A 111,945-nucleotide genomic window follows, 5' to 3' on the forward strand; every position below is an offset into this window, starting at 1 on the left:
GATGGTACTGCAGGGGGGACCCTGTGGGAGAGTAGGACGCCGCCGAACAATTTTTGGGAAAACCCCCGCACCTCACGGTGCGGGGGTTTTCTGCGTTTAACGGGCATGGCGGTGGCGCTATATCGGGTGAGGGGGTCGTAGCCGGGTACTACGGTGGCTGTCATGAGCACCGTGAGCGCGCAGGGGCATGTCGTCCGTTCCGTACGGGCCGAGGAGTGGGCGGCCGTGAAGGAGTTGCGGTTGCTCGCGCTGCGGGATCCTGTGGCGCCGATCGCCTATCTGGACACGTACGAGGAGGCCGCGGCGCGGCCGGACTCCTTCTGGCGGGATCGGGCTGCCGGGAGTGGTGGGGAGGCGGTCGGTGCGAGGCAGTTCGTCGCGGAGGGGGCGGACGGGGCGTGGGCCGGGACGCTGACCGTGCTGATGGAGGAGCCGGGGACCACCGACTGGGCCGGGTTCCCGGTCGAGCGGCGGCAGGGGCATGTCGTGGGGGTGTACGTGCGGCCCGAGCACCGCGGGAGCGGGCTGACGGAGGCGCTGTTCACCGCGGGGGTGGAATGGGCTTGGGAGCGTGGGGCGCAGCGGGTGCGGCTCATCGTGCACGAGGACAATGGGCGGGCTCAGGGCTTCTACCGCAAGGCGGGATTCGTGCCGAGCGGGGTCGTGGTGCCGCTGGCGGACGGGGACGAGGAGTGCGAGTTGGAGTTCGTGCTGGAGAGGGCCTGACGGCTCCGCCGGTCGAAGGGCTCGGCGGCTACACCGGGAGTTCGTCGTGTGGCCAGCGGGCGCGGCCCTGTTCGCGGGACCGGAGCAGGGCCAGGGCCGGGAGACCCCGGTCCGCCCCGGTGGCCAGCAGCTCCGGGAGCTGGGGAAGTGGAGCCACGGCGGCGACGTCGTCCAGGACGAGGGTCAGTGGTGGGTCGAGGCGACCGGAGGATGACCGTTCGGCCATGCGCCGGCCGCGCTCGACCACGCTGGAGACGAGGGCCGTGAGGAGCGGCATCGCGCCGGGGTTCGTCCTCGGGTCCTCGATGGATTCACCGACCACATAAAGCGTGCCCCCTTCGTGCTGGAAGGAATCCAGTGAGAGGGCGTCAGTTCTGTTGGGGGTACAGGCTTCCCGGATGTTCACCGTGGACAGGGCGGACAGTGCGCGGGCCGTCAACTCGTGCGCCATGTCCCGGCGTTCGGGGTGGGCGGTGAGTGCCGCTTCGAGTTCGCCGGCCGCGCCGGGGGCGGCCTTGGGGTTGGTCCGCAGGGTGCGTACGGCGTCCTGGATCTGGGTGCCTTGGGACCAGCGGTGCACGTGGCGGATGGTGCGGCCGTCGATGGCGGCGGCGTGGAGGTAGCTGCGGAGGAGCAGCTCGGCGGTGTCGCTGACGGCCTGGTCGAGGCGGGCGGTGGGGCGGACGGGGGTCAGCAGCGCCGCTGCTCGCTGTACGGCCGTGTGCTTGTCCTCGCAGCCCGTGGTGGGGGACCAGTGGAGGCGGGCCGGGGTGTCGCAGAGGTGGGTGGGGTCGTAGAGGAGGACGGGGCCCAGTTTGCTGCGGGCGTCCTTGGTGTCCTGCCAGAGGGCGGGGTTCGAGGTGACGACGAGGGCGGGGCCTGCCGCGTCGCGTACGGCCCGGGCTGCGGTGGTGTAGCGGCTTTCCCTCGGGGCTACGAGGATTTTTTCCCACCCATCCACCCGTTCGGTCAGCTGAGAGGTGAACGGCTGTGGCTCGGGCGTGGGGTCCGGTGTCGGTCTGGGGGACGGGACCTCGTGCTGGCCGGGGGTCGGTACGTCGTGGTGGCCGGGTGTTGGTACGTCGTGCTGGACCGTCGGCGGTGTGGGGTGGGTCGGGCGGGCCGGGGTCTCCGGAGGGGGCGTCGCGCCCGTTGGCCGTTCGGCGGCCGTTGCCCGGTCCGCGCGTTGTCTCGCCCTTACCGCGCGCCAGCGGGCCAGGGTGCCCATGGTGAAGATGGTGAGGACGACCAGCACCATGAGCTGGCCGATGAGGAGGCCCCAGAAGAGGCCGTAGCCGGAGAGTTGGGTGGGTGGGGCGTCGGGCCAGGCGCCGGTGATGTCGTGGGGGCGGCCGATGAGGTGGCGCATGGCCAGGGGCGTTCGGGTGAAGGTGACGCCGGCCGGCCAGGAGCCGTGGGTGAAGATGCCTGCCAGGCCCGTGGCCGTCCACACCAGCAGGGTCATGCCGAGGAGGAATCCGAGTATGCCCATCAGCAGGCCGTCGGGGATGCCTCCCTGCTGCTGCCGGTCGTCTCGTCTCATCTCATGCCACCGTCGACTCGGACGACCCGTCCAGGTCGCCGATGTGCTGTTCCATGAAGGCCGCCGCCCGTTCCTCCGCCTCCCGCTCGGCCGCTTGGAGGGCGTCCTCGGCGCTGAGGTCGGCGGAGGACTGGGTCATCGCGCGGTCGGTGAAGACCAGGGGGCGTTCCGTCTCGGTGACCAGGTGTTTGACCACCTGGACGTTGCCGTTGACGTCCCAGACGGCGATGCCGGGAGTGAGGGTGGGGATGATCTCCACCGCCCAGCGGGGCAAGCCCAGGACCCGGCCCGTCGCCCTCGCCTCGTCGGCCTTCTGGGCGTAGATCGTCCGGGTGGACGCCATCTTGAGGATCGCGGCCGCCTCCTTCGCCGCCGCTCCGTCCACGACGTCCGACAGGTGGTGGACGACCGCGACGAAGGACAGTCCGAGCCGGCGGCCGAACTTCAGCAGGCGCTGGAACAGCTGGGCCACGAAGGGGCTGTTGATGATGTGCCAGGCCTCCTCGACCAGGAAGATGCGCTTCTTCCGGTCGGGGCGGATCCAGGTGTGCTCCAGCCACACGCCGACGATGGCCATGAGGATGGGCATGGCGATGGAGTTGCGGTCGATGTGGGACAGGTCGAAGACGATCAGCGGGGCGTCCAGGTCGATGCCGACCGTCGTCGGGCCGTCGAACATGCCCCGCAGGTCACCGTCGACGAGGCGGTCGAGGACCAGTGCCACGTCCAGACCCCACGCCCGTACGTCGTCTGTGGCGACGTTCATGGCCTCGGCCGACTCGGGCTCGGGGTGCCGTAGCTGCTCGACGATGTCGGAGAGGACCGGCTGGCGTTCGACGATCGTCTCGTTGACGTAGGCGTGGGCGACCTTGAGGGCGAAGCCCGAGCGTTCGTCCAGGCCGTGGCCCATCGCGACCTCGATGATGGTCCGGAGCAGCGCCAGCTGGCCCGTCGTGGTGATCGCCGGGTCCAGGGGGTTGAGGCGGATGCCCTGGTCCAGGGCCGCCATCGGGTCGAGCCGGATGGGGGTTATCCCCAGCTCCTGCGCGATGAGGTTCCACTCGCCGGCGCCGTCCTCGCCCTGGGCGTCCAGGACGACGACCTGGCGGTCGCGGAAGCGCAGTTGCCGTAGGACGTAGGTCTTCTCCAGGGCCGACTTGCCGTTGCCGGACTCGCCCAGGACCAGCCAGTGGGGGGCCGGGAGTTGCTGGCCGTAGAGCTGGAAGGGGTCGTAGATGTAGCCCTTGCCGGAGTAGACCTCGCGGCCGATGATCACGCCGGAGTCGCCGAGGCCGGGGGCGGCGGTGGGGAGGTAGACGGCCTGGGCCTGGCCCGTGGAGGTGCGCACCGGGAGGCGGGTCGTCTCGACCTTCCCGAAGAGGAAGGACGTGAAGGCGTCGGTCAGGACGGACAGCGGGTCCCGCATGGAAAGCCCTACCTTCGGATGCCGGTGGCGAACGGGAGGGTGTTCACGAAGGCGCGGTGGTGCTCGCGGTCGCACCACTCCAGCTTGAGGTACGACTTGCCGGCCGAGGCCCTTATGGTCCGCTTGTCGCGGGCCAGCGCCTCGGGGGAGCGGGAGGACACGGTGATGTAGCCGACCAGGTTGACGCCCGCGGCCCCGCTGGCGAGGTCCTCGCCGCGCTGGTCGAGACGGTTGTGGGCGGCGATGTCGCGGGGGTCGACGGTGCGGTTCATCTTGGCGGCTCGGGAGGCCTCGGCCTCGTCGTTGGTCTTCTCGGTCAGCATGCGTTCGATGGCTACCTCGGTGGGCTCGAGATCCATCGTCACGGCGACCGTTCGGATGACGTCCGGGGTGTGGACCAGGAGCGGAGCGAGGAAGTTCACCCCTACGGGTGTCATCGGCCATTCCTTCACCCAGGCGGTGGCGTGGCACCAGGGCTGACGCGTGGACGATTCGCGGGTCTTGGCCTGGAGGAAGGTGGGTTCCACGGCGTCGAGCTCGGCCGGCCAGGCGTTGCGCTTGGTCATCGCCTGGATGTGGTCGATGGGGTGGTCCGGGTCGTACATCGAGTGGATCAGGGACGCGAGCCGGCCCTGGCCCAGCGGCTGGCGGACCCGGATGTCGGCCTCCTGGAGGCGCGAGCAGATGTCGGTGAGCTCGCGGGCCATGACGACGGCGAGACCGGCGTCCCGGTCCAGCTTGCGGCCGTTCTGGGGCCGTGCCGCGCGGGCCATGGCGTGTGCCTCGGCGGCGAGCTCGCGGGTGTAGTGCATGCAGGCGACGAGGTAGGCGCGGTGCTGCTCGCTGCTCGTCGACACCATCGACTGCAACTGGTCGTACGACTGCTGCAGCCACGGCAGCGCCTTGTCGTCACCGCGCTGGGCGACGTCCTTGGCGTGTGCGTCGGGGTCGGCGGGGAGGGTGCGGGCGAGCATCTGCAGGCGGGTGACGAAGCCGTCGCCGTTGGCCACGTGCTTGAGCAGCGTGCCGAAGCGGTCGACGAGGGCCTCCTGGTCCTCGCTGTCGCGCAGGCCGACGCCGGGGCCCTCGATCTCGATGGCAGCGGTGACCGTACGGCGGTCGGCATGCAGCAGGACGGCGATCTCGTCGGGGCCGAAGGGTGCGGCCAGCCAGTTGATGCGGCCGATGCCGGGGGGCGGGCCGACCTCGATCTCGCGGCCGTCGAGGTGGGTGCCGGCCTCCATGGCGGAGGAGCGGTACGTGGTGCCCTGCTTGAGCGTGCGCTTGTAGCTGCGGTTGATCTCGAACCACTTGTAGAACGTGCGGTGCTTGTACGGCACGTACACCGCGCCCAGCGCGAGCAGCGGAAAGCCCGTCAACAGCACGATGCGCAGGGAGAGGACGGGGACGAGGAGCCCGCACATCATGCCGAGGAACGCGCCGCCGATGATGAGCGCGATCTCGCCGGTTTCACGATTCCGGCCGACGATCGCGTTCGGCCGGGCGCGGCCGATCAGATACGTACGGCGGGGCGTGACCGGATGGGACACGTGGGACTCGGTCGTCAACGCCCTTCACCTCCCGTGCGGTTGGTACTGCTGTTGCGGGTGTTGCTGGCATGGGGTGTGTTGACGGTGTTGGAGCGGGGCGGGGGCGCGGCGGAGGGGACAGTTCCGCCGCCACCGTTGGAGGTGCGGGTGCTGTGGGCGGCGACGCCGCCGGAGGCGGGGTTGGACGGGCGGGGTCCGCTGGAGGCGGACCCGCCGCTGTTGCTGTCGGCGCGGGTGCTGTGCGTCTTGATGCCCTGGGCGACGAGGGTCGCGGGGGAGCTGATGACGGCGGCGGCCTTGCCTTCCGCGCCCTGCATGATGCGGTTGTTGCGGGAGTGGGCGATCTCGTCGCCGAAGCCGGGGACGAAGCGGTAGATCATCGCGCTGGCGAAGATGGCGAGCAGGATGATGGCGAGGCCGGAGACGACGGCGGAGAACGCGTCGGGGCCGTCGTCGGCGGAGAGGGCTCCGGCGAGGCCGAGGACGATCACGATGACCGGCTTGACCAGGATGACGGCGATCATGATGCCGGCCCAGCGGCGGACGTGGCCCCACAGGTTCTTGTCGACGAGGCCCGCGTACACGACGGTGCCGAGGAGGGCGCCGACGTAGAGCAGGGCGGCGCGGACGACGAGCTCGAGCCAGAGGACGCCGGCGGCGAGGATCGACACGAGCGAGACGACGATCAGCATGATGGGGCCGCCGCCGATGTCCTGGCCCTTGGCGAGGGCGCCGGAGAACGTGCCGAAGAAGGTGTCTGCCTGGTCGCCTGTCGTTTTCGCGAGGACGTCGGTGACGCCGTCGGTGGCCGAGACGACGGTGTAGAGGATCAGGGGGGTGAAGGCGGAGGCCAGGACCGTCAGCCACAGGAAGCCGATCGCTTCCGAGATGGCGGTGGACAGGGGGACGCCCCTCACGGCTCGCTTGGCGACGGCCAGGAGCCAGAGCAGGAGCGTGAGGATCGTCGACGCGGCGAAGACGACGGCGTACTGCTGGAGGAACTTCTGGTTGGTGAAGTCGACGTTCGCCGTGTCCTTCACCGCGTCGCTCAGCTTGTCGATGGTCCAGGCGGCGGCTTCGGCGCAGCCCTTCGCGAGGGAGGAGAGGGGGTCGAGGGTGTCGGTGACGGGGGTGCGGGTGATGCCGGAGCGCTTGTTGCCGCGTTCGCAGTATTTCTGGGCTGCGCCGCGGATGAGTGCGCAGGTGTCGCTGGCGGAGGGCGACGGTGAGGGTGAGGGTGCGCCGGTGGCCGAGGGGGTGGGACTGGGATTGGGCGCGGCTAGGGCGCGGGTGGCCAGCAGGACCGTGGTCGCTTGAACAGCGGCGACAGCGGCTGTGACCTTGAGGAAGCGGTGGCTAGCGCGCATAGGTGAACCCTCCGTACTCCTCGACGGCCTTCGTCATGTCGTCGGCGGTGGAGGCCCTCTGGTCGCGCCCGACGGGCACCGGGCCGTCCTTCTGCTGGAAGTCGGTGATCTTCCAGTCGTTGCTGACCCACTTCAGCTGGTACGTGGTCGTGTACCAGCTCTCCGACACAGGGTTGGTCGAGGCCTCGCCGGACAGGCCGAAGAGCGACGTGTACCAGACTTCGACGGTGGCGTTGTTCGCGCTGGACACGGTGGCCTTGGTGCCCACCGGGATGACCCGGGAGATGAAGGTTTGGCCTGTCGGCGCCGTGCCGTCCTTGGTGAGGCCGATGTTGGTCAGGAACTTCTCGCTGGAGTAGGCGGTGTCCAGGTCGTGCTGGCGAGCGGCGGCGACTTCGGGGGCGTAGACGGTGTCCACGATCTCGTGTCGTCTGGCCTCGTTGAACATCTCGGCCGATCCCAACGCGACGGAATAGTTGGCCGCGGCACTCTGCGCTCCCTGCGTGTCGCGGGCGTACCCGGTCGGAATGCCGGCCTTCTTCTTCCCTACCGGATCCGTCCCGCTGGCCGCTGTGGAGGCTGCCTCCGGCTTGTTGCCAGTGGTACCTGACGCGGAATCGGAATCGCCGCCTCCACGGTTCGCGAAGGCGATCGCGGCGATGAGGAGGACGACGACCGCTACCACGGTGACCAGGCTGCGGGAGGAGGAGCGGCCGGGGCGGCGGGCACCGCCGTAGGGGTCGGCGTCGGGTAGGCGGGTGCGGGTGTGGCCGCTGCCGCCGTAACCGCCGCCCCCGTAGCCGTACCCGCCGTCGTCGGTGCGCGCCGGATCGCCGTAGCCCTGCTCGTCCCCGGGACTCATGCCGCGTACGCCCCTTCGCCGTCGTACTGAAAAGCGTAGAAGTACGACGGTAGCCTTGCTGGTTCCCGCGCGGGCGCGGTGTGGTGACTCGACATCAGGGAAACGCAACCTCAGAAGGGGGCCGGGCGCGCCCGGAGAGGACGGAGGGGTCGGGGGTGGTTAGACCGCCATGCCGTACACGATCGTGAACAGCGTGCCTAGGGAGCCGATGATGAAGACGCCCGTCAGGCCGGCGATGATGAGGCCCTTGCCCTGTTCCGCGCTGAAGGTGTCCCTCAGGGCCGTCGCGCCGATGCGTTGCTTCGCCGCACCCCAGATGGCGATACCGAGGCAGAGCAGGATGGCGACCGCCATCACGACCTCGATCATCACCTTCGCCTCGTTGCCCAGGCTGCCGAAGGGGCCCCAGTCCGGAGCGATCCCGCCGATGATGGTGTTGATGTCTCCCTTGTCGGCCGCAAACAGCATGTAAGTCACCGCCCCTGTGTGGGTTGTTCCGCAGTCCCCTGCGGTGCGCAGAGGTCAGGCTCATTGTCGCCGACAATGTCGCTGTCGCATGTCGACTTGGCGTCATTGATTGGCGGGTTTCGTACGAATAGCTTGCCACCTGGGTGGTGGACATGAATCGTATGGTCACTCTGTGTATCACGGCGGGTAACGCCGGGCAACGAGGCCGGATCGGAACCCGGGGTGTGGTTCTGTCGTTGACCCCTTTTTCAGGCTGATGTTCTCATGGCGCGCGAACGGGCCGCGGCTGGTTGCCGCGGCCCGTTCGTCCCCTGGCCGGGCGCGGGGCCCCCACGACCCCGCGCCGACGCGCTGTGTGATGAAAGATCAGTGTGACGGAGGATCAGCCGGTGAAGGCGGCCGTGCCCTCCGGGGTGCCCCAGCCGGTGGGGCCGTCGTAGCCGGACTTCGCGGTGCACAGGTAGCTCGCGGTGGAGCTGCAGGTGCCGTTGCTTCCGCTGGTCACGTCGTTGAGGGCCGAGGTGCCGGCCGCGTTGTAGATGTACTTGGACGGGTAGTCGCTGCTGCCGGGGGTGCCGGCGAGGGCGTAGACGCCGGCGATGATGGGGGAGGAGGCGCTGGTTCCGCCGAAGGTGTACCAGCCGGCGGTGACGCCGTAGGAGTCGTAGACGGAGACGCCGGTCGCGGGGTCGGCCACGGCAGAGGTGTCGGCGATGGCGCGCTTGGAGCAGCCGGTGTCGGTCTGCCAGGTCGGCTTGGCGTCGTAGGCGGAGCAGCCCGAGCCGGTGCCCTCGGTGCTGGAGGTGTTCCAGACGGACTCGGTCCAGCCGCGGGTCGTGGAGGACGTCTTCAGGGCGGTGCCGCCGACCGCGGTGACGTACTTGGAGGCGGCCGGGTACTCGGCGCCGTAGCCCTCGTCGCCGGCGCTGACGGTGATGGCGACGCCGGGGTGGTTGAAGTACGAGGAGTCGTAGGTGGCGTCCGACGAGGACTCGCCGCCGCCGTAGCTGTTGGAGACGTACTTGGCGCCCAGCTTGACCGCCTCGTTCACCGCGGTGCCGAGGTTCGCCATGGAGGCGGACTTGGCCTCGACCAGCAGGATGCTGCACTGCGGGCAGACGGCGCTGGCCATGTCGAGGTCGAGGGACTCCTCCTCGGCCCAGCCGCTGTCGGCGGAGGGCAGGGAGGTCGTGGAGCCGGTCTGGCTGACCTTCTTGAAGCAGCCGTTGGAGGTGGTGCAGGAGGGCAGGCCGTAGTACGAGCGGTACTTCGCGAGGTCGGCGGCGGCGTTCGGGTCGTCGTAGGCGTCGACGATCGCGATGGTCCTGCCGGCGCCGTTGCTCGCGGCGGCGCTGGTCAGGCCGTAGGCGCGCTGGAGGTCGGAGGGGCCGTAGCCGGAGGGGGTGGAGGCGTCGGCGGCCTTGGGGGTGATGCCGTCGGTCTGGGCGAGGTGCTTCTGGAAGGCGGTGATGCCGCCGGTGACGCGCAGGGAGTTGCAGGTGAGGTCGCCCTTGTGTTTGGGCGCGGCGCAGGGGGTGGCCGTCCAGGTCACCTTGGAGGAGGTGCTGGGGGTGGCGGGGGCCGCGTTCGCGTGGGCCGCGGTGCCGAGTCCGGCGAGTACGAGGGTGGCGGTGCCGAGGAGGGCGGAGCCGATCCGTCCGAGGTGCAGCCGTCTGCCGGAGGGGGTGGGGGAGTTGGGGGGTGTCGTACGCAACGTACAGCCTCCTGGGAGTGGTTGACAGGGGCAGTGCGGGTGGGGATGGCCACCGGTACGTGGTCCCCGGCGGCGGGCGGCGGCCCGCCGACGACTGTGGCTTGTTGAGTACGTGACAACAAGAAGGGTTCTGGAATCCTGACTTCCGCCTTACTGAAGGGGGTTGGGGGCTTACTGAGCAATGGCAGGGGGATGGCTCGGGGATGGGCGGGGCTTGACCCGGAGCACAGGGGACACACAGGGTCGGTGCGGGTTCCCGGAGGGCCTGCGGAGGGCCTGCGGAGGGCCTGCGGAGGGCCTGCGGGGTCAGCCCCGGGTGCGGCGGCGGTAGTAGTGGACGGTCACCGCGCCGAGCAGGGGGCCCCAGGCGACCAGGGGGATGTAGGTGGCGTTGACGAGCCACTGGCCCCAGGGCGTGACGTCCATCTCGCTGTGCAGCATCGTCCAGACGAGTAACACGCCGTAGGTCGTGCAGGCGAGGGCGCCGAACGCGGCCGGGACGACCGCCGCGAGCACCGGGACGCGGCGGCCGCCGAGGAACGGCAGCCGGCGGGGCCATACCTCACCCCAGGGCCGTACCAGACCCAGCGTCAGCCACGCGAGACCCTCCTGGGCCAGGGACAGCAGGGGCAGGAGCAGCAGGCCCCAGCCGGGGACGAGCATCGCGTCGTACTCCGACCGGCCCAGCCCCAGCGGGACGCCCAGCACGACCGCCAGGCGCCACAGGCCGGACGGCAGGGACGCCCAGACGACGGCGCGGGCGGCGCGGCGTGCCCAGGCGGGGACCCCGGGGACTTCGGTGGGGGTGTGGTGGAGTCGGGTGGGGGTGGCCTGCTGGAGGGTAAGCATGCGGCTCGCTCCTCGGATCGGGGATCTGTCGATGCCCTGATGCTGTCGGGAGCGGCCCCGGTCCGGCGTCCGGCCGTCGCACGAACGCCGGATGCCGAACGGGGGAGGTGCCTGCGGCTTGTGTCCACCGATGGGTGGAGACCCGCTTACGGCGCCGGCTCGACGCCCTCCACGAAGTGGTCGAACTCGCCCGCCTGTACGCCGAGCACGAAGGCGTCCCACTTACGGCGGTTCGTCGTGACGACGTTCCCGGGGTCGCTGGTCTCCCGGATGTACACCGGCGTCTCCGGGTCGTCCCCCTCGCCGAACGCGATCTCGATCCAGGGGCCCGGCCCGGTCGCCTCCGGCGGGGCGGCGCGTTCCCAGGTGAGGTCGGAGGGGATGTCAGGCACGGGGGGAGTCCTTCTTGAGGATGAGGAGGAGGGAGGCGAAGGCGGTGGGGGTGGCGGTGAGGATCGACTCCGTCGGGTCGCCGGACTCGGTGAGGTGGATTCGATTGGGGCCGGTGGCTATGTGGACGCAGGAGGCACCTTCGGAGCAGTGCGACGACTTCTGCCAGCGTGCGTTCATGGGCATTCCCTTCACAGCTCTCGCAACACGGTGTGGATGAGGTCTCGGGTCTCCGCCGGGGCGAGCGCGACGGACTCGATCCGGTCGAAGAGGGTGCGGTACGTGTGCAACTGGGCCTCCGCGTCGAGGAAGGCGAGGCCGTGGGCCTGGTCGAGATAGACCGTGTCCAACTGGGGTACCGGGCCCTGCGCATAGTGGATCGACTGCCCGGACCCCGGGTAGGCGCCGGCGTCGAAGGTGATGGCACGCAGGGTGACGTGGTCTCGCTCGCTCATGTCGAGCAGGTGCCGCAACTGCTTTCGGGCAACGGTGGACCCACCGACCCTCATGCGGAGGGCGGCCTCGTGGATGATCGCCTCGTACGGCGTCGGATCGTCCTCGCGGAAGAGGACCGCCTGCCGCTTGATGCGGAACGACAAGCGGTGCTCGATGTCGGGCGGCGAAAGCTCGGTGACTGCCTGACGGAAGATTTCCAGTGCGTATTCACGCGTCTGCAACAGGCCGGGGATGCGCGCCGTGGTGGAGTCGCGCAAGGACCGGGCGTGGTGTTCCAGTTCCGCCAGGTCGAGCAGTGGGTGGGAGAGCACCTCGCGGTACTCCTCCCACCAACCGCGCTTGCGGTCGCCGGTCATGTCGGCGATCGCCTCGACGAGGACCTCGTCCGAGCAGTCGTAATGGCAGGCCAAGGTGCGCACGCGCTCGGCGCTGACACCCACCCGGCCCGCTTCCATGTTGCTGACCTGCGCCTGCTTGATGCCCATGAGTTGACCGGCCTCGGTGGCGGTGAGGCCGGCGCGTTCGCGAAGTTTCCGCAGCTCCGCGCCAAAACGCAGCTGGCGCCCCGTCGGGTTCCGCACGGGCTTGCCGCCTCCTTGGTGTCACTCACACGAGTGGTAGTGAACGCTATCCGCAGAAAACAGTGAATATATAAACTCCGCGCATCTACCTTACGGGCTGGGTCACCACCATCCGCACTCCCTCAACTCCGCACAGTGATCGGACACTTCCATGCCCACCGTATCCCCGCCGTGGACCTACACCCTCCAACTTCCGCACGACCTGCGCGCGCCCGGCGTCGCCCGTGCCACCCTCCGTACCGTCCTCACCGCCCATGAACTCGCTGAACTCACACCCACCGCGGAGCTGCTCGCCGCCGAGCTCCTCGCCAACGCCCACCTGCACACCAGCGGCCCGTACGCCCTGCGGTTGCGGTCCACGGACTGCGGTGGGCTACGGGTGGGGGTGTGGGACGGCGATCCCCGCGTGCCGCCCGGTTTCACCCCCGCCGACGGCGTCGTACCACCGGACGCTGACGCCGAGAGCGGGCGCGGGCTGCACCTCGTGCGGGTCTGCGCTGACAGATGGGGTGCTACGGCCGTCGGTGCGGGGAAGGTGTTGTGGGCCGAGTGTCGACTGGGGAGGCTGAGCTGACCGGTTTCTCACCTTCGTGGGTCACAGTGGCCCCGATGAAGCGCATCGCCCGCCCGTACGCCCTGCTCTGCGCCCTCGTGCTGCTGGCGGCCACCTCCGCCTCAGAGGCGGCCGCGGGAGACGGTCCCGGGCCCCTCGGGGTGACCGTCGTGGCGGCGGCGACGGCTCAGGCCGACCAGGTCGGGGCGCTCTTCGACGCGGACCGGGCCGACCGGCTCGCCGGGGGGCACTTCTGCACCGCCTCCGTCGTCCACAGCCCGCACCACAACCTCGTCGTCACGGCCGCGCACTGCCTGGACGGGGCCGGGCACGGCGACCTCGTCTTCGTGCCCGGCTACCGGGACGGGCAGGCGCCGTACGGGGTGTGGCGGGTGAAGCGGCGGTTCCTGCCCGAGGGGTGGGCCAAGGAGGAGGACGAGGACAGCGACGTGGCGTTCGCGGTACTCGCCGAGGAGGGAGGCAAGGGCGTCGAGGACGTCGTCGGTGGCTTCACCTTCGCCACGGGGGTCGCCACCGGGGCCACCGCCGTCACCCTCACCGGCTATCCCGACGCCCGCGAGGTGCCTGTCCGCTGCACCAACAGGCCGATCCTGCACAGCCGCACCCAGCAGCGCGTCGACTGCCCCGACTTCACCGGCGGGACCAGCGGCAGCCCGTGGGTCAACGGGGACGGGCAGGTGGTGGGCGTCCTGGGCGGGCACGAGGAGGGCGGGGTGACTCCGGACGTCTCGTACAGCGTGGTGCTGGGCGCCGAGGCCCGGGAGCTGTACCGGGACGCGGCCGCGGACCCGTGAGGGGCGGGTGCCCCGCGCCGTCCGAACTGAGCCGTGTGGCATGGTCGTTCAGTGGACGCACTGAAGGCTCAGGACCCCGCGCGGATAGGCGCGCACACGCTCCTCGCCCGGCTCGGCGCAGGCGGCATGGGACAGGTCTACCTCGGACGCTCGCCCGGTGGGCGACTGGTGGCGATCAAGGTGATCCGGGACGAGATCACCGACCATCCGGAGGCGCTGGCGCGGTTCCGGCGCGAGGTGGAGACGGTGCGGGCGGTGCGGAGCGCGTACACGGCGAACCTCATCGACGCGTCGTTGGATGCGGCGCCGTACTGGCTGGCGACCGAGTATGTCTCGGGGCCGACCCTGAGCGAGGCGGTGCGGGAGCGGGGTCCGTTGCCCGCGGAGAGCGCGGGGCGGTTGTTCGCGGCTCTGGCCGAGGCCTTGGCGAGCGTCCACAGGTACGGAGTGACACACCGGGACTTCAAGCCCCAGAACGTGATCCTCTCCCCGCAGGGGCCCGTGCTCATCGACTTCGGCATCGCCCGTGGCGCGGCGGACACCGCCCTGACCCAGACCGGGTTCGCCCCGGGGACGCCCGGGTACACCGCCCCCGAGGTGATGATCAGCAATCAGGTGGGCGCGGCCGCGGACGTGTTCGCACTGGGGGCCACGCTCGCGTATGCCGCGACGGGGCGACCGCCTTTCGGCTCGGGGCCGACGCATGCCGTCTCGTACCGGGTGGTCCATGAGGACATAGACATAGACGGCGTCGAGCCGGAGCTCGCCGGGCTGATCCTGGAATGCGTGGCCAAGGATCCCGCTCAGCGGCTCGGACTGGATGCTGTCATCGCGCGCTGTGCGGTGTCCTCCGCGCTCGCCGAGGATTCGTTCTACGGGCGGCTCGCCGCCGACGCTACGGCCGTGCCGCAGGATCCCCGCAGTGCGATGGCGGCCGGACTGATTCCACCTGGGCACGGAGCGCCGACGCCGCCGGCGTACCCGCCGACCGCCGAGCCCGGGTACGTACCCACGGTCGCCCCCGCGTACGTGCCGACACTCGCGCCGTCGGCGACGGCCGTACCCGAGCGGCGCCGGTCGCGCCGTACGCCCTTGCTGGTGGCCCTCGCGGTCGTCATGGTGGCCGGGTCGGCGGCCCTGATGGCGCTGAAACCGTGGGACGGGGACCGCACCGAGGCGCGGGACACGGGCAAGTCGTCCGCGTCTCCGACCTCGAGCGCCGCGCCGCAGCGGGCACCGGAGTACATCCTGAACGACAGGGTCTCCCGGGACAGATGGACCTTGTCGCCCAATCCCGACGAGGCCGCATACGGCATGGGCAAGTGTCAGCAGATCGGTGCGGTCAGTCCGCGCGATGAGCTCCAGTACAGCGCGAAAGACGCTGACGACCCTGACTCCCCCACGGTCGCCAAGCGAGCGGAGATCAGCTTCAGGTTCAAGAACGCCGGGAACAACGGCAAGAGACCCGAGCCGTATTACGTCTCGCTGGGCGTGAAGCCCCCGCACGAGATCGACGCCGACACGGGCAAGCCGTACGACGTGATGATGGAGAGCAAGAACGTCGGCTATACGAGCAAGCCCGTGGACATCTACAAGCACTGGAAGGACGGCGGGTACGTAAAACTCACCTATCCCGACGACTTCCAGAGCCACTTCCCGAAGGACAAGGTCTACCCGGCGATCCCCGTGGCCAACGACCCGGGGGACTGGACCGCGGTTCTGTATCACGTGAAGAGCAGCCCGACCGATTACGAGAGCATCGGTTGCACCGGTTTCCGCGCGGGAAGCTCATAGACTGGCGCGGGCGGGATCCCGGCGGGTGAGGGGCGGTTGACGGTGCGTAAGGCGTGGATCGTGGCGGGCGCCGCAGCCGCGGCGGGGATCAGCTTCGTGATGCTGCTCGTCGTCGGCGTGTACGTCGTCGCCGGAAACGTGCTCAACAGCGGGGCCGGCAGGAGCGTAGGGCTCGCCAAGGGAGCGGTGCCGGCCGCCTATCGGGACCTCGTACAGAAGTGGGGCAATCTCTGCCCCGCCCTCAACCCCGCGCTGCTCGCGGCCCAGCTGTACCAGGAGAGCGGATTCAACCCGAACGCCAAGAGTCCGGCGAAGGCGGAGGGGATAGCGCAATTCATCCCGGGGACCTGGGCATCGCACGGGATCGACGGTGACGGCGACGGTGACCGCGACGTATGGGATCCGAATGACGCGATTCCATCGGCCGCGAAGTACGACTGCTCCCTCGCCTCGTACGTGAAGGACGTGCCCGGCGACCCGACCCACAACATGCTCGCGTCCTACAACGCCGGTGCCTACGCGGTCATCAAGTACGGGGGTGTGCCGCCGTACCGGGAGACCCAGAACTACGTGAAGACGATCACGACACTGGAGGAGAGCTTCGCCGCCCCCGCCACCCGCGTCGATCCGTCCGAGCAGGCCGCCGGAGCCATCTACTACGCGCAGAAGAAGCTCGGGACGCCGTATCTGTGGGGTGGGACCGGTACCGCTGAGCAGGGCGGACGGTTCGACTGTTCGGGGCTGACGCAGGCCGCGTACAAGAGTGTGGGGATCACGCTTCCGCGGGTGGCGAACGATCAGTACAACGCGGGGCCGCACCCCTCTCGGGACGAGCTGCTGCCGGGGGATCTGGTGTTCTTCTCGACCGATCCGAACAACTCCCGGGCCATCGATCACGTGGGGATCTACGTGGGGGGCGGGTACATGATCGACGCGCCCCGGACGGGGGCCGTGATCCGGTTCGATCCGATCGACACGCGCAAATACTTCGGCGCGACCCGGGTAACCGAAGATGGCGCGAAAGCGCTCCCCACGCACGTCTGAACCGAGGGGTGACCCGCCCGCTGAGCTGCGGCGATGGGTCTCTCTTCGATAACGTCTGGGTGATCATTCGGTGGAGAGTGGAACGTATCAATGAGGAGCGTGCGTTCCTGTTGTCGTAGCCGGTCGTACGTACGGGAACGGGCGCGGAAAACGGTCTACGCACCACGGGGGTGGTTGCAGGACCGGCACACATGGGACGTGTGCCGGGCAGAACACGACGAAGGGGCCGCAGCACCATGGCTGGACTCGCCGAATCCGGGTCGAACCCCGACGTCGACCTGCTCTATGACATCAACGGGCTCGCCAAGGACGCGCCGCACTGGCTCGACCGGGGCGTGGAGTTCGTCGGTGAGTACGGGCTGTTGCTCGCGATGGTCCTGCTGGTGCTGGGGTGCTGGTGGAGTGTGCGGCGCAACGGCAGGGGCGATGCGGCTTCGTCGGTCGCGGCCCTGGTGTGGGCGCCGCTGGCCGCCGCTGTGGCCGTGCTGGTGAACGTGCCGATCCGGGGGTTCGTGGAGCGGCCTCGGCCGTTCCTCGACCACCAGGGGCTGGAAGTGCTGATCTCCGGCAAGACCGACTACTCGTTCGTGAGTGACCACGCGACGATCACCATGGCGATGGCCGTGGGGTTGTTCGTCGCGAATCGGCGGTTCGGGGTGGTCGGGATCGGTGTCGCCCTGCTTGAGGGGTTCTGCCGGGTTTATATGGGTGTGCACTATCCGACCGATGTGGTTGGCGGGTTCGCGCTCGGGACCGCTGTGGCGCTTCTGCTGTCTCCGTTGGCGATGGCGTTGTTGACGCCGGTGGCCAGGGCTGTGGAGCGGTCGCCGAGGGTGGGGTGGCTCGTTCGGGCTCGGGGGACGTCGTACGACGGGCAGGGGTCGGTCGTCTCGGGGGCGCCCGGGGAGCGTGTGGGGGCCGAGGAGCGGGACCTCGCCGCATAGGGCGACGCCCCGCCCAGTCGACGGTTACAGCGCCTGTGGGTAGGTGAAGAAGCGGTTCGGGTCGTACTGCCGCTTCACCTGCGTCAGGCGCGTCGCCGCTTCGCCGTAGTACGCCTTGCGCCAGTTCGTCAGGGTCGGGTCCGTGTAGTTCTGGTAGGCCTCGCCGGAGGCATACGGCTGCATGGCCTTGTGGGCTGCTGTCAGCCAGGACTGGGCCGCCGTACCCGTGGTGCCCGTGCGCCAGGACGCTATGTACTGGGCCAGCATGCGGGAGCGGCGGTGGACGAAGGCCGTGGCGGTGGGGGAGACGCGGTTGACCGCTCCGCCGAGGGCCGTGAGGGCGATGCTGCCGGAGCCGCCCCGGACCGACCGGATCTGGGTGAGCAGCGTCTGGATGCCGGCGGCCGATATCGAGCGGTCGAAGAAGTCGGAGCGGGCCGCGTAGGTCTCCCGGCCCAGCGCGCCCTGCGGGGAGCGGCCCGGAGTCGAGCCCGGGAGGTGGCACTTGGCGTCGGTGGAGAAGGAGGAGCAGCCGGCGTAGATCTCCATCGCCTCCTCGTACCCGCGGCGGTGCAGGGAGACGCTGGTCGCGGGGGCGCCGACGCGGTCCGCGAGGCGGTCCACCGCGTTCTTCAGCTCGCCGTACGTACCGATGGAGAACGCGGCGACCGAGACCCGGGGCGTGCCGCCGGCGGAGCACTCCAGGTGCAGGGAGGACCAGATCTGGTCCGGCTGGCTCGGGCCCCACTCCTGCCAGGCCTTGACCACCGCGGCCGCCTTCGACCACGGCCAGGAGAGGTGGCCGGTCACGGCCTGCGGGGCGGGGTGGGTCCTGAAGCGCAGCTCGGTCACGACGCCGAAGTTGCCGTTGCCGGCGCCGCGCAGCGCCCAGAAGAGGTCCTTGTGGTCGGTGGCGTTCGCGGTGATCTGCTTGCCGTCGGCCGTGATCAGCGTGGCCTGGGTGAGGCTGTCGCAGGTCAGTCCGTACGCCCGGGACACCACGCCGTGGCCGCCGCCGAGGACCAGACCGGAGACGCCGACCGTCGGGCAGGATCCCGCCGGTATCGTCACGCCCTTCGCGGCGAGCGCGCGGTAGACGTCGATCAGCTTGGCGCCGGCGCCGACCACCGCCTCGTTGCCGGAGGCGCGCACCGTCTTGAGCCGGGAGACGTCGACGATCAGCCGGCCGTCGCCGGAGGACCAACCCGCGTAGGAGTGGCCGCCGTTGCGGATGGCGACCTTGACGCCGTGGGCGTGGGCGTACGACAGCACCGTGCGGACGTCGGCCGCGTGCGCGACGTAGGCGACCGCGGCCGGCTTCAGCCCGTCGAAGCGGGTGTTGTACAGCTGGCGGGCCGTCGCCCAGGAGGCGTCGCCGGGGCGGACCAGGGAGCCGTCCAGGTCGCGGGCGAGGGCCGCCCAGTTGGCTGCGGCCGTGGCCGCGGTGGTCCGCAGAGCGGAGTGGCCGGACGGGGTCGTCCCGTCGACGGTGCCCCGGCACGCGGCCGTCGCGACACCCGCGACAGCGGCCGTGCCGCCCCCGATGAAGATTCGCCGTTCCATGTCCTGCGCCTTCCGTCGGCTTCACGGAGCGAGACGGACCTGCGGCGCTCAGGGTTCCACGGGACGCTCAGCCTGCTGTGTGGGCCTTGGCGTCCGTCCGCGCCTGGCTTCTCGCCCGGCGGGCCGGGCCGCGCCAGCCGCAGGTGCAGCGAGCCAGACAGAAGGGTCCCTGCTCGACGGTGGTGGTGCGGTGCTCCTGGTCGGTCAGCGGAGGGGCCGACCTGTCCTGCTGCGTCACTCTGACAAGTTACCCAGCCCGGGTAAAGGGCTTGCATGCCCGGCGCAAGCCTTGCGCCACGCGTGACGGCCCTCCCTACCCGTCGTTAACCGGAAGGACGGGAGGTCCGTGACGAACGTACCGGCTGGGGGTCGGCGGGCGATGGGGCAGCGGCAGGGAGAGCACAGGCGGACGGTGGGCGGGGCGGTCGTCGCGGCGGGGCTGGTGGCCTGCGTCTGTGCCGGCGCCGCCGGGTGCTCCGGCAGCGGGGCCGCCGTGGAGGGCGTGCGCGGCGCGGGCGACCCGGTCAGGACGCTGCGCCACGCCGCCGACCGGCTGGTGGACGCCGGTACGTCCAAGGCCCGTACGTCGATGGAGATGGCCGCCGGCGGGACCCGGGTGACCATCCGTGGCCAGGGCGTCTACGACTACCGCCGGCAGCTGGGGCGGCTGAAGGTGGTGCTGCCGCAGGACCCGGCCGGGGAGACCGAGCACCGGCCCATCACCGAACTCCTCGCGCCCGGTGCCCTCTTCATGAAGAACCGGGGTGCCGGGGTGCCCGCCGACAAATGGGTGCGGGTGGAGACGGCGACGATCTCCGACGGGAACCTGGTGACGGGCGGCGCCACCGATCCGTTCGCCGCCGCGGAACTGCTGCGCGGCACGCGCACGGCGACGTACGTGGGCGAGACGGAGGTGGCGGGGGCCGAGGTGCGGCACTACCGGGGCGTCGCCGACCTCGCGGTGGCGGCGAAGGACGCCTCGGACAGTGGCCGGAAATCGCTGGCGGCGGCGGCGGAAGGGTTCGCCACGGCGCGGGTTCCGTTCGACGTCTACCTCGACGACGAGGGCCGCATCCGCAAGGTCCGGCACCGGTTCAGCTTCGTCAACGGGCAGCGCAAGAGCGCGGTGGCGGTCGCTTCGACGACGTTGCTGTACGACTTCGGGGCCCCCGTCGACGTAAGACTGCCGGCTGCCGGCGACATTTTCGCCGGGCGGATCGCTGAGGAGTGAGGAGGGCGTAAGGGTTTTCCCCAGGCTGGGGAGAACTAGCCCGTCCGTGCCATGCGCGGGGTGTAGGCCGCTCCCTACCCTAGGAAGTCGGTGACGGCAGAGAAGAGGTGATGCGCGTGGCTCCGGTCGGCGGTACGGCAGTTCAGGACCACGTGGCCCTCGCCGAGATCGAGCTGTGCGGTGACTTGATCATCGCGGCCTCCGCGGTGCAGGACCGGCTCAGTCTTGAAAGCATCGACGAGGTGCTGAGAGTGGCCGAATTGCGAGACGCCTCCGGTGGGTGAGCCGGGGGCGCCCCTTCGAGCCACGCGGACGCGCGTTCAGGTGCGCAGCAGGCGGCCGATGGCCTTCGTCGCCTCGGCCACCTTCGCGTCGATCTCGTCACCGCCCTTGACGGCCGCGTCGGCGACGCAGTGGCGCAGGTGCTCTTCCAGCAGTTGCAGGGCGAAGGACTGCAGGGCCTTGGTGGACGCGGAGACCTGGGTGAGTATGTCGATGCAGTACACGTCCTCGTCGACCATGCGCTGAAGGCCGCGGATCTGGCCCTCGATGCGGCGCAGACGTTTGAGGTGTTCGTCCTTCTGCTTGTGGTACCCGTGCACTCCGCGATCGTGATCGGTGGTGTCGGGGGAGGCGGAAGGAGGGGTGGAGGGCGCGTCGGCGCCGGCCTCGGTGGTCGTCATGGCGTCCTCCTGTGAACGGAAGGCAGGCAAGTGGTGAACAGATTGCGGACATATACCCCTGGTGGGTATATGTTAGCGAAGTTTGCCGGGTAGGGGACCCTTGGCCAGAGTCACTCTGCCCGATGGGCGACACTGATGGACGGCCCGTTTCCCGTGGCCGGATGATGCACCTAGCATCAGCCGTACCGAAACCGATGCACCCCGAGGACCCCACGTGCGCTTTCGTCTGACCCCCAGGGAGACGAGCTTCTACGACATGTTCGCCGCATCCGCGGACAACATCGTCACGGGCTCGAAGCTCCTGATGGAACTGCTCGGGGCGGACACCGCCGGCCGGGCCGAGATCGCAGAGCGTATGCGGGCCGCCGAACACGCCGGTGACGACGCCACCCACGCGATCTTCCACCAGCTGAACTCCTCCTTCATCACGCCCTTCGACCGCGAGGACATCTACAACCTCGCGTCGTGCCTCGACGACATCATGGACTTCATGGAGGAGGCCGTCGACCTGGTCGTCCTCTACAACGTCGAGGAATTGCCCAAGGGCGTCGAGCAGCAGATCGAGGTGCTGGCGCGGGCCGCGGAGCTGACGGCCGAGGCGATGCCGAACCTGCGGACCATGGAGAACCTGACCGAGTACTGGATCGAGGTCAACCGTCTCGAGAACCAGGCCGACCAGATACACCGCAAGCTGCTCGCCCACCTCTTCAACGGCAAGTACGACGCGATCGAGGTGCTGAAGCTCAAGCAGATCGTGGACGTGCTGGAGGAGGCGGCGGACGCGTTCGAGCACGTGGCGAACACGGTGGAGACCATCGCCGTCAAGGAGTCCTGAGCCCTTCATGGACACCTTCGCACTGGTCGCGACCGTCGGCGTCGCGCTCTTCTTCACGTACACCAACGGATTCCACGACTCGGCGAACGCCATCGCCACCTCGGTCTCGACGCGGGCGCTGACCCCACGCGCGGCGCTCGCCATGGCCGCTGTGATGAACCTCGCAGGTGCCTTCCTGGGGTCCGGTGTGGCCAAGACCGTCAGTGAGGGGCTGATCGAGACGCCCCACGGCTCGAAGGGGATGGGCATCCTCTTCGCGGCGCTGGTCGGCGCGATCACGTGGAACCTCATCACGTGGTACTTCGGGCTGCCGTCGTCCTCCTCCCACGCGCTGTTCGGCGGCATGGTGGGCGCCGCGCTCGCGGGCGGGACGACGGTGTACTGGGACGGGGTGCTGGAGAAGGTCGTCATCCCCATGTTCCTGTCGCCGGTCGTGGGTCTGATCGTCGGTTACCTGGTGATGACGGCGATCCTGTGGATCTTCCGCAAGGCCAACCCCCACAAGGCCAAGCGGGGCTTCCGCATAGCGCAGACCGTGTCGGCGGCCGGTATGGCGCTCGGACATGGTCTGCAGGACGCCCAGAAGACGATGGGCATCGTGGTGATGGCACTGGTCATCGCCGACGTCGAGACCTACGGCGATCCGATCCCGGTGTGGGTCAAGATCGTGTGCGCCGTGATGCTGTCGCTCGGTACGTACGCGGGCGGCTGGCGGATCATGCGGACACTGGGGCGGAAGATCATCGAGCTGGACCCGCCGCAGGGCTTCGCGGCGGAGACGACCGGCGCGTCGATCATGTTCACCACGGCGTTCCTGTTCAAGGCGCCGATCTCGACGACCCATGTGATCACTTCGGCGATCATGGGTGTGGGGGCGACGAAGCGGGTCAACGCGGTGCGCTGGGGCGTCGCCAAGAACATCGTCCTCGGGTGGTTCATCACGATGCCGGCCGCGGCGATCGTGGCCGCGGTGTCCTTCTGGATCGTGGACGTGCTGTTCCTGTAGCAGTCTCCGGTTACGAGACGGGCCCGCCCCCCGGGAGCCGGGGGGCGGGCCCTTCCACTGCCTCGCGATGGCACCGCCATGCAGCATCGCGAGGGGTCTTACCGGAGGGGACCGCTCAGCCGAAGCGGCCGGAGATGTAGTCCTCCGTGGCCTGGACGGAGGGGTTGGAGAAGATCCGCTCCGTCTCGTCGATCTCGATGAGCTTGCCGGGCTGGCCGACGGCGGCGAGGTTGAAGAACGCCGTGCGGTCCGAGACACGGGCCGCCTGCTGCATGTTGTGCGTCACGATGACGATCGTGAAGCGTTCCTTCAGCTCGCCGATCAGGTCCTCGATGGCGAGGGTCGAGATCGGGTCCAGGGCCGAGCAGGGCTCGTCCATCAGCAGCACGTTCGGCTCGACCGCGATCGCGCGGGCGATGCACAGACGCTGCTGCTGACCGCCGGACAGGCCCGAACCCGGCTTGTTCAGGCGGTCCTTCACCTCGTTCCAGAGGTTGGCGCCCTTGAGCGAGCGCTCGACGATGTCGCCGAGCTCGCTCTTCTTGTAGCTGCCGTTGAGCCGCAGGCCCGCCGCCACGTTGTCGAAGATGGACATCGTGGGGAACGGGTTCGGGCGCTGGAACACCATGCCCACCTCACGGCGCACGGAGACCGGGTCGATGCCCGCGCCGTAGAGGTCCTCGTCGTCGAGGAGCACCTTGCCCTCGACACGGCCGCCCGAGGTGACTTCGTGCATACGGTTGAGCGTGCGCAGGAACGTCGACTTGCCGCAGCCGGAGGGGCCGATGAAGGCCGTCACCGAGCGGGGCTCGACGGTCATCGAGATGTCCTCGATCGCCTTGTGGGAGCCGTAGTAGGCGGTCAGACCGCTCACGTCGATTCGCTTGGCCATGTTTTGCGTCACTTCCAGATTTCAGATCGGTCGCTGAGTGGCCGCGCGCTAGCGACCGGTCTTCGGGGCCTTCCAGCGGGCGATGCCGCGGGCCACCAGGTTGAGGATCATCACGAAGGCGATCAGCGTGAGGGACGCCGCCCAGGCACGGTCGTAGGCCGGCTGGGAGCCCGCGCTCTGCGCGTACTGCTGATAGATGTACAACGGCAGCGACGCCTGCGCACCCTCGAAGGGGTTGGCGTTGATGAACGGGTTGCCGAAGACCAGCAGCAGGACCGGAGCGGTCTCGCCGGCGATACGGGCGATCGACAGCATGATGCCGGTGACGATGCCGCCGATGGAGGTCGGCAGGACCACCTTCAGGATCGTGCGCCACTTCGGCACGCCCAGGGCGAGGGATGCCTCGCGCAGCTCGTTCGGGACGAGCTTGAGCATCTCCTCCGTGGAGCGGACCACGACCGGCATCATCAGGATGGCCAGGGCGAGGGAGCCGGCGAAGCCGAAGGGCTGAAGGTCGAGCATCAGCATCAGGCTGAGGATGAACAGACCGGCGACGATCGACGGGATGCCCGTCATCACGTCCACGAAGAAGGTGACGGCCTTGGCGAGGCTGCCGCGGCCGTATTCGACCAGGTAGATCGCGGTGAGCACGCCGATCGGCGCGCCGATCAGGGTGGCGAGACCGACCTGCTCCAGGCTGCCGAGGATGGCGTGGTAGATGCCACCGCCGGGCTCGGAGTCGGCGACGACACCCATGGAGTGGGTCAGGAAGTAGACGTCCAGGACCTTCACACCGCGCTGCACGGTCGCCCAGACCAGGGAGGCCAGCGGGACGACGGCGAGGATGAAGGCGACCCACACGAGGGCGGTCGCGATGCGGTCCTTGGCCTGGCGGCGGCCCTCGACGCGCGCGGCGATGCCGTACGTGCCCAGGAGGAACAGCAGGCCGGCGAGCAGGCCCCACTGGACCTCGCTGTCCAGGCCGGCCGCGAGACCGATGCCGATCCCGAGGGCGATCGAACCGGTGGCGATGGCCCAGGGGGACCACTTCGGCAGGCGGGCGCCGCGCAGGGTGCTGGGGCGCTTGTCGGCGACGAGTGCGGTGCTCATGCGTTGGCCCCCGAGTACTCCTTGCGGCGGGCGATGATCGCGCGGGCCGCGCCGTTGACCAGCAGGGTGATGACGAACAGGACCAGACCGGACGCGATCAGCGCGTCCCGGCCGAACTCCGTGGCCTCACTGAACTTGCTGGCGATGTTCTGGGCGAAGGTGCCGCCGCCCGGGTCGAGCAGGCTGGTCTGGATGGTGAAGCTCGGGGAGAGCACGGTGGCGACGGCCATCGTCTCGCCGAGCGCGCGGCCGAGGCCCAGCATCGACGCGGAGATCACACCGGAGCGGCCGAAGGGCAGGACCGCCATCCGGATCACTTCCCAGCGGGTGGCGCCGAGGGCGAGGGCCGCCTCCTCGTGCATCTGCGGGACCTGGCGGAAGACCTCGCGGCTGACGTTGGTGATGATCGGCAGGATCATGATCGCCAGCAGGACGCCCACGGTGAGCATCGATCGCGGGGGGCCGTCCTGCCAGGAGAAGACCCCGGTCCAGCCGAGGTAGTCGTTCAGCCAGCCGAAGAGGCCGTTCAGGTGCGGTACGAGGATCAGCGCGCCCCAGAGGCCGTACACGATGGACGGCACGGCGGCGAGCAGGTCGATCACGTAGGAGATGGGACCGCGCAGCCTGCGGGGGGCGTAGTGCGTGAGGAAGAGCGCGATGGCGACCGCGATCGGGACCGCGATGACCATGGCGATGATCGAGGAGACGACCGTGCCGAAGGCGAGGACGGCGATGCCGAAGACCGGTGGGACGGCGCCGGTGTTCCACTCGAAGGTCGTCAGGAAGTTGCCCTCGTCCTTGCTGATGGCGAGGGAGGCCCGGTAGGTGAGGAAGACCGCGATCGCGGCCATGATCACCAGCAGCAGGATGCCCGACCCGCGGGTGAGACCGAGGAAGATCCGGTCACCGGGTCGGGTGGCACCGCGGGCCGCGCGCTTCTGCTCGGTCACGGACGGCTGCGGGAGAGGGGGCGGGGACTGTGGTTTCTGTGTCGATATGTCCATCGGGTTCTCCGGTCTGCGGAGTCGCTCTGCCGAGCGGCTCGGGCGGGGCCGGAAAGGTGTGCGGCCCCTGGCGGCGGTGCACCGGACGGTGCGGTCCGGAACCGGGAGACCGGGGCCGGACCGCACCTTCAGATCAGCTCAGGCCCTCGATGGTGGTGCGGACCTTGGCGATGATGTCGGCGGGGATGGGGGCGTAGTTGATGCCGGAGAGGACGCCCTGGCCGTCCTCGCTGGCGATGTAGCGCAGGAACGCCTTGGTGGCGGGCAGCGTGTCGGCCTTGTTGCCCTTGTCGCAGACGATCTCGTAGGTGACCAGGGTGATCGGGTAGGCGCCGTCGGCCTTGGTCGCGTAGTTCAGCTTCAGCGACAGGTCGCTGCCGGTGCCGACGACCTTGGCGTCCGCGATGGCCTTGGTGGCACCGTCGGAGGAGGCCGTGACCGGGGCGGAGGCGCCCGTGTCGATGGCGACCGTGGACAGACCGTCCTTGGCGTACGACAGCTCCATGTAGCCGATGGCGCCGTTGGTCTGCTTCACGCCCTGGGCGACACCGGAGGAGCCGGACGCGGACTGGCCGCCGGGGGCGGTCCAGGCCTTGCCGCCCTCGTACTTCCAGTTGTCCGGGGTGGTGGCGATCAGGTACTTGGTGAAGTTGTCCGTGGTGCCGGACTCGTCCGAGCGGTGGAACGCCTGGATCTTCAGGCTGGGCAGCTTGGCCTTGGGGTTGAGCTTCTGGATCGCCGGGTCGTTCCAGGTCTTGATCTTGCCGCTGAAGATCTTGGCGATCGTCGGGGCGTCCAGGACCAGGTTGTCCACGCCGTCCAGCTTGTAGGCGATGGCGATCGGACCGCCGACCATCGGCAGGTCGATGCCCTGGCCGCCCTTGCAGACGCTCTTGGACGCGGCGACCTCTTCGGGCTTCAGCGCGGAGTCCGAACCGGCGAAGGCGACCTGGCCCTGGGTGAACGCGGTGACGCCGGCACCGGAGCCGCCGCCCTTGTAGTTGATCTGGACGCCGTTGCAGGCCTGCGTGAAGGCCTTCACCCAGGCGTCGATCGCGTTCTTCTGCGCGGACGAGCCGTCGGCCAGCAGCTGGCCCTTGGCGTCGTCGCACTTGACGTTTCCGGCCGGAGCGGAGGCCGCGGCGCTGCCGCCGCTCTTGCCGCCGGTGTCGTCGGAGCCGCACGCCGTGAGGGCCAGGGCGCCGGAGACGGCGAGAGCACCGAGGGAGAGGGCCCGCCGGTTCATGCGCTGAAGCTTCACTTGAGGAAAATCCTTCCAGGAGCCGCCGTCCTGAATTCGGCGGCGTGCGAAAGTCTGTGTTGTGCGGAGGCGTCCCGAATGGGCGCGATCCGCACCGCGTAAGGCCGAAATTAGGCAGAACAGATGAAGGCGCCGATGGCCGTGAATGAACGCCGGGTGAACCCCTGGAGACGGTGTGGTTAGGTCACGGAACGCTTACGTCGAGGACACGGGGCGATCCCGGACTATGCCAGATGCAGTTGGTTCAGAAGAGCGTCTACGAGGGTGCGGTCCCTCGGCTGGGTGAGGCGGGCCCGGGCCGTCGAGGGCGGCAGCCACAGGATGCGATCCACCTCGCCGGTCGGCGAGAACACACCCTCCAGGGCCTCGGCCGCCCAGTAACGCACCTGCTTCGGGCGGCCGTTCGCGAGGTAGCGGACGGTGGGAAGCCCCGCACCGGGCACAGCCCGGTAACCAGTCTCCTCCTCCACCTCCCGCAGCGCCCCCACGAGCGGGTCCTCACCCCGCTTGAGCTTGCCCTTGGGGTGCGACCAGTCGTCGTATTTCGGCCGGTGGACGAGACAGACCTCCAGCTCGCCGTCGACCGAGGAGCGGCGCCACAGGACGCAGCCGGCCGCGCGCACGGTGGTGTCATTCGATTCGGTCACAGGGCACCGCCTGCTTCCTTCTACGTCGTACGGACCGTGTCCTTCTGCCAGGAGCGCTGGAACGCGAACCGCGCCGCCTCCACCTCGTGCCGCTGGTCCGCGTGGAGCACGCCCAGCGCGTAGGCCGTCGCCGGGGCGATGCGAGGGGTCCGGGCGGCCTGTGCCGCGGCCGCCGCCGCCTCCGAGGCGTCCCGGTGCCGGTTGAGGGCCTGGCCCGAGGCGAGCAGACGTACGTCCATGGTCGCGTCGCCGCGCAGGACCTCCAGGGCGTAGCGGTGCAGCCGCAGCAGCAGGCGGACCTGGTGCCAGGGCGCGTCCTGCGGATGCGGGGCCGGGTCCGGGGACAGGCCGTGGACCAGGGCCTCCGCGTTGTAGGGGTGGCCGGCGGTCAGCAGGGGCAGGGCGGAGACCGCGTCGGTCAGACGCTCCTCCGCGGCCCTGGCGAGCGGGCGCAGGTCGGCGACGGTGGCCGCGACGGTCAGGGGGACCTCGCTGGCCAGTAAGGCGACCTTGTCGGCGACCGCGTGGAACCGGCTGGAGCCCAGCGCCTGAAGCGCCGTGGAGTGGGCCCGTGTCCGGGCCAGGGTGAGCTGGCGCTCCATCAGGGCGCCCGCCTTGGCGGCGCCCACCGTGAGGTTGCCGCGCTCCGGGGTGGCCGGTGGGGTGGGGGGACCGGCGTGGGCGGGGGCCGCCGTGCCCAGTCGTTCCGCCCCGGCGGTACGACTGCCCACCGCTACGCCGTTCTTCGACCGGCTCACCTCGACGCCCGCCGGACTCGAGGCCCGACCCGCCGCGCCCCCGTCAGGCTGACCAGGCAGTACGCCCGCCCCCGACAGCCGGTGCAGCGCCAGCAGCAGGCGCTCCAGGCGGGCCTCGCAGGCGTGCTCGAGGGCCAGGGTGCCCGACAGCCAGGCCAGTTCGGGGCGCATCTCCTCCGACCACTCGGCGTCGAGGAGCGGGCGGAAGGTGTGCAGGGTGGCGCTGATGCGCCGCGCCGAGCGGCGCAGGGCGAGCGCCGCGTCGACGGTCCCCTCCGCGGCGCCCGCGGCACCACCGGCCTCCCGGTGCAGCCGCAGCGCGCGGAGGAACTCCGTGGCCCGCGCCCGGAGGTAGCCCGCGAGGGCGTCCCCGGTCACCGGCCCGGTGGTGGGGTCCGTCGGGTCAAGGTGTTGCTGTGCCACGCCGGCGCCTCCGGGCGTCTATGAGCATCTCCTGGACGTTGCGCAGGGGCTGGCCGTCCGCGTCGGTCGCGTGCCGGGTCCACTCGCCGTCCGGACCCAGGTGCCAGGACGCGGTGCCGTCGGACATGCCGGTCTCCAGCAGCCGGTTGAGGGCCGCCCGGTGCGCCGGGTCGGTGACCCGGACCAGGGCCTCTATACGGCGGTCGAGATTGCGGTGCATCATGTCGGCGCTTCCGATCCACACCTCGGGTTCGCCGCCGTTGCCGAAGGCGAAGACGCGGGAGTGTTCGAGGAAGCGGCCGAGGATGGACCGTACCCGCATGTTCTCGGACAGGCCGGGGACGCCGGGCCGCAGTGCGCAGATGCCGCGCACCCACACGTCCACCGGCACGCCCGCCTGGGTCGCGCGGTACAGGGCGTCGATGAGCGCCTCGTCGACCATCGAGTTGACCTTGATGCGGACGAACGCCGGACGTCCGGCACGGTGGTGCTGGATCTCCTTGTCGATCCGGGCGATCAGGCCGTCACGAAGGGACTTGGGGGCGACCAGCAGCCGGCGGTAGGTCTCCCGGCGGGAGTAGCCGGAGAGACGGTTGAACAGGTCCGAGAGGTCCGCGCCGACCTGCGGGTCCGCCGTCAGCAGGCCCAGGTCCTCGTAGAGGCGGGCCGTCTTCGGGTGGTAGTTGCCGGTGCCGACGTGGCTGTAACGCCGTAGCGTCTCGCCCTCCTGGCGGACCACCAGCGACAGCTTGCAGTGCGTCTTCAGGCCCACCAGGCCGTAGACGACGTGGCAGCCGGCCTCCTCCAGCTTGCGCGCCCACTTGATGTTGGCGTGCTCGTCGAAGCGGGCCTTGATCTCGACCAGGACGAGGACCTGCTTGCCGGACTCGGCCGCGTCGATGAGGGCGTCGACTATGGGGGAGTCGCCGGAGGTCCGGTACAGGGTCTGCTTGATCGCGAGGACGTCCGGGTCGCCGGCCGCCTGCTCCAGGAACGCCTGCACGGAGGTGGAGAAGCTGTCGTACGGGTGGTGCAGCAGCACGTCCCGGTTGCGCAGCGCGGCGAAGATGTCGGGCGCGGACGCCGACTCCACCTCGGCCAGGTCGCGGTGGGTACCCGCGACGAACTTCGGGTACTTCAGCTCCGGCCGGTCGAGCGAGGCGATACGGAAGAGGCCCGTGAGGTCCAGGGGGCCCGGCAGCGGGTACACCTCGGCCTCGCTGATCTTCAGCTCCCGCACCAGCAGGTCGAGGACCTCGCGGTCGATCGACTCCTCCACCTCCAGGCGCACCGGTGGCCCGAAGCGGCGCCGCATGAGCTCCTTCTCCAGTGCCTGGAGCAGGTTCTCCGCGTCGTCCTCCTCGACCTCCAGGTCCTCGTTGCGGGTGAGCCGGAAGGCGTGGTGCTCCAGCACCTCCATGCCCGGGAACAGCTCCTCCAGGTGGGCTGCGATGACGTCCTCGACGGGGACGTAACGGCCCGGGGAGCTCTCCAGGAAGCGGGACAGCAGCGGCGGCACCTTCACGCGGGCGAAGTGCTTGTGGCCGCTGACGGGGTTGCGGACGACGACCGCGAGGTTGAGCGAGAGACCCGAGATGTACGGGAAGGGGTGCGCGGGGTCGACCGCCAGCGGGGTCAGGACGGGGAAGATCTGGTGCCGGAAGAGCGTGAAGAGGCGCGCCTGCTCCTTCTCCGCCAGCTCGCTCCAGCGGACCAGGTGGATGCCCTCTTCCGCGAGCGCGGGAGCGACGTCCTCGTGGTAGCAGGCGGAGTGCCGGGCCATCAGCTCCCGCGAGCGGGCCCAGATCATCTCCAGCACCTCGCGCGGCTGGAGGCCGGACGCGGAGCGCGTGGCGACGCCCGTGGCGATACGGCGCTTCAGACCGGCCACCCGGACCATGAAGAACTCGTCCAGGTTGCTGCCGAAGATCGCGAGGAAGTTCGCTCGTTCGAGGAGGGGGGTGTTGGGGTCCTCGGCGAGTTCCAGGACGCGCTCGTTGAACGCGAGCCAGCTGCGCTCCCGGTCGAGGAAACGACCCTGCGGCAGCTGGACCCCGTCCTGCTGCGACTCCTCGTACGCGTCGAGGTCTGCATCGATGTCGGGTTCCAGGTCGGAGACCGCGGCCGCGACGGTGTGCGGGCGGTGCGCGGCGATGGAGCCCACGGAGGGCTGCGGGTGCTGGACCTGTGCCTGGGTGTTCGGCTGGCTCATGGACCCATTCTTCCGCGCCAGCAGCGAGACAGGCGCGTCGGAACGTGCGGGCGGGAGCGCGGCGGCGTTCCCCTCGGGGGGCGGCGAGGGTTCGGGCACGACGGGGTTCATTGGCAGAGCTTCGCAAGCCCGTCTGAACCGATGGTTACGGAGACATGGCGTTCGGGATATCGCCGGACGGCTCACGGGGGTCCACGCGCGCGTGGAGGGGTGGCTCGCGGGTTGATTTCAGAGGGCTTACGTCCCTCCCCTACCGCGAGGCGGAGCGTCAGGGGAGGGACGTGAGCCGTGGCGCGCTCAGGCCGTGCCGCGACGCAGGAGGGCGAAGGCGGCGGTGGTGGCCGCGGCGGCGACCGCGAGGACGAGGCCGGTCTCCACGAGGTGCAGGGGCCAGAAGTGGGAGGCGGGGTGGAACGTGGCGTAGTAGCCGTCGGCGTCGCGGCCGCTCGCCACCTCCCATACGTCGTTCGGCAGCACGAGCGGCTTCGCCGAGGTGCGCGTCCGCGTCGGCCACAGCGCGTCGCGCAGGTGCTCCAGGACGAGGTTGAGCAGCCACATCGCCGCGCACGCCACGCCCAGGGCGGGCAGCGTGCGGCGCAGTACGAGCGCGGTGAGCGCACCGACCGCCAGGGCGCACAGGGCGTACGCCACCGCCGCCGGGCCGAGTGCGACGAACACGTCGGAGAAGGTCCAGCTGTCGCCCCACATCCAGTCCGGGTTCGCCGCCCAGCCCCACCGGAACGCCAGCACCAGGACCGTGCCGCCGAATGTGATGGCCGCGGCGGGCACGGCGAGCTTGGCGACCAGCCAGCGGGTGGGGGTCACTCCCTGCGTCCAGGCCAGCCGCGCGGTGCCGCTCTCCAGCTCGCGGCCGATCAGTGAGCCCGCGGCGAAGGCGGCGACGGCGAGGAAGCTGTAGCAGACGAGGGTGCCGGCGTGGTCGATCGCCCGGCTGTACAGGTAGGCGGCGTACGGGACGCTGCACATGTCGCGGGCCGGGTCGCAGTGGTCGTTCTCCTCCACCGCCCGTACGGAGGCCGCGGTGACCTGCGTGACGAACAGCAGCCAGACGATGACGGCCGCCACGAACGCGGCCCAGACGAGCAGGGCCGCGCGGTGCAGCCGCAGGACGGTGCCGGGAAGCCCCCCGACGGCGGGCGGACCCGGGGGACGGCTCGCGGTGGAGATCGCCTGGACCTGGGCGCTCATGCGGTGACCTCCGTGCCGATCCGGGCCGTGCCGGCGGTGTCCGTGCCGGAGGTGTCCGTGCTGGCGATGTCCGTGCTGGCGATGTCCGTGCCGGTCGTGCCGGTCGTGCCGGTCGTGCCGGTCGCGCCGGTCGCGCCGGTCGTGCCGGTCGTGCCGGTCCGCGCGGTGCCGGTGGCGCGCCGGAGCACCAGGAACGCGGCCGCGACGAGCAGACCCGTCAAGGCCAGGACCAGGGCGGTGGTGGTGAGCTGGAGCGGCCAGTACTGGGACATGGGGTGGTACGTGGTGTAGAAGCCGGTCGCGTGGAGCCGTTCGTACACCTCCGGGCAGCCGTTGACGGCCAACGGCCCGCAGCCGGGGTCGGCGATGTGCGCGCCGCCGGCGGTGACCAGGCCCGAGTCGACCTCGATGCCCCCGCCTGGGTAGCCCTCGACGAGGGGGTTCACGCTGGTCCTGGCGGGCCACAGGTACGGCATGGCCCACTGGGCGGCGCCCCACAGGACGGCCGTGGACAGCACGCCGACGACGAGCGCGGGCAGGGTGCGGCGCAGCGACACGCCCGCGAGGGCGCCGGCGGCCAGGCCGCACAGGGCCAGGGCGACGGTGGTGGGGCCGTTGGCGTGGAAGGTCCAGACGTCGTGCCAGTTCTTGGCGGTGTCGATACGGCCCCGACCCGCCGTCCAGGCCATGCGGTGGAGCACGAACAGCAGGCTCGCGCCCGCGGTGATCGCCGCGGCGGGCACGGCGAGCTTGGCGGCCAGCCAGCGGGTGGGGGGCACCGCCTGCGTCCACGCCAGGCGTGCGGTTCCGCTCTCCATCTCCCGGCCGACGAGGGCGGCGCCCGCCCAGGCGGCCAGCAGGAAGGGGAGCGCGGCGAGGGCGAGGGTGGAGTAGTTGTAGAGGTCCTTGTAGAGCAGGATCGCGTCCTGGTCGTAGGAGCAGCTCGGCGTCTCGATGGAGCACGCGTTGTACTCCCGCCAGCCCTGTGTGGCGGCGTCGGCCAGGGGGCCCCGCAGCGCGAGGAAGGCGGCGCCGAGGACGGTCACGAGACCGGCCCAGGCACCGAGCGCGGGTCTATGCAGCCGCAGCAGCCAGCGCACCATGTGGGGGCGAGTGACTGCCGCCTGCGGGTCGGAAGCGGTGAGGGGTGGTGCCGCCTGGAGGTCCGGAGCGGTGCTCGGGGTCATGCCGCGGCCTCCTCGGCGCGGTCCGGGACGGGTGCGAGGCCGGGGGCCTCGGGGTTGCGCAGGTAGGACAGGACGAGCTCCTCCAGGGTGGGCGTGCCGGTGCGCCATTCGTGAGGCAGCGGGCCCGCGGGGCGGATCAGCGCGCTGAGCTGGCGGCCGGTGGTGCGGGACTCGACGACGGTGTGCGGGGCGAGGTCGGTGTCCGCGGTGACGGCCACGCGCGTGTGGCCGGCCGTCAGCTCGTCGATCTCGCCCGCCAGCCGGACCCGGCCCCCGCCCATCAGCAACAGGTGGTCGCAGGAGTCCTCCAGCTCGGCCACCACGTGCGAGGACATCACGATCGTCGTGCCGTACTGGGCGGCCTGCGCCATCAGCGTGCCCATCAGTTGGTGCCGGGCCAGCGGGTCGAGGTCGGCCATCGGCTCGTCCAGGAGCAGCAGTTCGGGGCGTTTGCCGAGGGCCAGGGCGAGCGCCACGCGCGTGCGCTGTCCACCGGAGAGCGAGCGGATGCGGGCCCTCGGGTCGAGGTCGCCCGCGGCGACGATCCGGTCGGCGGTGACCTCGTCCCAGCGGCCGGGGTTGAGGTCGGCGCCCATGCGCAGCGTCTCGGCGACGCTGAGCTGTGGGTACAGCGGCTTGTCCTGGGCGACGTAGCCCACCCGCGCGCGGGCGGCGGCCGGGGTGGTGCCGAGGACGGTGACCGTGCCCTCGCTGGGGGCCAGCAGGCCGGCGGCCAGGGCGAGGAGCGTGGACTTGCCCGCTCCGTTGTGGCCGACGACCGCGCAGACCCGGCCGGCGGGGAGGTGGAACGTGCAGTCCTGCAGCGCCCGGCGACCGCGGCGGCCGAAGCGTTTGCCGAGGGCGGTCGCCTCCAGGGCCGGGGCCGGAACCGGGGCGGGGGCGGGGGTGGGGCGGTTGATTGGGCCCTCGGTACGGCCGGCGGTCGGGCGGTCGGTCGGGCGGTCGGTCGGGCGGTCGGTCCGGCGGTCGGTTGGTCCTTCGGTCGGGCCGTCGGTCCGCAGGTCGGTCGGGCCTTCGGTACGGCCGTCGGACCGGCCGTCGGCCGGGCCTTCGGGCCGGTCGGTGGGCGTGTCGGTCATGCGGGGTCCCCCTGGGAGTGCGTTTCGGCGACGGGAACGGGAACGGGAACGGGAACGGCGAAGCGTTCATCGAGCACGGAGGTGAAGAGCGCGGCCACGTCGTCCCGGTCCAGCCCTGCCTCGCGGGCCCGGTCGGCCCAGGCGTGCAGCTCCGCCCGCAGGGGGGAGTCCTCCGCCGCCACGGTGCCGAGCGAACGCCGTACGAAGGTGCCGAGACCCCGCCGCGCCTCGACCAACCCCTCGCGCTCCAGCTCGCGGTACGCCTTCAGCACGGTGTTCGGGTTGATGGCGGTGGCCTCCACGACCTCGCGAGCCGTCGGCAGCTGGTCGCCGGGCTGGAGCAGGCCCAGGCGCAGGGCCTGCTTGGTCTGCTGGACGATCTGGACGTAGGTGGCCACGCCGCTGTGCCGGTCGATGCGGTACTCGACCATCCGACCCACCACCCTTTCACTAATTGAGTAGTGAAAGGGTGGTGGGTGGGGCGGCCGTACGTCAAGAAAAATTCTCCCGGGATCCGTGAACCGATCGGCGGGGCTCGTGCGATGAGGGGTTGTGAGCGCAACGACGAGAAGTGACGGGGAGCTGCTGCGAGCCATCGCGGCGGACGGGGACCGTCATGCCTTCGAGGAGCTGTACCGGCGGTATGCGCCGTGGCTGACCGCACGCATGCGCAGCCGCTGCTCTGACGCCGGGGTGGTCGACGACGTCGTCCAGGAGACGTTCCTCGCGGTGTGGCGTGGCACCGCCCGTTACCGCGAGGAGGCCAGCGGCGACGCAGCCGGGTGGCTGTGGCGTATCGGATCGCGACGCCTGATCGACGCCCTGCGCGGCGACGGGGCGCGCGGCCGGCTGCGCCAGACACTGGCGCGGCTGCGCCACCGGGACGAGGCGTCGGCGGAGGAACGCGTGCTCGCGGGGGTGGAGCACGGAGACCTCGCGGGCGCCCTCATAAGGCTCTCACCGGAGCTGCGGGTCGTCCTCCAGGCGACGGTCATCGACGGGCTCACCACACGGGAGGCGGCCGTCCTGCTCGGCATCCCGCCCGGCACGGTCAAGACGCGGGCCCAACGCGCCCGCAAGCAAATGCGGGAGGCACTGGCATGAGGCGCGACACGAGCGGAGACCCCGGCCCGCGCGGATGCGTGCGGGGCGAGGGCCTGTGCATGCGGGGCGACGAGTCGAAGGAGGTGCCGGCATGACATGGCACGTGGCAGAAGAGGACCTGCGCGCCTACGCCCAGGGCGAGTTGGCGGCGCCGATGCTCTGGTCGGCCGACACACATCTCACCGCGTGCGCCGAGTGCCGGGCACGGCTCGCGGCGGTCGGCGACCCCGTCGCACTGGACGCCGGCTGGGAGCGGCTCGACGCCGAGCTGGACGCGCCGCGCCCCGGACTGCTGGAGGGGCTGCTGCTGCGGCTCGGCGTGGCCGGTCACACGGCACGGCTGCTGACCGCGACCCCGGTGCTGCGCCGCTCCTGGCTGCTGGCGGTGGCGTTCGTCCTCGGCCTGACCGTGCTCGCCGTGTACCTGGTGGACGAACCCGCCCTGTTCCTCGCACTCGCCCCACTGTTGCCGCTCGCGGGCGTGGCGTTGTCCTACGGCCCCGGGCTCGACCCGACCTACGAGATCGCCGTCGTCGCCCCGATGCACGGGTTCCGGCTGCTGATGGTCCGCACGGTCGCCGTATTGACCGCGGGCCTCGTGCTGAACGGCCTGGCGACCCTCGCGCTGCCGGAGTACGGACTGCTGGCCCTGACCTGGCTGCTGCCCGCCCTCGCCCTCACCGCGACGGGCCTGGCGCTGATGCCCAGGCTGGGTCCGGTCCTGGCGCCCGTCCTGGTGGGCGGGGCGTGGCTGACGCTGCTGGCGCTGGCGAAGCGGCACACTCACGGCACGCTCGTGCCCTTCACGACGGCCGGACAGTCCGCCGCGGCAGCGCTCGCGGTCCTCGCCGCCCTGTTGCTCTTCCAGGCACGCGACCGCTTCGACGCCCGCCCCACCGGCGGCTTCGCGGATGGGGGCGCCGCGTGACCACGCCCCCCGCCCCGTCCGCCCGCCGCACTCCCAGGAGCCCCGCATGACCACCGGCCCCCTCAACGACCCCGCCTCCGGCCCCACCACCGTCTCGGCCACCGGCCTGACCCTCCGCTACGGCGGCACGCGCGCCCTCGACGCCGTCTCGCTGGAGCTGACCCGTGGGGTGACCGGCCTCCTGGGCCCCAACGGCGCCGGCAAGACCAGCCTGCTGCGGGTACTCGCCACGGCCGTACCGCCGGACAGCGGCGCGTTCACCGTCCTGGGCCACGACCCGAGCACCACGAAGGGCCGCCTGGCGGCCCGCCGCACGCTCGGCTACCTGCCGCAGACCCCCGGCTTCCACCCCGACTTCACGGCCTTCGCCTTCGTCGACTACGTGGCGATCCTCAAGGAACTGACGGACCGCGCGGCCCGCCACCGCGAGGTGCGGCGCGTACTGGAGGCCGTCGACCTCGAAGACGTGCGCGGCAAGCGCATCAAGCGGCTCTCCGGAGGCATGCGGCAGCGAGTCGCGCTGGCCGCCGCCCTCGTCGGGGACCCGGAGTTCCTCGTCCTCGACGAGCCGACCGTCGGCCTGGACCCGGAACAGCGCATGCGGTTCCGCGAGTTGGTCGCCGAGGCGGGCGAGGGCCGCACGGTACTGCTCTCCACCCACCAGACGGAGGACGTGGCGATGCTCTGTCACCGAGTCGTCGTCCTCACCCACGGCCGCGTCCGCTTCGACGGCACCCCGGCCGAGCTGACCGCCCGTGCGGCCGGCCGGGTGTGGGTGAGCGCCCAGCGCGATCCGGGCGCGCTGGCAGGCTGGCGCACCGGCACCGGCACGTTCCGCAACATCGGCGAGCCGCCGACCGGTGCCGACCTGCTCGAACCCACCCTGGAGGACGGCTACCTGCTCGCCCTCGACGGCGAGAGCACCGAGGTGACGGCGTGAGCACCACGATCACCCGCCCCGCGCCCTCGGTCACCGAACCCGCACCCGAGCCCCGCCGCACGTCGGCCGTCCTCGACCTCGCCCGCTTCGAGGCGCGCGAGCTTCTGCTCCAGGTCCCGATCCTGGTCGTCTTCGGCCTCTACATCGTGTACGCGGGCCTTCGGCTGGTGACCCAGTCGGGCGGGACCGACGACTACCCGATCCTCAACCAGATCGACCGCGCCACCCAGGCCGCGCCCCTCTTCCCGGCCATCGCCCTGCTCATCTGTGTCAACTCGGCCGCACTGCGCTCCCGCAAGCACCACACCGCGCAGCAGTTCGAGGTCCACCCGATGGAGCCGTGGCGGCGCACGGTCGCCCACATACTCTCGGCCGTGCCGTACGCGGCGCTGACCGCCGTGGTGGTGGCCGTCGAGTACACCCGGGAGACGCTGAAGCCGGGGGCGATCGGTCATGGCTCGTTCGGCGAGCTGGCCGTGGGCCCGCTGGTCGTCCTGCTCGCCGGAGTGATGGGCGTCGTGCTGGCCCGTCTGCTGCCGTCGCCGTTCGTCCCGATGTTGTTCGTGATCGTCGGCTACCTGGGCATCGTGCTCGCCTCCGGGGCCGAGGCGGAGGGCCATCGCATCGGCTGGCTGTCACCGATCATCTTCCAGGACAACGGCGGCGACCCGGTCCCCGCCGACCTGCTGGGCCGCCTGGCCGGCTGGCACGCGCTGTATCTGGCGGGCCTGTGCGTCCTGCTGGCCTGTGTGGCGATCCTGGCCGCCGGCGGCCGGACCCGCGCCATCAAGGCGGCGACCGCGATCGCTGTCGCGGTGACGGCTGTGGGCGCGGTCGGGCAGGTCCCCGACTCGTCGGCCCTGGAGAAGGCACGGGAGACGGCGTCCAAGTCACCGGAGAAGGTCCAGTCGTGCGCCAGGTACGCCGGGTCGACGTACTGCTCGTTCCCCGAGTGGAACGGTGTGCGGGGGGAGTGGGGCGAGGTGGCCGCCCGCGTCCGGGCGGCTGCCGGGGGCCAGGCCGGGCAGACCCCGCTGACGGTGCGCCAGCGCATCGACACCAGCGGCGGTGTGGAATCCGATGCCTTTCTCAAGCCGTCCCGCACGCCGGGCCAGGTCACGGTCGGCACTCGCTGGGGTGGCAATCGCGTCCCCGAGTTCGCCGTGGCGGTCGCCTCCGTCCTGGTCGCGGGCACGGAGGACGAGGCCGGGACCATGTGCGACGCCCGCACGATCACCGTCATGTGGCTGGCCGTCGGCACTGCCCCGCACCCGCTGGACACCTTCCGCGATGTCCGGCTCGACGACTCCATCTCCGGTTCGGCGGTCATCCTGGCCCCCACGGAACCGCTGACCATGACCACCCAACAGACGTCGGTCGTCCGCGCGTTGCTCGACCGGCCGCGCGCCGAGGTGGAGGCCCGCGTCAAAGCCCACTGGACGGAACTGACGTCATCGAATACGACGACGGCCCAGGCGGCGAAGCTGCTCGGGGTCGAGGCACCGAAGGGGGCGGACGACTGTGAGGAGTGATGTGTCGCGTGCGCTGCTGTGGGCCCTCGTGCCCCCGGTGTGGCGGGCCCTGCCCTGGCGGGCGCTCGCGGTGGGGGGCGGGCTCGGCCTGCTGCTCGCCGCGAGCACCAGACTGCCGGACTCGACGCCCAGCTCCGAGACGGGACTTGCCGTGTTGCGGATGGTGGCCCTGTTCGGCGCGCTCGGCCTTGCCTTCCTTCTCGACGACCCCGCCCGGCACACCACCACGGGCGTCCCGGTGCGCCGCCCGCTCCGTGCGGGCCTGCGCCTGACCCTCGTGGCGCCGTTCATGGCGGCGTGGTGGACGGCGGCCCTGTTTCTCATACCGGCGGCATCCCGTCCGCCGGCTGGTTTCCTCACCCTGGAGGCGCTGGCCCTGGCCGCCTGCGCCCTCGCCCTGCCCGCCACGGCCATCCGCTTCACCACAGAGACGGAACCCGGCAGGATCGCGGCCTTCTGGCTGGGCATCACGAGCCTCGCCGCGTGTCTCGTCCCGGACAAGTGGGGCCTCTTCGTGGCCGAGGGGACGGGGGAGTGGGACACGGCGCACATGCGGTGGGCGGTGCTGCTGGGGCTGGCGGCGGTGCTGTGGGCGACATGCCTGCCGGAACCCTTGCGACGCCGGTCAGTGCCGCACTTCACCCCGACCGGCGTTTAGAGGCTCACCTCACGTCTCCGTCCGGTACATCAGATCCACCTCGTGCGTCACGAACCCCAGCCGCTCGTACACCGACACCGCCGCCTTGTTGTCCGCGTCGACATACAACATCGCCGTCGGCAGCCCTTGTGCGGCGAGATGGCGCAGCCCCAGCGTGGTGAGTGCCTTGCCGAGGCCGCCGCCCTGGGCGCCGGGGGCGACACCGAGGACGTAGACCTCACCGAGCTGCTGCTCGGCGTGGACCTTGGTCCAGTGGAAGCCGACGAGCCGGTCCCCGCGGAAGGCGAGGAAGAAGCCGGCGGGGTCGAACCAGGGCTCGGCCTTGCGGTCGTCGAGGTCGCGCTGGGTGAGGGAGCCCTGTTCCGGATGGTGGGCGAAGGCGGCGGCGTTGACGGCGAGCCAGGCCGCGTCGTCGGTGCCGGGGACGAACGTGCGGACGGTGACGCCCTCGGGGAGGGCCGGCTCGGACAGGTCGAGGTCCGCCAACGGCCGCCGCATCTGGCGCAGTTCCCGGAAAAGGGTGAGGCCGAGGACCTGGGCGAGGTGTCGCGCGGCGGAGTGGCCGCCGTGGGCCCACACGCGCAGCCGCTTGCCGGACGCGGCGAGGAGGGCGGCGCCGAGGGCCCGGCCGTGGCCGTGGCCGCGGTGGGAGGGGTGCACGACGAGTTCGGCGGCCGGTGCCTCGACGGGGTCGGTGTCCTCGAGCTGGGCGTAGCCGACGAGTTGGTCGTCGACGGTCAGCAGCAGATGGGAGACGCCCTCGCGTGCGCGGCCGCGCAGCTGGAGCCGTCCCTGCTCGGACACCGCTTGCTGACCGTCGTTGCGGGCGGCTTCGGCGAGCAGGGCGAGGACGGCCTCGGACTGGTCCGGGGAAAGCGCGGAGTAGGTCTCGATGGAGCGGGAGCCGTAGGGCCGTACGGTGTCGTCGCTGGTCATGCGTATGAGGGTAAAGGGAGGGCACCGCAAAGTGGCGGCACGGGGGAAGTCAAAGGGAGGGGCAGCGGTGAAGGCAAAGAGCGGGGCAAAGGGAAACCAGGATGTGACCATGAACCCCCTGTCGCGCTACGCGCGTTGACCCTAGGCTGCGCCGGACGGGGCCAACCACCTCAAGCAAGCCACAGGGGGGCGTATGCCAGCCACGACCCAGCAGCACCCGACCCGCAGACGCCGTACGTACCGGATCGTCGCGGCCGCTGCCGCTCTGACCACGGCCGGTGCGCTCGCCGCCGCGATGCCCGCGACCGCGTCGGCCGGCGAGAGCCACAAGCCCGGCGGCCACGGCCACCTGCCGAGCCGCTACCAGGACGTGCAACTGCTGTCGTTCAACGACCTGCACGGCAACCTGGAGCCGCCGTCCGGTTCGTCCGGCCGGGTCACCGAACTCCAGGCGGACGGTACGACGAAGACGATCGACGCGGGTGGCGTGGAGTACCTGGCGACGCACCTGCGGGAAGCGCGCAAGGGCAAGGCGTACTCCATCACGGCCGCCGGTGGCGACATGGTGGGGGCCTCCCCGCTGATCTCGGGTCTCTTCCACGACGAGCCCACCATCGAGGCGCTGAACAAGCTCGATCTGGACGTCACGTCCGTCGGCAACCACGAGTTCGACGAGGGCGCCAAGGAGCTGGGCCGTCTGCAGCACGGCGGCTGTCACCCGACGGCCGGCTGCTACACCGACGAGGAGTTCGAGGGCGCCGACTTCCCGTATCTCGCGGCGAACGCGCTGAACGAGAAGACCGGCAAGCCGATCCTCAAGCCCTACTGGGTGTGGAAGAAGAACGGCGTCAAGATCGGCTTCATCGGTGTGACGCTGGAGGACACCCCGGGTGTCGTCTCCGCCGAGGGCGTCAAGGGCCTGAAGTTCAAGGACGAGGTCGAGACGATCAACAAGTACGCCAAGGTGCTGGAGCGCCAGGGCGTGAAGTCGGTCGTGGCCCTGATCCACGAGGGCGGACTGCCCGCGTCGGGGTCGTACAACTACAACTGCGACTCGCCGGGCGCGGGTGACGGCATCTCCGGCCCGATCGTCGACATCGCCAAGAACGTCACCCCGAAGGTCGACGCCCTCGTCACCGGTCACACGCACGCCGCGTACGCGTGCACCATCAACGACCCGTCGGGCAGGCCGCGTACGGTCACCTCGGCCGCGTCCTTCGGCCGCCTCTACACGGACACCACGCTGACCTACGACCGCTGGACGGGTGACATCGCCCGTACCGCGGTGAAGTCGGCGAACCACGTGGTGACCCGGACCGTCGCCAAGGCGCCGGACATGACCGAGCTGATCAGCAAGTGGAACACCCTGGCGGCCCCCATAGGCAACCGCCCCATCGGCTACGTCTCCGCGGATGTCCCCAACACGGGCACGGAGTCCCCGATGGGCGACCTGATCGCGGACGCCCAGCTCTGGTACGGCAAGAAGCTCGACGCGGAGACGGACGTCGCGCTGATGAACCCGGGTGGCGTGCGGGCCGGCCTCACCTACGCGGCCAAGGGCACCGAGGGCGACGGAGTGGTGACCTACGCCGAGGGCTTCACCGTGCAGCCGTTCGCCAACACCGTGAACCTGCAGAACTTCACCGGCGCAGAACTGATCCAGGTCCTCAAGGAGCAGGTGAGCGGCTCGAACGCGGCCTCGCCGAAGATCCTGCAGCCGTCCGCCAACCTCACGTACACGCTGGACCTGACGAAGAGCGGCGCGGACCGTGTCGTCACCGACTCCATCAAGGTCAACGGCACGGCCGTCGACCCGGCCGCCACCTACCGCGTCGCGACGAACAGCTTCCTCGCGGGCGGCGGCGACGGCTTCACCACGCTGGGCCAGGGCACGAACGATCTCGTCGGCGCCGACGATCTGACCGCTCTGGAGCAGTACCTCACGGCCAACTCCTCGGCGTCCGCGCCGATCGCACCGCCGGTGACGAACCGGATCACGGTCGTTCAGTAGCGTTCAGCGGATCGTGAGCTGGGTCGCATAACCGGAGTAGAAGTTGCGGGTGGGGGGCATGTGCATGGTCGGATGGATCGATGCGTTCCCCCCACCACATGCCAACGCATCCCTACCCGAACTCCTACGAGGAGTCTGAGCCCGAGCTCTGTCCCGAGCCGGAACCCGAGCTCCGGCCCGGCCCCGAGCCCTTGGCCCCGCCGAACCCTCGCCGCGGTCGCCGGCGTCGACGGCGGGGCCGTTTCGCGGGCCTGCCGTTCGCGCTGAAGAGCGTGGTCGCGCTCCTGGTGCTCGCCGCCTTCCTCACCCTCGCCGACCGCTGGGCCGTTCTCTACGCCGAGCACAAGGCGGCGGACACCCTCAAGGACAACCTGAAGCTGACCGCGGCACCCGAAGTGGAGATCGGCGGCTTCCCCTTCCTGCCCCAACTCGTCGACGGACACCTGGACTCGGTGAAGGTCACCGTCCCGGACGTGGCGGCGGACCGGGTCACGCTGGCCGCGGTGTCGGCGACGGCCCGAGACGTACGGCTCGACGGTGACGGCCCGACCTCGGTGAGCGGAGCACACCTCCCGGAACTGCACGGCGACGTCCTGCTGTCCTTCGCCGACATGAACCGCGAACTGGGCGCGTCCCAGGTGACGTTCAGCGGCGCGGCCCGCGACCGCGTCTCGGCGCGGGGCACCCTGCCGGTCGCCGGGCACGATCTGCGGCTCAAGGCCGACGTCCGGGTACAGCGCAACGGCGCGCGGGGCATCGCCACGGAGATCGGCGGAATGCGCCTGGACATCGGCGACCTGGCGACCTACCGCCCCGGCACCCGCCCCTCGGAGGGCCTGCATCTCACGCCCGAGTCCGCCGCCCGCCTGGCCCACGAGACCCAAAAGGTGCGGGCGCTGCTCGAGGTACCGTCGGTGGTTCGCCGTATGGGCGTGCCCCAGTCGACCGTGCGCGAGGCGCTGGCCAACGACGACCGGCTGGCCGCGCTGACCGGCGAGCCGCGCTTCGTCCACCAGGCCATGCGGGTCAACCTCCTCGACCTGGCGCTCGCCCACCCCGAGATCCTCGACCGCCTGGGCTTCGACCCGGCCCTCCTGGACGCCCTCTCCACCCTGACCCGCCCGGCCCTCGCCGACCGCCTCTCCCTCGCCTTCAAGCTCCCCACACCACCCAGCGGCGACCTGCGCCTGCGGGACGTGCGCGTGGAGAAGGAGGGAATCAGGGTGCGCATCGAGGGCTCGGACCTGGCGGTCGGTTCGTGAAACCTCTGCCGGCTCCGGTCGACGCACGCGATCAAGGACTGGTGAACAACCCTGCGGGGCAATACACCTAGGGCCCCCGCATGTACCGCGGCACCTGGGACTTCCACTGCCAGTGCAGTAGTGCCGCGAGGACGGTGAAGGCCGCTGCCGGGACGTAGACGAGGAGGAGCAGGGGGCGGACGATCGCGCCCGAGACGGGTTCGGTGAGGAGGAGCAGGAACATGACGAGGAGCACGAGCATCGTGCCGAGCACCGAGCGCTCCCACGCCTTGCGGTGTCCTGCCCGGCGGCGGATGCGGGTCTCGACCTCGGGTCGGTGCTCCCAGGGTGTTCCGCGTTGTTGGGCGGCGGTCTCGCGGAGGGTGTCGACCTCTCTGCGGAGGCCGTAGAGGCCGGGCTGCTGCCAGTCGTCCAGGAACGGGAGGCGGGTTCGGCGGCCGTCTTCCGTGTAGAGGCGGGCGAGGTGGCGGGGGCCTTCGGCGAGCTGCTTGGGGAGGGGCTCGATGCGGATGTCGTAGATGGCGGGCCAGGGGAAGTGGCGGCTGCGCAGGGCGTTGTATGCCGTGATGCCCTCGGCGTCGGCGACGGTGCGGCCGCGCCAGTGGAGGAGCGCGGCCCACCCGAGGATCGCCAGCACCAGCCCGGCCGTCGCCCCCTGCCCCCACCACGGCATGCGGCCGTGGTCGCGCGTCAGCTGGAACAGGGCGTTCGTGAGACAGATCGTGATGAAGCCGGTTCGGCGGCCCGACATCCGTCTGCGCCGGCCGTACTCCCGTCTGGAACCGACCTCGCCCACCCGTGCCTCCCCAGGCGCGCCGACCGGGTGGCCGCGCGACCGGGGAGAGCGTAGGGCTCGAAGGTGAGGTGAGAGTAAGGGCGGGCGCGGGGCCTCAGGACGCCGACGGGGTCCAGTCGCCCAGCCAGTCCGCGACCTCCTGGTTCGCGGCCTGGGCGTCGGAGAGCTGCGGGCGGTCCGAGGTGGCGCTGCCCGAGCCGGCGCCGGTGTTCTTGTACTCGGCGAAGCGGTCGTTCTTCCAGGAGAAGCCGCTCATGTCGGTCCACGGGGTGGTCTTGATCGCGGCGCTCAGGGTGGTGTTGCGGACCGTGGTCTGCGGATCGAGGCTCGCGTCGCCGCCCGCGTGCCACGGGCGGCCGAGGTAGAAGGTGCGGTCGGAGACGTCACCGTTCACCGTGGAGTTGGCGATCAGGATGCCCTTGCGGTTCGCGGCCGTGCTGGGCGCGGTGACGTAACCGGCCGAGGTGCCGTTCCAGCGCTTCTTCAGGGTGATGACGGACCTGTCGATCACGGCGGTGGCCCGGCCGAAGATGAAGTCCACGTTGCCGATGACGTACGAGTTCGTCATGTAGACGCGGCCCAGCCTGTCCTTCGACGCGGTGTCCACCAGCAGCGTGTCCTGGTCGCCGCTGACGATGACGCCGTCGAGGAGGACCTTGTCCGAGGCGGTGCGCAGGGCGACCGCCTGGCCGGCGATGTCCTGGTGCGCACCCTCGTCGAAGTCGTTGGAGATGGTGAGGTTGCGGGCCTGGAAGTCGTCCGCCTCGACGGCGACGCTGGCGCTGCCTCCGGTGCCGTACGTGCCGCCACCGGGCTTGGGGGTGCCCGACGCGTTGTTGTAGACGATCACCGTGTCCTTACGGCTGGCCCCCGTCCCCTGGATCGTGACGTGCGGCTTGTTGGACGGGACCTTGACCAGCTCGCGGTACGTGCCCGGCTTGACCGCGATCACCACGCGGGACGGGTTGTTCGCGGGTACGGCGTTCACCGCGGCCTGGACGGAGGTGTACTGGCCGCTGCCGTCCTTGGCGACGGTGAGGGTGGTGGCCGCGGCCGCCTTCGTCGTGGCGGTCGACGTCGTACCGATGGACGCGCGGGGGCCCACACCCGACTTCAGCAGCGCCGGTACGTCCGCCGCCTTGTCCAGCGTGTACGCGTAGTACTTCCTCGGGTCCCAGGCCGCGCCCGAGCCGCCGCTCTCGTTGCGGCCGCTCGTGCCGGAGAAGACGTTGCCGCGCTGGACGACGGTGGCCGTGGCGTCGCGGGTCACCGGGTTCTTCAGGCCCTGGAAGTAGGAGTTCTCCAGCACCATGTTCGTCTTGCCGCGCGAGTAGTTGCCGTACGAGGCGGTGATGGAGGTGCCCGCCTCGTCCTCCAGGTAGTTGTTGTAGAGGTGCGCGTGGGCGACGTTGTCCGTGGAGGGGTTGCGCTGCTCGGTCTCGCGGATCCAGTTGTGGTGGATGGTGATGTCCGCGGTGGTGTTGTCGGTCCAGCCGATGCCGAACGCCTTGTTCTCCTGGCTCAGCTTGTTCCAGGAGACCGTCAGGTACGTCGTGTCCTTGCGGCTGTCGATGAGCCCGTCGGCCATGTGCCGCAGGTCGTTGTGGTCGATCCACACGTGGTGCGCGCCGTCCATCTGGATGGCGTCGAAGTCGTGTTCCTTGTCGTTCCACACGCCCTGGTACGCGTCCCGGATGGTGAGGTTCCGGATGATCACGTTGTGGACGCCCTGGCCGAGGAAGAACCCACCGCCGACGATGTGCCCGGAGGTGCCGGCGCCGACGATGGTCTTGTCCGACTGGACCTTGATCTCTTTCCCGACCGGGTTCATGGTGATGGTCGCGGCGACGACGATGACGTACGGCTCGGGCGCCGTCGCGTACTTCTCCAGGTCGGCGAGGGTCTTCACGGTGACGGTCTTGCCGTCGCGACCGCCGTAGGTCCCGTTCTGACCGAGCGCGTTGACCGAGGCGAAGCCGTCCGCCGAGGCGGTGGCCCAAGCGGGAGCGGCGGCGGAGGCGGCGGTGGCGGCGGAGGCCTGGCGCGCGTCCGCGCCGAACATGCCGAGGTCCGTGCCGTAGCCCAGGACGCCGGCGGCGATCAGGGCCAGGGGGACGCCCGCCACCACGGCGGTACCGCGCCTGCGGTGACGGGCCTTGCTGCGGATCTCACTCATGCGGGTTCCGTTTCCATGCGGGGGGATGACCCTGTGCAGTCGCCGCCCCGCAGGGAAAGGTTGCCGCGTGCCCGTGTCCTCACTCTGTGAGCAACTCGGCCAGCTGGTCGAGGAGTTCGGTGATCCAGTCCAGCCGGGGCCCGCCGCGGGCGATGCGGAAGCCGTGCCTGCGGCCGTGGAAGGCGGCCCTGACTGCATGGAACTGCGCCCAGCGGCCCACGCGTTCACGATCCAGTTCGGCGGCTTCGGCGAAGAGGTCCAGGATGCGGTGGATGGCCTTGGGGAGATCGACGTCCTGGGCTGCCAGCAGCGCGGGGAGACGCGACTTGAGCAGGGTGCCGCCGTCGTAGGCCGGGTCGCCGACGTGCCCCTTCGGGTCGACGGCCAGCCAGGGTTCACGGTCGGCACGCAGGATGTTCCGGCCGTGCAGGTCGCCGTGTATGAGGGTGTCGGGCTGTACGCGGCCCACCTCTCGTACGGTCGCGAGGGCGGCGTCGAGTGTGCGGCGGGACATGGTGTGGGGGAGTTCGAAGGCGTCATGTCGGATCTCCTCCTCCCAGGTCTCGGTCTCGTCCTGGAGCCTGGGCAGTCCGGGCGGCCCGGGCACGGCCAGCCGCCGGGCGAGCCGCCCCGCGACGGTCACGACCTCGTCGCCGTCGTCCACTTCGGCGAGGGTCGATGTGTGCGCCCGCTCCAGGAGCATGGCGAAGTGTTGGTCCGCCCGGTCGTGGAGCAGTACGGCGCCGTGCCCGCGCCAGGCGGTGAAGGCGTCGGGTTCGTGGACGTTGCCGGGGTGGGGGAACGACACCTTGATCACTGCGGGCGTACGGTCCGGATCCGCCTGACGTACGGGGACAATGAGTCCGACCCCGCCGTACAGCACGTTCCCGTCGGTCACGCAGCCCCACCGATCGAGCAACATGCCGACAATCCCCGGCAGTTCGGCGAGCCAGGCCGCGCCGGCCTCTCCCTCGCGCTCGACGGTCGTCGTGGCGAAGGCCTCCGGTACGTCGATCATCCCGGCACCCTACGCGTTGCGATCCGGAGAGCGTCCCCCAGGGATTCGACGGTCCTGGTGAGCGCGAAACGAGCTGTACACGCGGGCCCGGGAACTTCCGGCGCGTTCACCGGACTCGGGGTCTGCGAGCACAGCCCTCGCTCCCGCGAGTACCTGTTCGGCGGAATCGAGTTGAGCGGGCCTCGATATCGTCGGCGAGGCGGGAGAGTCTGCTGTCCCGGCGGTCGGTGCTGAGGTAGCAAGGGCGGCCGTCGGGCGTGGTCCAGGGCAACAGCCTCATGCGTACACCTCCTGCCGGTGCGGGGCCTTCAGCAGCAGCTTGCGTTCGCTTCGCTCTTCCTCGGTGAGGAGGTAGGGGCGCACGAGGGTGTGGGCGGGCTCGAAGGTCCTACGATCGGCTGCGGGATCTGGCGCTGTCCCCGTCGGACTCGCCGGCGTTCATCAGGGACGTACTGGAGGAGCACAGATCATGAAGCAGACCCCCGACCTCAGCACCGCCCTCTGGCGCAAGTCGAGCTACAGCGACGGGGGAGCCAACAACCGCGTCGAGGTGGCCGTCGGCCACACAGACCTCGTCCCTGTCCGCGACAGCAAGATCCCGGCAGCCAGTGCGCTGCTGTTCTCGGCCGCCTCCTGGTCCGTGTTCGTGGACGGGGTCAAGGGAGAGACGGGGCTGTACACCTTCGGGTGACATCGCTCGGAGTTCTTGACCGGCGATGCTGCGCCACCAGTGAGCTGATCTTGTGCCCAGGACACAGACGACTGATCCCGGAAGTGCGAGGCGGCTACGGTCGTAGACACGGCGCGTCGAAGGAGGGCATCGGCCATGACTGCTCATGCTACGGACGCCGATCCGGTCATCCCTCCCATGCCCGAGCGGACGCCGAAGGCGCTGCGTGAGGCCATCGCCGAGCATGCCCCCGTGCTCCTTCCTGACTTCGACGAGCACTGGAAATGGGCGATTGCCGACACTTACGACCTTGGCCCCGTGCCGGCGTTCATGGCCCGCTGGTGGGGTGGGTACGCCATCGCCCGCGACCCCAGGCTCGACGCGCACGTGCAAGATCTCGAGCACCGCGCCGCAGAGTCCACCGACATCGCCGAAGCCCGGGCCCTGCTCGAAGAGGTGGCGAAGATTCGCTATCGGGTGCGAGAACTGGAGCCCGGCGAGTGACCGACGGTTTCATGGGGCCGCCTTGTCAGATGGACTGGCGGCTCGATGCTTTCGCTGCCCGCGAAGCGCTGTCGGCGTATGCACAGAAGATGGTCGACGCCGCGCGTGCCGAACTGGTCACGGCGAAAGATCCGTATTTCCGAGGCATCGAGACGGATGCCGATCTTCCCGACGGCATGATGGTCAGACGGGACCGTTCCAGCGATCCGAAAGGCCGTCACATCTTCTTCTTCGACGACGGAAACGGCTGGCTGAAGTACGTCTTCGTGCCCCGCGTCGAAGATCCCCAGATCGTGGTTGAGGAGATCTTCTGGCAGGGTGCCGAACCCCCTACGGAAGCTCCGGCGGAGCCATAGGCGCCCCCGGCAGCCGTACCGTCACCACCGTCCCGCCGCCCTCCGCGCGGGCCAGTGTCACCTCGCCGCCAGACTGCTGGACCGTACGGGCCACGATGGACAGGCCCAGGCCAGAGCCCGGGAGGGCCCGCGCGCTCGGCGAGCGCCAGAAGCGGTCGAAGACGTGGGGGAGTTCCTCGGCGGGGATGCCGGAGCCGTGGTCGCGGACGCTCAGGACGCCCTCGCTGAGCTGCACCTCGATCGTGCCGGCCTCCGGGCTGAACTTCACCGCGTTGTCGAGGATGTTGACGATCGCCCGCTCCAGCGCGGCCGGTTCCGCCCGTACGTACCAGGGGGCGAGGGACGCCGTGATCGTCAGTTCCGGGCCGCGCAGGCGCGCTCTGCGCAGGGCCGCCTCGACCGTGTCGTCCAGCGACACCACCTGGACGCGTTCACCACGCTGCCCCTCCGAGCGGGACAGCTCCTGCAGGTCACCGATCAGCGATGCCAGCTCCGTCACCTGCGCCTTCACCGACGCCAGCAGCGCCTTGCGGTCCGCCTCGGGGATCGGGCGGCCCGTCTCCTCGCTGCGGGTGAGGAGTTCGATGTTGGTGCGCAACGAGGTCAGGGGTGTACGGAGTTCGTGGCCCGCGTCCGCGATCAGCTGCTGCTGCAGCTCCCGCGAGCTCGCCAGCGCCGACGTCATCGAGTTGAAGGAACGCGACAGGCGCGCCACCTCGTCCTCGCTGGCGTCGTCGACCGGGATACGGATGCTCAGGTCCTCCGTGCGGGCGACGTGCTCCACGGCCTCCGTCAGCTTGTCGACCGGACGCAGCCCCGCCCGCGCCACCGCCAGGCCCGCCGCGCCCGCGCCGATGACTCCGAGACCGGAGACGAGGAGCAGGATCAGGGCGAGCTCGTTCAGGGTGGACTGGGTGCTCTTGAGGGGGACCGCGATGAGGAGAGCGGCCTGGGGGAGCGGCTGCGGCTCGCTCCCCGGGCCCTGACTGACGTACAGCGGGGTGGTCAGCACCCGTACCGCGTTGCCGTCCTGGTCCGTGCCGTTGCGCTTGACCTCCCTCCGGGGCGACCCCTCCTTGACGAGGTCCTTGTCCGCCCCGGTGACCTTGACCGTGCCCTCGGAGTTCGACGAGACGCACGTCTTGCCGTCCGCCGTCACGAGCTGGAGGTAGAGGTCCCGCACCCGGAAGTCACGGCGGGTGTCCACCGGTGCGCTGGGGCAGTCGGCGAGGGTGTTCACGACACCGGAGGCCGGCTGGACCCCCGCCGCCTGCTGCAGATCCTCATCGAGCTGGTCGTACAGCTTGCCCTGCACGATGAACCAGCACGTCACCGAAGCCGCCGCCACCGCGAACGCCACCGCCGCCGCGACCAGCAGGGCCAGCCGGGAGCGGATCGGCAGGGAGCGGAACCGGCGTACGAGCCCGTGCGTCCAGGCACTCACTCAGCGCCGCCCTGCCGCAGTACGTACCCCACGCCCCGAACCGTGTGCACGAGCCGCGGCTCGCCGCCCGCCTCGGTCTTGCGGCGCAGGTACATGACGTACACGTCGAGGGAGTTGGACGACGGCTCGAAGTCGAAGCCCCAGACCGCCTTCAGGATCTGCTCGCGGGTGAGGACCTGGCGCGGGTGCGCCATGAACATCTCCAGGAGCGTGAACTCGGTGCGGGTGAGCTCCACCGGGCGCCCGGCCCGGGTCACCTCGCGCGTGGCGAGGTCCATGCGCAGGTCGGCGAAGGTGAGGGTGTCGTCCTCCTCGACCGCGTCCGCGACGGCCGCCGCGTAGGAGCTGCGGCGCAGCAGCGCGCGGACCCGGGCGAAGAGTTCGTCCAGTTCGAAGGGCTTGACCAGGTAGTCGTCGGCGCCCGCGTCGAGCCCGGTGACGCGGTCGCCGACCGTGTCACGGGCGGTCAGCATCAGGATCGGGGTGGTGTCGCCGGCGCCGCGGATGCGGCGGGCGGCGGTCAGACCGTCCATGCGGGGCATCTGGATGTCGAGGACGACCAGGTCGGGGCGGTAGGCCGTGGCCTTGTCCAGGGCGTCCGCGCCGTCGACCGCGACCTCCGTGTCGTAGCCCTCGAAGGCGAGGCTGCGCTGGAGTGCTTCGCGTACCGCCGGCTCGTCGTCGACGATCAGGATGCGCTGGGGGTCACGGTCGCCTTCGGCGGGGCTCATGGGCTCGGAATCCTCGGGTGCGGTGGGACGACAGGGGCGGGCGGAACGGCTTCAGCCTCGCATGATTCCCGGTGGCAGGGTGTGGGAGAAGGGGTCAGCCGCGGGCCGGTGCACGGCGGCGGCCGCGGGCGGTCGCCCGGTGGGCCTTCGCCGTGCGGGACGCCACCTCCGGCGCCCGGCCCGCCGGCGCGTGCAGTGCGTACGCCACGCCGAGGGCCAGGCCGAGATCGGCCGCGCCGACGCCGGTCACCGGGTGCGAAACCTGCTTGATCATGACGTACTCCTGCGGTCGCGGTGGCTCAGTTGTCGGAACCGCCGGCCCGCAGGCTCGACAGGTCGGACTTGACGGTGTTGATCGGGATGGCGAAGCCGAGGCCGACACTGCCCGCGTCGGAGGAGGAGTCGGAAGCCGCCGAGTACATCGCGGAGTTGATGCCGATGATGTTGCCGTTCATGTCGATCAGCGCGCCGCCGGAGTTGCCGGGGTTCAGCGAGGCGTCCGTCTGGATCGCCTTGTACGTCGTCGTCGACGAACCGGTGTCGCCGTTGAACTGCTGACCGCCGAACGAGAACGGCCAGCCGCCGCCCCGCTGCTGCTGCTCCTGCTGGCCCTCCTCGGTGGGCACGGTCACGTCACGGTTCAGGGCCGAGACGATGCCGCTGGTGACGGTGCCGGACAGGCCCTCGGGCGAGCCGATCGCCACGACCGAGTCGCCGACGCTCACGGCGGAGGAGTCGCCGAGGCCGGCCGTCTTCAGGCCGGAGGCGTTCTCCAGCTTGATCAGCGCCAGGTCCTTCTTGCTGTCCGTGCCGACGACGTTCGCGGTGTACGTCTTGCCCTCGCTGGTCCTCACCTTGACCGACGAGGCGCCGGCTATGACGTGGTTGTTGGTGATGATCTCGCCGTTGCTGGTGATGATCACGCCGGATCCGGTGGACTCACCGGAGTTCGAGGTCGCGTTGATCTCGACGATGCTCGGGCTGACGGCGGCGGCGACCGCCGCGATGTCGCCCTTCTTGCTCGACGGCACCACGCTCGTGGTGGTGCTGCTCGCGGTGGCCTGGTCCTTGCCGGTCAGCTCCTGGATGCCGTAGGCCGTGCCGCCGCCGATCGCCGCGGCGACGATCGCGACGGCGGCGAGCAGCGCGACCGGGCCGCGGTTGCGCTTCCTCCTCGGCGCGGGCGGAGGCACGGGTGCCTGGGCCACCGTCGGCTGGTACGGCGGCGGAGGCGGCCACTCCGGGTTCACCGGGGCGGAAGACACCTGCTGCTGGTTCTGGTACGGGTTCTCGTACTCGCCGCTGCGGCGGATGCTGTCGGTCATGGAACAGAGAGTGACGCCCGACCATGAGAGCTTCCTGAGTGCTCGCTGAGAAGCCCGACAGAACCTCGTATGCCCGATATAAGGGCGGCCGGGAGCGCTCCCGGCGGTCCCGGGAAACGGGAGGTTGCGCCGGGATGAGATCGCGGTGGGCGACAAAGGAAACCTTGTCGGACCTGTCGTGAAGGACGTGTGCAAAGGGGCTGTCGGGGCGCAATCTTGCTTGGTTCAGCCACCAGCCACCTCCCCTCAGCCCACTTCAGGAGCCTTGAGTGATACGTGCCCTGCGCGGCCGCTGGAGACGCCCCGTCACGGCGCTCCCCGCGGCCGCCCTCGCACTCGCACTGAGCTGCGCCGGCCTTCTCGCCGCCCAGCCCGCGACCGCGGCGGACGGACCGGCCGGACTGCCCGACGCGGGCGTCGCCGCCCAGTCGCAGACCCCGCAGCCGACCGCCTCCACCGAGGAACTGCACGACCGCGTCATCGCCGCGGCGAAGACCCAGGCGACTGTGACGACCAAGCCGTCCCAGTCGCCCTTCATCATCGGCGGCGGCGAGACGACGATCTCCAGTGCCCCGTGGATGGTCCAGCTCGCCTACTACGACGACACCACCGGCGACGGCTACTTCTGCGGTGGCACCCTGGTCGCCCCCGACAAGGTCCTCACCGCCGCCCACTGTGTCGCGGGTCTGAACTGGGCGAAGAACGGCGCCGTCCTGGCCGGCACCGCCACCCTGAACGACCCGAGCGCCGGTGACGCGGCCGGCGTCTGGCGCCAGTGGACCCACCCCCACTTCAACGGCGACACCCTCCAGAACGACATCGCGGTCCTCACCCTCGACCGTCCGCTGGAGGAACCCTGGCTGCGCCTGGCCGCGTCCAACGACAGCGCCCTGTACAAGGCGGGCACCAGCGCCAAGGTCTACGGCTGGGGCCTGACCTCCGGCGCCGACGGCGCCGACCTGTCGGCCAAGCTGCGCACCGCCACCCTTCCGCTGGTCGCCGACTCCACCTGCGACAGCGCGATGCAGTCGGTCCTCGGCAAGGACGCCTTCATCGAGGGCTCCATGATCTGCGCGGGCACCCCCGCCACCGGCACCGACGAGGGCACCACCAGCCCCTGCAACGGTGACTCGGGCGGCCCGCTGGTCGTCGGTAACAAGATCGTCGGCATTGTCTCCTGGGGCGTCTCCGGCTGCACCGCCCAGGGCGCCTACCCGGTCTTCACCAAGGTCTCCTCGTACACCTGGGCCGCCCAGCCCCGCATCGACGACGCCGACCTGTCCTACGACGGCCGCGCCGACCTCCTCGCCCGCACGCCCTCCGGCGGCCTCTTCGAGCAGGACAGCAAGGGCACCTCACTGGCCCAGCGCGCCTTCCAGGGCAGCGGCTACCAGACCATCAGCTGGGGTCTGCAGGCCGACCTGGACCGGGACGGCTTCCAGGACCTGATCATCCGGGACAAGACCGACGGCAAGCTGTACCGCAGCTACCTGGACCACGCCTCCGGCGAGGCCACCTGGATGCAGGTCAGCTCCGTCTGGGGCGGCTACAAGTCCTACGCCATCCCGGGCGACCTCACCGGCGACGCCCGCCCCGACCTGGTCGCCGTCGACACCGACGGCTCGGTCTACCTCTACCCCGGCAAGGGCAACGGCCAGTTCTACGCCAAGGTCAAGGTCGTCGACCGAGCCTGGAAGGGCGTGCAGATCTTCGGCCACGGCGACCTCTCCGGCGACGGCAAGGCCGACCTCCTGGTCCGCAACGGCTCGGGCGTCCTCTACCTCTACCGCGGCACCCAGCAGCAGAACACTCCGTGGTCCGCCCGCGTCCAGGCCCGCACCGGCTTCACCTTCACGTCCTACGTGGCCAACGGCGACGTCACCGGCGACGGAATCGCCGACCTCATCACCCGCGACGCGTCCGGCAACCTCTGGCTCTACCCCGGCACGAACAAGGCGTCGACCAGTCTCTTCGCCTCACGCATCAAGCTGGGCACGGGCTTCAACCAGTACAACTTGCTGTTCTGAACATCAGGGTCTCAGTGAACCGCGCCCCGAAAGGGGCGCGGGGCGCTGTCGATGTGCGGCTCCGCCGCGTGGGCGCGACGAGCCACACCCCACCCGCACGCGCGAGCCGGCCTAAGCACACCCACACGACCGGCGCACCACCAGCCGTGACGGGAACACCTTCAGCCGCTCCCGCCGGGAACCGGCAACCCGCACACCGTCATCCAGCACCAGATCCACCGCCGCCCGAGCCATCGCCGACCGGTCCGACGCCACCGTCGTCAACCGAGGATCGGCCAGCCCCGCCTCCTTGATGTCGTCGAAGCCGACGACACCCAGCTCTCCCGGCACATCGATCCGCAGCTCACGGGCCGCCCGCAGCAAGCCGATCGCCTGGTCGTCGGTGGAGCAGAAGACGGCCGGCGGCCGCTGCGGCCCGGAGAGGATCTCCAGCGCGACCTGGTACGCGTCGTACCGGTTGTACGGCGCCTCGAAGAGCCGTCCCTCCGTCGAGATCCCCGCCTCGGCCATCGCCCGGCGCCAGCCCTCGACGTGGTCGGAGACGGGGTCGCCGACCGAGGGGGTCTCGGCGGTGCCGCCCATACAGGCGACGTACTCGTAGCCGTGCTCCAGCAGGTGCCGTACGGCGAGCTGCGCGCCGCCCAGGTCGTCCGTGACGACGGCGACGTCGTCGATGGCCTCGGGCCGCTCGTGCAGCAGGACGACCCTCGCGTCCCACGCCTCGATCTCCGCGGCGGCCTGGTCGTTCAGCGCGTGGCTGACCAGGATGAGCCCGGAGACGCGCATGCCGAGGAACGCCCGCAGATAGTGGACCTCGCGCTCAGCGACGTAGTCGGTGTTCCCGACGAGCACCATTTTTCCGCGCTCGGAGGCCGCCTGCTCGACCGCGTGCGCCATCTCCCCGAAGAAGGGCTGGCGCGCGTCCGGGATGATCAGTCCTATGAGATCCGTGCGCCGGGACGCCATCGCCTGGGCGACCCGGTCCGGGCGGTACCCCAGCTCCTTGATCGCGGCGAGGACACGCTCGCGCGTGGCCGGGGCGACCGGCCGGGGTCCGTTGTTGATGACGTAACTGACGACGGCGGTGGAAGTTCCCGCAAGTCGCGCCACATCATCCCGAGTCACCTTGGCCACGCGCGGAGTCTACGCGGATGGACCCGCTCTGGGCAGGGCGTCAGGGGCCACAGCTGTGCGAAGGCAACGCCCCACCCGGGCGTCGCGACGCCCTGCCCGGGCGTCCGCTAGGCCTCCGCGCGGGCCTCTGCCGCGTCCAGCGCGGCCGTATCGTCCGCATCTTCCGATTTTGCCCGGTCTGCCTTGGCCTTGGCCTCCTCGGTCGCCCGCTCGACCTTCTCCGGCGTAACGAATCGATAACCGACGTTCCGGACGGTTCCGATCAGCGACTCGTGCTCGGGGCCGAGCTTGGCGCGCAGCCGTCGTACGTGCACGTCGACCGTGCGGGTGCCGCCGAAGTAGTCGTAGCCCCACACCTCCTGCAGCAGCTGCGCGCGCGTGAAGACGCGGCCCGGGTGCTGTGCGAGGTACTTCAGGAGCTCGAACTCCTTGAAGGTGAGGTCCAGGACCCGGCCCTTGAGCTTGGCCGAGTACGTCGCCTCGTCGACCGAGAGGTCGCCGTTGCGGATCTCCATCGGGGAGTCGTCGTTGACGATCTGCTGCCGGCCCATGGCCAGCCGCAGCCGGGCCTCCACCTCCGCGGGACCTGCGGTGTCGAGGAGGACGTCGTCGATGCCCCAGTCGGCGGTGACGGCGGCGAGGCCGCCCTCGGTGACGACGAGGACGAGCGGACAGCCGGGGCCGGTCGACCGCAGCAGCTGGCACAGGCTGCGGACCTGTGGGAGGTCGCGGCGGCCGTCGATCAGGATGACGTCGGCACCGGGGGTGTCGACGAGAGCGGGTCCCTCCGCCGGGGCGACCCGCACGTTGTGCAGGAGCAGGCCAAGGGCGGGGAGCACCTCCGTCGACGGCTGGAGGGCATTGGTCAGGAGCAGCAGAGAACTCATACGTCTGGTTCCTCCTCGGTCCCTGCGAGGACGTGGGCGGTACGGCAACTGCTCTGCGATCCCGGGGCCCGTACACCTGCGGTTTTCCGCTTCGTATACAACGCTTCCGAAAGCACAAAAGGACCCGGGGGCTACGCTGCCCGAGTCCTCTGTCCAGCAGAATAGCCCACATGAGCACTGGTCGGGCAGGTCATGTGGCGCGATCCACCACTCGTCCGCATGGCGAGACGCCCAGACGGAGCCCTTTGCGGACGTTTCTGCGCACGGTCGACGGCGTATCGATCAATTCCGTATACGAGCCGGGTGAGGTCGTATACGACGCTCGGCGGACACCTTCTGTCGGCCTCGTGTTCGTGATCGCACACGGATTCACCGGCGCTGTGGACCGGCCACATGTACGACGGGTGGCGCGTGCCTTCGCCCGTCACGGAGCCGTGGTCACCTTCTCCTTCCGCGGGCACGGCGCGTCGGGCGGGCACTCCACCGTCGGCGACCGCGAGGTGTACGACCTGGCGGCCGCGGTGCGCTGGGCCCGCGAACTCGGGCACACGCGCGTGGTCACCGTCGGCTTCTCCATGGGCGGCTCGGTGGTGCTGCGGCACGCGGCGCTGAACGGCGGGGACAAGCACGACGACCCGGCCCGTACGGACGCGGTGGTCTCCGTCAGTGCGCCGGCCCGCTGGTACTACCGGGGGACCGCCCCCATGCGGCGGTTGCACTGGCTGGTGACCCGGCCCGAGGGGCGGCTCGTGGGCCGCTACGGGTTCGGTACCCGCATCCACCGCCGCGAGTGGGACCCGGTGCCCCTCTCCCCGGTGGAGGCGGTCCCACGGATCGCGCCGACCCCGCTGCTCATCGTGCACGGCGACCGGGACGGCTACTTTCCCCTCGACCACCCCCGGATGCTCGCGGCCGCAGCCGGTGACCACGGGGAACTGTGGCTGGAACCCGGCATGGGGCACGCCGAGCACGCGGCGCACGACGTGCTGCTGGCCCGCATCGCGGACTGGGCGGCAGCGCGAGCGGGCTAGCCTGACCGTGTACACCGCCGAGTCTGATCGCTGATTGAGGAAACCGATGGCAAAGGTCACGGTGCGCTACTGGGCCGCCGCCAAGGCCGCGGCCGGCGTCGCCGACGAGCCGTACGACGCGGCCACGCTCGCGGAGGCGCTGGACGCGGTGCGCGAGCGGCACGCCGGTGAGCTGAGCCGCGTGCTGCGGCGGTGCTCGTTCCTCGTCGACGGCGATCCCGTGGGGACGCGCGCGCATGAGACGGTACGGCTGGCCGAGGGCGGCACGGTTGAGGTGCTCCCGCCGTTCGCAGGAGGGTGAGCAGTGAGCAACCAGCCGTATGAGGGGTACGACCCTTATGCCCAGCAGCATCAGCAGCCGCAGCAACAGCACCAGGCGTGGCCTCAGGACGAGTACGCGCAGCAGTACCGGCAACAGCCGTACCAGCAACAGCCGTACCAGCAACAGCAGTACCAGCAGCCCCACGACGAGGCGCAGCAGTACACGCAGCAGTGGCAGGGGCAGACCTGGGACACGCAGGTGCAGGGGTACCAGCCGGTTCACGAGGAACCGGGCGCCGCGGTCCACGCCACCCCGGGCGACGGCGGGCAGCGGGGCGCCGCCGAGGATCCCCCCGTCTACGGGCCCTCGACCCTCGCCGGGAACTCCCGCGTCACCGACGCCCAGCGCGCCCGCCTCGAAGGACGCTCCCCGATCATCGAGCCCGGCATGCAGCCGGCCGCGCTCACCGCGCTGCTCGGTGTGCTGGTGTCCGGTACCGCGGCGATCGGGTCGTACGCCCTCCTCGTGCCCCTCGTCCTGCTCCAGGCCGTCACCGCCGCGGGCTGGTTCCGGCTGAACGGGATGTGGCCCGCCCGGCAGGGCATCGCGCTGGCGTTCCTGGGAGCGCTGGTGTCGGACGTGGCGCTGCTCGTGGCGGGGAGGGACAACGCGCCCGCCGCGATCCTCGGGACGCTGGGTGTGTGGGTGCTGCTCTGTCTCGTGCTCCAGCTGCGTTCGCACGCCGACCCGGACGAGCGGATGTACGGCCTGATGGCGACCGTGACGTCGTCGGCGCTGGCCATCGTGGCGACCGGGTTCCTCGCGGCGGAGCCGGACGCGGTCACGGTCGGCGCGGCCGCGGTGGCCGTCGCCGTACTGGCCCGTGCGCTGCCGCTGCCGACCCCCGCCTCCGTGGTGGTCTCGCTGCTGGCCGCGGCCGGTGCCGGGATCGCCGTGGGCGGGCTGACGGACCTGCAGTCGAAGGGCGCGCTGCTGGGCGCGGGAGCGGCGGTCTGCGCGCTGATCGGGCACCGGGTCGCGAGCTACGACTACCCGTCCCGGTTCGTGCACTTCACGGCGGGCGTGGCCCTGCCGCTGTCCGCCGCCGCGCCGGTTGTGTGGGTGTTGGGGCAGGCCCTCGGCTGACCTGTGAGCGCTTGTCACAGGTGATCGACAAAAGCGGGGTGGCCCCACGGCCCAGGGTTACCGTGGCTGTCTCTGTCACGGACAGCCAAGTGGGGGAACACGGCAAATGCGCGCGCTGCGGATACTTCTGGTCACGGTCATCGTCCTGGGCGTGCTGTTCGTGATCGTCGACCGGGTCGCGGTGCACTTCGCCGAGGGCGAGGCGGCCGACAGGCTGAAGTCGACCGAGAACCTGGCGTCCACGCCGGACGTGTCCATCGACGGCTTCCCCTTCCTGACCCAGGTCGCCGGCGGTGAGCTCGACGAGGTCGAGGTCGGCATCAAGGACTACGAGGCGCCCACCGGCAGTGGTGGCAGGACCATCCGGATCGACGACATGAAGGCCGAGATGAAGGGCGTCACCTTCTCCGGCGACTACAGCTCCGCCACCGCCGCCTCCGCGACCGGCACGGCGACCATCGCCTACGACGAGCTGCTCAAGGCGGCCAAGTCGGAGCCGACGCGGGTCGCGCCCGCGGTGACCGCGCAGGTGGTGGGCCTGTCCGACGGCGGCAACGGCAAGATCAAGGTCCAGATCGACGCGACGGTCCTCGGGGTGAAGCTGCCCAAGCCGGTCTCCGTGCTCAGCTCGGTCACGGTCGACGGGGACACCGTGCGGGTGCGCGCCGACTCGCTGCCCGACCTCGGCATCGACCTCGCCGAGACCGTGATCCGTTCGATCACCGACTTCCAGCAGACCATCGAGCAACTGCCCGGCGGTATCCGGCTGGACAAGGTGCAGGCCGCGCAGGACGGTGTGGACATCACGGTGAAGGGTTCGAACGTCAGGCTCGCCGGGTAGGACCAGGTCCGGCGTCCGGTGGACCCAGGTGTCCGATCAGCGAGACACCGATGTCCGATCCGTAGATCGAGTGGGGGCGCGGACGCCCGGGAACCGTGCGGGGCACGGCCGGACACCCTCCCGTTCTCACATCCCGGACGATCGCATCTCAAAATGCGACACACCGGTGACATGCCCGCCTCTCCCTCCCTACGATCGACAACTATGAAGCGACAGGCGGATCTCACGAAGCGGCGGGCAGTAGACCTGTGCCGCGTCGCCGCCATGCTCTGTCGCCCCTTCTGAGTGGAAGCGCCGGCTTCCGCATCCCCCACCGCCCTGCAGAGGGCATATGTGTGCTGCCCCCACTCGGGGCCGCACTCTCACTCGCACGCCCCGCCGTAACTGCCCCGGAGGAGAAACAGCATGAGCCGCAGCGACGTCCTGGTAGACGCCGACTGGGTCCAGGAGCACCTGGACGACCCGAGCATCGCCATCGTCGAGGTGGACGAGGACACCAGCGCGTACGAGAAGAACCACATCCGCAACGCGATCCGGATCGACTGGACCCAGGACCTCCAGGACCCGGTCCGCCGTGACTTCATCGACCAGGAGGGCTTCGAGAAGCTCCTGTCGGCGAAGGGCATCGCCAACGACACGCTGGTGATCCTCTACGGCGGCAACAACAACTGGTTCGCGTCCTACGCCTACTGGTACTTCAAGCTGTACGGCCACGAGAACGTCAAGCTGCTCGACGGTGGCCGCAAGAAGTGGGAGCTGGACGCCCGCGAGCTGGTCGAGGAGGTGCCCGAGCGCGCCACGACCGACTACAAGGCCAAGGCGCAGAACACCTCCATCCGCGCCTTCCGTGACGACGTGGTCGCCGCGATCGGTTCGCAGAACCTGGTCGACGTCCGCTCGCCCGACGAGTTCTCCGGCAAGCTGCTCGCCCCCGCGCACCTGCCGCAGGAGCAGTCGCAGCGTCCGGGTCACGTCCCGAGCGCCCGCAACATCCCGTGGTCGAAGAACGCCAACGACGACGGCACCTTCAAGTCGGACGACGAGCTCAAGGAGCTCTACGCCGAGGAGCAGGTGGACCTGGCCAAGGACACCATCGCCTACTGCCGCATCGGTGAGCGCTCCGCGCTGACCTGGTTCGTCCTGCACGAGCTGCTCGGTGTCGAGAACGTCAAGAACTACGACGGTTCCTGGACCGAGTACGGCTCCCTCGTCGGCGTGCCCATCGAGCTCGGCGCCAACAAGTAAGCGCCGACGCGCACCGAACAGACCAAACCACCCCGACCGGCCTTCCTTCCGGTCAGACCCCTTCTGGAGAAAGACATGTGTGGAGCGAAGGCCGGCGGCCCGGACGCCTCGACGATCAAGCCCGGTGAGACCACGATCCAGGGTCAGGTGACCCGCGACGGCGAGCCGGTGACGGGCTACGTCCGTCTGCTGGACTCGACCGGCGAGTTCACCGCGGAGGTCCCGACCTCCGCCACGGGCCAGTTCCGGTTCTACGCCGCCGAGGGCACGTGGACCGTTCGCGCCCTCGTCCCCGGCGCCACCGCCGACCGCACGGTCGTCGCCCAGAAGGGCGGCCTCGCGGAGGTCGCGATCGCGGTCTGAGCACGCTCAGTACCGGCAGGAGGGCCGCACCCCCCGGGTTGGACGCCTGGGGTGCGGCCCTCCGGCTCGTCCGGACCTACTCTGGACGTATGTACGCACGGCGACGGCACGTTTACTTCGCCATGATGGGGACCTGCGTCGGTCTCTTCGTCCTGGCCTGGGGAGTCGTACGCATCTGGTCCGTCCCGGCGGCGGTGGGGATGTGCGTGGTCGCCATGCTCATTCCGCCCGTGGCGGCGATGGTGGCCAACCGGCGGGGCCCCGAGGACCGCTGGTGGGACGACCCTTCGGGGGACCCGGAGTCCGACGAGTGGTGGGACGAGCTGGACGGCAAGAAGCGGCCCCGTCCCTAGGGACGGGCACCGCGTCCCACGTCTCAGTAGACGAGCGCCTGCGTCTCGTCGCCGAGGGCCTCCTGGACGAACACCTGCGCACCCGCGATCCGTACGCCCTCGATGACGTCCTTCTCGGTGATCTCCCGCCGGGCGGCGCACTGCGTGCACAGCGTGACCCGCCCGCCGGCCAGCAGGGAGTCGAGCAGATCGGGCAGCGGCGCGGCGTGCGGCAGCTCGAACTCCGCGGCCCGCCCCCGCAGCGCGAACCAGGCGGACTCGCCGGTCAGCCACAGAGACACCTCGACCCCACTGGCCACGGCCACCGCCGCCACGGTGAACGCCTGCGAACACCGCTCGGGCGCGTCCGCCCCCGCCGTCACCTTGATCACGAGCTTCTTCGCCATGTCCGCATCGTAAGCCCGGGCCGGGGAGGGCCCACCTCACACGGAGCGCCCGACCCCGGCCGCGTAAGCTGGGGCCCGGCTCTGTCGTATGACCACCCTCGCTCAAGGAGCACCCGTGGAGATCTTCTTCGAAACCCTGCTGGTCCTGGTCTGCGTCGGCGTGCTCGCCTTCGCAGGACTGACCGTGAAGAAGCTGTACCAGGGCCAGCGCTGAACCACGTCTAGGAACTTCGCCTCATGATCGAGATCCCGTCCGACCTGCACAAGAACCTCGTCCCGCTCGCCTTCCTGCTCGGCAACTGGGCCGGCGCGGGCGTGCATGACTTCCCCGGCGCGGAGAAGTGCAACTTCGGCCAGGAAGTCAGCTTCACGCACGACGGCCGGGACTTCCTGGAGTACCACTCCCGCACCTGGGTGCTGGACAACGACGGCAACAAGGTGCGGCCGCTGGAGACGGAGTCCGGCTTCTGGCGCATCGTCGACGCCCGCAAGGTCGAGGTCACGATGACCCGCGACGACGGCGTCATCGAGATCTGGTACGGCGAGCTGGCCGACAAGAAGCCGCAGATCGACCTGGTGACGGACGCGGTGGCGCGTACGGCGGCCGCCCAGCCCTACAGCGGCGGCAAGCGGCTGTACGGCTACGTCAAGAGCGACCTGATGTGGGTCGGCGAGAAGCAGACCCCCGAGGTCGAGCTGCGCCCCTACATGTCGGCCCAGCTGAAGAAGGTCGTCACCCCGGAGGAGGTCGAGCGCTGGGCGAAGGCCCTGCCCGACGACATGCCGGACGACGGCATCGCTTTCTTCAAGTAGTCCTAGACTCGTCGGTGTGGTGAGCACCGACTGGAAGAGCGACCTCAGGCAGCGCGGCTACCGGCTGACGCCGCAGCGTCAGCTTGTCCTCGAAGCCGTGGACACCCTTGAGCACGCGACCCCCGACGACATCCTCGTGGAAGTGAGGAAGACGGCGTCGGGGGTCAACATTTCCACCGTCTACCGGACCCTGGAGCTCCTGGAGGAGCTCGGTCTGGTCAGCCATGCCCACCTCGGGCACGGGGCGCCGACGTACCACCTCGCGGACCGGCACCACCACATCCACCTGGTCTGCCGCGACTGCGAGAACGTCATCGAGGCGGACGTGGAGGTGGCCGCCGACTTCACCGCCAAACTGCGGGACACCTTCGGCTTCGACACGGACATGAAGCACTTCGCGATCTTCGGTCGCTGCAAGGACTGCTCGCTGAAGAGTTCAACTACCGAGTCGTAGGCTTACGTATATGAAAAGCCCCCTGCTGTCCCTGCCCGGCGCCGTCCCCGCCGAGGGTGTGGACGAAGGCGTAGCCGCCCATTACGGCGACCTGTTCCGCGAGCAGCGCGCCCTCTCCGACGGCACCGGTTTCGTCGACCTCTCGCACCGCGGTGTCCTGTCCGTCTCCGGCGACGACCGGCTCAGCTGGCTGCACCTGCTGCTCACCCAGCACGTCAGCGCGCTGCCCGTCGGCGAGGCCACCGAGGCGCTGATCCTCTCCGCGCACGGTCACATCGAGCACGCGCTCTACCTCGTCGACGACGGCGAGACGGTCTGGGCCCACGTGGAGCCCGGCACCCAGGAAGCGCTGATCGCGTACCTGGAGTCGATGAAGTTCTTCTACCGCGTCGAGGTCGCCGACCGCACGGCTGAGTTCGCGGTCGTGCACCTGCCGGCCGGTTCCATCACCGAGGTGCCGGACAAAGTCGTCGTGCGGGAGACGCCGTACGGGCGTGATCTGTTCCTGCCGCGCGCCGACCTGGAGTCGTACGCCGAGAAGGCCGGTCCCGCGGCCGGGATCCTCGCCCACGAGGCGCTGCGGGTCGAGCAGCACCGTCCGCGCCTCGGCTTCGAGACCGACCACCGCACCATCCCGCACGAGCTGGGCTGGATCGGCACGGCGGTGCACCTCCAGAAGGGCTGCTACCGCGGCCAGGAGACGGTCGCCCGTGTGCAGAACCTGGGCAAGCCCCCGCGCCGGCTCGTCTTCCTGCACCTCGACGGCAGCGAGGTCCACCTGCCGGCCCGCGGCACGGAGCTCCGCCTCGCGGACGACAGCCCCGACGGCCGGAAGATCGGCTTCATCACCACGTCCGTACGCCACCACGAACTCGGCCCGGTGGCCCTCGCCCTGATCAAGCGCAACGTACCGGCGGACGCCCCCCTGATGGCCGACACCACGGCCGCCGCGCAGGAGACCGTCGTGGAGCCGTAGAGCGGGCTCCGGACAGCCCCTAGACCTCGATGAGGACCGTGAACGGGCCGTCGTTCGTCAGGGAGACGCGCATGTGGGCGCCGAAGCGGCCGGTGGCCACCGTGGCGCCCAAGGCGCGGAGCTGGGTGACGACCTCGTCGACGAGGGGCTCGGCGACCGGGCCGGGGGCGGCCGCGTTCCAGGTGGGGCGGCGGCCCTTGCGGGCGTCGCCGTAGAGGGTGAACTGGCTGATCACCAGGAGTGGGGCGTCGATGTCGCTGCACGACTTCTCCTCGTGCAGCACCCGCACCGACCAGAGCTTGCGGGCGAGTTGGGCCGCCTTCTCCTCGGTGTCCTCGTGGGTGACCCCGACCAGGACGCACAGCCCCTCGCCGATGATCTCCCCGACTGTCTCGCCGTCCACGACGACGCTCGCGCCGTCCACCCTCTGCACCACTGCACGCATACGACCATCATGCCGGGTGACGAACGGCGGTCCGCGTATGGTCCGGACCAGGCTGCTTTTTGATCCTTAAGCCCCCATCTGGGGCCGTTCGGGGGCACTCGGTCACATAGGGGCCACTTGGGGTGGCACGATGCTGCCACACGCCGGTCGAGGGGACGGTAGAGGCATATGAGCACACCGAGTACCGGGCAGCCGCCCGGGGCTGTCTCGTTGACCCACAGGGGAGACCGCGACAGCCCCCGGCCGCCCGTGCAGCGCACCGACAGCCCGCTGCTGTCCGTGGATCCGCCCGAGCACGACCTGACCGTGCTGAGCCTGCCCGAGCTGCGCACCCTGCGCCGGGACGCCCAGCGCGACGAGGCCGATCTGAGCTATGTGCGGCGGCTGCTCCAGGGACGGATCGACATCCTGCGGGCGGAGCTGGCGCGGCGCGGCCCCACGTCGGTAGTGGACGCAGATGAGTCGTCCGTCGTCGAGCGGCTCCCGGAGATCCTCACGGACGCCCCGGCCCGGCACCGTTCCTCGGCCCGCCACGTCACCCTGGGCACCCCGCACAACGAGGAGTACCGGCGGCTGGCCTCGGACATGCTCGCCGAGGTCGAACTGTCGGACCTCGGCGCGCGCACGGACGTCGAGCTCAACTCCGCGATGGGCCGGCTCGTCCGCTACGAGCGGCAGGTCTCCCTGCGCCGCCAGCGCCTCCAGCGCACCGCCGACGACTGCGGCGCCGAGATCACCCGCCGCTACCGCGACGGCGAGGCCCAGGTGGACGACCTGCTGGTGTGAGGGACGGCGTGAGGCCGACGTGAGGGACGGTGCGGCGGGGAGCCCGGCGTGCGGGCCCCGGGGAAATCCTCACGACACCCCGACCGCCACCGTCCTACCGTGGCCCCATGACCCCCCGCACCGACATCGACGTACGTCCGATCACCGAGGCGGAGCTGCCCGAGTGGCTCCGCGCCCTCAACACGGGCTTCCTGCGCTCGTCCCTGACCTCAGAGGCCGAACTGGACAGCCGCCGCACCCAGTTCGTCCCTGGCCGCTACCTCGGCGCCTTCGAGGGCGCCCGGTGTGTGGCGACCTTCAAGTCCTTCGCCCAGGAGCTGACGGCCGTGGGCGGCGCGACCGTTCCCGCGAACGCCGTCACGGGTGTCACGGTCACGCCCACGCACCGCCGTCGCGGCCTGCTCACCCGCATGATGAGCCAGGACCTGGCCGCCGCGAAGGACCGCGAGGACGTGGTCGCCACGCTCATCGCCGCCGAGTACCCGATCTACGGCCGCTACGGCTTCGGCCCGGCCACCTGGATGACCGAGTGGACCGTCGACGTGCCGCGGTCCGGCCTCGACCCGCGGTTGTCCGGTCCGCGGGACGGCAGCCGGATCGACATCGTGGAGGGCGAGGACGTCCGCAAGCTGGGCCCCGAACTGCACGAGCGGGTACGCGGGGCGCAGCCGGGCGCCGTCAGCCGTGACGAACTCTGGTGGAAGGTGAACACGGGCGTCGTCCCGTTCATCCAGAACTGGACAGAGCCGTTCTACGCGGTCCACCGCTCGCCGGGCGGCGAGGTCGACGGCCTGGTGTCGTACCGCGCCGACGAACACTGGGGCGACGCCAAGCAGCCCCTGAACACCGCCACCGTGAGCTGGCTGCTCGCGGCGAACCCGGCCGCCGAGCGGGCCCTGTGGCTGTACCTGTGCTCGATCGACTGGATCGCGAGGGTGAAGTCGGGCTGGCGGGCCCCTGACGACCTGCTTCCGTTCTTCCTGCCCGACCCCAGGGCGGCGAGCAGCACCACGCAGGCCGACTGGCTGTGGGTGCGGCTCCTGGACGTCGTACGGGCCCTGGAGGCGCGTACGTACGACGCTGAGGGCTCGCTGGTGCTGGAGGTCGCCGACGGGGCCGGGCTGGCCGGCGGCCGCTATCTGCTGGAGGCGTCGGCGGACGGGGCGTCCTGCACGCGGACCACGCGCGGCGCCGACCTCGTCCTCGATGTGCGGGAGTTGGCGACGCTGTGGCTGGGCGACGAGTCGGCGGTGCGGCTCGCGGCGCTGGGCCGGGTGCGCGAAGAACGAGCGGGCGCCGCCCGAGTGGCCGACGCCCTGCTGCGTACGTCCAGGCGGCCTTGGTGCCCGGACATGTTCTGAGCTCCTTCCGATGGACGGTGGGGACGGTGGGGAAGTACCGCATCCGTAGCTGTGCTCTGGTGAGCCGTGCTCCTTCGAGCTGCATGAAGTTGTCGGTGTGGAGTTGTCGGTGTGAAGTTGTGACTGTGCCCTGCCCTGTGGAGTTGTGACTGTGCCGACGCCGGGCTCCCGGCTCCCCTCCGGAAGGGAGCCCGATCCTCCAAGTTTGACCATGTCGTTGAAGTTGGCGACCAACTTCACTGTACTTATCTCCGCTTGGAAGCGTCCTATAACCACCTTCCCGTGAACTGCCCAAAGATGGCGGGAAGTTGTACTGTTTTGTGGTGGACCCGGAACACGCCCCCGTCAGTGGACGGAAGAGGCCACATCGGCCACAGAAGTCACACCACGACGTGGCCGACGAGCTGCGCACCCGGATCAGGTCCGGCGTGCTGCGGCCCGGCCAGCGCATGCCCACCCAGGCGAAACTGGCCGACGAGTTCGGGGTCGAGCGCGGGACCGTACGCCAGGCCCTGCGCATCCTCCAGGCGGAGCGCCTGCTCACCAACGTTTCCAAGGGCAGCCCGGCCACCGTCGCTCCGGACCTGGGGCGCGGGCATATTCCGGCCGGTCCGGCCGCGCCGCCGCTGCCCACCACCGTGGCCCTCGCCCCGCGCATAGCCGACGCGTTCGCGGCCTCCCACGTGGAGGTCGACGCTCTCTGTCTGACCTCGGTCTCCCTCACGCTCGCCATCGGCGAACCTCTGCGCCGGATCCACGCGGGGGAGCTGAAACCGGCCAAGATCGACGTCCGTGTCATGCTGCCGAGCCGGGACATCGAGCTGGCCTTCCCTACCCCGGTGGACACCGCCGAGCACAACCGGCTGCAGCACCGCTGGCTGGCCCACCGCAACGCCCAGGGTCAGGTGCTGCGGCACAACCTGCTGGCCCTGCGCGCCACGCACGGCATCGACGTGCGCGTCTCCTTCCGCGCGCTGCCCTTCACCCCGCCCGTGAAGCTGTACCTGCTCAACGGCTGCGAGGCGCTCTTCGCGTACTACACGCTGACGCGGCGCGAGCAGGAGATCGACCACGAGAACCTCGAGCTGTACGACGCCGAGGGAACCCGGTCGATGCTGTTCGCCTTCGCCCGGGACGCCGGGCCGCGTGACACGACGTTCGTGGAACAGTCCCGCCTGTGGTTCAACGCACTGTGGGGGACGATCAGTTCGGAGCTGGTGCTCACGAGCTAATCGTCCCCCACGGAGGCTGACCCGGTCGACGCGTACCGCTCACAGGGCGGGCCCCGCGACCAGGAGGGCGAGCACGACCGCCCCGACGGAGCTCACGGCCGGGCTCTTGGCCTTGATGCCGACGGTGAGCAGCAGCATGCCGATGGCGCCGGCGACGCCGTACTTGACCTGGATGACCTGTTCGGAGCCGACGATGAAGAACGCGGAGAGGAGGGCGAAGGCAGGCATGATGGTCCTCCTTGGTGCTGCCGGGCTGTGACGAGCGGAGGCAAAACTTCCGCCAACTTCCTGAAGTTGGCAGCCAACTCTGTATAGGTTGTCCCCACTTGGCAGCTACCTATAAACAACTTTCAAACAACTCCACATAGATGGATCAAAGTTGTAGCGTTTGGTCGTGACTCAGGAGAACGTGGCAGTGAACGGCAGCAGAAGGATCGCGCCCCAGGAGATCGCCGACGTGCTCCGCGAACGGATCCGCGCCGGGGAGCTCAAGGCGGGGGACCGCCTGCCCACCCAGGCCGAGCTCGCCGATGAGTTCGGCGTGGAACGCGGCACGGTGCGCCAGGCCCTGCGCGCGCTCCAGGACGACGGCCTGCTCAGCAACGTCAGCAAGGGCAGCCCACCGCGGATCGCGGAGCCGGCTCCGGCGCGTGACGAACCCCAGCCGACCATGGTGGGGCTCGCGCCACGGCTGGTGGAGGCGTTCTCCGCGCAGCGGGTGCGGGTCGACACCGTCTGTCACACCGCGGAGACCCTGATGCTGGCACTCGGTGTGCCGCTCAGGCTGATCCACGAGGGCCGTATCCGTCCCGAGGCGATCGACGTGCGCATTCTGGTGCCGTCCCGCGAGATCAACCTCGCCTTTCCCGTCTCGGTCGAGGTCGACGGAGACGAGGACCCGGTCCACAGGCGCTGGTTGTCGATGCGCAACGCCCAGGGCCAGGTCCTGCGCCACAACCTGCTCGCCCTGCGCTCCACGCACGGCATCGACGTCCATGTCACCTTCCGCGCGCTGCCCTTCACCCCGCCGGTCAAGCTGTACCTGCTCAACGAGGAGGAGGCGCTGATCGGCTACTACACGCTCACCCGGCGGGAGGAGGAGTGGGACACCGGAACCCTCGACATGTACGACGCCCTCGGATCCGAGTCGCTGCTCTTCTCCTTCGTCAAACGAACCGGTCAACGCGACGCCGCCTTCGTAAAGGAATCCCAGAAGTGGTTCGACGCCCTCTGGGAAACCATTACCTCGGACGTGACACTCTCCTAGTGGCTTCTGAGACGACGCAGACCGAACAGGCAGCTGTAGAGACCGAGAAGGAACCGGACCCGGACACGGAGACCCTCCGGGAACTGACCATCCGCGCCCGGGTCGTGCTGTGGGACTTCGACGGGCCGATCTGCCGGCTCTTCGCCGGACACGCGGCGGAAGACGTGGCCGTCGAGTTGACGGACTGGCTGGAGGGGCACGGACCGAGCGGGTTGTTGACGCGGGCCGAGCGGGAGAGCCTGGATCCACACGTCGTCCTGCGCGCCGTCGACCGCCGGCTTCCCGGCAGCGAGTTGGCGGTGGAGCTGGAAGAACGTCTCACCCGGGAAGAACTGCGGGCGGCGGAGTCGGCCATGCCCACGGGGTACGCCGACATCCTGATACAGACCTGGACCGCGGCGGGCGTCCGGTTGGCCATCGCCACGAACAACTCCGCGCGGGCGGTGCTCACGTATCTGGCGAGCCGTGAACTGGTCCAGTGCTTCGGCCGGCACGTCTACGGCCGGACGCAGGACCTGCACCTGCTCAAGCCGGACCCGGACACCCTCGAGCGGGCCCTGGAGGCGTTGCGTACGCCGGCGTCCGCCGCGCTGTTCATCGGTGACACTCCCTCGGACGTCCAGGCCGCGCGCGAGGCCGGCGTGGCCTTCGTCGGCTATGCGCGCAACGAGCGGAAGGCGAAACTGCTCAGGGAGGCAGGGGCGGAGCACGTGGTGAGCTCTCTGAGTCTGCTGCTGGAGGTGGTCCGGGGACGAGCTCTGGAGGACGCCGAACGGGTTGTTTCGTGCACGGGGCCGCGCAGACCTGAATAGGTGGGAGACGAGGGGATGCCCGGTCCGGACGTGCGCGAAGAGGATGTGCGCGGCAGGATGCGGCCCGGGCCTCTCCGGCACGGCCACGTGCCCGGTGCGAGCATTCCGGAAAAGAGGCGCTACCCTCTGCGGCCATGCCACCTCTGCCACAGGAAGCGCGTCAGGCGCTCGTGCACCGTCTTGTGGAGTCCGCGCGGCGCCGAGGCCGAGGTCGGGTACTCAAGGGTCACCACAACACGAACTACGTTCTGCGGGTGGGTGTCGGACTCGCCGTGCTGTTGGGTGCCATGCCTCTCGCGCGCCTGAAGTACCGGGTTCCGCTGGAGACGATCGAGGTGGTGCCGCGCATCTGGGCCCGCGAGGCCGACGTTCTCGACGTCGTCTGCCGGTACCTGAGCGAGGTGCCGCGGTGTCTGGCCGTACTGGGGGAACGCGGGGAGCGCTCGCTGCACGCCTATCTGGCCGGCAAGGCTCTCAGCGAGAGGAACCCGGACGGTGCCGTCGACGACCAGCTCATGCGCGCGTTCGCCGCGTTCTTCGTCAGGACCGCGCAGGTGCCGGCCCACGAGCTGCCCGAGCGTCCCGACGGCTGGCCGCAGGACGGCGACAGCGAGGGTTTCCTCGACTGGCTCATCGACTTCGCGGAACACCACGTGCACCGTCCCAACCGGCACCGGTTCGGCAGGCTCTTCGACGATGTGGGCATTCCCGAGGAGGCGATGGAGGTGTTCCGCAAGGAGCACCGCGGGCTGACTCCGCGCCCCTTCCGGCTTCTCCACACCGACGTCCACCGGGCCAACGTCATCGTCCGGGGCGAGGAACTCGCAGTGATCGACTGGGAGTTGGCCACGTTCGGTGATCCGCTGCACGACCTGGCCACGCACATGGTGCGCATGGGATACGACGCCGGGGAACGTGCTCGCATGACGGAACTGTGGGCACAAGCCATGCTGGCGGCGGGCTGCGGTGACCTGACGAAGGGCATGGAGGCCGATCTGCCCGTCTACGTCGATTTCGAGTACGCGCAGTCGGTGTTCACCGACGTGATGCGCGCGGCACTCGCTCTGCCGTCCGACCCGCAGGAGGAGCACTTCCGGTCCGCCGCCCGACGCGTCACCCGCGCCCTGGAGCTGGCGCAACGGCCCTTGGGGCTGGCGCGGGTGCGGGGGGCGGAGCGCGTGGTGACGGCCCTGCGCGACTGGCACGGCGCGTCCGTGGTGTCGCAGTGACGGCTGCGCGTCGGGAGGACACCGGGCCCGGGGACGGACGAATCCTCGACGACCCCGGCGGGATGCGGGAGCTGTCGCGGCACATCGGACGCGGGCGCTGTGTGCTGTTCGACTTCGACGGGCCGCTGTGCCGTCTCTTCCCGGACGGGGCGTCGGCTCCTCTGGCGGACGTACTGCGCAGGCACCTCGCCGCGCGCGGCGCCCTGGATCTGCTGCCGCCGGACGCCTTGGTGTCCATCGATCCGCAGGCTGTGCTGCGGGCCGTGGATCAGGCCCGTCATGGGGACGCTCTCGTGGCCGAGCTGGAGGAACTGCTGGTGGCGGGCGAACAGGCCGCCGCGGCGATCGCGCCACCCACGCCGCACGCGGACCTGTTGGTGCGGCGACTGGGGAGCGCGGGTGTGCGCATGGCGGTGACCACGAACAATTCACCCTCGGCAGTGGCCGTGTTTTTGAAGAGGGCGGGACTGTACGGGTATTTCGCGGGTCACGTCTACGGCCGCACCGACGATCCCAGGCAGCTGAAGCCGAATCCCCATTGTCTGCTGCGGGCGTTGGAGGGGCTCGAGGCGAGGGCCGACGAGGCCGTGATGATCGGCGATACGGCGACGGACCACCGAGCGGCGGACTTCGCCGGTGTGGCCTTCGCCGGGTACGCGGCGGACACGGACGAGGCGAAAGGGCTCTGGGAAGCGGGCGCGGACTTCGTCTTCTCCCGTTACGACCTCCTGTCCCTCATGATTCCGGCGTCCTCTTCCTGACAGCCGTTCCACCGGGCACCATGAACAGGCTCGGAGCAACGCACATGTCGGACGGGGGATTTGGTGGCAGGGACATCGCTGAGAAGCAGAGTCGCGTCCGGCTGGGCGCGTGCGGAGAGCACGCTCTCCCGGCTTCTGCTGCTGGCTGTCTTCGTCGTCGGTCTGATCGCACAGTTCGTGAAGCCGGTGGGTGACGCGCTGGAGGGAAAGGCATACATCGGCGGGGCGTTGCTGAGCCTGGTCGGCTATGTGCTCTACAGCGAGGTACAGCGGCTGAACACGGCCCATGAGGCCCAGCGGGAGATGACGGAAACCCTGCGGGACATGATCGAGCGGCTGAGCTCGTCCCAGCAGCCGGGGGCGGGCGCGCAGGTCACCCCGGAGGCGCTGGTGGAGAAATTCAGGGAGGCGCTCCGCGACGGGGAAGAAGTCGACTTCGCGGTGATCGGTTTCACCGGAGAGACTTTCGCTCCCCCGTTGAAACAGCTGCTGGGAAGCCTGCCCCGCAATTCGGACCGCAAGGTCAATGTCCGTGTCCTGGTCCCCGATTTCGCCCAGGAGATTCAGGTGCCCGGCCTGATACGGGCGGACGGCAAGGTCACGGACGCGGTCGGTTTCCGGCGGTACCTGGTGCAGCAGATCAGTGGGTACGAGGCAGAGCTGAAGAGAATGAAGGGCAGGATGCAGCACCACGGGCAGGGCAGGCTGTCCATCGAGTTTCGCGTCATGCATATGTCGCCCTCGCTCAAGCTCTACCTGATCAACAGCGACCAGGTGTTCGAGGGCATCTACGACAAGATCGAACTTCGCCCCGACGAATACAGCTCGGACGTCCGAGAGGGGGATCAGTTGCTGGATCTCATCGGGCACGACTCGCTGCTGACACACTGGCACAGGGACGACGGACGTCGGGCGCGCGAGATCATCGACCGTCGCCGCACATTCTTCGACACCCTCTGGAACGCGGCTCACGGATTGCCCGCGAACTCCCTGACCGGCGATCCCAACGGTTCCTCGGCAGCGTCCTGACCCAGCCCCTCGGTTTCGACCGGACGGGAAGCAAAGCAGCGACGGGCGGGCGGTGCGTAGGCTCGGCGGCACAAGCAGAGATCGGGGTGGGGGATCGCATGAGGCAGCCGATGAACCCGGTCGTGTCGGACCTCGTCGTCCGGCCCCGACTCGGTACGGGCGCTGCCCCGCGTCCTACGGGCGTCATCGGCGAGTTCGCGCAACGGGCCGTGAAACACGGCAGACGCGAAAGCGGTGGGCACCACAGCCTCGCTCACGTCATGCCGGCGACGGAGAGCGTCGCGCCGCTGCTGGGAGTGGCCCCCGGCACCCCCGTGTCCGTGCGGACCCCGCGTCCCGGAGCGTTGCCCCTCGTGATCCGCACTTGGGGCGCCGAGCCGCAGATCCTCGACGCGATCAAAACGCTGCCACAGGTGCCGCGCTGCCTCGATGAGGGTCCCGGCTTCGCCATCCACACCCATGTGGAGGGCCTGCCGCTGTCCGCCGTCCGCCCGGACGGGAAACCCGTCGACTCCGTCCACATTCAGGAGCTGGCCGAGTTCCTCGCCCGTACCACCGAGGTAGGACTCGGCGCGCTGCCGCGGTTGCCCGCCGTGTGGCCCAGCGACCACACGGACAGTCAGGGCTTCCTGAGGACGCTGGCCCGGCTCGCCGACGCGCAGATCCGCAAGCCGAACTGGGACGTCTTCGGTGGTCTGTTCAAGGCGCTCGGCATCCCGGAGGACGCCCTCGTCCGGCTGGCCGAGCGGGTGCCGTCCATGGCGCGGCGGCCGTACGGCCTGATCCACACGGACCTGCACCGGGGCAACGTCATCCTCGACGGCCGTCGCGATGGCCCCCCGCTCCACATCGTGAACTGGGAGCTGGCCAGTTACGGCGATCCCCTCCACGACCTCGCCACCCACCTCGTGCGCATGCGGTACCCGCAGGGCCAGTGGGACGAGGTCGTCGACGCCTGGGCCAGGGCCATGCAGCAGGTCCGCCCCTCCGCCGCCAACGGAATCGGCAAAGACCTCTCCCACTACGTCGACTTCGAGCGGACGCAGGCCGTCTACCCCGACGTCATGCGCGCCGCGCGGTCGCTGGAGGACTCGCCCGGGGAGGCGGGCCTCGCCGAGGCGACGGAGAAGGTGCTGCGGGCCCTGCGGCCGGCGGCGCGGCTGCTCGGGCTGCGGAGCGTGCCGGACGCACCCGAGATCCAGGGCGCCCTGTTCCGCTGGCTGGCCTCGCGCAACAGCGAGGTGCGCACCGGCCGGGGCTGGGTCGCACGCGCCTTCGTCCTGCGGCCCGACCTCCGGCTCCCTGAGCGCCCGGATTTCCCCGACTCCGCCGTGCGCGACGCGCTGCTGGCCGAGGGAGCCGCAGCGGCGGACCTGGTCTTCAAGGGCACCGCCCACCTGAACACCGTGGTCAGGGTGCCGGACGCCGACTTCCCCGTTGTCGTACGGCGCAGACTGCCGAACGTCCGCCGACGCGAGCGCGTCTTCCTCAGCGAGCACGCGGTGCTGAACGCGATCCACCGTTCGGCGGTGGAGGGGGTGACGGCGCCCAGGGTCCTCGCCCTGGGCAGCAGTTTCGGCGGTGACGCCTTCGCCATTCATACCTACGTCGGCCCGCGCGACACCGGCCGCCCCCTTGGCCACCCGGTGAACGGCCTGCGACCGCACGAGGCGGACGGGCTCGTGGACCAGCTCTGCTCCCTGCGGCACGTGAGGTACCTGGAAGTCGACCCGGCTGCTGGGCAGGCCAACTTCTGTATCTGGCTGTGCGGTCAACTCGTGGAACTGGTAGCGGAGTTGCCAAGGGAAACCCAGGGAATGGCCCGGCTTCTCGGCCTGCCCGACGCACACCGGCTGGCCCAGATCCTGAGCCGCCTCACGGTCAGCGAGCGCATGCCCGCCCTGCTGCACGGCGACCTCAACCCGTGGAACCTCGTCCGTCGGGACGACGCCCTCGCGCTGACCATCATCGACTGGGAGATGGCGTTGATCGGCGACCCCCTCTACGACCTCGTCCGGCACATGCACCTCACGCCGACCCGGCCGGAGATCCGCGATCGCATGTTCCGTCGCTGGGCCGCCCGTCTGCCCGCCGAGTACACGGTCAACTGGGCGCGGGACCGGCACGTCTACCGCTGGCTCGAGCTCGTGCGCTCCGCGTACGTCGACCTCGACCGCCTGGTGACGGGCGCGAGCCTCGACGTCCCCAACGTCCGCCGGGCCGTCGACTCGTACCCGATGACTCTGGCGGCCGCCATGGGCTTCCTCGGCCTGCCTGCCCGCAGCCCCGCCGATCTCGCCTGAGGCCGGCAGCCCGGGGCCGGGGCCGGGGGCGCCGGCCCGGGCGGTGCGTAGGCTCGGCGGCATGAGTGAGATGGGGCTGCGGGAGCGCAAGAGGCAACGGATGTACCAGGCCGTGTCGGACATCGCCGTGCGGCTCTTCATCGAGAAGGGGTTCGACGCGGTGTCCGTGGCCGAGATCGCCGCCGCGGCGGAGATCTCCAAGCCCACCCTCTTCCGGTACTTTCCGGCCAAGGAGGACCTGGTCCTGTACCGATTCGCCGACCATGAGCGGGAGGCCGCGCGGGTCGCCACGCAGGGCCCTTCCCCGCTGGGGGCGCTGCGCCGGCACTTCCTCGACGGGCTTGACCGCTTCGACCCCGTCACCGGCCTCAACGACCACCCGGAGGTACTCGCGTTCCACACCCTCCTGCACAGCACTCCCTCCCTGGTCGCCCGCCAGTACGGCTACCTGGAGCGGTCGGAGGCCGCGCTCGCCGAGGCGCTCGGCGGCGACCTGGACGCACGGCTCGCCGCCGGTCAGATCATCGCCGTACAGCGGGTGCTGGCTCTCGAGAACTGGCGGCGGATCGCGGGCGGGGAGCGGGTGGAGGACGTGAGCCAGGAAGCGGTGGCGGCTGCGGAGCGGGCGTTCGCGCGGCTGGAGAAGGCGCTGCCGTGGCTCGCACAGAAAACCGAGCCTCGGTAAAAAATGTAACCCGGTTACGTTAATCGGGTACGCTCGGTGGAATGACGTCGAGCCTTGACCGCGAACTGCACACCGAACGCGTCCACCACGACACCTGCCGTTCCGCACTCGCCGCCATGATCGAGGGCGCCGACGAACAGGTCGTCACCGGCGAGGACGTCTCCGCCTCCGGTGCCGACGCCGAGGTCCTCGGGTACGGGCTGCGCAGCCGGGCCAAGGATTTGAAGGAACTGCCCGAGGGGCCGCTGTTCTTCGGACGGCTGGACTTCTCCGGGGGCGAGCACGGCGGGCTGAACTACCACGTGGGCCGCCTGCGGATCAGCGAGCACCCCGCCGCCCCGCCCCTCGTGGTCGACTGGCGGGCCCCCGTCTCCCGTGCCTTCTACCAGGCGAGCGCCCGCGACCCGCGGGGCGTCGCCGTCCGCCGGCGCTTCGGCTGGGCGCCGGGCAGCCGGGGCGACTCCGCCGACCTCACCGGCCTGGAGGACGAGCACCTGGGCCGGGGCGAGTCCGGACCGGGCGACATCGTCGCGCGGGAGATCGAACGTCCTCGGGTCGGCCCCATGCGGGACATCGCGGCGACCATCCAGCCGGAGCAGGACGACCTCGTACGGGAGGACCTCACCGTCTCGGCGTGCGTGCAGGGCGCTCCCGGCACCGGCAAGACGGCCGTCGGCCTGCACCGCGCCGCCTACCTGCTCTACACCCACCCCCAGCGGATCCGGCGTGGCGGTCTGCTCATCCTCGGCCCCAACCGCACCTTCCTCTCCTACATCTCCGAGGTGCTGCCCGCCCTCGGCGAGACCGGCGTACGGCAGTCCACCCTCGCCGACGAGATCGCGCGCCACCCCGTCACCGGGACCGACGACGAGCGCTCGGCCCGGGTGAAGCACGACGCCCGGATGGCCGAGGTGCTGCGGCGGGCGCTGTACGCGCGCGTGGCCGACGGCGAGGCCGGTGACCTCACCGTTCCGGACGGCTCGTACCGCTGGCGGGTGAGCGCCGGGGAGCTGGCGCGGATCGTGGCGGGGGTGCGGGCGGAAGAGCCGCCGTACGGCGTCGGGCGGGAGCGCGTGCGGTCCCGGATCGTGCGGCGGATCCAGGAGCAGGCCGAGCGGCGCAGCGGACCGACTCCGAGCGCGTGGGTGCGGAAGGTCGAACGGTCACGGGCGCTGAACGCGTACGTCGACGCCGTGTGGCCGAGGCTGCGCCCCGAGGAGGTCGTCGCCCCGCTCCTGTCCGACCCCGACGAACTGGCGCGGGCGGCGGAGGGACTGCTGGACGCCGAGGAGCAGAAGGCGCTGCTGTGGACCCGGCCGCCTCGCTCGCCGAAGTCCGCGCGCTGGTCGGCCGCGGACCTCGTCCTCCTCGACGAGGTGGCCGGGCTCGTCGAACATCCCGAGGGGTACGGCCATGTGGTCGTCGACGAGGCGCAGGACCTCTCCCCGATGGAGTGCCGGGCCATCGCGCGGCGGGCCTCCTTCGGTTCGCTGACCGTGCTCGGCGACCTGGCCCAGGGCACCACCCCGTGGGCCGCCCGCTCCTGGCCGGCCCTCCTCGCCCACCTGGGGAAACCGGACACCCCGGTGATCCCCCTGACCACCGGCTTCCGCGTCCCCGAGCCGGTCGTGGCCCTCGCCAACCGCCTCCTAGACCGCCTCGACGTCGACGTCCCTCCGGCCCGCTCCCTGCGCCGCGACGGCGAGCTGCGCATCCGCGAGGCGGCCGGCGACCTGCCGGGCGCGGTCGTGGCCGCCGCACGCGACGCCCTCACCCGCGAGGGCTCGGTCGGCGTCATCACCGCGGACGCCGACACAGCCCGCATCCGCGAGGCCCTCCGCACCGCCGGCCTGCGGCCCGCGGGCCCCGACGACCCGGCCGCCCGCCTCACCGTCGTACCGGCCGGACTCGTCAAGGGCCTCGAGTACGACCACGTCGTCGCCGTGGAACCGGCGGCCATCACCGAGGCGGAGGAACGCGGAGCCCACCGCCTCTACGTGGCCCTGACCCGAGCGGTCTCCCACCTCGACGTGGTCCACGACCGCCCACTGCCGTTCTGAGGGAGCGACGGGCGGACCCCGGCCCCGACGCCGCTACGCCTTGCCGCCGAGGAGCTCGGCCACGCGGGTGTAGCCGTCGGTGCCGTGGCCGCGGGCGATGACACGGCGTACCTGGCCCTCGGCCGCGCGCATCACGCCCGCCTCGATGCCGTGGGACTCGGCGGTCTCGATGACGTGGGCCATGGTGGAGACGGTGGAGGTGATGGGATTGCCCTCGCCGGAGAAGGAGCCGCTGTCGACGTCGTCCGCCCACTCCGCGAACAGCGGCGGCAGGATGGTCGAGATGCCCTGGGCGAAGGGGGCGAGTTCGCGTGCGGTGATGCCCTCGGCCCGGGCCACGGCCAGGGCGTGCACGTAGCCGACCATCGCCGTCCAGAAGACGTCGAGCAGCGCGATGTCGTAGGCGGCGGCCCGGCCGATGTCCGTGCCGAGGTGGGTGTGGGAGCCGCCGAGGGCGTCCAGGACGGGCCGGACCTCCTGGTAGAGGTCCTCGGGGCCGCTGTGGAGGAACACCGCGTCCGGCTTCCCGATGCTCGGGGTCGCGGTCATGATCGCGCCGTCCAGGTAGCGGATGCCGTGCGCGGCCGCCCAGTCGGCCGTGGAACGGGCCCGGGTGGGGGTGTCGGCGGTGAGGTTGACGACCGTACGGCCCTTGAGCGCGGCCGTGACCGCCTCGTCGCGCAGGATGCCGTCGGCGGCGTCGTAGTTGACCACGCAGACCACGGTCACCCCGCTCGCGGCGACCGCCTGTGCGGCCGACCCGGCGCCGTGCGCCCCGCGCTCCACGAGCTCCCGGTCCCGGCCCGGGGTGCGGTTCCAGACCGTGGTCCGCACCCCCGCGTCCAGGAACGCCCCGGCCAGCGCCCGGCCCATCGGGCCCAGACCGAGCACGGTGACGGTGACGGCAGACTGGTCGGCAGGCATGGAGGACATGCTCAACTCCCTTGAAAATGAGTACGGTTACGATGACTGAGACCGACGATTGCTGACGAATGGGGCGGGGATGTCGCGCGAGCGCGCCAAGGACCTGAACGTCTGTGGAGTCACTGCCGCGATCGCCGTGATCGACGGCAAGTGGAAGACCTCGCTGCTGTGGCTGCTGGAGTCCGGCCCGCACCGGCCCGGTGAGCTGCGCCGGCGGCTGCCGGGGCTCAGCGAGAAGGTGCTGACTCAGGCACTGCGCGAGATGGAGGAGGACGGGCTGGTGCACCGCGAGGTGCACGACGTCCTGCCGCTGAAGACCGTCTACTCCCTGACCGGATTCGGCCGGGACCTGTCCGAGGCCATCGCCCCCCTTTCCGACTGGGGCCACCGGCGTCTGGACAGACTCGCCGAAAGCACCTCCGCATCCCCCGTCCCGGCGGCCGCGTCGGCCACCTGAGACCAGCCTCGCCGGGACGGCGGGCGGTGCCAAGTACCCACAAAAAAGTGGGTACCTACGATCGGCCGGTCCTGACCGACTCCAGCACGGGCAGCAGGGAGTCCACGAGGCACTGGGCCCCGGCGTCCCTCAGCGGCTTGGCCTTGCGCTCGTTGCGCGCGTAGCCCAGGAACGGCACTCCGGCCTGCGCAGCGGCCACGAAGTCGGTGGGGGCGTCCCCGATCATCAGCGCGGCCGAGGGCTCGCAGCCCATGGCGTTCAGCGCGCGGTTCAGGCAGTCCGGGTCGGGCTTGAGGAGGTGGGGGTCCTCGGTGCGCCCGTAGACGTGGGGCGCGAAGCAGGACGTGGTACCGCGGCTGTCGAGGTAGGCGACCACCGCCCGCGGATGGTTGTTCGTGGTGATCGCCAGCCGTGAGCCGACCGCCGTCCAGGTGCGGATCAGGGGGTCGGCGTACGCGGTCGGTCTGGCCGAGACCGCGGCCTTCAACTCCGCCTGGGTGAGGCGTTCCCCCGCCTCGGCGACCAGGTCGCTGTGGCGGTGCCGCCGGTGCAGCGCGCGCAGCACGGTCTGCGGGTCCAGCGCCTGCCGTTCGGCGTCGGTGAGCAGGCCGTGCAGTCCCCGGCCGCCGAGCCAGTCCACCAGGTCGTTCGCGACCTGCTCCGCCGGATGCCCGGCGAAGAGGTTGCAGATCGGCCCGTCGAAGTCCCACAGCACGACTCGCGCACGAGTGATCAGCTGTCGCAGTCGCTCGTTCTCGTTCTCGGTCTCCGCCGTCACCCGTTCAGTCTGCGTCGTCTCAGAAGTCACGAGGAGAGTGTCAGCTCCGAGGTGATGGTTTTCCCAGAGGGCGTCGAACCCGTTCTCAGACCGTGGGGGCCACCGCCAGCGCCGCGTTGGAGTATCTGCGGTCGCCGGTGACGTCGGCGCCCACCCAGGGCGGGAGGACGAGCGAAGCGTCCTGTGCGTCCTGGACGTCTTCCCATTCGATCTCCAGGACGATCAGGCCCGTATGAGCTCCGACGTACTGGTCGACGACCCATTCGCCGGCTTCGGACGTCGCGAGGTGGTGGCGCTTCTTCTCCACGAGCCCGCCGGAGCGGTGCGCCAGCAGTTCCCGTGCGTCCGGCACCGGGATCGGGTACTCGAACTCGGCGCGTTCGGGGCCGGGGCGCTTGGCCTTGACGGTGAGGAAGGCCTCCGTGTCGTCCGTGACACGGACCCGCACCTCGCGGTGCGGGTCCGTGGAGAGGTAGCCCTGGCGCAGCAGCGTGGTCCTGGTGACCAGTGCGCGCCAGCCGTCGCCCCGTACCAGGAACTTCCGCTCGATCTCCCGGCCCATGCCGTTCCTTTCAGGTGGTTCCGAGCATCAGGGCGATGCCCGCCATCATGACGCCGGCCGCGACGATCCTGGCGGCCCCGAACCGCTCCTTGAAGATGAAGACGGAGATGGCCGCGCCGGCGATCACGCTGGACTCCCGCAGCACGGCGACGGGCGCCAGCGGGGCCCGGGTCTGGGCCCACAGCACGAGCCCGTACGACACGACCGACAGCACCCCGCCGAGCAGTCCGGGCACCGCCACGGGCCGCAGTCGTTCGGCGAGGCCGCCGCGCAGCCGCACCGTGGCGTAGACGGGGATGGCCGTGCCGTCGAGCACCATCAGCCAGCCGATGTAGCCGAGGGCCGCCCCGGCCGAGCGCACGCCGACGCCGTCGACGAGGGTGTAGGCGGCGATGGTGAGCCCGGTCGTGGACGCCATGGCGATCGCCGGCCACTGCGGGGGCCGGCCCGACCGGCCGCGGACGCCCCACAGCGCGAGGCCGACGAGGCTGAGGGTCACCAGGACCATGCCCGTGGTGGCCGCGGCGCCCATCCGTTCCCCCAGGACGAAGGTCGCGAAGAGGGTCACCACGATCGGGGCCACCCCGCGCGCGATCGGATACACCTGGCCGAAGTCGCCGAGCCGGAAGGACCGGATCAGCGCCACCTGGTATCCGACGTGCAGGACGACGGAGGTGATCAGGAAGGGCCAGGCGGCCGCCGCCGGCAGCGGGGCCCAGGCCGCGAGGAGCGCGCCCGACGCGGTGCGGCCGATTCCGACCAGGGTCAGTCCGGCGAGTTCGTCCTTGATGCGGTGGGTGATCGCGTTCCAGCCGGCGTGGGTGACCGCCGCCAGCAGGACCACCAGGGCCACCAGGGGCGTCACCCGGCGGGCCCGGCGGCCAGCGCGGCGAGCACCTCGGACCTGCTGGACGGGTCGAGCATGTCGACGTTGGCCCGGAAGCAGCGGGCCCCCGCCACCAGCTCGGCCAGCCGGCTCCTCATCGTGCCCAGCGCGCCGGTGAACTTCTCGAAGTCCCCGCCGAAGTGCGCGAGGAGGTCGTCCTTGAGACCGTAGTTGGTCACCGCGGACGCGAACTGCTCCAGGAACAGGACCGTCTGGTCGGGGGAGATGCGCTCGAAGCCGCGGTGGCCGGCCGGGTCGTGGTCGGTGATCACGATGTTGCGTATCCGGCCGGTGTCCGCGGGTGTGCCGGGGAACAGCAGCTCCGGGGGCGCGAGGTGGTCGCCGCTCTCCACATGGGGAGTGAGCCGGTGCCGTTCGATGAGCTCGTCGAAGTCGGCACCGCGCCGGATCCGGACCGTGGACGGGACGGCGAAGGCGACCCCGTCCCGCACCAGGACGTGGGTGTTCGTCAGGAACCGGGCCCCGGCGCGGCACGCCTGGGTCAAGAAGACCGTCTTGCCGCCGCCGTTGGGGCCGACGAGAAGCGTGGCGCTGCCGTCGTCGAAGGCGAACCCGCCCGCCTTGAGGTGGAGGTAGCCGTGGTCGACGGCGAAGTCGGTCAGGATCCGCTTGACGAAGTAGGGCCAGACCGTGCGCTCCAGCCGGTGCCCGAAGACGTACGACCGGTGTCCCTCGGTGATCAGGTGGGCGGGGGCGCCGAAGATGTGGTTCAGGTAGTAGCCGGCCCTGAACCGCTTGGCCCGCAGGGTGCGGTCGGCGCGGGCCCGCAGTTCCTCCGGGTCGAAGGCGTCCCGGTCGAGGTCCACGCAGTGGATCTCGTAGTCGGCGGGTTCACCGGCCTCGGTGGGCGGCACTTCGCGGGAGAAGTACGCGTAGGCGTCGAACTCGGGCAGGTTGGAGGAGATCCTGATCTTCAGCAGGTTCAGGTCCACCAGCTTCGACGAACGCCTGGGCAGCTCGCGCAGGTTCAAGGTCATGAGCGCACCAGGCTGTCGACCGCCGCGACGATCCGGCCGACGGTCGAGAAGGTCTCCCGGGTGAGCAGGGCGTCGGGGAACTCGATGTCGAAGGTGTCCTCCAGACCCGCCATCAGGGACACGCTGCCCAGCGAGTCAAGGCCGGCCTGCCACAGGTCGGTGTCGGGGCCGATGGCCGCGGGGTCCGCGGACGGGCCGAGGAGGGGCAGCAGGATCTCCCGGACCGCCTGCTCCAGGGCCGTGGTCGTCTCTTCCATGACGCGTGTTCCTTTCGGGCCGGGGCTCAGGCGACCGCTTCGGCGCGGAAGCGCTCGACCACCTGCTGCGGGGTCCACTGCACGCGCCGGCCGGCGTGCGCGCCGCGCGGGGCGCACTTCACGTGCACCAGGGACGTGACACCGCGCTCGGGCCGCACGGCCGCCAGGCCCTCGGCCGAGTCGACGCTGAACGCGGCCGAGTAGCCCGCGGCGAGGGCGAGGGCGGCGGGGTCACCGATGCGGACCGGGCGCTGGCCGCCGGTGCTCTCGTGCAGTCCGTTGTCGAGCACCACGTGGACCAGGTCGGGGGCGTGCTCGGCGATCAACGGCAGCACGCTGAGGTTCATCGCGAAGGAGCCGTCGCCGTCGAGGACCACCACGTGCTTGTCGGGGCGCGCCAGGGCCACACCCAGACCGACGGGGGCGGCCATGCCCATGGAGCCGACCAGGTAGAGGTTCTGCGGCCGGTCGGCGGTGTTGTAGAGGTCGCGGGTGATGAACCCGCAGGTCGACACATACAGCGAGGTGGGGAACTTCTCCGTGACCTCGCGGATCGCGTCCTGGATACCGAACATGGTCAGATGCCTTCCTTCACGATGAGGACGGGGGTGAACCGGCCGTCCTCGGCCTTCGCCAGGCACCGGTCGACCGAGGCGTAGGGCTTCTCCGGGTCGAAGACCGTGTGCTTCAGGTCGAACACGTCCAGCAGATTGGTCAGTTCACGGCCGATCACGTCGTGTTCCACCGCGTCGTTGCCGTCGTGACCGCGCCAGCTGACGATCAACGGCACATGCAGGTCGTAGATCAGGTTCAGCGACGTCAGCACGTTCAGCGAGTAGCCGAGACCGGAGTTCTGCATGAGGACCACGGGCCTCGCTCCGGCGGCGGCGAGCCCCGAGGCGACGCCGAGCGCGGAGTCCTCACGCGGCGCCGGCAGATAGGTCAGGCCATCGGCGAGCGGTGCCTGCTTGCCTTCGAGCACGTTGAACACGCCCTTGAGCAGCGAGCAGGGCACCCCGGTGAAGTGGGTGAACCCCCGCTCGGCGAAGGCCCGGACAAGCTGCTGTGCGGGGGTTTCCAGCTGCCCGGCCGGTGCCGGTTCGATCTGGGTGACGGTCATGACGTGAACTCACTTCCGGGGTACGGGTGCCGCGCGCCCCGACGGGCGCGCGGCACGGGCCGGTTACGGCCAGGCGTTCAGTTCGGGCAGGGCGGCGGCTGTCGTGGTGGGCGCCACGGAGTGGGGGCGGCCCGAGATCCAGGCGGCCAGCGACCGCAGGGAACCGCGGACCTCGGTGCCGTCGCCGGCGCCCTTGCGCCATTCCTGCCCGGTGTCCTCGGCGACGAGGACGGTGCCCTCGGGCAGCCGGGGCTGCAGGAACGAGACGACATGGGCCGAGAGCGCGGCGCTCCAGTCCTCGGAGCGGTGGCCCGCGCCGAGGTCGACGCCGTGCAGTTCGGTCTCCCGCCACCACGCCAACTGCGTCGCGAACAGCGGCGAGTTGCGGTACGCGCAGGGCAGGTCCCAGCCGTCGGGGCCGAGCGCCGCCCACGCCTCCTCCAGGGCGGTCAGGCCCTCCTCCAGCTGCTCGCGCAGCCATTCCACGGGGCGGTCGTGCAGCTCCTCGATGCGCCGGTCACGGGTGGGCCGGCCGCCGTCGTACACCTCGATGGTGCGGCCCTCGACGGCGTACCGGGCCTGCCGGGCGAAGGCCCTGGAGAGGTCCGCGAGGTGGATCAGGACGTGGCCCCGGGTCCAGCCGGGCAGTTCGATCGCCGCGCGGGCGTCCTGCTCGGTGAGTCCGGCCGCCTCGGCGCGCAGCCGCTCGTGGGCCGCGGTGATCTCCTTCAGCCGCTCCGGGATCTCGATGCCGCCGTACTCCGGGGCGTTGTAGGGGGTGTTGCTCATGCCGGGGTCCTTTCGATGTCCTTCGTCTCCGTGCCGGCCGGGGCCCCCTGCGGCATGAACGCGTTGATCCAGCACAGGATGTCCCGGATGACGTGGTGGTCCTTGTTCGGACGGAGAGCGCCGATCTGGTGGTACATCACACCTTCGCTGGGCGGGCCCAGGAAAGTGATCCGCGACTCGACCGTGCCATCCGCCCGCACCGGATGGAACTCGGGGGTCAGGTCCAGGCCACCGGGCACGAAGTCGCCCTCTCCCACACCGGGGTTGGTCCACTTCCGTACCAGTCCGCGGCGCAGCAGGTTGGGATAGACCGGCATCACGTCGCGCTCCGCGTCGAAGGAGTGCACACGGGCGTCCACCAGCACGTCGGCCTGTCGTACGGTGCCGGTCACCGGGCCGGTCACCCGGAACCGGCCGCTGTCCTCGTCGGTTTCGACGCGGGCGCCGGGGCCGGCCGAGATGTCGACGTGGCCGGAGCGGATGAGCGCGGTCACCTTCTCCATGGCCTCGACCGAGGCGCCCTGGCAGAGCCGGTTGTGGTGCGGGGTGTACACGCCGAGGAAGGTGCGGTGGGAGGAGGCGCGCAGTCCGCCGAAGTCGACCGCGTCGATCACCACCCCGCGCAGGTCGCGCCAGGCCGCGTCGGCGGCGGCCTTCGCCGGGTTGCTCAGGTTGCCCTGGGCCGCCCAGCGGATGTCCACGTCGAGGAAGTCGAGGAAGGTCTCGACGTATTCCTCGGCGTTCGCGTAGCCGCTGCGCGGGACGGGGCTGATCGTCCGCTCCCAGGAGAAGCGGTGCTCGGCGGCGCGCCGGGGGTGCCGCCACGGGGACTCGGCGGCGGCCACCGCGGCCGCGAACTGCTCGGGGACGTCGGCCAGGTCGAGCAGTTTGGCGGCCTGGTCGGCGCCGTGCACCACGGTGAGGAAGGAAGCGAGCAGACCGGCGAGCGGCGGCTGCCCGTCCCGCGGAGCGCCGGCCGGGGCCGTGCGGCCCGCCAGTGCCTCGTCCACCCGGGCGGCGGCGGACCGCGCCAGCTCCTCCAGCGGGGCCAGCAGGAACGCGGCCGCCTCCTGGTGGTCCGCGAACGCGTCGGCGTCCGCGAGGAACTTGTCGTACGCCGGCCGGGCCGCGCGGATCGCCGCCGCACGGAACTCCGTGCCGTACAGGGTGCCGTAGTAGATGAGCGACATCTCGAGCAGGATCAGCGGGAAGACGTGCGCCTCGAAGTCGAGCTGGCGCTTTTCGTGGCCGCCGATGACGTTGGGTACGCCCACCGTGGCGCGCAGTTCGGCCACGGCGGCCGTGGTGAGGAACGGACCCTTGTACTCAAGGGTCGCGATGTCGCGTTCCTTCTCGTTGTACGGGCGCGCGAAGGTGAACAGTCCGGAGCGGCTGAAGGCGACGACGGAGTCGGGCTCGCGTCCGCACGGCCGGTACTCCAGCCGGCCGTCCGGGCCGCGCTCGAAGGTGCCGCCCCTGCCCTCCGTGAGGTACAGCAGCACGTCGATACCGGTGAGCCCCATGCCCAGGCAGGCCACGGTGGTCCCGGGGCCGGTGCGGGCCGGGTCGAGGGACCGCTCCAACGGGTAGGCGTTCGGGATCAGATGGGCCTGGTGCCGGGCGGCGAAGTCCGCCCAGGCGGCCTGCCGCGGATCGAGTTCGGGCCGGTTGGAGGAATGACCCGTGAGCATGAGGACGTAGTCCGCCTCGTACGGCGTGGCTCCGTCCGCGGTGAGGATCCCGAACCGCTCGCCGCGCTCCTCCAGGTCCACCACTTCGGACCGCCTGAGCGTCACCGAGACGCCCTCGGCCGCGCTCAGGATGGCGACGTACTGGGTGAACTGGTCCTTCAGGGCGAGGCCGTGCAGGTAGCGCTTGGGCCAGTCCTCCGCGACCAGGTCGAAGCGCGCGTCGCCGGTCTCCTGGAACTTCCTGCGGCACCACTGCAGGAAGGTGGGCCGCTCGTCGGCCGTGAGCAGCGGGCCGGCCTCCACGACGCTCTCGTCGGCGGCGAACGCCACCTGGCCCACGACCCGGTTGAGATAGCTGGTTTTGGTCTGGTCGGGGCTGTGCACCTGGCCGGGGCCGAACTCGCCCGAGAGGTCGTAGATCGCGATCTCCAGGGGCACCGGCCGGTCGTTGGCGCGCACCAGAGCGGCGAGACGTTCCAGCACGTAGGTGCAGGTGGGTCCGCCGCCCACGATGGCCAGGTGAATCGGTGCAGTGGCTGGGGAGTTGTCGGTCGTCACCGGTTCACCACTCCTTTTTCTCGGTCTCGTGCTTGCTCAGGACGTCGTCGAACGCGGCGAAGAAGCCGGCGATGTCGGCCGCGGTGAGCTGGCCCATGTTGGCCAGCCGGAACACTCCGGCGGACTTCGCCTGGGTGGCGTAGATGACGTAGCCGCGCTCCTTGAGCCCGTCGTGGAGTTCGTCGTACGTCAGGCCGCCCGCGAGATGGGCGTTGGTGATCGAGGCGGCCCGCTGGTGCGGGGGGAGGAGCAGTTCGATGCCGCGCTGCTCGAGGCCCTCGCGGATCTCCCGGGCCCGGTCCGTGTAACGGCGGCCGCGGGCGGCCACGCCCTCCTCCAGGGTCAGGTCCAGCGCGGTGTCGAGGGCGCGCAGGACCTGCAGGGCCGGGGTGAACTGGGGGCTGCGGTCGAGGACCTGGGCGCGGTAGCCCGCGAACAGGTCGAAGTAGAAGGTGCGTGCGGGCAGCGGCTCCAGCGCGGCGAGGCGTTCGCGCGGGGCGCAGACGAAGCTGATCCCGGGCAGCCCCTCCAGGCACTTGTTCGCGGTGCCGACGCACCAGTCGACGTGGTCGGCGACGACGTCGAGCTCCTCGGCGCCCAGGCTGCTGATGGCGTCGACGATCAGCGACCGGCCGTGCCGGGCGACGACGTCGCCCAGCTCACGCAGGGGGTTGAGCATGCCGGTGCTGGTCTCGTGGTGGACCATGCCGACGTGCGTGACGCCGGGGTTCTCGCCCAGAAAGCGGTCGACCGTCTCGGGCGTGATCGGATTGGCCCACCCGAATTCGAGATGGTCCACGTCGATGCCGTGGACTCGGGCGATGCGCAGCAGCCGTTCGCCGTAGTGGCCGTTGTCGAGGACGAGGAGCCGCCCGTCGGCCGGTACGACGGAGCTGACGACCATCTCCAGGGCCGCCGTGCCCGAGCCCGTGAGCAGCACGGCGGTGTGCGAGTCGCCGCCGCCGCACACCTCGACGATCTTGTCGGCCACGGCGACCAGGAGCTCCTGGGCCTCGGGTTCGCGGTGGCACTCGTCGGGCGAGGCGATGGCGGCGCGGACCCGGTCGTGCACATTGACCGGACCCGGGTTCAGCAGGACGACCCGGTCTCGCCGGTCGGGCGCGGTGGTCATGGGGCGTTCTCCAGGAAGAGGGCGGGTGAGAGGGTGCCGTCGGCCGGGGCGCGCCGCGAGATCAGCGTGCGCGGGGCGTCTCGCGGCCAGTCCGGCAGCGGGGCGAACAGGTGCCTGAGGTCGGCCGCCGTGCGGTCGCCGCGGGTGATGACGCACTCGGCGCCGCGCCGGGCGGAGTCGGCCAGCGCCTCGACCTTGCCCTCCATGGCACCGGTGGCATCCCATGCGTCCGTCCAGAACAGGGCGTGTGCGGCAGCCAGGTCGTCGGGATCGAGGTGGGCGAGCACCGGGGACCCGGGGCCCCCGGTGTGGATGCCGTCGACATCGGTGAGGGCCACCACCCGGACCGGGCCCAGGCCCAGGCCCAGCAGGACGGCGGGTACGTCGTCGCTGCTGAGGATGCGCAGGGTGCCCTCGGCGGTGACGTAGCAGTCGCTGGACAGCACGGGCAGCGCGCCCTGGGCGAGCAGCCGGCCGACGACCGCGGTGTGGCAGGCCCGGGTGCCGTCGGGGCGCTCCTCGAGCATGGAGGTGACCTGGAGCGGGACGGCCCGCACGCCCCTGGCGCGCAGCCGGGTCGTCCACGCCCAGCGCATCAGGAACGCCGGTTCGGTCAGGGCGACGGCGGCGTACGGGTCGTCCTTGGCCGCTTTGATCCGCAGCCCGACCGGGTGGCAGAGCGCTCCGCCCCCGGTCACCAGGACCACCCGGCCGGGGAAGGCGGCGACCAGGTCCGCGAGCAGTGCGGCGTAGTCGTCGATCGCCGTGTAGTCGGTCTCGCCGGTGTGCCGCTTGTCGGAGAGGAGGCTGCCGCCGACCTTCAGGACGAGCAGCCCCGGCTCACCGGCCCGCGCGCCGGGGCCGGTCACTGGAGCGGCACATTCGAGGCGGTGCCCGCGGTGTGCCGGCCGGGGTCGAAGAGACGCGCGAGGAAGCTCTGCTGCCAGCGTGCGGTCTGCCCGTCGAGAGAGCCGTACTGCTCCAGGTAGTCGGTGTCGTCCGGGCGCACCTTGTCGAGCACCCAGGCGGGCACGGACTGTGGGTACAGCACGGCGGTGAAGTGCAGGGCGTAGTAGACGATCGCCTCGGCACCGACCTGGCGGACCCGCTCCAGGAACCGCTGCCAGGCGTCGTCGTCGGTGGCCTCGGCCACCAGGCTCAGGTCGAGGAACTTGCTGAGCTGCAGGTCCTGCTTGTTCTCGAAGAAGTGCAGGCTCACCGCCTCCTTGTGGAGGTGGGAGCACAGGTCGAGCAGCCGGTCGTCCGGGGCCGGGATCCAGGCGGGCACACCGCACAGCACGGCGGGGGCGGCCCGGTCGAGCAGTTCCTCGGCGGCCACGGAGATGCCGGTCTTCTTCTGGAAGATGTCGTGGCAGATGTCGACGTTGAAGTCGGTGATGTCGGGACGCCCGCCGGGTTTGCGGTACGGCAGCTGGTTGCTGAGGTTCAGCTTCCAGAACAGCTGCGTCTGGCGGTTGTACGGTTCGATGCGCTCGCCGTCCTCGGCGACCTGGCCCTGGAGGTAGCCGAGCCGGACGAGCACCTCGTGGGCGGCGGGCGCGTCGTCGCGGGCCAGCAGGACGTCGAGGTCCGCGATGCGACGCAGCGCCGGGTCGTGGTACTCGCCCTCGCCGAGGGAGAAGCCCTTGCGGACCGCGAACGGCAGTCCGGCGGCGGTGAGTTCGGCGAAGACCCGGCCGAATTCGTCGGCGAGTGCCTGGTTGCGGGCGCGGTTGCTCAGGTAGGCGCCGATGAACACCCAGGCGTAGGGGAAGCCGGGGGACTCCCCCGCCTTGCGGTCCAGGCGGTAGCGGTCGACGTGCCGGCCGATCAGCGGCAGCAGCTTGTGCCAGGCGGCCGCCTCCAGGAAGGCGCCCCAGTCGTGGTCGGGGCGGGCCGCCAGGGCGCGGATCTCGGCGACGTCGGCCTCGCTCAGCCGCAGCCGGGCGAGCCTGAGCAGCAGCCGGGCGTGGGTGGGCAGGTCGTCGACGGTCACCTCGGGGACGGCGGGAGCGTCGGCAGCCGGTACGGGGATCGTGTTCTCGCTTGCCATGTCACACCTTTGCCGGGGTTGTGCCGTCCTGCGTCAGCTGGCGCAGTGCACGGTGGTCGGTCTTGCCGTTCTGGGTCAGCGGCAGCGCGTCGAGCTCGGTGAGCCGGCGCGGCACCATGGCCTCGGGGAGCGAGTCGGCCAGGTAGGTCCGCAGCTCCTCCGCGGGGACGGGGCGCAGCAGCGTGTAGCAGGCGGCGAGTTCGGGCCGCCCGTCGACGACGGGCACCACGACGGCGCACTCGTCGACCGCGGGGTGACGCCGCAGGACGACTTCGATCTCGTCGAGCTCCATGCGCACTCCGGCGACCTTGACCTGCCGGTCCACGCGTCCCAGGTAGTGGACGACACCGTCCTCGAAGCGCGCCAGGTCGCCTGTGCGGTACAGCCGCCCGGTGGGCGAGTCCGGGTCGAAGGGATCGGTGAAGAACGCGGCGGCGTTGTTCTCGGGGTCGTTGAGGTAGCCGAGTCCGACGACCACTCCGCCGACGAACAGCTCGCCCGGCTCGCCGGGGTCGGCGGCCCGCCACTGTCCGCCGTCCTCGCGGGCGAGGAGGTAGAGACGGGCGCCGGTGACCGGTGCGCCGACGGGGAGCCGGGAGCGGGTGGTGTCCTGTGCGGTCACCTCGTGGTGGGTGATGTCGTCCGAACACTCCGTGGGGCCGTAGGCGTTGAGCAGCCGGATGTGGGGCGCGGCGGCCAGGAAGCGGGCGGCGAGGTTGGTGTGCAGCTCCTCGCCGGTGGAGATCAGCCAGCGCAGCGCGGGCAGGGCGACACCGGTGCGGCGCTCCGCCTGGTCGGTGATCCAGCCGACGACGGTCGGCACGAGTTCGACGACGGTGACGCCGGACCGCTCCAGGACGTTCGTCAGGCGCCGCGGGAAGGCCAGCTCCGGCTCGCGGACCACGACCACGGTGCCGCCGACGAGCAGCGGGGCCAGCATCTGCCAGATGGAGATGTCGAAGACCAGCGGAGCGGTGAAGGCAAGCCGGTCCGCTTCGGTCAGGCCGAGGTCCTCGACCTTGGCCCAGAGGTGGTTCATCATGCCGCGGTGCTCCACCGAGGCGCCCTTGGGCCGCCCGGTGGTGCCGGAGGTGAAGATGCAGTAGCGGGGCTCCAGGGAGCGGTCCGGGGCGTCCTCCGCGGACGGGACGGGCACCGGCGCGCCGGGCCCGGAGGCGTCGCCGCCGGGTGCCGAGACCACCGTCGTCCCCAGCTCGGCCGCCGCCTTCACGGCCGTACGGCCGCGCGGGCCGTCGCCCCCCGGGTCGCCGGAGTAGTCGAGCAGCAGGTCGGCGCCGCTGCGCGCCAGCACCTCACCGACCCGCTGGGCCGGCCAGTCGGGGGCGATGGGCAGGTAGACGGCGCCGAGGCTCTCGAGGGCGAGGAACCCCGCGATCGTGTCGGCCGAGCGGTCGCCGACCGCCGCGACGACCGTGCCGGCCGAGCAGCCGGCCGCGCTCAGCACGGTGCGGAACCGGTCGACGCGGGCGAGCAGTCCGGCGTAGGTCAGGGCCGGCTCGCCGTCGACGACCGCGGTGCGGTCCGGGGTCCGTGCCGCGGTGCGGGCCACTCGCGACAGCACACCGGACGCGGTGTCGAACCGGCCGCCGTCCCGGCCCAGGCCCAGCACGCGGGCCCGCTCCGCGGCACCCGGTGCGAGCGGCAGGGGCGCCGGCGTCAGGGGCGCGGTCATGCGGCACCCGCGCTCTGGTGACGGTCCAGCTCGTGGAAGAAGCCGCCGATCGGGACGGTGTCGCCGGCGGCGGTGGCGAGCCGATGCACATGGGCGCCGACGACGAGGTCCAGCACGCCCAGACCGAACGGCGAGAAGATGACGGGCCGGTCGGTGGGTGCCGTGAACTTGCCGGCGAGGACGTCGTACAGCGTGGCGTCCAGGAAGTCGCGGTTGCCGGTCCGCTGTTCGGCCAGGTGCACGGAGGTGTCGGCCTTCAGCACGTGCTCGACGTCGTCGACGACGTTGGCGCTGCGCAGCACGACCTCGGTGCCCAGGTCACGCAGCGAGACGTGCAGCACGAGGGGGTTGTGGTCGAACCAGGAGGGATCGACCACGTGCGGGGTGGCCGCGGTGGTCGCGAACACGATCAAATCCGAGGACCGGACGAGGGACTCCGCGTCCTGGTGCACCCGCACCGGCCGGCCGGTCGGTCCGAGGACCTGCTCGGCGAAGGAGGCGGCGTACTCCGCGCTGAGGTCGAACACCCCGAACTCGTCGATCTGCCAGCCCAGTTCGGACAGGTAGTCCTGGACGAACCGGGCGATCAGCCCGGTGCCGAAGAAGCCGACGCGGCGCGGGGTGCCGCGCTGCTCGGCCAGTCGGCGGGCGGCGGAGGCGGCCGACGCCGCGGTGCGCACCGCGCTGATGATCGACCCTTCGAGACAGGCGTACGGGTACCCGGTGCGCGGGTCGTTGAGCAGCAGGAGCGCCGAAGCGCGCGGAATGCCCAGGTCGAGGTTGGTGGGGAAGCTGGAGATCCATTTGATGCCGTCCACCCCGACCTCGCCGCCCACCGAGGCCGGCAGCGCGATGATGCGCGCGGTGGGCCGGTCGGGGAAGCGGAGGAAGTAGGACGGCGGGTTCACGGTCTGTCCCTCGCCGTGGAGCCGGTAAGCGTCCTCGACCAGGTCGATGATCTCCGCCCGGCGTCCCGCCAGGCTTCTGTGGACGGCCTCGCCCGGGACGACGGAGAATCCCGGGGGTCCGGCCTGTTGCTCAGCCATTGCTGTCTTCCCGTTCCGTGTGGAGGTCGCCGTAGGTGTCCTGGACCCACGCGTCGTCGTAAACCGTTTCGATGTAGCGATCGCCCAGGTCGGCGGAGATGGCCACCGCGTTCAGCGAGCGGCCCGGGTCGTGCTCGGCCAGCCACCGGGCGGCGCCGCTGACGACGGTCCCGGTGGAGCCGCCGAGGAGGAACCCGTGCCGGGCCAGACGCCGGCACATCCGTACCGCGTCCTGCTCCGGCACCTGGACCACGTCGTGGACCAGGCCCCGGTGCACGAAGGGCATGGGTTCGCTGGCCCCGAGCCCGGGCAGATGACGTGGGCCGGCGGCCAGGCCGAAGTTGACCGAGCCCACGGTGTCCACCGCGACGATGCGCACCCCGGGCCGGTTCTCCCGGAAGTACTCCGCGCATCCGCTGAGCGTCCCGCCGGTCCCCACGCCGACGAAGAGCACGTCGAGACCGGGGAACTGTTTCGCTATCAGGGGCGCGGTGTTCTCGTAGTGGGCCAGCCAGTTGGCCGGGTTCTCGTACTGGTTGAGCCATACGTAGCCGGTGTTGTGCTCGCACAGCTCCCGTACGAGTGCCTTGCGCGCGGAGAGGTAGCTGCCGCTCGCGTCGGGCCGGTCCACCACCACGACCTCGCTGCCGAGCGCCCGCATCAGTTTGACCGTCGCCGGGTTGCACTTGGGGTCGGTGACACAGACGAAGGGGATCGACCGCGCCGCCGCGACGATGCTCAGCGCCACGCCGAGGTTGCCCGAGGAGGATTCGACGAGGGTGGAGCCCTCCTCGATCAGACCGTTCCTGAGGCCGGAGGCGACCATGGACGTGGCGGCCCTGAGCTTCACGGAGCCCGCGAAGTTGAAACCCTCGCACTTGAGGTTCAGCGGGATGCCGAGCGTGTGGTCCAGGTCGATGTAGACGTCGCTGTCGAGCAGGTCGTCCGCCGTAGAGATGATTGCCAAGGGTCCTGTCCGCTTCTGTGCGCTGGTCCGCTCACGGCCGCCGTCCGCTCGTTCCTCACGCGCCGCGCGGTTGTCCTCGCGGTCAGCTGTCGAGCTTCTGCCAGGTGTCGAGCCCCTGGAGCGCGAAGATGTCCTTGACGGAGGCGATGGAGCCCTCGAGTGCCGTGGTGTCGCCGTTCTCGTACACGGAGCGGTAGGTGTCGCGCAGTGCGCTGACCGTGGCGCGCAGGCCGTGGTTGGCGTAGATGACGACGGAGACGCCGGCCTTCTGGATGTCGTCGATGTGCCAGTCGGGGTAGGTGGTCGGGACGATGACCACGGGGACGCGGAAGTCCCAGCCCTCCAGGAAGGCGACGACCTGGTCGCGCGTCTTGGCCTTGGAGTGGACGAGCACGGCGTCCGCGCCGGAGTCGGCGTAGGTGCGGCAGCGCTCCAGGGCCGCGTCCACGTCGAGGCCGCTGATGAGCGCTTCGGTGCGGGCGATGACGAAGGTCTCCGTGGAGGCCTGCGCCTCCTTGGCGATCTTGATCTTCTTGGCGAACTCCTTGGTGCCGAGCAGTGTCTGACCGCCCGCCACGAAGCTGTTCATCTTGGGGAACAGCTTGTCCTCCATGCAGAGTCCGGTGATCCCGGCCGCCTCGAACTCGTGGACCATGTGCGCCACGTTGAGGTTGCCCCCGTAGCCGGTGTCGCAGTCGGCCACGACCGGGATGCGCAGCACCTTCTGGATGTTCGCGGCGGCTTCGAGGTACTCGGTCATGCTCAGGATGCTGGCGTCGGGCAGGCCGCGGGACGCGGAGACCTCGAGGCTCGACGACCACACGGCCTGGAAGCCGGCCTCTTCGGCCAGCAGTCCGCCCAGTGCGTGGTTCGCTCCCGCGACCCGGACGACGTCGTTGTCCGCCAGGACGGAGCGGAATGAGGGGTATATGGGTCGCTGCACGCCTGAAACTCCTGGTCTTTTGACAGTGAAATGGCAATCCTTGCCAAAGTGCTGGGCTGTGCTGAGCTGTGCTGAGCTGTGTGCTGAGCTGCTGTGAACTGCCGAGATCTGGCCATCGAGGCGTTTGATCGATCGGCACAGTCCAGAAAGCTAGATGGGCTTGGCAAGGGTTGTCAATGACTTGTCAACGCATTGCCAACGTGCTGCAATCGTCCTGGCCCGGCTGTCGGGCCGACGGGAAGAAGAGAGGAACAGCAGAGAATGAGCACTGCGCTCGCGCCTACTCACCCACGCACTCTGGAAGTCCCCGCCGAGGCGTTCCACACCTTCTCGGAGCAGGCTCAGAGCGAACTGGCCGCCTACGTGGCCGAGCTCGACCGGCAGCACCCGGAGGGACGCGTCGACGCCGTCGAGGTGGACCTCTCCGCCGTACCGCTGTTCGCCGCGGAGGTCGACGGGAGCCGCGACGTCATCGACTCCCGCGTCCACTTCATCGTGTACGACCGCGTGGCGGGCGTCCGGTCGCTGCGCCAACAGGCCCTGTACGCCTGGGTGCTGGGCATCGCGCTGGGCCGGCCCATGGTCCAGAACACCGACGGCTGGCGCCTGATCGAGGTGTACGACCGCGGCGTGCGCAAGACCATCGAGGACGGCGCCCGCTACCACCAGACCAAGCAGGGCTCGTACATGCACAACGACGCCGTCAACGACGTCGACCCCATCGACTACCTGCTGCTGTCCTGCGGCCAGTCCGCGTACATCGGCGGCGAGAGCATCCTCGTCGACGCGAAGCCCGTCCACGACGTCCTCGCCGAGCACCCCGACGTCCTCAAGATCCTCACTCAGGACTTCTGGTTCGAGAAGCGCGGCATGTCGCTGACCGCGGAGACCGGCTTCTTCCGCTCCCCGATCATCCGGTACACCGCCGAGGGCGAACCGCTGGTCCGCTATTTCCGGACGTACATCGAGGTCGCCCACGAGAAGAAGGGCGAGCCGATCACCGACGAACAGCGCGCCGCCCTCGACTTCTTCGACGCCGTCCTCGACCAGTCGTCCGTGCAGTACCGCATCCGCCTCGAACGAGGCCAGACCCTGGTCTCCGCCGACGACCGGTTCCTGCACACCCGCACGGCCTTCTACGACCGGTTCGCGCCCCGCGAGATCGACCTCGGCAACGACAGCCCGGACCAGGTCAACCGCTACATGTTCCGCATGTGGTCGAGCAAGTAGCCCCGCACCGCCCACCGTCACGCAGCGCAGCACGTTCAGCCGAGGAGAACACCCATGCCCAGTGACTCCCTCCGCTCGGTGGGCCACGACCTGGCCGCCGAGATGCGCCGGCAGCGCCCGCACGACTGCGTCGCGACGTCGGCCGCGGTGCAGTCGTGGCACCGCGTCGGCGGCCGGTACGCCGAAGGGCGCGTCCGTGACATCAGCGTGCAGCGGGGGCAGGCCACGGCCGCGCGCTATGTGCTGCGCGACTCCTACCGGCACCACGCCGTCTCCGGCCTCGACCCGGCGGTGGCGCGGCTCGCCGCCGACGACGCCCGGGACCCGGTCGGCCACCGCGCCCCGGACACCGGTCCGGTGCCGGAGTGGATGGAGCTGTCCGCCGCGCTCGGCGCCCTGGCCGAACTGGAGGAATCGGCCCGGAAGTTCGACCCCTCGGTCGCGCAGGTCGTGGTGGACTTCGAGCTCGGGGACCAGGACCTGGTGCTCGCCGACGACGCCGGACTGTACGACGAACACCGGCTGCTGAGCTACCTCACGATCCGGGTGATCGCCCGCCGCGGCGGCCGCGTCGCCACCGGCTTCTACACCCCCGGTGTCAGCGGGCCGCTGAGCGGCATCGACGTCCGCGCCGCCGGACAGGAGGTGGCCCGCCGCGCGGTGACCGGGCTCGACGCCAGACCCGCGCCGGTCGGCCGGCTCCCCGTCGTCGTGGCGGGCGGCCGGGGCATGGTCCTGCTGCACGAGGCCTGCTGCCATCCGCTGGAGGGCGACGAGGTGCTGCGCGGCTCCGTCTACGCCGGCCGTCTCGGCGAGGACATCGCCTCCCCCCTCGTCACCCTGGTCGACGACCCCACGGTGGGGCAGGCGGTGGGCAGTTACACCTACGACGACGAGGGCACCGTGGGCAGCCCGACCACCCTCATCGAGAACGGCGTGCTCACCGGCTATCTGACCGACCAGGAGTCGGCGGCCCGCCTCGGCCGGGCCTCCAGCGGCAACGGCCGGTGCACGACGGTGCTGCAGCCGCCCCAGCCACGGATGACCAACACCTGTCTGGCGGCCGGCACCTCGAGCGTGGCCGACATCATCGCCTCCACCGAGCACGGCATCTACGCCCAGCACGTCGGCGGCGGCGAAGTCATCGAGTCGACCGGCGAGTTCACCTTCCGGGTGACCAACGGATACCTCATCGAGAACGGGCGGATCACCGACCCGATAGAAGAGACGACCATCACGGGAACGGGAACGCAGGTGCTCCGGGACATCGACGCCGTGGCCGACGACAGCACGGTCGGCGCCGCCAAGTGCGGCAAGTTCGGACAGTGGGTGACGGTCGGCGTGGTCGGCCCCACCCTCAGGGTCGGTTCGCTGCTGGTGGGCGGTACCGAGCGATGAGCGGCACACGGAGCACGAGCGCCTCCCCCGCGACGGCGAGCGACGCCCTGATCGAGGAAGCGGCACGGCACGGCGCGGACGCCGAGGTGTGGACGCTGCGCCGGCGGACCGATGAGCTGGTCTGCCGCCTCGGCACCGTCGAACGCCGCAGCGACGTGGCCAACGGCGCCACCGCCCTCACCGTGTGGGCGGAGGGCACCGAGGGCTACGCGGTGCAGAACGTCCCCGACTCCCGTGACCCCGCCCTGGTCACCGCCGCCCTCGCGGTGGGCCGGGCACTGTCCGGGACCGGCGCCGTCCCGCCGCCCCCGCCCGCTCCCGGAGCGCCGCAATGGGCGCCGGACACCCCGCCACCGCACCTGGACGCCGAGGCCACCGAACGGCTCCGGGCGCTCAGCGCGGGCGACGACGGCCTGGAGGTCGAACTGCGCGCCGGCGCCGACCGCTCCCACATAAGGCTGCACCGCGCCGGAGCCCCGCCCATCGGCTACGACACCGGCGTCGTCCAGCTGCACACCCGCATCACCGCCCGCGGCGACGGCATCGGCTACATCGGCCACCAGTCCTACGGCCGCTCCGTGCCGGACCTGCTCGACCGGGTGGAGAGCACGGAACTCCCCGAGCTCGTCGGACTGGCACGTCTGCTGGCCGCGAAGCCCGTCCCGCGGCTCGTCTACGACGACCTCCTGGTCGACGGCCGGGTGCTGGTCAAGCTGCTCTCGCTGATCGTCCCCGCCTTCCTGCTGGACTCCGTCCTCGAAGGGCGCTCCCCGCTCGCGGACCGCACCGGCGAAGCGGTCGCCTCGCCGGGCGTCGGCCTCGTGGACGACCCGACCGCACCCGACAGCCCGCTCCCGGTCCCCTGGGACGGCGAGGGAACCGTCTGCGGCCGCACCGCGCTGATCGAGGACGGTACGCTGCGCGGCTTCCTCAGCGCCCGCCGCACGGCAGCCGAGGCGGGCACGACCAGTACTGGCTCCGGGCAGCGCGGCCCCGGTGGCGAGATGGTCACCGTCCAGCCCGGTCATCTGCGGCTGAGTCACACCACCGACCTCGGCACCGAGTTCCGGCCCGGCCGCACCGTGCTGCACGTGGTGCAGGCCAACGGAGCGCACACCTCCAACCCCATCACCGGCGAGTTCTCCATCGGCGCCAACGCGGTGGTCGTCGGGCCGGACGGCACCCGGAACAACGCGGGCAACATCACCCTCGCCGGCAACGTCTTCGAGCTGCTGCGGAACATCGACGGACACGACGGCCGGGTACGGGTCAACCGCAGCCACAACTCCTTCGTCGCGGGGCCAGGGGTATGGACCACCAGCCTCACGACCGGCCGCTAGGCCACGGGGAGTCCACATGTCACTGCTGAAGAACCCCGAGTTCCGGCTGTTCTGGGGCGCCCAGACGATCAGCATGATCGGGACGAACACGAGCAGGACCGCCATCCCGCTGCTCGCCGCGACCACGCTCGCCGCGACCCCGATGCAGATGGGGGTGCTGGGGGCGGCGCAGACCTTCGCCTTCCTGCTCGTCGGGCTGCCCGCCGGAGTCCTGGTCGACCGGGCCCGACGACGTCCCGTCCTCATCGTCTGCGATCTGCTGCGGGCCGCCCTGATGATCCTGATCGGCGTGGGTTTCTTCCTGGACCGGATCTCCTTCCCGGCCCTGCTGGCAGGCATGCTGCTGATCGGGTTCGCCACCGTCTTCTTCGAGATCGCCTACCAGTCCTACATCCCGGTCGTGGTGGGCCGCGACCGGCTCGTGGAGGGCAACGCCCGTCTGGAGAGCACCAACTCGGTCTCCCGGACGGTCGGCCCCACCCTCGGCGGCTCCCTCGTGGAACTCGCCGGCGCCACCGCCACCCTGTGCACCCAGTCGGTCGCACACCTGCTGTCGGTGTTCCTGCTGTCCCGCATCCGCACCGCCGAACCGGTCCCGGAAGGACGCCCCGACCGGCGCATGGGAGCCGAGATCCGAGCGGGTCTGCGTTTCGTACTGCGCCACCCGGTGTTCCGCGCCATCACGGGTTCGGCCGCCACGTACAACTTCTTCTACGCCATGACCGTGCCGCTGGTGACACTGCTGCTGGTGGACGAGATCGGGTTCTCGGGCACCCTCGTCGGCGTCCTCATGACCATCGGCGGGGTCGGCGGAGTGCTCGGCGCCGCCCTGTCCGGCCGGCTCGCGCTCCGGCTCGGCCAGGTCCGCGCGATGCGGCTGGGCTATCTCACGACGGTGCCCACCACCCTGCTGATCCCGTTCGCCGGCGACGGCTGGGCCGCGCTGCTGTTCGCCGGGCCCTGGTTCGTCACGGCCTTCGGAATCATCGTCTACAACGTCGGCCAGGCCAGCATCCGGCAGGCGCTGTGCCCGCCCGACCTGCTGGGCCGGATGAACGCCAGCGTGCGCTTCCTCGTCTGGGGAATCCTGCCGCTCGGCTCCCTCGCGGGCGGCGCGCTGGGCGAGTGGGCCGGAGTACGGACCGCCCTGTTCATCGCCGGGGCGGGGATGAGCGCCGGCGGACTGTGGCTGGTCTGTTCCCGGCTGCGGAGCATGCGCGACCTGCCCGCGCCGGAGGACTTCCCCTCGGCGCACACCGCCCCCCTGAGCAAGTGAATGGAGCAATCATGTCTTCCCGTTTCGTGGTCTTCATCGACTCGCCGTGGACCGGCGCGGGCCAGGACTGTGCCCGCTATCTGCTGGAACAGGGCGTCACGCCGATCATCGTCGCCGCCGACCCGGCCGCACTGCATCCCTCCCTGCTGCACGACTACGCCGAGCTCGGCGTGGAGATCCGGGCCTGCGACGTGGACTCCGTCGACGCCGTCGTGGACTTCTGCCGCGAACTCGGCACAGAGGGCGAGGTCATCGGCGTGACCTCCGTGTACGAGTACTACTGCGACACCGGCGCGGAGGTCGCCGCCCGCCTGGGCCTGGCCGGCCCGGATCCCGAGGCGGTGGCGAAGTGCCGCTCCAAGGCCGCGATGCGCGAGGCCATGGCGGGCACACCGGGCCTCAACCCGCTCTTCCAGGTCGCCGACTCCCCCGCGCAGGCCGTGGCCGCCGCCGAGAGCATCGGCTACCCCGTGGTCGTCAAGCCGCTGGACCTGACGGGCAGTCTCTTCGTACGCCGCTGCGACTCGGCCGACGACGTCGCCGCGATCACCGGGCAGGTCATGGAGCTCGGCGAGTACCTCGGACACACGGTGACCCCGAAGGTGGTCGTGGAGGAGTGCGTGCCCGGCGCCGAGTACTCGGCCGAGATCGTGCACGGCAAGGTCCTCGGCCTCACCGAGAAGATCGGCAGCGAGCCGCCGCTGTTCCTGGAGATGGGGCACGTCTTCCCCGCGGCCCTGCCGCCCGAGCGCGAACGGCTCCTGGTCGAGAAGGCCGAGCAGGCGGTGCGGGCCATCGGTGTCACCTGGGGTCCCGCGCACGTGGAACTGAAGCTCACCGCGGACGGCACGGACGCCCGCGTCATCGAGGTGAACGGCCGGATCGCGGGCGACCGCATCCCCGAGGCCGTCCGGATCGCCAGCGGCGTCGACATGTGCCGTCTGCACATGTTCGCGCTCCTCGGCGGCACCCCCGATCTGACCCTGCGCTGCGACCGTACGGCCGCGATCCACTTCCTGATGCTGCAGCGCAGCGGCCGTCTCGACGCCATTCACGGCATGCCGGAGGCCAAGGCGGTGAAGGGCGTCCACGAGGTGCACCTGCGCCCGGGAGTCCAGGCGGGCATGACCTACGAGGCCAACGGCTCCAACCGGGACCGCGCGGCCTGGATCATCGCCGAGGGTGCCGACCGGGACGAGGCACTCGGGCGGGCGCGCGCGGCGGGCGGGGAACTCACCTTCGCCTGGTCGCCGGCCGGCGCCACGGCCGAGGGGGCCCAGCCGGCATGACGCCAGAGCGCGGGCCGGCGAGCCCGCCCGTACCGGTGTCCCGTCGCACCGTGGCCGTGCCCTTCGCGGCGGGCCGGTCCGGCCGGGCTCCACTGACCTGGAGCCAGCAGTACTACCTGGCGGAGCTGGACGCGGCCCGCCCGCACGGCCGCAGCCTGGCCATCACCCGGCTCTACCCCCTACGGGCCGGAGTCCGCGAGGAGGAGGCGACGGCCGCGCTGCGCGAGCTCGTCGAACGCTACGAGAGCCTGCGCAGCCGGGTGACACGGACCGCTCCTCCCGGCCAGCAGGCGCACGGCCACGGCTCGTTGCAGGTGACGGCGCACGACCTCGCCGCGCCCGCCGCGGCCCACGAGGTCCATGCGGCGGCCGAGGCCGTGCTCGCGGACCTCGCCCGCGTTCCCTTCGACGTCGCCGAGGAGTGGCCGCTTCGGGCCGCCCTGATCGGCGTCGGCGGGCGGCCCCGCTTTCTCGCCCTGGCCTTCAGCCATGTCGCCGTGGACGCCTTCGCGCTGCTGCCGGTCAGCGCCTTCCTGATCGACCGGTGCGCGCAGGCGGACCCGGTCGCGCGGACCGCGCCCGGTTCCGCCGTCGAGGGTCTGCAGCCGCGTGAGCTGGCCGGGGCCGAGGCGTCCGAGACGGCGTCCCGCTCCGCCCGACGGGCGCTGCGGCACGCCGAGCGGGCCCTGCGGCGCATGCCCGCGGCGCCCGCCTGCGCCGGTCTGCCGGGGGCCGGCGAGCGGTTCCGTTTCCTGCGCCGCAGGTCGGCCGCGCTCGACCTCGCCGTGGGCGCGGTGGCGGCACGCACCGGGGAGAGTCCCGCCTCCGTACTGACCGCGGCCGTACTGGCCACCGACGCCGCTCGAACCGGCGAGCGGTACGGCGCCGTCCAGCTGATCTCCGCGAACAGACTGCGCCCGGAAACCGTCGACGCGGTCGTCCCCTGCTCCCAGCCGGTGCTGTGCTGCGTGGACACGTGGGACGCGTCCTTCACGGAGCTGGTGCGCCGTACCGCGTCCGCGTCCCTGCGCGCCTACGCGGCCGGTCCGTGCCCGCCCGCCGCCCTGGCGGAACTGCGCGCCACCGTGGAGAAGGAGCGGGGCGTACGGCTGGACGGCGCCCCGACCCTCAACTACCGCCCACGGGCGACCCCGCTGCCCGTGCGGGAGGCCGGCGCCGAAGAGCTGCGCCGGGCCGCGGCCGACGCCGAGACCGCTTGGGTGGACAGCGCCATGCTCTGGCAGTCCGCCCACTACCTCAGCGCCGACGTCGACGGCTCGGGCGTGCGGCTGCTGCTGCAGGTGGACACGGCTGTCCGGACTCCCCGGTGGGCCGAACGCTGGCTGGCCGACCTGGAAGACCTGCTCTGCGCCGCCGCATCGGACGCCACCGCGACCCGCACGCCCGCCGGACTCGGCTGACCCTCCGACGCCGCGCACCCCCTCGACACGTATGAATCCGGAGAGCCCCATGACAGACACGCGACAGCAGCAGACCGTCCTCCTGATCGGCGCAGGTGTGATGGCCGAGGGCTATCTGCGCGCGGCCCAGGCGGCGGGCCTGCGGGTGGGCATCGTGGAGACGCCCGCCCGGCACGCGGCCCTGACCGGGCGTTTCCCTTGCATCGTGGACTTCGAACCGGCGGCGGAGGCGACCGTGACCCGGGACGAGAGCTGGCTGTCCCCGGCCATGACCCTGGCCGGCCGGCTCGTTCCGGACGCCGTGTGGGCGTTCGCGGAGGCCCACGTCATGGCCGCGGCCATGGTGCAGCACCGCCTCGGACTGCCGGGCCCCGGTCTCGACGCGGCGACCGTCTCCCGCAACAAGGCGTTCCAGCGCGCCGAGTTCCACCGCGCGGGCCTGCCGCAGCCCGGTCACCGGCACACACTGCGGCTGTCGGACCAGCGGGAGTGGGCGCTCGCCCGGCTGCCCGTCGTGGTGAAACCCGTGTCGCTGCAGGGCAGCCAGGGCGTGGAGCGGGTCGCGAGCGCCGCGGAGTGGGACGACGTGGTGGCCAGGCGGGAGAGCGAGGGGCCCCTGCTGGTCGAGGAGTACGTGGAGGGCCAGGAGTACAGCGTGGAGGCGCTGGTGCACCAGGGCCGGGTCCTGTTCACCAACCTGACCCGCAAGGAGACCAGCGGGCCGCCGTACTTCGTCGAGCTGTTCCACGAAGCCGGCTACGGCGCGGACCGGCCCCTGCTGCGCAAGGCCGCGGAAGAGCTGTGCGCGGGTGTCGTGGAGGCCCTGAACTTCTCCACCGGCGTCGTCCACCTGGAGTTCCGCGCACGCGCCGACCAGGATTTGGTGATCATGGAGGTGGCCGTCCGCACCCCAGGCGACCACATCATGGAACTCGTCGCCCGCGCACATGACTTCGACGTCTTCGCCGCCTGTCTGAGCCTCGCCCTCGGCGAGGTTCCGAAGACGCCCGAGGCACCGGCACGCGCCGCGGGCAGCCTCTTCCTGTCGGCGCCGGAAGCGGGCCGGCTGACCGCGCTCGACCTCGCCGCGTGGGCGGCCCGGCCCGAGGTCGCCCGACACGACGCCCGCCTCTCGCCCGGCGCGCAGGTGCGCCCCGCGCAGAACTCGGGAGATCGCCTCGCCTGGGCGGTGCTCGAGTGCCCGACCGGGCAGGAACTGCGCCTGCTGGCCGAGCGGTTGGTCACCGAGGCCGTGGTGGAGATCGACCCGGCCGACGCGCCCGCCCCCGGGGCGTGAGCCGCGTCGCACCGGCCGAGTCCTCCCAACACCCCCATCAGATCGAGGAGTTCCATGTCCAAGCAGCGCGTCCTGATCGTCGGTGGACGGATCGAGAACGTCCGCAAAGCCAAGGAGCAGGGATACGAGGTCGTCTTCCTGCAGCGCCCCGAACTGTTCCTCGCGGAGCACGCCAAGCTGGTGGATGCCGCGCTGCTGGTCGACTACCGGGACTGGGGCATCCTCGAACCCCTGATCACAGCGGCCCATCAGGTGTACGGCTTCACGACCGCCGTGACCACGAGCGAGGCCGGACTGGAACCCGCCGCGCGCATCAACGACCTGCTGGGGCTCGGCGGTGTCTCCCACGACGTGGCCCTGCTGCTGCGGGACAAGCTGCGCATGCGCCGCCATCTCGCCTCCGTGGCACCGGAGATCACCGTCGCCGCCGAGGAACTCGACGGCCGGGAGAGCCTCGACCGGTTCGCGGCGGCCCACGGATACCCGTTCATCGTGAAGCCGGTGGACGGCATCGCCAGCCTCGGCCTCCAACTGGTCACGGACGAGGCGGAACTCGACCGCGTCTGGGAGACGGCCCGCGGACTGCGTGGGGTGGAGCACCAGTTCGCCTCGGCGTTCCCCCTCGAGCGGTTCATCATGGAGGAGTACGTCGACGGTCCGGAGTTCAGCGTCGAGGCCTTCACCTTCGCCGGCCGGCACGTGATCGTGGCGATCACCGAGAAGCTGACCTCCGACAACTTCGTGGAACTCGGCCATGTCGTGCCCGCCCGGGTGTCCCCGGACTCGGCGAGCGCGATCGAGCGCTGCGTGCGGACCTTCCTCGACGCGATCGGGCTCCAGGAGGGCCCGAGCCACACGGAGGTGCGGCTCTCGGGCCGGGGGCCCCGGGTGATCGAGTCGCACAACCGGCCGGGCGGCGACCGCATCCGGGACCTGGTGGAGGCGGCTTACGGCTTCGACATCGAGCGGTACACCGTCGCCTGGGCGAGCGGCACCCTGCCGGCGCTGGAGAGCAGGCCCCCGCTGCGGCAGGCCGCGGCGACCCGCTTCCTGAGCGCGGAGCCGGGCACGGTGACGGCGGTGGAGGGGCTGGCGGAGGCGGCGGAGCAGACGGACGTGCTGACCGTCGCCCTCGACGTCGCCGTCGGCGACACCGTACGGCCGCTGCGCTCCAGCTGGGACCGGATCGGGCAGGTGGTCGCCGTGGGGCCGGACGCGGACGCCGCGCTCGCCCGGTGCGAGAAGACCGGCGCGAGCGTCGTCGTCCGCACGGAGGTTACGGCCGATGCCCCCGAGTGACCCGGCGCGCCCGCCCGTCCAGCAGCCCGGCGCCCCAGCGGGTTCCGGCCACATCGAGATCACGTCCGAGGAGGAGTTGCGTGGCCTGATCGGTGAGGCGAACCCGGTCGTCTTCGGCAAGGCGACCCGGCTGCTGGGCGAGTTCGAGAGGGCGTGGATCCGGCACACACCGCTGGTGATGATCGCGACGGCGGCTCCGGACGGCTCCTGCGACGTGTCCCCCAAGGGTGATCCGGCGGGCTTCGTGCAGGTCCTCGACGACTCCACGCTGGCGATGCCGGACCGGCCGGGCAACCGGCGGCTCGACAGCTGGCGCAACGTCCTGCAGAACCCGCACATCGGAATGATCTTCGTGATTCCGGGGCGGGGCGACACCCTGCGGGTCAACGGACGGGCGCGGCTGGTCCGTACGCCGACGCTGCTGGACGGGATGGTCGTCAAGGGCAATCGGCCGAAACTGGCCGTTCTGGTGGACGTCGAGGAGGCCTATTTCCACTGCGCAAAGTCGTTCATGCGAGCCGGTGTCTGGGATCCTGCGTCCTGGACGCCGGAAGCGGCGCCGTCCAGGGCCCGCATCGCCAGGAGCACGGAGTGGAAGGACGTACCCCTTGACGTGCTCGAAGAGCGGTACGGGGCGTCCTACGAGCGCCGCCTCTACCCGTGACCGGCAGACCGCAGGTGCCGATGGACACGACCCCGACGCCATGGATGCCAGGGATTGTCAATGCAATGACGAAGTGAACACTCGGTAATTGCCAATGTTTGTCAAGTCTTGCCAAGCCGGTTGAGGCGGGGCTAGCTTGATTGTCAGGCGGGCCGCACGGGGGAAATGGCCACCTCTGGAGCGCGCCTTGCCCGCGGTCAACGGTGATCGCACCTCTCACCCCACCAGCAACAGGCAAGGATCGATCATCGTGAAGGTTCTCGTGGGCGGACTGGCTGCCCTGGCGCTCTCTCTTCTCCTCTCCGCGGGGCACGCTCCGGTTCAGCCCTCCCTTCAGGCGTCCGTGAGCACCCAAGCGGCCGCGGTCGCCGACCCCATAGACTGGCCCTGACCGGTCAAAGCTTGCAAAACGCAACCTTGCCAACTTTAGACAAGGTTTGCCATACTCTTGGTCTGGGGGAGTCGCCGAGGCGACTCCCCCTTGAGTGCCTTCTAGGGCCAAACGCGCCTGTGCGGGGCGCCGCTGACTGAACCCGATCATCACCCTCGAGGACGGATCCACTCATGCTGGAGCAGCCGAGCTTCGGCCGACGCCTGCGTCAGTTGCGACTGCAGCAGGGCAAGTCGCAGTCGGAGCTGACCGGACCCGGAATGTCGGCCGCCTATCTGTCCAGGCTCGAATCCGGGGCACGCCCGCCGACCGACCGCGCCGTGGCGTATCTGGCCGAGCGACTGGACGTGCCGGTCGAAAGCTTCGCCCAGTACTCCGAGAACGATCTGGCCGATCTGGTCATGACTCTCTCCTCGCGACCGCACGGTGAGCGTGACGGGGAGATCCGCGACCTTCTCAACGACGCGCTCAGCACCGCCATCGACGTGGACGCCACGACGCGCTGGGAGGCTCTCGACCTCTTCGCCCGCCAGCACTCGGCACTCGGCGAGTTCCAGGAGGAGCGCACCGTCCTGGAGAAGCTGGAGGTGATGAGCCGCGAGCTGAACCGCCCGGCGCTGCACGTCTACGTCCTGCAGCGCATCGCCCGATGTTGCCGAAACCTCGGCGACATGGAGGGTGCCCGGAGCTCGGCCCAGGAAGCGCTGGAGCTCACCCGGCGGCACCAATTGCGCGTCCTGACCGCGGACCTCGTCCGCGCCAAGCTCCTGCTCATCTCCGCCGAAGCGGAACTCGGCAACCTCGCGGAAGCGGCCGCCCTCAGCACCGAGGTGTGCGAGAGCCTGCCGCACGGCGAGGGCGCACTCGCCGCCGAGGCCTACTGGACCGCGTCCACCGTCCGGGCCAGGCAGGGCAACTTCAGCCAGGCGTTCGAGTTCATCGAGAGGGCGCTCGCGGCCCTGGACAGCCGCGAGGAACTCACCCTGTGGATGCGTCTCAGGCTGGCCGCGGCAAGCCTGTCGCTCCAGTCCATGCCGCCCCGCCTCGACCGGGCCGAGGCCCTGCTGACCGAGGTGGAGCCTGCGCTCAAGCTCGCAGGCCCGCCGAGGAACGTACAGGAACTGCTCCTCCTCAAGGCCCAACTCGCCTATCGGCAGGGCCAGATGGAGCGCACCGCCGAGCTCGTCGCGGCCGCCGAGGACGATGTGCACCTGCTGACCTACCGGGACCAGATCCGCTTCCGGCTGCTGCGCGACATGCTCGCCGCCTACGCCGGCGACTCCGGCGCGGACCACCGACTGCGGGAACTGGCCGCCCAGGTACAGGCGGCGCGGATGCCCGACCTCAGCGCGGAAGTGTGGCGCGCCATCGCCGAGAGCGTTCCGGCCGCCTAGGGCCTGTCGTTTGGATCAGGTCGCAGGGCAGCGACGGTGCTTTTCGGAGGGCGTCGATGCGGAGCATCGGCAACCGACGACAACGCCGCAGATGGGCGTGCCAGACCCCGCGTCTGCGGCGTGATCCAAACGACAGGCCCTAGGTGGATCGACCTTAAGCCGAGGTGTCGCGCTGAGTGCCCGAGGTCATCTGCACGGGGGCAGCGGCGATCAGCAGTGCGGCGAACACGATGGGGGCGGCTGTCTGATACCCCATCCAGACTTCACCCCCGGCGGCGCTGCCCTGTCGCGCCATCAGGAGGCCGGTCAGGGCTGTCAGCACCCAGCCGCTGTCGTAGGCGATCATGAGCCGCGTGTAGGTACGCATCGACCGGCTGCGCGTGTATCTGATCTCGATGCCGCCGCCGATCAGCAGGGCCACGCCTGAGACGACCATCAGCCAGGTCGGCGTCCCGAGCAACCGGCCGAGCGGGGCGGCGCCGGCGATGCAGACAGCGGCGAGCAGCACCTTGAAGGCGCCGTCGGCAATGGCCCCCACCGTCTGGCGGGTCACCCGCGATGCCACGACCTGGGCCATGAGCATCCTCCCCAAAGCTCGTCCTCGACCGGTTCCGTAACGAGATTACGGTAATAATCAAACTATGAGAATGACGAGAGCGGAGGCCAAGGAACGCAACCGCCGCGCCTTGCTGGACGCCGCGTTCCAGGTCGTATCCCGCGACGGGTACCGGGCCAGGCTTGATGAGATCGCCGAACGCGCCGACCTGACCACCGGCGCCATCTACTCACTGTTCGGGAGCAAGAACGGCCTGGTGGTCGCCCTGGTCGCCGATTACCTGCGGCCGTACTACGAGGAGATCGAGCGGGCGGTTCCCGCTGGACTTGATCTGCTGGAAGCGGTCGACGCCTTCGCCCGTTACTACCGGCGCGGTTGTGACGCTCCGGACGCGCTGTCAGGCCTGTCGCTCCAGATCACCTTGCTGGACATGGCCCTGCATGACCCAGAGCTGGGGTCCCAGCTCGCCACGTCCATCCGGGCGCAGGAGAGCCATCTGATCGCGCTGTTCACCGGAAGGTCGCACAAGGGAAGCGTCGTGACGCCGCAACAGGCGCAACGCCTGACCACCGCGCTCAGGGCACTGTTCGTCGGCCTCAGCCAGGGCGTCCCGCTCGGTCTTGCCCCTGGTGCCGACGAGCAGTACTTCGCCGACGCTGCCCGCGCTCTGGCATCCGGGATGCCCCTCATCGATCACGATGGGGATGCTTCGTGAGGGGCAGTCAGGACAAAGGGCAGCGAGGTGACCGGGGCGGCCCTCGCTGTCGGCCGTTCATCCGGCTGCCCTGCCGCGCCGGGCTTCACCCCGGAAGGCCCCTTCACTGGCGTGGTCGACGTCGATGGTGTCGAGCCGGCGGCGGGTGATGCGCTCGCTGCCGTCAAGGGTCGCGGCGATGGCAGCGGCCCGGTGGGAGAGGCTTCCGATCATGCCGCCGCTGCGTTGGTGGAGGTGGGGGTGCAGGAAGGCAAGGGTCTCGGCCTTGTGCCGGTGGAGCCGGAGTGGGGCCTCCATCGTCCAGCCGCACATCGTGGAGACCTGGAAGCTGTCGACCGACCCGCAGTTCGTGGCCAAGGTCCGCGACGTGGCGGGCATCTACCTCGCCCCGCCGGAGAAACGGTCTGGTCCTGGCTGCAATTGGCCGACGTCACCGCCCCGAGGAGGTCAGTAGGGTGGGTTCATGCCGAAGCGCGAACCGTTCATCATCGACGGAGTCACTTACGAGCGCGATTCAGCTCCGGGAGAGGGCGGATCAGCCGTGGTGTGGAAGACCCGCCGTAAGCCCGACGGTCAGGTGTTCGCAGTCAAACGGATTACGAAGGACCGCGACGCGGACTCCGCTCGCAACAAGCGTTTCAAGCAGGAGATCGAGTACGGACAGACATCGAGCCACCCGAACGTCGTGAGTATCCACGCGCGCTCAGAGGACGCGAACTTCTTTTACTACGTCATGGACTTCTACCCGATGACGCTGCGAAACGTGATCAACGACGAAGCCGATGCTGACGTGCTTCTCGACTACGCGCGCCAGCTCTGCGATGCGCTCGCGTACGTGCACGGCGACGGCATAGTGCATCGCGACATCAAACCTGAGAATGTCCTCGTCGACCCTGATGCGCGTCGGCTCGTCCTGGCCGACTTCGGCATCGCGCATTTCAAGGACTCCTCGCTCACGAATCGCGGGGACCTCTTAGCGAACCGGAACTACCTCGCTCCCGAGCAGATGGTGAGGAACAACGCCCTCGGTATCGGCAAGCCGGCGGACATCTTTGCGCTCGGCCTCGTCATAACCGAGATGTTCACGAAGCAGAACGCCCGAGGGCGACGACACGCGCTTGTGCGCGACCGCTATCCTTTCCTAGCCGACCTCGACCTGATCATTGAACAGATGCTGCTCCAGGACGAGGCGCAGCGGCTCCGCATCGACACCGTACGCGGCATGCTTCGGGTAACCCTTCAGCGGCTCGACTCGGCAATCGAGGAGATCTCCGATGATCTGCGCCCCAACGAAGTGTCCGCCGACAGCTCGTCCGGCGAGGTCGAGCGGATCCTCGGCCGTGCCGCCAGAGACGTGCTGTCGGCGAAGCATGTCTTCGAGCGGGTCGCCGACGGAGAGCTCGACCGATTCAACCTCAACTATCACTGCGAGGTTGCGTACAGGGTGAGCCCGGAGCTGTTCAATACATGTGCTCAAGCCGTTGTATATGCCTTGTGCAAGGCGAAGTTCGACTATGAGGGCGCCGGGCGGTGGGACGAGAACGACGACGCTCTCGTGTTGTCGGCCGCCAAGGCGGGACTCCAACGCGAGTTGGAGACGATTCTGGCTGATTTCCCCCTCCCTCAGTCTTCGCGCTGGGACGGTCTGCCACGGCGGTCGGCTCACTTGTTCCGGTTCTGCAAGGACTACCACTGCGAAGAGCTGCTGACGAGCATCCGCGAATCTGTCTACGGTGAAGGCAATGGCTCGTTGCCGGCGAATCTGATCAGCGCCCCGATCCTCTGGATCACCAGCTGGATTCGTACGAATCTGGACACCGACTACCTGGAGTTCGACAAAACAGTTCGCGAGGACATCGGTTTCGAGCGCCACCTCTCGGTGCTCTGGGACGAGACGCTTCCGTTGGATTCGGCCCGAGAAGCGGTGGGAGTGGATCTGTTGACCGCGCCGCTCAACGCCGACGACGTCGCCGGCACACTGCAGGCGCTTGAAGCGAGGTGGGATGTCTCCGTGGGAGAGCTCGTAGACGGTGGGTACTCGGTCATGTTCCGGTCACGCAACACGTACCGCTGCTTCCACGACGAGGCGCTCGACCTCGCAGAACCGGGCTCAGTATTCGAAGCCGACGTCCTCAATCTGCTCCGCCCTGAGGCGGAGTTCGACGACCTCGTCGCACTCACATGGGATCGGGACTTCGACGTGGCCATCACGCTCGGGAAGGTCCTCGGCATCCGCACGCCCTAGTAGGGCTTGGTCAGGTCGGTTGTGGTGGCGCGTGTCCTTCGGGACGGGTGCGGCGTTGAGGGTGTGTGACTCCGGACGAGATTGCTGTGGTGCG

At 70.5% G+C, this 111,945-nt stretch carries 112 protein-coding genes and 1 pseudogene; 56 read left to right on the forward strand and 57 right to left on the reverse strand.

What is annotated here, in order from left to right; genetic code table 11:
• Positions 1-162: 162 nt before the first annotated feature.
• Entirely contained in the window at positions 163-726 is a 564-nt protein-coding gene (locus IG99_RS28420) for a GNAT family N-acetyltransferase (RefSeq protein ID WP_037678646.1), read from the forward strand.
• Positions 727-754: 28 nt separating this feature from the next.
• On the opposite strand, the gene IG99_RS28425 is transcribed toward IG99_RS28420, so the two are convergent.
• The 11 genes from IG99_RS28425 to IG99_RS28475 form a co-directional block, all read right to left on the reverse strand.
• Positions 755-2,269 carry a type IV secretory system conjugative DNA transfer family protein gene (locus IG99_RS28425; RefSeq protein ID WP_037678649.1) on the reverse strand — a complete coding sequence of 505 codons (1,515 nt, stop codon included), beginning with the start codon at positions 2,267-2,269 and terminating at the stop codon, positions 755-757.
• Between the two features lies 1 nt (position 2,270).
• A complete protein-coding gene (locus IG99_RS28430; RefSeq protein WP_037678652.1) occupies positions 2,271-3,695 on the reverse strand; it encodes an ATP-binding protein in 1,425 nt (474 codons plus the stop codon).
• Positions 3,696-3,703: 8 nt separating this feature from the next.
• Positions 3,704-5,263: an SCO6880 family protein gene (locus IG99_RS28435; protein WP_037678655.1), complete on the reverse strand. Its 1,560-nt coding sequence runs from the start codon at positions 5,261-5,263 to the stop codon at positions 3,704-3,706.
• The gene (locus IG99_RS28440; protein ID WP_037678658.1) at positions 5,260-6,612 is read right to left on the reverse strand and encodes a hypothetical protein; all 1,353 of its coding nucleotides are present in this window, start codon (positions 6,610-6,612) and stop codon (positions 5,260-5,262) included. The genes IG99_RS28435 and IG99_RS28440 overlap by 4 nt, the downstream gene beginning before the upstream one ends.
• Positions 6,602-7,474, reverse strand: a complete 873-nt coding sequence (locus IG99_RS28445; protein WP_037678661.1) for a hypothetical protein — start codon at positions 7,472-7,474, stop codon at positions 6,602-6,604. The genes IG99_RS28440 and IG99_RS28445 overlap by 11 nt, the downstream gene beginning before the upstream one ends.
• 159 nt (positions 7,475-7,633) lie before the next feature.
• A complete protein-coding gene (locus tag IG99_RS28450) occupies positions 7,634-7,942 on the reverse strand; it encodes a hypothetical protein (protein ID WP_003991275.1) in 309 nt (102 codons plus the stop codon).
• 382 nt (positions 7,943-8,324) lie between these two features.
• Complete coding sequence (locus tag IG99_RS28455) at positions 8,325-9,656, reverse strand: S53 family peptidase (RefSeq protein WP_037678666.1); 1,332 nt, start codon at positions 9,654-9,656, stop codon at positions 8,325-8,327.
• Between the two features lie 306 nt (positions 9,657-9,962).
• Complete coding sequence (locus IG99_RS28460; RefSeq protein WP_051865986.1) at positions 9,963-10,505, reverse strand: hypothetical protein; 543 nt, start codon at positions 10,503-10,505, stop codon at positions 9,963-9,965.
• A gap of 146 nt (positions 10,506-10,651) precedes the next feature.
• On the reverse strand, positions 10,652-10,897 hold the full coding sequence (locus IG99_RS28465) for a DUF397 domain-containing protein (protein WP_037678669.1): 246 nt from the start codon (positions 10,895-10,897) through the stop codon (positions 10,652-10,654).
• Positions 10,890-11,075, reverse strand: coding sequence for a DUF397 domain-containing protein (locus IG99_RS28470; protein ID WP_037678673.1), 186 nt, complete (start codon positions 11,073-11,075; stop codon positions 10,890-10,892). The genes IG99_RS28465 and IG99_RS28470 overlap by 8 nt, the downstream gene beginning before the upstream one ends.
• Positions 11,076-11,086: 11 nt before the next feature.
• The gene (locus IG99_RS28475; protein ID WP_037678676.1) at positions 11,087-11,932 is read right to left on the reverse strand and encodes a helix-turn-helix domain-containing protein; all 846 of its coding nucleotides are present in this window, start codon (positions 11,930-11,932) and stop codon (positions 11,087-11,089) included.
• A 151-nt stretch (positions 11,933-12,083) separates the two neighbouring features.
• On the opposite strand from IG99_RS28475, the gene IG99_RS28480 reads away from it, so the two are divergent.
• The 5 genes from IG99_RS28480 (at position 12,084) to IG99_RS28500 (ending at position 17,082) form a co-directional block, all read left to right on the forward strand.
• Entirely contained in the window at positions 12,084-12,506 is a 423-nt protein-coding gene (locus IG99_RS28480) for an ATP-binding protein (protein WP_037678679.1), read from the forward strand.
• 35 nt (positions 12,507-12,541) lie between these two features.
• Entirely contained in the window at positions 12,542-13,300 is a 759-nt protein-coding gene (locus IG99_RS28485; protein WP_037678683.1) for a trypsin-like serine peptidase, read from the forward strand.
• A gap of 51 nt (positions 13,301-13,351) precedes the next feature.
• Positions 13,352-15,094 (forward strand): serine/threonine-protein kinase, encoded by a 1,743-nt coding sequence (locus IG99_RS28490; RefSeq protein WP_051865988.1) that lies wholly within the window; start codon positions 13,352-13,354, stop codon positions 15,092-15,094.
• A gap of 36 nt (positions 15,095-15,130) precedes the next feature.
• Positions 15,131-16,138 (forward strand): C40 family peptidase, encoded by a 1,008-nt coding sequence (locus tag IG99_RS28495; RefSeq protein WP_037678686.1) that lies wholly within the window; start codon positions 15,131-15,133, stop codon positions 16,136-16,138.
• 236 nt (positions 16,139-16,374) lie between these two features.
• Positions 16,375-17,082, forward strand: a complete 708-nt coding sequence (locus IG99_RS28500) for a phosphatase PAP2 family protein (protein ID WP_037678689.1) — start codon at positions 16,375-16,377, stop codon at positions 17,080-17,082.
• A 24-nt stretch (positions 17,083-17,106) separates the two neighbouring features.
• On the opposite strand, the gene IG99_RS28505 is transcribed toward IG99_RS28500, so the two are convergent.
• On the reverse strand, positions 17,107-18,645 hold the full coding sequence (locus tag IG99_RS28505) for an FAD-binding oxidoreductase (RefSeq protein WP_037678691.1): 1,539 nt from the start codon (positions 18,643-18,645) through the stop codon (positions 17,107-17,109).
• Positions 18,646-18,712: 67 nt separating this feature from the next.
• Positions 18,713-18,883: a hypothetical protein gene (locus IG99_RS49030; RefSeq protein ID WP_158973261.1), complete on the reverse strand. Its 171-nt coding sequence runs from the start codon at positions 18,881-18,883 to the stop codon at positions 18,713-18,715.
• A 141-nt stretch (positions 18,884-19,024) separates the two neighbouring features.
• Here IG99_RS49030 and IG99_RS28510 point away from each other — a divergent pair, with 141 nt between their 5' ends.
• Both IG99_RS28510 and IG99_RS49685 read left to right on the forward strand, forming a co-directional pair.
• Positions 19,025-19,876: an SCO4651 family lipoprotein gene (locus IG99_RS28510; RefSeq protein WP_037678694.1), complete on the forward strand. Its 852-nt coding sequence runs from the start codon at positions 19,025-19,027 to the stop codon at positions 19,874-19,876.
• A 110-nt stretch (positions 19,877-19,986) separates the two neighbouring features.
• Positions 19,987-20,160 carry a hypothetical protein gene (locus IG99_RS49685; RefSeq protein ID WP_199815614.1) on the forward strand — a complete coding sequence of 58 codons (174 nt, stop codon included), beginning with the start codon at positions 19,987-19,989 and terminating at the stop codon, positions 20,158-20,160.
• 36 nt (positions 20,161-20,196) lie between these two features.
• Here IG99_RS49685 and IG99_RS28515 read toward each other — a convergent pair whose 3' ends face one another.
• Positions 20,197-20,559, reverse strand: a complete 363-nt coding sequence (locus IG99_RS28515; protein ID WP_037678697.1) for a metal-sensitive transcriptional regulator — start codon at positions 20,557-20,559, stop codon at positions 20,197-20,199.
• Positions 20,560-20,773: 214 nt separating this feature from the next.
• On the opposite strand from IG99_RS28515, the gene IG99_RS28520 reads away from it, so the two are divergent.
• Positions 20,774-21,394, forward strand: a complete 621-nt coding sequence (locus IG99_RS28520) for a DUF47 domain-containing protein (RefSeq protein ID WP_037678700.1) — start codon at positions 20,774-20,776, stop codon at positions 21,392-21,394.
• Between the two features lie 7 nt (positions 21,395-21,401).
• Positions 21,402-22,400, forward strand: a complete 999-nt coding sequence (locus tag IG99_RS28525) for an inorganic phosphate transporter (protein ID WP_037678704.1) — start codon at positions 21,402-21,404, stop codon at positions 22,398-22,400.
• 115 nt (positions 22,401-22,515) lie between these two features.
• Here the strand turns inward: IG99_RS28525 and pstB are convergent, their stop codons facing one another.
• The 11 genes from pstB to IG99_RS28580 form a co-directional block, all read right to left on the reverse strand.
• Complete coding sequence (gene pstB / locus IG99_RS28530) at positions 22,516-23,292, reverse strand: phosphate ABC transporter ATP-binding protein PstB (RefSeq protein ID WP_037678707.1); 777 nt, start codon at positions 23,290-23,292, stop codon at positions 22,516-22,518.
• A gap of 48 nt (positions 23,293-23,340) precedes the next feature.
• Complete coding sequence (pstA, locus tag IG99_RS28535) at positions 23,341-24,402, reverse strand: phosphate ABC transporter permease PstA (RefSeq protein ID WP_037678709.1); 1,062 nt, start codon at positions 24,400-24,402, stop codon at positions 23,341-23,343.
• Positions 24,399-25,406, reverse strand: a complete 1,008-nt coding sequence (pstC, locus tag IG99_RS28540; RefSeq protein ID WP_037678710.1) for a phosphate ABC transporter permease subunit PstC — start codon at positions 25,404-25,406, stop codon at positions 24,399-24,401. Before pstC ends, pstA begins: the two co-directional genes overlap by 4 nt.
• A gap of 133 nt (positions 25,407-25,539) precedes the next feature.
• The gene (pstS, locus tag IG99_RS28545; protein ID WP_037678711.1) at positions 25,540-26,667 is read right to left on the reverse strand and encodes a phosphate ABC transporter substrate-binding protein PstS; all 1,128 of its coding nucleotides are present in this window, start codon (positions 26,665-26,667) and stop codon (positions 25,540-25,542) included.
• Positions 26,668-26,891: 224 nt separating this feature from the next.
• Entirely contained in the window at positions 26,892-27,314 is a 423-nt protein-coding gene (locus IG99_RS28550; protein WP_037678712.1) for an NUDIX hydrolase, read from the reverse strand.
• 20 nt (positions 27,315-27,334) lie between these two features.
• Positions 27,335-28,495 carry a CHAD domain-containing protein gene (locus tag IG99_RS28555; RefSeq protein ID WP_037678713.1) on the reverse strand — a complete coding sequence of 387 codons (1,161 nt, stop codon included), beginning with the start codon at positions 28,493-28,495 and terminating at the stop codon, positions 27,335-27,337.
• Complete coding sequence (locus IG99_RS28560) at positions 28,476-30,818, reverse strand: RNA degradosome polyphosphate kinase (protein ID WP_107056044.1); 2,343 nt, start codon at positions 30,816-30,818, stop codon at positions 28,476-28,478. The genes IG99_RS28555 and IG99_RS28560 overlap by 20 nt, the downstream gene beginning before the upstream one ends.
• Before the next feature lie 186 nt (positions 30,819-31,004).
• On the reverse strand, positions 31,005-31,916 hold the full coding sequence (locus IG99_RS28565; protein ID WP_063768341.1) for an ABC transporter permease: 912 nt from the start codon (positions 31,914-31,916) through the stop codon (positions 31,005-31,007).
• Entirely contained in the window at positions 31,913-33,103 is a 1,191-nt protein-coding gene (locus IG99_RS28570) for an ABC transporter permease subunit (protein WP_063768342.1), read from the reverse strand. Before IG99_RS28570 ends, IG99_RS28565 begins: the two co-directional genes overlap by 4 nt.
• Positions 33,100-34,203 carry an ATP-binding cassette domain-containing protein gene (locus IG99_RS28575; protein WP_234311984.1) on the reverse strand — a complete coding sequence of 368 codons (1,104 nt, stop codon included), beginning with the start codon at positions 34,201-34,203 and terminating at the stop codon, positions 33,100-33,102. Before IG99_RS28575 ends, IG99_RS28570 begins: the two co-directional genes overlap by 4 nt.
• Complete coding sequence (locus IG99_RS28580; protein WP_037678715.1) at positions 34,200-34,634, reverse strand: GntR family transcriptional regulator; 435 nt, start codon at positions 34,632-34,634, stop codon at positions 34,200-34,202. The genes IG99_RS28575 and IG99_RS28580 overlap by 4 nt, the downstream gene beginning before the upstream one ends.
• 121 nt (positions 34,635-34,755) lie before the next feature.
• Between IG99_RS28580 and IG99_RS28585 the strand changes: the two genes are divergently transcribed.
• The 5 genes from IG99_RS28585 (at position 34,756) to IG99_RS28605 (ending at position 39,365) form a co-directional block, all read left to right on the forward strand.
• Positions 34,756-35,307, forward strand: a complete 552-nt coding sequence (locus IG99_RS28585; protein ID WP_037678717.1) for an RNA polymerase sigma factor — start codon at positions 34,756-34,758, stop codon at positions 35,305-35,307.
• A gap of 91 nt (positions 35,308-35,398) precedes the next feature.
• A complete protein-coding gene (locus IG99_RS28590; RefSeq protein WP_037678719.1) occupies positions 35,399-36,235 on the forward strand; it encodes an anti-sigma factor in 837 nt (278 codons plus the stop codon).
• Positions 36,236-36,281: 46 nt separating this feature from the next.
• On the forward strand, positions 36,282-37,175 hold the full coding sequence (locus IG99_RS28595) for an ABC transporter ATP-binding protein (RefSeq protein ID WP_051865990.1): 894 nt from the start codon (positions 36,282-36,284) through the stop codon (positions 37,173-37,175).
• Complete coding sequence (locus IG99_RS28600) at positions 37,172-38,707, forward strand: hypothetical protein (RefSeq protein ID WP_037678720.1); 1,536 nt, start codon at positions 37,172-37,174, stop codon at positions 38,705-38,707. The genes IG99_RS28595 and IG99_RS28600 overlap by 4 nt, the downstream gene beginning before the upstream one ends.
• A gap of 1 nt (position 38,708) precedes the next feature.
• On the forward strand, positions 38,709-39,365 hold the full coding sequence (locus tag IG99_RS28605; protein ID WP_078947948.1) for a hypothetical protein: 657 nt from the start codon (positions 38,709-38,711) through the stop codon (positions 39,363-39,365).
• 9 nt (positions 39,366-39,374) lie between these two features.
• Here the strand turns inward: IG99_RS28605 and mshD are convergent, their stop codons facing one another.
• Positions 39,375-40,301 carry a mycothiol synthase gene (gene mshD / locus IG99_RS28610; RefSeq protein ID WP_037678721.1) on the reverse strand — a complete coding sequence of 309 codons (927 nt, stop codon included), beginning with the start codon at positions 40,299-40,301 and terminating at the stop codon, positions 39,375-39,377.
• 193 nt (positions 40,302-40,494) lie between these two features.
• On the opposite strand from mshD, the gene IG99_RS28615 reads away from it, so the two are divergent.
• Together IG99_RS28615 and IG99_RS28620 are read left to right on the forward strand one after the other, a co-directional pair.
• The gene (locus tag IG99_RS28615) at positions 40,495-42,312 is read left to right on the forward strand and encodes a bifunctional metallophosphatase/5'-nucleotidase (RefSeq protein ID WP_037678722.1); all 1,818 of its coding nucleotides are present in this window, start codon (positions 40,495-40,497) and stop codon (positions 42,310-42,312) included.
• Positions 42,313-42,410: 98 nt separating this feature from the next.
• Entirely contained in the window at positions 42,411-43,574 is a 1,164-nt protein-coding gene (locus tag IG99_RS28620) for an LmeA family phospholipid-binding protein (RefSeq protein WP_394298052.1), read from the forward strand.
• 67 nt (positions 43,575-43,641) lie between these two features.
• On the opposite strand, the gene IG99_RS44325 is transcribed toward IG99_RS28620, so the two are convergent.
• The 3 genes from IG99_RS44325 to IG99_RS28635 all read right to left on the reverse strand — a co-directional run bounded on the left by IG99_RS44325 (position 43,642) and on the right by IG99_RS28635 (position 47,564).
• Positions 43,642-44,370: a PH domain-containing protein gene (locus IG99_RS44325; RefSeq protein WP_051865992.1), complete on the reverse strand. Its 729-nt coding sequence runs from the start codon at positions 44,368-44,370 to the stop codon at positions 43,642-43,644.
• Between the two features lie 94 nt (positions 44,371-44,464).
• Complete coding sequence (locus IG99_RS28630) at positions 44,465-46,546, reverse strand: pectinesterase family protein (protein WP_037678724.1); 2,082 nt, start codon at positions 46,544-46,546, stop codon at positions 44,465-44,467.
• Between the two features lie 79 nt (positions 46,547-46,625).
• Entirely contained in the window at positions 46,626-47,564 is a 939-nt protein-coding gene (locus tag IG99_RS28635; protein ID WP_037678725.1) for an aminoglycoside phosphotransferase family protein, read from the reverse strand.
• Positions 47,565-48,033: 469 nt separating this feature from the next.
• On the opposite strand from IG99_RS28635, the gene IG99_RS28640 reads away from it, so the two are divergent.
• The 3 genes from IG99_RS28640 (at position 48,034) to IG99_RS28650 (ending at position 49,094) form a co-directional block, all read left to right on the forward strand.
• On the forward strand, positions 48,034-48,255 hold the full coding sequence (locus IG99_RS28640) for a DUF397 domain-containing protein (RefSeq protein ID WP_037678727.1): 222 nt from the start codon (positions 48,034-48,036) through the stop codon (positions 48,253-48,255).
• Positions 48,256-48,390: 135 nt separating this feature from the next.
• Complete coding sequence (locus IG99_RS28645) at positions 48,391-48,738, forward strand: DUF6247 family protein (RefSeq protein ID WP_037678729.1); 348 nt, start codon at positions 48,391-48,393, stop codon at positions 48,736-48,738.
• Positions 48,735-49,094: a hypothetical protein gene (locus tag IG99_RS28650; protein ID WP_037678732.1), complete on the forward strand. Its 360-nt coding sequence runs from the start codon at positions 48,735-48,737 to the stop codon at positions 49,092-49,094. Before IG99_RS28645 ends, IG99_RS28650 begins: the two co-directional genes overlap by 4 nt.
• On the opposite strand, the gene IG99_RS28655 is transcribed toward IG99_RS28650, so the two are convergent.
• The 4 genes from IG99_RS28655 to IG99_RS28670 all read right to left on the reverse strand — a co-directional run bounded on the left by IG99_RS28655 (position 49,069) and on the right by IG99_RS28670 (position 52,594).
• The gene (locus IG99_RS28655; protein ID WP_037678734.1) at positions 49,069-50,538 is read right to left on the reverse strand and encodes a sensor histidine kinase; all 1,470 of its coding nucleotides are present in this window, start codon (positions 50,536-50,538) and stop codon (positions 49,069-49,071) included. The genes IG99_RS28650 and IG99_RS28655 overlap by 26 nt on opposite strands.
• Positions 50,535-51,269: a response regulator transcription factor gene (locus tag IG99_RS28660; protein WP_037678737.1), complete on the reverse strand. Its 735-nt coding sequence runs from the start codon at positions 51,267-51,269 to the stop codon at positions 50,535-50,537. The genes IG99_RS28655 and IG99_RS28660 overlap by 4 nt, the downstream gene beginning before the upstream one ends.
• Before the next feature lie 94 nt (positions 51,270-51,363).
• The gene (locus tag IG99_RS28665) at positions 51,364-51,543 is read right to left on the reverse strand and encodes a hypothetical protein (protein WP_037678740.1); all 180 of its coding nucleotides are present in this window, start codon (positions 51,541-51,543) and stop codon (positions 51,364-51,366) included.
• Positions 51,544-51,568: 25 nt separating this feature from the next.
• Positions 51,569-52,594, reverse strand: a complete 1,026-nt coding sequence (locus IG99_RS28670; RefSeq protein WP_037678742.1) for a S1C family serine protease — start codon at positions 52,592-52,594, stop codon at positions 51,569-51,571.
• Positions 52,595-52,863: 269 nt separating this feature from the next.
• Between IG99_RS28670 and IG99_RS28675 the strand changes: the two genes are divergently transcribed.
• Positions 52,864-54,621 carry a trypsin-like serine protease gene (locus IG99_RS28675; RefSeq protein ID WP_037678745.1) on the forward strand — a complete coding sequence of 586 codons (1,758 nt, stop codon included), beginning with the start codon at positions 52,864-52,866 and terminating at the stop codon, positions 54,619-54,621.
• Between the two features lie 111 nt (positions 54,622-54,732).
• Here the strand turns inward: IG99_RS28675 and IG99_RS28680 are convergent, their stop codons facing one another.
• Both IG99_RS28680 and IG99_RS28685 read right to left on the reverse strand, forming a co-directional pair.
• Positions 54,733-55,755 carry a LacI family DNA-binding transcriptional regulator gene (locus IG99_RS28680; protein WP_107056045.1) on the reverse strand — a complete coding sequence of 341 codons (1,023 nt, stop codon included), beginning with the start codon at positions 55,753-55,755 and terminating at the stop codon, positions 54,733-54,735.
• A gap of 107 nt (positions 55,756-55,862) precedes the next feature.
• Positions 55,863-56,642, reverse strand: a complete 780-nt coding sequence (locus IG99_RS28685) for a response regulator transcription factor (RefSeq protein WP_037678751.1) — start codon at positions 56,640-56,642, stop codon at positions 55,863-55,865.
• 170 nt (positions 56,643-56,812) lie between these two features.
• Here IG99_RS28685 and IG99_RS28690 point away from each other — a divergent pair, with 170 nt between their 5' ends.
• From IG99_RS28690 to IG99_RS28720, 7 genes are all read left to right on the forward strand, one after another.
• Positions 56,813-57,673, forward strand: coding sequence for an alpha/beta hydrolase (locus IG99_RS28690; RefSeq protein WP_078947949.1), 861 nt, complete (start codon positions 56,813-56,815; stop codon positions 57,671-57,673).
• Between the two features lie 46 nt (positions 57,674-57,719).
• The gene (locus IG99_RS28695; RefSeq protein ID WP_037678756.1) at positions 57,720-57,974 is read left to right on the forward strand and encodes a MoaD/ThiS family protein; all 255 of its coding nucleotides are present in this window, start codon (positions 57,720-57,722) and stop codon (positions 57,972-57,974) included.
• Between the two features lie 3 nt (positions 57,975-57,977).
• Positions 57,978-59,081 (forward strand): hypothetical protein, encoded by a 1,104-nt coding sequence (locus IG99_RS28700; RefSeq protein ID WP_037678758.1) that lies wholly within the window; start codon positions 57,978-57,980, stop codon positions 59,079-59,081.
• Between the two features lie 106 nt (positions 59,082-59,187).
• On the forward strand, positions 59,188-59,922 hold the full coding sequence (locus IG99_RS28705) for an LmeA family phospholipid-binding protein (protein ID WP_037678759.1): 735 nt from the start codon (positions 59,188-59,190) through the stop codon (positions 59,920-59,922).
• A 405-nt stretch (positions 59,923-60,327) separates the two neighbouring features.
• Complete coding sequence (locus tag IG99_RS28710; RefSeq protein WP_037678761.1) at positions 60,328-61,167, forward strand: sulfurtransferase; 840 nt, start codon at positions 60,328-60,330, stop codon at positions 61,165-61,167.
• A gap of 75 nt (positions 61,168-61,242) precedes the next feature.
• Positions 61,243-61,530 carry a DUF1416 domain-containing protein gene (locus IG99_RS28715; protein ID WP_028421436.1) on the forward strand — a complete coding sequence of 96 codons (288 nt, stop codon included), beginning with the start codon at positions 61,243-61,245 and terminating at the stop codon, positions 61,528-61,530.
• A gap of 89 nt (positions 61,531-61,619) precedes the next feature.
• Positions 61,620-61,883: a DUF3099 domain-containing protein gene (locus tag IG99_RS28720; RefSeq protein WP_037678763.1), complete on the forward strand. Its 264-nt coding sequence runs from the start codon at positions 61,620-61,622 to the stop codon at positions 61,881-61,883.
• Positions 61,884-61,906: 23 nt separating this feature from the next.
• Here the strand turns inward: IG99_RS28720 and IG99_RS28725 are convergent, their stop codons facing one another.
• Positions 61,907-62,269 carry a DsrE family protein gene (locus IG99_RS28725; RefSeq protein ID WP_037678764.1) on the reverse strand — a complete coding sequence of 121 codons (363 nt, stop codon included), beginning with the start codon at positions 62,267-62,269 and terminating at the stop codon, positions 61,907-61,909.
• A 237-nt stretch (positions 62,270-62,506) separates the two neighbouring features.
• Between IG99_RS28725 and IG99_RS28735 the strand changes: the two genes are divergently transcribed.
• The 3 genes from IG99_RS28735 to ygfZ are packed head-to-tail and all read left to right on the forward strand — an operon-like array spanning position 62,507 to position 64,512.
• The gene (locus IG99_RS28735) at positions 62,507-63,082 is read left to right on the forward strand and encodes a heme-binding beta-barrel domain-containing protein (RefSeq protein WP_037678767.1); all 576 of its coding nucleotides are present in this window, start codon (positions 62,507-62,509) and stop codon (positions 63,080-63,082) included.
• A 16-nt stretch (positions 63,083-63,098) separates the two neighbouring features.
• A complete protein-coding gene (locus tag IG99_RS28740) occupies positions 63,099-63,536 on the forward strand; it encodes a Fur family transcriptional regulator (protein WP_037678770.1) in 438 nt (145 codons plus the stop codon).
• Between the two features lie 10 nt (positions 63,537-63,546).
• Complete coding sequence (gene ygfZ / locus IG99_RS28745; protein WP_037678773.1) at positions 63,547-64,512, forward strand: CAF17-like 4Fe-4S cluster assembly/insertion protein YgfZ; 966 nt, start codon at positions 63,547-63,549, stop codon at positions 64,510-64,512.
• Between the two features lie 19 nt (positions 64,513-64,531).
• Here ygfZ and dtd read toward each other — a convergent pair whose 3' ends face one another.
• The gene (dtd, locus tag IG99_RS28750) at positions 64,532-64,957 is read right to left on the reverse strand and encodes a D-aminoacyl-tRNA deacylase (RefSeq protein WP_037678776.1); all 426 of its coding nucleotides are present in this window, start codon (positions 64,955-64,957) and stop codon (positions 64,532-64,534) included.
• A gap of 168 nt (positions 64,958-65,125) precedes the next feature.
• Between dtd and IG99_RS28755 the strand changes: the two genes are divergently transcribed.
• The 3 genes from IG99_RS28755 to IG99_RS28765 all read left to right on the forward strand — a co-directional run bounded on the left by IG99_RS28755 (position 65,126) and on the right by IG99_RS28765 (position 68,336).
• Positions 65,126-65,743, forward strand: a complete 618-nt coding sequence (locus tag IG99_RS28755) for an RsiG family protein (RefSeq protein WP_037678778.1) — start codon at positions 65,126-65,128, stop codon at positions 65,741-65,743.
• A 107-nt stretch (positions 65,744-65,850) separates the two neighbouring features.
• On the forward strand, positions 65,851-67,104 hold the full coding sequence (locus IG99_RS28760; protein ID WP_037678780.1) for a GNAT family N-acetyltransferase: 1,254 nt from the start codon (positions 65,851-65,853) through the stop codon (positions 67,102-67,104).
• Positions 67,105-67,412: 308 nt separating this feature from the next.
• Positions 67,413-68,336: a winged helix-turn-helix domain-containing protein gene (locus tag IG99_RS28765; RefSeq protein ID WP_037678783.1), complete on the forward strand. Its 924-nt coding sequence runs from the start codon at positions 67,413-67,415 to the stop codon at positions 68,334-68,336.
• Between the two features lie 39 nt (positions 68,337-68,375).
• On the opposite strand, the gene IG99_RS28770 is transcribed toward IG99_RS28765, so the two are convergent.
• Entirely contained in the window at positions 68,376-68,564 is a 189-nt protein-coding gene (locus tag IG99_RS28770; protein WP_037678785.1) for a hypothetical protein, read from the reverse strand.
• Positions 68,565-68,724: 160 nt separating this feature from the next.
• Here IG99_RS28770 and IG99_RS28775 point away from each other — a divergent pair, with 160 nt between their 5' ends.
• The 8 genes from IG99_RS28775 (at position 68,725) to IG99_RS28810 (ending at position 78,482) form a co-directional block, all read left to right on the forward strand.
• Complete coding sequence (locus IG99_RS28775) at positions 68,725-69,603, forward strand: GntR family transcriptional regulator (RefSeq protein WP_078947952.1); 879 nt, start codon at positions 68,725-68,727, stop codon at positions 69,601-69,603.
• On the forward strand, positions 69,603-70,415 hold the full coding sequence (locus IG99_RS28780) for an HAD family hydrolase (protein ID WP_234311986.1): 813 nt from the start codon (positions 69,603-69,605) through the stop codon (positions 70,413-70,415). The genes IG99_RS28775 and IG99_RS28780 overlap by 1 nt, the downstream gene beginning before the upstream one ends.
• Positions 70,416-70,669: 254 nt before the next feature.
• Positions 70,670-71,644, forward strand: a complete 975-nt coding sequence (locus IG99_RS28785; RefSeq protein ID WP_234311987.1) for a phosphotransferase family protein — start codon at positions 70,670-70,672, stop codon at positions 71,642-71,644.
• Complete coding sequence (locus tag IG99_RS28790; RefSeq protein WP_234311988.1) at positions 71,641-72,405, forward strand: HAD family hydrolase; 765 nt, start codon at positions 71,641-71,643, stop codon at positions 72,403-72,405. The genes IG99_RS28785 and IG99_RS28790 overlap by 4 nt, the downstream gene beginning before the upstream one ends.
• A 186-nt stretch (positions 72,406-72,591) precedes the next feature.
• Positions 72,592-73,434, forward strand: coding sequence for an ATP/GTP-binding protein (locus IG99_RS28795; RefSeq protein WP_234311989.1), 843 nt, complete (start codon positions 72,592-72,594; stop codon positions 73,432-73,434).
• Positions 73,435-73,532: 98 nt separating this feature from the next.
• Entirely contained in the window at positions 73,533-75,737 is a 2,205-nt protein-coding gene (locus IG99_RS28800; protein ID WP_234311990.1) for an aminoglycoside phosphotransferase family protein, read from the forward strand.
• 61 nt (positions 75,738-75,798) lie between these two features.
• Positions 75,799-76,422 (forward strand): TetR/AcrR family transcriptional regulator, encoded by a 624-nt coding sequence (locus IG99_RS28805; protein ID WP_037678792.1) that lies wholly within the window; start codon positions 75,799-75,801, stop codon positions 76,420-76,422.
• A gap of 41 nt (positions 76,423-76,463) precedes the next feature.
• On the forward strand, positions 76,464-78,482 hold the full coding sequence (locus IG99_RS28810; RefSeq protein WP_037678794.1) for a HelD family protein: 2,019 nt from the start codon (positions 76,464-76,466) through the stop codon (positions 78,480-78,482).
• Positions 78,483-78,515: 33 nt separating this feature from the next.
• On the opposite strand, the gene IG99_RS28815 is transcribed toward IG99_RS28810, so the two are convergent.
• Positions 78,516-79,415, reverse strand: coding sequence for an NAD(P)-dependent oxidoreductase (locus IG99_RS28815; RefSeq protein ID WP_078947955.1), 900 nt, complete (start codon positions 79,413-79,415; stop codon positions 78,516-78,518).
• Positions 79,416-79,485: 70 nt separating this feature from the next.
• Between IG99_RS28815 and IG99_RS28820 the strand changes: the two genes are divergently transcribed.
• Positions 79,486-79,863 (forward strand): winged helix-turn-helix transcriptional regulator, encoded by a 378-nt coding sequence (locus IG99_RS28820; protein ID WP_037678797.1) that lies wholly within the window; start codon positions 79,486-79,488, stop codon positions 79,861-79,863.
• A gap of 55 nt (positions 79,864-79,918) precedes the next feature.
• Here IG99_RS28820 and IG99_RS28825 read toward each other — a convergent pair whose 3' ends face one another.
• The 16 genes from IG99_RS28825 to IG99_RS28900 form a co-directional block, all read right to left on the reverse strand.
• On the reverse strand, positions 79,919-80,641 hold the full coding sequence (locus tag IG99_RS28825; RefSeq protein WP_078947956.1) for an HAD family hydrolase: 723 nt from the start codon (positions 80,639-80,641) through the stop codon (positions 79,919-79,921).
• An 85-nt stretch (positions 80,642-80,726) separates the two neighbouring features.
• The gene (locus IG99_RS28830) at positions 80,727-81,203 is read right to left on the reverse strand and encodes a CYTH domain-containing protein (RefSeq protein WP_037678799.1); all 477 of its coding nucleotides are present in this window, start codon (positions 81,201-81,203) and stop codon (positions 80,727-80,729) included.
• Positions 81,204-81,213: 10 nt separating this feature from the next.
• Positions 81,214-82,068 (reverse strand): EamA family transporter, encoded by an 855-nt coding sequence (locus IG99_RS28835; protein ID WP_037678802.1) that lies wholly within the window; start codon positions 82,066-82,068, stop codon positions 81,214-81,216.
• Complete coding sequence (locus IG99_RS28840; protein ID WP_037678805.1) at positions 82,065-83,087, reverse strand: FomB family phosphonate monophosphate kinase; 1,023 nt, start codon at positions 83,085-83,087, stop codon at positions 82,065-82,067. Before IG99_RS28840 ends, IG99_RS28835 begins: the two co-directional genes overlap by 4 nt.
• Positions 83,084-83,344 carry a phosphopantetheine-binding protein gene (locus IG99_RS28845; RefSeq protein WP_037678808.1) on the reverse strand — a complete coding sequence of 87 codons (261 nt, stop codon included), beginning with the start codon at positions 83,342-83,344 and terminating at the stop codon, positions 83,084-83,086. Before IG99_RS28845 ends, IG99_RS28840 begins: the two co-directional genes overlap by 4 nt.
• Positions 83,345-83,370: 26 nt before the next feature.
• The gene (locus IG99_RS28850) at positions 83,371-83,919 is read right to left on the reverse strand and encodes a thiamine pyrophosphate-dependent enzyme (protein WP_037678811.1); all 549 of its coding nucleotides are present in this window, start codon (positions 83,917-83,919) and stop codon (positions 83,371-83,373) included.
• A 2-nt stretch (positions 83,920-83,921) separates the two neighbouring features.
• Positions 83,922-84,464 (reverse strand): thiamine pyrophosphate-binding protein, encoded by a 543-nt coding sequence (locus IG99_RS28855; RefSeq protein ID WP_051865995.1) that lies wholly within the window; start codon positions 84,462-84,464, stop codon positions 83,922-83,924.
• A gap of 63 nt (positions 84,465-84,527) precedes the next feature.
• Entirely contained in the window at positions 84,528-85,253 is a 726-nt protein-coding gene (locus IG99_RS28860) for a maleylpyruvate isomerase family mycothiol-dependent enzyme (protein ID WP_051865996.1), read from the reverse strand.
• Positions 85,250-87,502, reverse strand: a complete 2,253-nt coding sequence (locus IG99_RS28865; RefSeq protein WP_037678815.1) for an FAD/NAD(P)-binding protein — start codon at positions 87,500-87,502, stop codon at positions 85,250-85,252. Before IG99_RS28865 ends, IG99_RS28860 begins: the two co-directional genes overlap by 4 nt.
• A 4-nt stretch (positions 87,503-87,506) precedes the next feature.
• Positions 87,507-88,634, reverse strand: coding sequence for a pyridoxal-phosphate-dependent aminotransferase family protein (locus IG99_RS28870; RefSeq protein WP_037678818.1), 1,128 nt, complete (start codon positions 88,632-88,634; stop codon positions 87,507-87,509).
• Positions 88,631-89,503, reverse strand: a complete 873-nt coding sequence (locus IG99_RS28875) for an amino acid kinase family protein (RefSeq protein ID WP_037678819.1) — start codon at positions 89,501-89,503, stop codon at positions 88,631-88,633. The genes IG99_RS28870 and IG99_RS28875 overlap by 4 nt, the downstream gene beginning before the upstream one ends.
• On the reverse strand, positions 89,500-90,687 hold the full coding sequence (locus IG99_RS28880) for a nucleotidyltransferase domain-containing protein (RefSeq protein ID WP_051865998.1): 1,188 nt from the start codon (positions 90,685-90,687) through the stop codon (positions 89,500-89,502). Before IG99_RS28880 ends, IG99_RS28875 begins: the two co-directional genes overlap by 4 nt.
• 1 nt (position 90,688) lies before the next feature.
• Positions 90,689-92,380, reverse strand: coding sequence for an amino acid adenylation domain-containing protein (locus tag IG99_RS28885; protein WP_037678829.1), 1,692 nt, complete (start codon positions 92,378-92,380; stop codon positions 90,689-90,691).
• A complete protein-coding gene (gene sbnB / locus IG99_RS28890) occupies positions 92,377-93,426 on the reverse strand; it encodes a 2,3-diaminopropionate biosynthesis protein SbnB (RefSeq protein WP_037678830.1) in 1,050 nt (349 codons plus the stop codon). The genes IG99_RS28885 and sbnB overlap by 4 nt, the downstream gene beginning before the upstream one ends.
• Positions 93,419-94,393 (reverse strand): 2,3-diaminopropionate biosynthesis protein SbnA, encoded by a 975-nt coding sequence (sbnA, locus tag IG99_RS28895; RefSeq protein ID WP_051866000.1) that lies wholly within the window; start codon positions 94,391-94,393, stop codon positions 93,419-93,421. Before sbnA ends, sbnB begins: the two co-directional genes overlap by 8 nt.
• An 82-nt stretch (positions 94,394-94,475) precedes the next feature.
• Complete coding sequence (locus tag IG99_RS28900) at positions 94,476-95,336, reverse strand: isocitrate lyase/phosphoenolpyruvate mutase family protein (protein ID WP_037678832.1); 861 nt, start codon at positions 95,334-95,336, stop codon at positions 94,476-94,478.
• A gap of 261 nt (positions 95,337-95,597) precedes the next feature.
• Here IG99_RS28900 and IG99_RS28905 point away from each other — a divergent pair, with 261 nt between their 5' ends.
• From IG99_RS28905 to IG99_RS28950, 10 genes are all read left to right on the forward strand, one after another.
• Entirely contained in the window at positions 95,598-96,566 is a 969-nt protein-coding gene (locus IG99_RS28905) for a TauD/TfdA family dioxygenase (protein WP_037678834.1), read from the forward strand.
• 54 nt (positions 96,567-96,620) lie between these two features.
• On the forward strand, positions 96,621-97,964 hold the full coding sequence (locus IG99_RS28910) for a TldD/PmbA family protein (protein ID WP_051866001.1): 1,344 nt from the start codon (positions 96,621-96,623) through the stop codon (positions 97,962-97,964).
• The gene (locus IG99_RS28915; RefSeq protein ID WP_037678835.1) at positions 97,961-99,304 is read left to right on the forward strand and encodes a metallopeptidase TldD-related protein; all 1,344 of its coding nucleotides are present in this window, start codon (positions 97,961-97,963) and stop codon (positions 99,302-99,304) included. Before IG99_RS28910 ends, IG99_RS28915 begins: the two co-directional genes overlap by 4 nt.
• A gap of 16 nt (positions 99,305-99,320) precedes the next feature.
• Complete coding sequence (locus tag IG99_RS28920) at positions 99,321-100,580, forward strand: MFS transporter (RefSeq protein ID WP_037678837.1); 1,260 nt, start codon at positions 99,321-99,323, stop codon at positions 100,578-100,580.
• 11 nt (positions 100,581-100,591) lie between these two features.
• A complete protein-coding gene (locus IG99_RS28925; RefSeq protein ID WP_037678839.1) occupies positions 100,592-101,869 on the forward strand; it encodes an ATP-grasp domain-containing protein in 1,278 nt (425 codons plus the stop codon).
• Positions 101,866-103,290, forward strand: a complete 1,425-nt coding sequence (locus IG99_RS28930; RefSeq protein WP_107056048.1) for a condensation domain-containing protein — start codon at positions 101,866-101,868, stop codon at positions 103,288-103,290. Before IG99_RS28925 ends, IG99_RS28930 begins: the two co-directional genes overlap by 4 nt.
• 49 nt (positions 103,291-103,339) lie before the next feature.
• Entirely contained in the window at positions 103,340-104,587 is a 1,248-nt protein-coding gene (locus tag IG99_RS28935) for an ATP-grasp domain-containing protein (RefSeq protein WP_051866003.1), read from the forward strand.
• Between the two features lie 54 nt (positions 104,588-104,641).
• Positions 104,642-105,886 carry an ATP-grasp domain-containing protein gene (locus IG99_RS28940; RefSeq protein ID WP_037678842.1) on the forward strand — a complete coding sequence of 415 codons (1,245 nt, stop codon included), beginning with the start codon at positions 104,642-104,644 and terminating at the stop codon, positions 105,884-105,886.
• Positions 105,873-106,550: an MSMEG_1061 family FMN-dependent PPOX-type flavoprotein gene (locus tag IG99_RS28945; RefSeq protein ID WP_078947958.1), complete on the forward strand. Its 678-nt coding sequence runs from the start codon at positions 105,873-105,875 to the stop codon at positions 106,548-106,550. Before IG99_RS28940 ends, IG99_RS28945 begins: the two co-directional genes overlap by 14 nt.
• A gap of 564 nt (positions 106,551-107,114) precedes the next feature.
• Positions 107,115-108,335 carry a helix-turn-helix domain-containing protein gene (locus IG99_RS28950; protein WP_037678843.1) on the forward strand — a complete coding sequence of 407 codons (1,221 nt, stop codon included), beginning with the start codon at positions 107,115-107,117 and terminating at the stop codon, positions 108,333-108,335.
• 154 nt (positions 108,336-108,489) lie between these two features.
• On the opposite strand, the gene IG99_RS28955 is transcribed toward IG99_RS28950, so the two are convergent.
• Positions 108,490-108,912, reverse strand: coding sequence for a hypothetical protein (locus IG99_RS28955; protein ID WP_199815615.1), 423 nt, complete (start codon positions 108,910-108,912; stop codon positions 108,490-108,492).
• A 70-nt stretch (positions 108,913-108,982) separates the two neighbouring features.
• On the opposite strand from IG99_RS28955, the gene IG99_RS28960 reads away from it, so the two are divergent.
• Positions 108,983-109,606, forward strand: coding sequence for a TetR/AcrR family transcriptional regulator (locus IG99_RS28960; RefSeq protein ID WP_037678844.1), 624 nt, complete (start codon positions 108,983-108,985; stop codon positions 109,604-109,606).
• A gap of 57 nt (positions 109,607-109,663) precedes the next feature.
• On the opposite strand, the gene IG99_RS52055 is transcribed toward IG99_RS28960, so the two are convergent.
• Complete coding sequence (locus IG99_RS52055; protein ID WP_394298053.1) at positions 109,664-109,819, reverse strand: hypothetical protein; 156 nt, start codon at positions 109,817-109,819, stop codon at positions 109,664-109,666.
• A gap of 61 nt (positions 109,820-109,880) precedes the next feature.
• Here IG99_RS52055 and IG99_RS52060 point away from each other — a divergent pair.
• Positions 109,881-110,006 (forward strand): annotated as a pseudogene (locus tag IG99_RS52060) (IS630 family transposase); the annotation flags it as partial.
• 63 nt (positions 110,007-110,069) lie between these two features.
• Entirely contained in the window at positions 110,070-111,851 is a 1,782-nt protein-coding gene (locus tag IG99_RS44330; RefSeq protein WP_078947959.1) for a serine/threonine-protein kinase, read from the forward strand.
• The last annotated feature ends 94 nt before the right edge of the window (positions 111,852-111,945 follow it).

The sequence above is a fragment of the Streptomyces griseus subsp. griseus genome, assembly GCF_000720255.1.
Taxonomy (GTDB): Bacteria; Actinomycetota; Actinomycetes; order Streptomycetales; family Streptomycetaceae; genus Streptomyces; species Streptomyces griseus_I.

Excerpts from the sequence above, each read along its gene's own strand:
- IG99_RS28420 (WP_037678646.1), top strand. The coding sequence starts at position 163 with ATGAGCACCGTGAGCGCGCAGGGGCATGTCGTCCGTTCCGTACGGGCC.
- IG99_RS28425 (WP_037678649.1), bottom strand. The coding sequence starts at position 2,269 with ATGAGACGAGACGACCGGCAGCAGCAGGGAGGCATCCCCGACGGCCTG.
- IG99_RS28430 (WP_037678652.1), bottom strand. The coding sequence starts at position 3,695 with ATGCGGGACCCGCTGTCCGTCCTGACCGACGCCTTCACGTCCTTCCTC.
- IG99_RS28440 (WP_037678658.1), bottom strand. The coding sequence starts at position 6,612 with ATGCGCGCTAGCCACCGCTTCCTCAAGGTCACAGCCGCTGTCGCCGCT.
- IG99_RS28445 (WP_037678661.1), bottom strand. The coding sequence starts at position 7,474 with ATGAGTCCCGGGGACGAGCAGGGCTACGGCGATCCGGCGCGCACCGAC.
- IG99_RS28450 (WP_003991275.1), bottom strand. The coding sequence starts at position 7,942 with ATGCTGTTTGCGGCCGACAAGGGAGACATCAACACCATCATCGGCGGG.
- IG99_RS28460 (WP_051865986.1), bottom strand. The coding sequence starts at position 10,505 with ATGCTTACCCTCCAGCAGGCCACCCCCACCCGACTCCACCACACCCCC.
- IG99_RS28470 (WP_037678673.1), bottom strand. The coding sequence starts at position 11,075 with ATGAACGCACGCTGGCAGAAGTCGTCGCACTGCTCCGAAGGTGCCTCC.
- IG99_RS28480 (WP_037678679.1), top strand. The coding sequence starts at position 12,084 with ATGCCCACCGTATCCCCGCCGTGGACCTACACCCTCCAACTTCCGCAC.
- IG99_RS28485 (WP_037678683.1), top strand. The coding sequence starts at position 12,542 with ATGAAGCGCATCGCCCGCCCGTACGCCCTGCTCTGCGCCCTCGTGCTG.
- IG99_RS28500 (WP_037678689.1), top strand. The coding sequence starts at position 16,375 with ATGGCTGGACTCGCCGAATCCGGGTCGAACCCCGACGTCGACCTGCTC.
- IG99_RS28505 (WP_037678691.1), bottom strand. The coding sequence starts at position 18,645 with ATGGAACGGCGAATCTTCATCGGGGGCGGCACGGCCGCTGTCGCGGGT.
- IG99_RS28510 (WP_037678694.1), top strand. The coding sequence starts at position 19,025 with ATGGGGCAGCGGCAGGGAGAGCACAGGCGGACGGTGGGCGGGGCGGTC.
- IG99_RS49685 (WP_199815614.1), top strand. The coding sequence starts at position 19,987 with ATGCGCGTGGCTCCGGTCGGCGGTACGGCAGTTCAGGACCACGTGGCC.
- IG99_RS28515 (WP_037678697.1), bottom strand. The coding sequence starts at position 20,559 with ATGACGACCACCGAGGCCGGCGCCGACGCGCCCTCCACCCCTCCTTCC.
- IG99_RS28525 (WP_037678704.1), top strand. The coding sequence starts at position 21,402 with ATGGACACCTTCGCACTGGTCGCGACCGTCGGCGTCGCGCTCTTCTTC.
- pstB (WP_037678707.1), bottom strand. The coding sequence starts at position 23,292 with ATGGCCAAGCGAATCGACGTGAGCGGTCTGACCGCCTACTACGGCTCC.
- pstA (WP_037678709.1), bottom strand. The coding sequence starts at position 24,402 with ATGAGCACCGCACTCGTCGCCGACAAGCGCCCCAGCACCCTGCGCGGC.
- pstC (WP_037678710.1), bottom strand. The coding sequence starts at position 25,406 with ATGGACATATCGACACAGAAACCACAGTCCCCGCCCCCTCTCCCGCAG.
- IG99_RS28560 (WP_107056044.1), bottom strand. The coding sequence starts at position 30,818 with ATGAACCCCGTCGTGCCCGAACCCTCGCCGCCCCCCGAGGGGAACGCC.
- IG99_RS28565 (WP_063768341.1), bottom strand. The coding sequence starts at position 31,916 with ATGAGCGCCCAGGTCCAGGCGATCTCCACCGCGAGCCGTCCCCCGGGT.
- IG99_RS28570 (WP_063768342.1), bottom strand. The coding sequence starts at position 33,103 with ATGACCCCGAGCACCGCTCCGGACCTCCAGGCGGCACCACCCCTCACC.
- IG99_RS28575 (WP_234311984.1), bottom strand. The coding sequence starts at position 34,203 with ATGACCGACACGCCCACCGACCGGCCCGAAGGCCCGGCCGACGGCCGG.
- IG99_RS28580 (WP_037678715.1), bottom strand. The coding sequence starts at position 34,634 with ATGGTCGAGTACCGCATCGACCGGCACAGCGGCGTGGCCACCTACGTC.
- IG99_RS28590 (WP_037678719.1), top strand. The coding sequence starts at position 35,399 with ATGACATGGCACGTGGCAGAAGAGGACCTGCGCGCCTACGCCCAGGGC.
- IG99_RS28595 (WP_051865990.1), top strand. The coding sequence starts at position 36,282 with ATGACCACCGGCCCCCTCAACGACCCCGCCTCCGGCCCCACCACCGTC.
- mshD (WP_037678721.1), bottom strand. The coding sequence starts at position 40,301 with ATGACCAGCGACGACACCGTACGGCCCTACGGCTCCCGCTCCATCGAG.
- IG99_RS28615 (WP_037678722.1), top strand. The coding sequence starts at position 40,495 with ATGCCAGCCACGACCCAGCAGCACCCGACCCGCAGACGCCGTACGTAC.
- IG99_RS28620 (WP_394298052.1), top strand. The coding sequence starts at position 42,411 with ATGCCAACGCATCCCTACCCGAACTCCTACGAGGAGTCTGAGCCCGAG.
- IG99_RS28630 (WP_037678724.1), bottom strand. The coding sequence starts at position 46,546 with ATGAGTGAGATCCGCAGCAAGGCCCGTCACCGCAGGCGCGGTACCGCC.
- IG99_RS28635 (WP_037678725.1), bottom strand. The coding sequence starts at position 47,564 with ATGATCGACGTACCGGAGGCCTTCGCCACGACGACCGTCGAGCGCGAG.
- IG99_RS28640 (WP_037678727.1), top strand. The coding sequence starts at position 48,034 with ATGAAGCAGACCCCCGACCTCAGCACCGCCCTCTGGCGCAAGTCGAGC.
- IG99_RS28645 (WP_037678729.1), top strand. The coding sequence starts at position 48,391 with ATGACTGCTCATGCTACGGACGCCGATCCGGTCATCCCTCCCATGCCC.
- IG99_RS28660 (WP_037678737.1), bottom strand. The coding sequence starts at position 51,269 with ATGAGCCCCGCCGAAGGCGACCGTGACCCCCAGCGCATCCTGATCGTC.
- IG99_RS28665 (WP_037678740.1), bottom strand. The coding sequence starts at position 51,543 with ATGATCAAGCAGGTTTCGCACCCGGTGACCGGCGTCGGCGCGGCCGAT.
- IG99_RS28670 (WP_037678742.1), bottom strand. The coding sequence starts at position 52,594 with ATGACCGACAGCATCCGCCGCAGCGGCGAGTACGAGAACCCGTACCAG.
- IG99_RS28685 (WP_037678751.1), bottom strand. The coding sequence starts at position 56,642 with ATGAGTTCTCTGCTGCTCCTGACCAATGCCCTCCAGCCGTCGACGGAG.
- IG99_RS28690 (WP_078947949.1), top strand. The coding sequence starts at position 56,813 with ATGAGCACTGGTCGGGCAGGTCATGTGGCGCGATCCACCACTCGTCCG.
- IG99_RS28695 (WP_037678756.1), top strand. The coding sequence starts at position 57,720 with ATGGCAAAGGTCACGGTGCGCTACTGGGCCGCCGCCAAGGCCGCGGCC.
- IG99_RS28705 (WP_037678759.1), top strand. The coding sequence starts at position 59,188 with ATGCGCGCGCTGCGGATACTTCTGGTCACGGTCATCGTCCTGGGCGTG.
- IG99_RS28710 (WP_037678761.1), top strand. The coding sequence starts at position 60,328 with ATGAGCCGCAGCGACGTCCTGGTAGACGCCGACTGGGTCCAGGAGCAC.
- IG99_RS28715 (WP_028421436.1), top strand. The coding sequence starts at position 61,243 with ATGTGTGGAGCGAAGGCCGGCGGCCCGGACGCCTCGACGATCAAGCCC.
- IG99_RS28720 (WP_037678763.1), top strand. The coding sequence starts at position 61,620 with ATGTACGCACGGCGACGGCACGTTTACTTCGCCATGATGGGGACCTGC.
- IG99_RS28725 (WP_037678764.1), bottom strand. The coding sequence starts at position 62,269 with ATGGCGAAGAAGCTCGTGATCAAGGTGACGGCGGGGGCGGACGCGCCC.
- IG99_RS28735 (WP_037678767.1), top strand. The coding sequence starts at position 62,507 with ATGATCGAGATCCCGTCCGACCTGCACAAGAACCTCGTCCCGCTCGCC.
- ygfZ (WP_037678773.1), top strand. The coding sequence starts at position 63,547 with ATGAAAAGCCCCCTGCTGTCCCTGCCCGGCGCCGTCCCCGCCGAGGGT.
- dtd (WP_037678776.1), bottom strand. The coding sequence starts at position 64,957 with ATGCGTGCAGTGGTGCAGAGGGTGGACGGCGCGAGCGTCGTCGTGGAC.
- IG99_RS28755 (WP_037678778.1), top strand. The coding sequence starts at position 65,126 with ATGAGCACACCGAGTACCGGGCAGCCGCCCGGGGCTGTCTCGTTGACC.
- IG99_RS28760 (WP_037678780.1), top strand. The coding sequence starts at position 65,851 with ATGACCCCCCGCACCGACATCGACGTACGTCCGATCACCGAGGCGGAG.
- IG99_RS28770 (WP_037678785.1), bottom strand. The coding sequence starts at position 68,564 with ATGCCTGCCTTCGCCCTCCTCTCCGCGTTCTTCATCGTCGGCTCCGAA.
- IG99_RS28800 (WP_234311990.1), top strand. The coding sequence starts at position 73,533 with ATGAGGCAGCCGATGAACCCGGTCGTGTCGGACCTCGTCGTCCGGCCC.
- IG99_RS28805 (WP_037678792.1), top strand. The coding sequence starts at position 75,799 with ATGAGTGAGATGGGGCTGCGGGAGCGCAAGAGGCAACGGATGTACCAG.
- IG99_RS28810 (WP_037678794.1), top strand. The coding sequence starts at position 76,464 with ATGACGTCGAGCCTTGACCGCGAACTGCACACCGAACGCGTCCACCAC.
- IG99_RS28815 (WP_078947955.1), bottom strand. The coding sequence starts at position 79,415 with ATGTCCTCCATGCCTGCCGACCAGTCTGCCGTCACCGTCACCGTGCTC.
- IG99_RS28820 (WP_037678797.1), top strand. The coding sequence starts at position 79,486 with ATGTCGCGCGAGCGCGCCAAGGACCTGAACGTCTGTGGAGTCACTGCC.
- IG99_RS28830 (WP_037678799.1), bottom strand. The coding sequence starts at position 81,203 with ATGGGCCGGGAGATCGAGCGGAAGTTCCTGGTACGGGGCGACGGCTGG.
- IG99_RS28840 (WP_037678805.1), bottom strand. The coding sequence starts at position 83,087 with ATGACCTTGAACCTGCGCGAGCTGCCCAGGCGTTCGTCGAAGCTGGTG.
- IG99_RS28845 (WP_037678808.1), bottom strand. The coding sequence starts at position 83,344 with ATGGAAGAGACGACCACGGCCCTGGAGCAGGCGGTCCGGGAGATCCTG.
- IG99_RS28850 (WP_037678811.1), bottom strand. The coding sequence starts at position 83,919 with ATGTTCGGTATCCAGGACGCGATCCGCGAGGTCACGGAGAAGTTCCCC.
- IG99_RS28855 (WP_051865995.1), bottom strand. The coding sequence starts at position 84,464 with ATGACCGTCACCCAGATCGAACCGGCACCGGCCGGGCAGCTGGAAACC.
- IG99_RS28860 (WP_051865996.1), bottom strand. The coding sequence starts at position 85,253 with ATGAGCAACACCCCCTACAACGCCCCGGAGTACGGCGGCATCGAGATC.
- IG99_RS28870 (WP_037678818.1), bottom strand. The coding sequence starts at position 88,634 with ATGACCACCGCGCCCGACCGGCGAGACCGGGTCGTCCTGCTGAACCCG.
- IG99_RS28880 (WP_051865998.1), bottom strand. The coding sequence starts at position 90,687 with ATGGCAAGCGAGAACACGATCCCCGTACCGGCTGCCGACGCTCCCGCC.
- IG99_RS28885 (WP_037678829.1), bottom strand. The coding sequence starts at position 92,380 with ATGACCGCGCCCCTGACGCCGGCGCCCCTGCCGCTCGCACCGGGTGCC.
- sbnB (WP_037678830.1), bottom strand. The coding sequence starts at position 93,426 with ATGGCTGAGCAACAGGCCGGACCCCCGGGATTCTCCGTCGTCCCGGGC.
- IG99_RS28905 (WP_037678834.1), top strand. The coding sequence starts at position 95,598 with ATGAGCACTGCGCTCGCGCCTACTCACCCACGCACTCTGGAAGTCCCC.
- IG99_RS28910 (WP_051866001.1), top strand. The coding sequence starts at position 96,621 with ATGCCCAGTGACTCCCTCCGCTCGGTGGGCCACGACCTGGCCGCCGAG.
- IG99_RS28915 (WP_037678835.1), top strand. The coding sequence starts at position 97,961 with ATGAGCGGCACACGGAGCACGAGCGCCTCCCCCGCGACGGCGAGCGAC.
- IG99_RS28920 (WP_037678837.1), top strand. The coding sequence starts at position 99,321 with ATGTCACTGCTGAAGAACCCCGAGTTCCGGCTGTTCTGGGGCGCCCAG.
- IG99_RS28925 (WP_037678839.1), top strand. The coding sequence starts at position 100,592 with ATGTCTTCCCGTTTCGTGGTCTTCATCGACTCGCCGTGGACCGGCGCG.
- IG99_RS28930 (WP_107056048.1), top strand. The coding sequence starts at position 101,866 with ATGACGCCAGAGCGCGGGCCGGCGAGCCCGCCCGTACCGGTGTCCCGT.
- IG99_RS28935 (WP_051866003.1), top strand. The coding sequence starts at position 103,340 with ATGACAGACACGCGACAGCAGCAGACCGTCCTCCTGATCGGCGCAGGT.
- IG99_RS28940 (WP_037678842.1), top strand. The coding sequence starts at position 104,642 with ATGTCCAAGCAGCGCGTCCTGATCGTCGGTGGACGGATCGAGAACGTC.
- IG99_RS28945 (WP_078947958.1), top strand. The coding sequence starts at position 105,873 with ATGCCCCCGAGTGACCCGGCGCGCCCGCCCGTCCAGCAGCCCGGCGCC.
- IG99_RS28950 (WP_037678843.1), top strand. The coding sequence starts at position 107,115 with ATGCTGGAGCAGCCGAGCTTCGGCCGACGCCTGCGTCAGTTGCGACTG.
- IG99_RS28955 (WP_199815615.1), bottom strand. The coding sequence starts at position 108,912 with ATGGCCCAGGTCGTGGCATCGCGGGTGACCCGCCAGACGGTGGGGGCC.
- IG99_RS28960 (WP_037678844.1), top strand. The coding sequence starts at position 108,983 with ATGACGAGAGCGGAGGCCAAGGAACGCAACCGCCGCGCCTTGCTGGAC.
- IG99_RS52055 (WP_394298053.1), bottom strand. The coding sequence starts at position 109,819 with ATGATCGGAAGCCTCTCCCACCGGGCCGCTGCCATCGCCGCGACCCTT.
- IG99_RS44330 (WP_078947959.1), top strand. The coding sequence starts at position 110,070 with ATGCCGAAGCGCGAACCGTTCATCATCGACGGAGTCACTTACGAGCGC.